This is a genomic window from Methanoregula sp., assembly GCA_041645435.1.
In the GTDB taxonomy this organism is placed as follows: domain Archaea; phylum Halobacteriota; class Methanomicrobia; order Methanomicrobiales; family Methanospirillaceae; genus Methanoregula.
Genome location: JBAZQB010000005.1, coordinates 57,095 through 170,121, shown reverse-complemented (window position 1 = coordinate 170,121; position 113,027 = coordinate 57,095). Strand labels below are relative to the sequence as shown.

Sequence of the window (113,027 nt, the reverse complement as noted above, 5' to 3'; positions counted from 1 at the left end):
GCGAGGTTCTTGCCGGCAATATCCGGGGCGCTGCCATGCACCGGCTCGAAAAGGGCATAATGCTCGCCGATATTTGCGCTCGGCACCAGTCCCAGCCCCCCGACAAGGTACGAGGCGACATCCGACAGGATATCCCCGAAGATGTTGGTCGTGACCACGACATCGTAGGATGCCGGGTGCTGGAGCACATCGAGCGAGAGGGCATCGATAAACTTGTCATTGTAAGAAATCCCGGCTTCCTTTGCCTCGGCAATGCAGATGTCGCGGAAGAGTACATCGGACTTGAGCACGTTGGCCTTGTGACCGATCGTCAGCAGTTTCCGCCGCTGCCGGGCAAGTGTAATTGCCATACGGACAATCCGTTCCGTCCCTGTCCGGGTAACAACACGCAGGGTAGTCGCACGGTCCACGCTGCTCTCTTCGATACCGGAATAGAGCCCCTCGGTATTCTCTCGCACGATCATGATATCAAAACCGCCGTCTTTTACGGGACGAAGGTTTGCATACAGATCGAGTGCCTTTCTTATCCGCAACACCACGCTCTGGTAATCCTTCATCGGAGGGGTAGTGATCGCCCCGAACAGGATCGCATCTGCTCCTTTGAGTTCCCGGATCTCCTTGTCAGCACACGGGCAGCCTGTCCGCTCCCACATGCCATATCCTACGTCCACCGTGAAATAATCGAACTCCGGATGGAGCAGTTCGAGCGCTTTTTGGGCAACCGGAATCACCTCGTGGCCGATCCCGTCCCCTTCCACAATGGCAATCCGCTTCATCTTGTCCTCCACTGGTTAGCTAGTTCTTCCACCGCATGGGCGATGCGGGACGGGCTTGCACCCCAGTGCACAACAGCCCCGAATTTCCCTTTCCACATGCCAATCCCTTCGCGCTCGGAGCGGCAGCAGCGGGCGATGAATGGTTCTTCCCGCGCGGACTCCAGGGGGCAGATATTCTCCAGCCTGAAGTCCTTGCCATAACACTCGGTGTAGAACTGTGAACCGGTCAGGCAGCCGGCCACCGTCTCGCCACCCTGCATCGAATCGGCATCGAGTGTTTTAGTGTACCCCGCTGCACGGCAGGGGTAGACATCTGCTTTCACTTGCGAGATGTCCCGGGTATGATGGCAAAACATAACATCAAGTTCCCCGAAGAGTCCCGCAGCCTGGAGCTCCCGGAGACAGGCTGAAAGACTTGGGCGGGGTGGTGTCACATCGTAAACATGGATCTTAAGAAATCCCGATAGATCGGGATCGAGCACAAAGGTCATATGCTCGTCAAGCCCGGTGAAGATGGTGCACCGGTATCCCGTATCCAGCGCCACCTCGACCAGCCGTGCCCGGTCATTGATCTGCACCTTCTCCGGGTAGCGGTAGGTTTCTTTTACAGTTGCAATCACCTTTGAGGATACGAATTTACGCATCATGCCGCTTCCGGAGGGATCGGGAATGATTTCGAGCAGTTCGTAGCCCGCACCGGTATCCCGCACTAGCCAGCGGCTCAGGAAATACACGAGATCCCCGCAGGGTTTCGTTGTTGCGTACCCCACCTGCTTGCACTGCTCGGGAAATATCACCGCTGGTTCCTCCAGTACTCCACCAGTCCCCCCGCAGAGAGAATCGCCTGCATGCGGGATGAAAGCGGGTGGATGGAATGTTTCTTTCCCTCCGCTTCAACCCATCCCTCGGATAGATCAAACGTCACAAGACATCCTTCCATGCAGGTGAAGTTACATTCGATGAGCGGGAGCCCGACGTTGATAGCGTTCCGGAAGAAGATCCGTGCAAAGGATGGCGCCACCACCGCAGCAACTCCCGCTTCCCGGATCGCAATCGCCGCCTGCTCCCGCGATGAGCCGCAGCCGAAATTCTTTCCTGCCACAATCACCGATTCGTTAAGCAGGGGGGCGAGCGAGGGATCAAGGTCCTCAAACACGTGCTCAACCCAGATACGGTGATCCTTTGTCCGCAGGTAACGCCCGGCGATCACCAGGTCTGTATCGAGATCCGGCCCCACGCAGACTGCACGCCCTTTACCCTGCATCAGCACACCTCCGGTTCGGTAATTTCGCCTTCAAGTGCACTGGCTGCTGCCGTGGCAACCGAGCCGAGGTAGATCAGGCCTCCGACACCCATCCGGTTCCTGAAATTCCGGTTTGCCGTTGAAAGACAGACTTCCCCTTCTCCCAGCACACCCATATGCGAACCGAGGCAGGGGCCGCAACCGGGGGTTCCGATCGTGCAACCGGCATCCACGAGATCGGCAAGCACGCCAGTCCTGATCGCTTCTGCCAGCACCGCTTTGGAGGCCGGGACGACAATCGTCCGCACGGCCACACTCTTTCCTTTGACCGTCCGGGCGAACCGTGCAAGATCGGAATACCGTCCGTTCGTGCAGGTGCCGACAAAGACCTGATCGATCGGGAGACCGGCGATCTCCTGCACGGGTCTGACGGTATCAACCCGGTGCGGAACTGCTACGAGCGGGACAATCTCCGACAGGTCAATGGAGAGTTCCTGGACATAAGTGCAGGTCTCCGGCACCTGCTGTTTTACGGTCTGACCGGCCCGGGCAAGATACTGCACCGTCACATCATCAGCATAGAACATACCGGTCTTTGCCCCGGTCTCTACCGAAAGGTTACTCAGCACGAGCCGTTCATCCATGGAGAGCCCGGCAACTCCGTTTCCGATAAATTCCAGTGCCTTATAGGTAGCACCGTCCATACCCAGCCGGCTCACACAGGTCAGGGCAAGATCTTTAGCTTCCGCAGCACCGGAAAACGTTCCTGACAGGTGTATTCCGATCGTCTCCGGCACGCGGAACCAGGTCTCCCCGGTCAGCCAGATTGCCGCCATATCCGTTGCACCGACACCGGTTGAAAATGCCCCGAATGCGCCCAGTGTGCAGCTGTGCGAATCCGCACCGACAACAACCTCCCCAGGAAGCACAACACCCTCGCTCATGATCTGGTGGCAGATCCCGCATCCCACATCGGAGAAGTGCATGAATGAACCGCGGGCGAATTCACGCAGCTCATGCTGGAGCGTTGCCGTTGTGCTGTTGTTAGCCGGTACGATGTGATCAAAGAGCATGGAGAGCCGGGTTGTATCCGTCAGCTGGTCACTGCCGATACGTTTCCATGCCTCGAGCGTGAGGACCCCCGTGCCATCGTGAACATAGGCACGGTCCACCTTCCGGTCCACATATTCTCCTGCCTGTCCCCCCAGGATCCTCTCAGACAACGTTGCCATTATCCATTCTCCTGCTGTGCTTTTTTGATCAGTTTCCTCAGGATGTCCGGAGTAATATTGCATTTGTGTTCGGAATGATCCTTGACCAGGTCAAGGACGCGGCAGACCTGCTTGTCCGTGCATGCGCAGCCGAGCGAGGCCATGACGTGTTCGAGTGCTTTTTTGCCCGTGTGCTTGCCGAGAATAAAATGCCGCTCGCCGCCTACCATATCGGGCGTGAAGTATTCGTAGCTGGCAGGGTCCTGGAGTATTGCAGCAATGTGGATGCCGCTCTCGTGGGAGAATGCAAGTTCACCCGTCACGGGTTTGTTCCGGGGGAGTGTGATTCCTGAAAATTTTTCAACCGTATGCGAAAGTTCGGTCAACCGGGACAGGTCGTACCGTTCAATACCTTTCTTCATCCGCAGGGCGACGAGCAGTTCCTCAAGGGAAGCATTTCCTGCCCGCTCCCCGATCCCGTTCACGGTAGTATGGAGCTGGAAGGCTCCCGCTTCGGCAGCGGTGATGGTATTTGCCACCGCACAGCCCATGTCGTTGTGGCAGTGGGCGCAGAACGGCCGATCAACCGACGCAACGAGCTCGGCCATGATCCGGTGCATCTCGGAGGGAATGAGACAGCCGACCGTATCGGCAAAACTGAGGAGGACTGCACCGTGTTCTGCCGCACTCCGGTAGACTTCTTTTAAGAAGGGAAGATCAGTCCGGGACGCATCCTCGGCAGCGAACCTGACCTGCACGCCATGATCGCGGGCAAAATCGATCATCTTTAACGAGTCTTCAAGTACCTCGTTGCGGGTTTTTTTGAACTTGAGCCGGACGTGGAGTTCGGACGTGGGGATGAAGATGCTCACCATGTCGACATCACAGTCGATCGCGGTCCGGATATCCTCCTCGCGGGCCCGGGAGAAACCGCAGATCCGTGCATCGAGTCCCAGGTTTGCAATTGTCTTCACGCACTGTTTCTCATTCGGGGAAACAGCCGGGAACCCTGCCTCGATCACCTCTATGCCTATCTCGTCCAGCAGGGTCGCAATCTTTACTTTCTCTTCGCAGGAGAACGATACCCCGGGGGTCTGCTCCCCGTCCCGCAATGTCACATCACAGATCTCAATATTTAACGGTTTCATGGCTGCTTCCCTCCGGACAGGTACCTTCTATAACGAGTGTCCGGGGCGTGTCCGTCACCACGAGCTCGTTCTTAAGCATCTCATCGTCATCGGCCTGGCAGATCACCGGATCGGCCCACATAAGGTAGGGGACCGGATCATAGGACGGCTGTTTGCCCGTCATAGCCGTGCAGTTGTTGTTCATCACGATACAGAGCAGCGGGAGCCGCTTCTCGTACACATCGATCAGGGCATTCAGGCCTGAATGAAGCATCGCATAGTCACCGATCAGGGCAACTTTTGTGCTCCGTGCGGCTACCGCGATACTCGATCCCATGCCGTAACTTGCCACACCCAGTTCGTACGGGGGAGTCATTCCCAGAATTGAACAGCCCGCATCGCAGATCATTTTCATGTTCCGCACTTTGAGGATGTTCATCATGGACTTGAACGGGCAGTCTTTACAGAACGTCCGGTAATATCCCCGGTTCTGCATTACCTCCGGGAGTTCCTGGTGGACCGGCGGTTGCAGTCCCCGGTGATCCCGTACAAAACTCCGCCCGATCTCGTGCACTTCCTTTACCTGCACGGCCTGTCCCGGCAGGGGGTGTACGGTGACAATCCGGGTATTTCCCGGGGCTGCACCAACACCGGCAGGTTCTCCCTTCCACTGATTTAATGCCGAACCGTTCGACCAGTCAAACATGGTCCGGTACAGTTCTTCGGCCGCAGTTACTCTCCCGTTCATGGTCCAGGATCGGTCGGAGAGCCGCCCTTTTCCGGGGTTCCGGGGAACCGGCGCGTATTTCACTTCCGCATCAAATATGCCGGGCGTCAGCCGGAGCATAGCGACCCGGGAGAACTGCTCGGATGCCTGAAGCGCTGCCTCGACACCGCTATAGCAGGTGGCAGCATCGGGTTCGATCACGGGAAGTTCTGCCAGCTCGCCATAATACCGGGAGTCCTGTGCGGTCTGGGAACCCAGTGCTTCCGGGTCGTCCCCGGCCACGAGCAGCACGCCCCCGATGAGACCCTGTGCGGCTGCCTGCAACAGGGGATCGGCACAGGCATTTACACCGACATTCTTGATGATTACCGCAGCCCGTCGCCCTTCGAGCGAATCGCCCAGCGCATATTCGAGTGCCGTTTTCTCATTGATCACCATCTCGGCACGGGTTTTGGCACCCAGATCCGTAACGGGAAATCCCGGTACCGTATACTGCCGGTCGGTACACGCAAGCAGGGCTTCTGCGATCACCTCAATGCCTTTCATCTAGTCCCTCCCCGGTACAAGGTCGCAGCCTGCGCAGTTCGAACACATCGTAAGCGCCTCTTTCGGGTCAAGTCCCGCTTTGGAAAGTTCCCGGTTATGGATAGCGAAAATCTTCTTTAACCGTTCCGCAGTCGGGCGGGGAGTACCGGCGAGTTCAGCTACCGGGTTGAGCGGGCGCAGCACGGGAATTATCCCATGTGAAGTCAGCCGTTTGATGCAGGCTTCCATCTCGCCGTCTGTCTCACCAAGACCAATAATCACATTGGAAAAGACCCTGCCTTTCCCGAAGAGTGCCACGGAGCGGTCGAGCACCCGCCAGAGCCTTTCATAATCAAGTCCCGGGCACTGTTTTGCAAAAATGGTCGGGGTTGCCGCCTCGATATTGAACTTCACTTCGGTTACGCCAAGTGCCTTGAGCCGGTCGGGTGTCTTGTCGGTGGGATAAATCGAAACCCCGATGGGGAGAGCATAGATCCTGAGGTGCTTTATCACTTCAAGCACATAGGACTCTTCTTCTTCGATTGTGTCAAGCACGCCGCTCGTAACGGAGATTGCAGAAATCCGGTGCCGGACGGATTCGACCATCCCCGTGATCTCGTCAATCGTTTTTCGTTTGCCGCCCAGCGTTGGTACAGGACAGTAGCGGCAATGGAATATGCAGCTGCCGGTCACCGTGATGAATGCCTGGTCGGGACAGTGGCATCCCGGCTCAAGGAGCCGGCCGGGTATAAGTGCTCCCTCAAAGTAGAGATCTGCAACACCATTGCCCCGGTGGGCGATCTCGATGGCACTGAGTGGGTTTAAGGCCAGTTTGACCCGGTGGCTGCCCATGGCAAAGAAGACTGCGCCATTCCCGCCGGCACCCGGGCCTGCGGCTGAACGGGCGATATACTGTTCCGCAGGTTCACCGGAAATACGCGCTGAACCAGCGGATAGGAGACGGGCTTTTAGGTCGGTCCACTCCATAGTTCCAGCGCCTCTTTGTATTGGGTGAAGAACGGGATAGCCGCAACTGCCCCGGTGATGCCCCTCCCGTTCATAATGATCTTTAAGTTCTTGTCCGTCAGCCGTTCAAGAAGCCACGGTTCAACCTCGCCACGTTTCACGCTCCGGCCGTATGCGAGCAATTCCTCTGAGGGAGAAAAGCCGGAATACACAGCCATACCGGTCTTTTGGGAGAGGGTATACTTCCTCAAAAGCGTATGAAACCGTTCGGTAAGCCCGTCAGGATCCGTTGTGGCAAACTCGGCAACAAGCCCCACACAGTTTTTGGTCCGGTACGGCACCGGGAAGAGCTGGACGATCGTGTGTGAAAGATAAACAGAATGCTCATCTTCCACAGCTTTTGCAATATTGTGGACAAGGGTCCACGTGGCTCCTTCTTCCGGGGTATCAGTGTCATCCACACCGATGAGCACCCGCTGCATCCGGGGCATCCAGATCGTGGCACCGGCGACTTTTCCCCCGCCAGCGGGATCGCTCCGGCTCCGCAGGACTCCGCGTGCATCCGAGCGGCAGGCTGCAGCACCCACACCACCTCCGCCCATGCCGATATACGTGACGGCAATCTCCGACTTCTCTACGGTACATGCAGAAATACCCGCCGGGAACCGGGAGCCTTCCAGCGCAAGATTCACTGTTTGCGGTTTTAAGAGATACCGCATGGTTGACCCCACACAGCGGACATCCTCAACCACCGGGCTCTGGGCATAGTGGTGTTTCGACCACATCGCGCCACCAACGCAGTCAAAAAACTCGATCAGTTCCACCCGGCCGCCGGTCTCATCAGCCACCGCTACGATCTGCGGGTAGTGGATTACATAGGGTTCTGCAATATTTTTCATCAGGACCTTCCTCAACGCTGCCGGTAGATGCAGGAACTTTGCATCGTACATGAATTGCATTTTTTGTAAAGATTGTCAGGCTTCACAGGTTTTCTGAACAAAGAGTACTGAGAGAGTACTCATATCCCGTCAGGATTCAGAGTATCTGGTTGTAGCCGAAATTTTCGTTAACAAGAGAATCGGCAATAACAGTATTTATAGCGTTCGATACGTGATGTAAAAATCACAGTAATGTCCTGAATGGTAAAAAAAATTAGAGAATTTTGTGGAGCTCGATCTTATAGGGTCCGAGCGTGCCGCCAAAGTTTCCGGCCGTGATGAACTTCACACCAGGTACCAGGGCTGCGGCTTTGACACCAGCTGCCATGGCTGCTGCAACGGACTTCTCATCAATACCGTCAATGACAATCTCATAAACACCCTTGATCCCGGCAGGGACCTTTGAGTCGGGGACTTTTTCCCGGAGTGTCGGGCAGTACTTCTCATTGGTCGAGGCGGGCATGAACTTGTATTTCAGGCTGCCAACCTTTGAGCCGCTGGCAACGACGCCCCCCGGGAAACTCGTGATGGTGCCCGGAACCTTGGCGATTGCATCCACCGCTGCCTGTGCACCCATGAGGGCTGCCATCTGGTTCTCCGCCATTACAAAGAAGTTGCCTCCCGCAACACCCTTGACAATGCCGAACTCTTCTTCGCCGATATATTCTCCTTCCATGATCGGAATGACCCAGCATTTCCTGCCGCCAACCTCTTTCTGGTACTCATAACCGTCACCGAAGAAGTGGAGTTTTACCTGGATCTTCTCTTCAGAGTTGGTAATTCCGTTGAAGACTGCGGTCGTTGGTGCAGTAAGTACGCACTCAGCGAGGCGCTCAACAACCTGCTCCTTGATCTTCTTCTTACCTGCACAGATCAGGATTGAGACACCCGGGCGGCCGTCAGGGGTCTGTGAACCGTCAAGTTCCTGCTCGATCCCTGCTTCGCACGGGCACCCGATCGCGGATGTCGCAAATCCGGTTGCCTCGGTTGCTGCTTTCCTTGCCCATTCCGTGGTGACTGCTGTAATGATCACCCGGCAGACCCATGTCGGGAATGCCTCTGCAAATTCGTTGTCAATGGTAACTCCGTTGATTTCCATATGATAACCTCCGGTACCACAATGGTAGTATGATGGGTGTTGAATAAATTTTCTAAATTAATTCCTGCAAAAAGAGCGCACATAATATAGACAATTAAGTACACAACATTCTGTTAATCTTAATAAAGAGTTCAGAGATTAGAATTTAAAATCCTGAATAAATTCCTCTTTTTTTCGGGTAAATTTCAGAACATTTATCTACATTCTTCGACCACTTTTGGATAGTCGATTTTTAAAATCGATCATAGCTGGTGCGTAAAAAAAAATGGCATTTGCAGTGCATATTAACAGGGTAAATTGTACTGGCTATAACAATTGTGTTGTCGCGTGCCCCGTCGACGCATTGGAGCTTCATTCCGTGGATCCATCAATATATGATACGATCTTCAAAGTCAGGGACGGGAAGTCCATTGTTCCTGACTTCAGGGATGAACTCTGCACCGGTGACGGTGTTTGTGTCAAGGCATGCCCGCACGATGTTATTAAGGTGACAGGATCCTGGGAATCCAAAAGCACGGGCAAACGTACTATAATGGTATTGCATGAGGGTTAATTCATGAACAATCTGTTTCCCAAATTTTCCAAGAAAAGGGATGGGGTCAACGTTGTAATGGAGCAGAAACTCCTTCAGAACGTGAACAACCTTATTCTCAATGCAGAGACCTGCACGGGATGCGGTATATGTGTGGAGGCTTGTCCTGAGGAAGCTATTGTCCTCGGGCTTGTCGGTGCATCAAGACGTGGCGCGATCAATTACGCTGCTCCCATTGATGTCGACGAGACCAAGTGTTCCTACTGCGGCGTCTGCGTAATAATGTGCCCGTTCAACGCATTGACCTTAAAAGTGGATGGACAGGAGAGACTCCCGATCCTTGAGAAGGAAGGGTTCCCGCAATATGATATGAAGGCGGAGATTGATGACGAGAAATGCGTCAAGTGCACGATCTGCGAAGAGGTCTGCCCGCGTGACGCCATTGACCGCAACGTCCCTGCTTTTGAAGGAACCTACAAAGGACCGGCTGCTGGCGCAAAAGACCGCCAGACTGCAATCAAGACCAAGACGACATTTACCGTTGATAAAGAGAAATGCTCGCTCTGTGGCCTGTGCGGGGCATTATGCCCGGCAATCGTGGTGAAACACAAGGAGTTCACCGCAGAGACCGGAAAAGTCGAAGGCGATGTGATCTGGGACGAAACAAAATGTGATGCATGTAAAGTGTGTGTTGAAGCATGCCCTGAGGAGTGCATTACTGTTGAGCGCGAAATTGTTTCTGACAAGGTTGTCGGCAAAGTTGATATTATCAAGGACAACTGCTGCACCTGTACGTGGTGCTCAAAGAACTGCCCGACAGAGGCTATCACCGTTGAGAAGATTTTTGAAGGTGATATCGAATTCCACGCAGAGAAATGCCCTGGTGGCTGCTCAACGTGCGCAGATATCTGCCCGGCAAATGCGATATATCTCCCTTCGACAATTCCCGCTGCAGAGATGAAACTCAACAGCATTGAAAAGACCATTGCAGTCAACAAGGATTATTGTATCCTGTGCGGTGCATGCGTTAATGCCTGCCCCGGTGAGGATATCATTGTCCTGCAGAGGACCGGTGTCCGCGTGAAAGGCACGGAGACTGACCTGTTCAAGAAGATCAAAGAGAAACTCTTCACCAAGAGAACCTCGAAGGTGAAAGAGGACATAACAGGACAGGTTAACCTCAAACAGATGGAGAAGGCGTGAGTTCCATGGAACGAACAAAAGGTTACCCAGCAGCGCTGGATAAGAAACTTCAGGACACGAGACTTTATCTTGAGGACTCAAACCCTGAATTCACCAAGAACGTGAAAGCCATCTCACGCACGAATGCCCATATGTGCTACCAGTGCGGAACCTGTACCGGCTCCTGCCCTTCGGCTCCCCGGAGTTCTTACCGCATCCGCAAGTTTATGAGGAGAGCGGTGCTCGGGCTTGAGAATGAATCATTAGTCGATCCGGATCTCTGGCTCTGCACTACCTGTTACAGCTGTTCAGACCGGTGTCCAAGGGATATCATCCCCACCGATGTCATCATGGCCATGAGGAACCTCGCATTTAAGAGGGATATCGTCCCGGTCAACTTCTTAAAGACCGTTACGGCAATCTATGCATCAGGTCACGGTGTGCCAAACAACGATGTCAACCGTGCAGCCCGCGAGAAGATCGGCCTGTCCCGCGATCCGCCGACCACCCACTCGTATCCGGAGTATTTACCCGCGATCAGGAAGATCCTTGACCACTACAAGCTCAAGGCCAATGCCGACCGTATCATCAAGGAGAGGGAGGGATAAGACATGTCAGAATCAGGCGCAAAACACAAGTTTGCATTCTATCTTGGATGCATTGCCCCCAACCGGTATCCCGGTGTCGAATCCGCCTCTATCAAGGCAATGAAAAAACTCGGCGTTGAACTTGTTCCTCTCAAGGGCGCAAGCTGCTGTCCTGCACCGGGCGCATTCGGATCCATTGATCTCAATGTGTTCTATGCAATGGCGGCACGGAACCTCGTCCTTGCCGAGCAGATGAAGATGGACATTGCACTCGTCTGCAACGGATGCTACAAGTCGATCTGGGAAGTCAACCACAAGCTCAAGCACAACAAGGACCTCCGCGATGCCGTCAATGAGGTGCTCAAGGAAGTAGATATGGAGTACAAAGGTACTATCAACGTCTACCACACCGCCGAACTCCTCTACAACGATAAGTTCATCGGTGTTGACAAGGTCCGCGACAGTGTCACAAACCCGCTGACCGGTGCCCGCATCGCTGTCCACTACGGCTGCCACCTCGTCAAACCCCACAAGGACCGGGAGTTTGAAAAAGAAGTCATGTTAAACACCGAGCATCCCGTATGGATGGAAGAACTGGTTGCTGCACTCGGTGCAACTCCGGTTGAATACCGCAACAAGATGCAGTGCTGCGGGGCCGGTGGCGGTGTCCGTGGTTACGATATCGTCCATGCACTCGATATCACCAACGAGAAGCTGATCAATTTACAAGAGGAGAAGGTAGATGCCCTCACGGATATCTGCCCGTTCTGTCAGCTCCAGTTCGACCGTGGTCAGATTGAGATTCAGGAAAAGTTCGGTGTCAGCTACAACCTGCCCGTTCTTCACTTCGCTGAACTCCTCGGCCTGGCACAGGGAATGAGTCCACAGGACCTCGGGCTCGATCTCCATGGAATCAGCTGCGAATCATTCCTTCAGAAGGTGCTGTGAGGTGGTAAGAAATGGTAGAAAAGAAGAAAACAACCACCAAAAAGACCGAGACCAAAAAGCAGGATACAAAGAAGGCGGCCCCCGTGAAACAGGAAGTTAAGAAACAGGCCCCGGCTGCAAAGCCGGCAGCAACCGGCAGCACCACCCAGCAGAAGCCCAGGGTCGGTGTGTTCATCTGCCACTGTGGTACAAACATCGCTGGATCGATGGATATCAATGCCGTGCAGGAATATGTAAAAACCGTCCCGAATGTAGCCTATGTTGACAACTACAAGTACATGTGCTCGATGCCCGGGCAGGCTGTGATTAACAAGGCAATCCATGACAACAAGCTTACCGGTGTCGTAGTCGCTGCATGCTCTCCCCGTCTCCACGAGCCAACCTTCAGGACAGCAACCAAGGAAGGCGGCTTAAACCCGTTCCGGTTCGAGATGGCGAACATCCGTGAGCAGAACTCATGGGTGCATATGCATGACCAGGTAGGATCCACGGACAAGGCAAAGGACGCAATCCGTATTGCCGTTGCAAAAGCATCACTCCTCCAGGATCTGTTCCCAAAGACTGTCCCGGTCGAAAAGGCGGCAATGGTCGTCGGCGCCGGTGTGGCAGGTATGCAGGCAGCACTCGATCTCTCTGCCGCAGGCATCAAGACATACCTGATTGAGTCCGATACCAGTATCGGCGGGCGCATGTCCCAGCTGGACAAGACGTTCCCGACGCTCGATTGTTCCCAGTGTATCTTAACCCCCAAGATGGTGGATGTCGGTAGGGAGTCCTTAATCGATCTGTACACCTACTCGGAAGTTCATGAAGTCGAAGGGTACATCGGCAACTTTGATGTAACCATCCGCAAGAAAGCCCGTGGTGTGCTCACCCCCCAGGAAGCAGAAGCCCGCGGTATTGTCGGTGGCGGCTGTAACGGTTGCGGTGACTGTGAAACAATCTGCCCGGTTGTCAAGCCCAACGAGTTCGAAATGGGTATGAAGCCGAGAAAGGCGATCTATATCAACCACCCGCAGGTCGTTCCCCTGCTCTACACCATTGACTTCAATTCCTGTGTCAAGTGCGGGCTCTGCGTGACTGCGTGCGGTCCCGAGAAGAAGGCAATCGATCTCGAAGCCAAGGACGAGTTTGTCAAGGTCAAGGTAGGTACTGCCATCCTTGCTACCGGGTACGAACTCTTCCCGATTGAGAAGAAAGAGGAATGGGGATACAAGCGGTTCGAGAACGTTATCACCGGTCTCGAATTCGAGCGGCTCATCTGTGCATCCGGTCCAACCGGCGGGCACCTGGTCCGCCCGAGCGATGGCGAAACCCCCAAGAAAGTCGCATTCGTGCTCTGTGCAGGTTCCCGTGACAACACCGGTGTCGGCAAGCCCTACTGTTCACGGTTCTGCTGCATGTATTCGCTGAAACATGCCCACCAGATCATCGAGAAGATTCCGGGATGCACGCCCTATCTCTTCTACATGGATATCCGGTCATTCGGTAAGGCCTACGAAGAGTTCTATTACCGTATCCAGGATGAAGGAGCAAAGTTCATCCGGGGCCGTGTCGCAAACATCCTTGAAGATGCCAAGACAAAGAAACTCCACGTCATGACCGACGACACACTGCTCGACCGCCCGGTCGATATCGAAGTCGACATGGTCGTGCTCGCATCTGCAGTACAGCCCTCGGCTGACACGAACCGAACCCGCAAGCTCTTCGGTGTATCCTGTTCGATGGACGGCTGGCTGTTGGAAGCCCACCCGAAATTAAACCCGTGCGGTACAACAACTGCCGGTGTCTTCCTTGCCGGTGTCTGCCAGGGACCAAAAGATATCCCCGACACGGTAGCATCTGCTGAAGGTGCAGCATCTGCAGCAAGTATCCCGATCCACAAGGGAGAAGTCGAACTCGAACCATACTTTGCCAGCTGCATTGATGAGAAATGCGCAGGCTGCGGTATGTGTGTGAACCTTTGCCCGTACAGCGCGCTTGCGCTTGTTGAGAAAGATGGTCGCACGGTAATGGAAGTAACCGAAGCCAAGTGTAAAGGCTGCGGAACCTGTGGTGGCTTCTGCCCCGGTGGTGCAATCTGGATGAACCACTTTGCAACCCCCCAGATCGTGGCGCAGATAGATGCATTCCTCCTCGGAGGTGAGCAGTAAATGTCAGCTCCTGGAAATTTCAAGATCCCCGAACGCGGACCCGGTATCTGGCAACCCAAGATCATCGGTCTTCTCTGTAACTGGTGCTCGTATGCCGGTGCAGACCTTGCCGGTGGCGGCCGTATCCAGTACCCACCCGACGTCAGGGTCGTCCGTGTCATGTGTACCGGACGCCTCGACGCACTGTTTGTCCTGAAGGCTTTTGCCGATGGCGCAGACGGTGTACTCGTATCAGGTTGTCACTTCGGAGACTGCCACTACCTTGAGGGCAACTACAAGGCAGCAAAGCGGATGTTCATGGTCAAGCGCCTGATGAAAAGCATCGGCCTCGATGACCGCCGCTTCAGGATGACGTTCGTCTCTGCATCAGAAGGTGCGAAGTGGGCATCGGTCATTACTGATGTGGTCAACACGGTTACGGAACTGGGACCCAGTCCCTTGACCGAGTTCAAAAAATAATACAGGACTAAACCGTGGAACTCATATCCTCACATCCATTTTTATGTCAGACGCACCAGTGTTGATTTCACGATAAAGCAGAAAGAAATGGATGCAGGATATCCATTTTCCCGGTTTTTTTACGTATTAAAAAAACCATAAATCTGATTGCGGGATACCCAATCCAGAATAATCCTGAAATTGGTTTATGGAAACAATCGACAGAAAAAACATCAGGCTCATTTCCTCAACCCCACCTTTTTTATACAGAGCGCACAGGAAAATTTGATTATTGATTAAGAGACATAGTGATTCGTAATACTTTTTTAAAATTTTATAATACTGCGTAAAACAATGAAATGCGAAGTATATGTAATATTTGAACATTGCTCCCTTTTAGAATATTATTTTATAATTAATATATTTAGACGTGCCGGGAAAAAATCGCAATACTTATATGGCGAAATTGGGAATTATTCAATGTCCCATCTTAGGGGACGTGCAATAGCGACTTTCACTCATTACCAGTATACCTTATAGGGTATACTTTCGCTCACTGACAGTATTGTATCGCGGTTAAATGAAAATTTGGAGGAATTCAAATGGCTAAATACAAAGACACAATCGACCTCTACGACGATGATGGCAAGCTTTTAAAGAGCAATGTAACTCTTGACAAGATCAGCCCCGTTGTCAACAAGGGCGCACTGAATGTCATCGACCTCACCAAGAGGACAGTGGCAGTTAACTTTGCAGGAATCGAAGAGGCATTAAAGACCGGAAAGGTCGGCGGCAAGTCGAACCAGATTCTCGGACGCAGCATGAACTGCAGCTGTGTCAAGGACGCAGATGCACTCGCAGCCAAGATCAAGGACATGGTCCAGGTCACCGATGGTGACAACACAAAGATCACCAAGGTCGGCGGCGGAAAGATGATCCTCGTCGAGGTCCCGACTGCCCGTATGGATGCAGCAGCAACCTACGATGTCGCATCAACCGTAGTGGCAGCAGCCACCACCTATGCACTGGTTGACCAGTACAAGGTCGACATGTTCGACGGTTCCTACATCAAGGCAGCAGTCTGGGGTACCTACCCGCAGACAATGGACATGCAGGGCGGCAATGTCGTCTCGATTCTGTCCATCCCCCAGTTCAACGAAGGTCTCGGCTATGCACTCCGTAACGTTCCGGCCAACCACGCGGTCATGATGACCCACCGGAATGCATTCCAGGGTGCAGCACTCTCAGCAACCTTCGAGCAGGCAGGTATGTTCGAGATGGGTAACGCAGTCGGCCCATTCGAGCGTGCACAACTCATGCTCTACGCATACCAGGGACTCAATGCAAACAACATTGTCTACGATCTCGTCAAGAAGAACGGCAAGACCGGTACCATCGGTACTGTCGTGCAGAGCCTTGTTGAGAAGGCCATTGAGGACAAGGTCATCAAGGCAGGCAAGAAGGGCAAGAGCGGCTTCGTCTTCTACGAGACCAAGGACCCGATGCTCTGGAACGCCTACGCATCTGCAGGAACCCTTGCAGCAACTATGGTTAACTGCGGTGCCGGACGTTTCGCCCAGGCAGTCTCAGCAACCCTGCTGTACTTCAACGACCTGCTCGAGCACGAGACCGGCCTCCCCGGTGCAGACTTCGGTCGTACCATGGGTGTCGCAGTCGGTTTCTCGTTCTTCAGCCACTCAATCTATGGTGGCGGCGGTCCCGGTGTCTTCAACGGTAACCACGTCGTGACCCGGCATGCAGCCGGTGTCGGTATGCCCTGTATCGTCGCAGCCTGTGCACTCGATGCCGGAACCCAGATGTTCGGCCCCGAACACACCTCGAAGATCTACCAGGACACCTTCGGCCAGCTTGATGCATTCAAGAAGCCGATCCAGGCAGTTGCAAAGGGTATCTAAACCCAATCAAAGGATACGAATGACAGAAGCCACGTTCCCCCAGTGCAGGATTTCCGCAGAGCGGTTGCTTAATCCCGAGACTACAGAACGCCTGCTGAACAAGCTCATCGAAGTCCCCGGTATCCGGCGCATGCTCTTAAACGGACAGCGCCTGCCGGCGATAATTCCCTATGGCCCCGCCAAAGGTCTTGCTAATCCTCATCCCATGAGGAAGACGATCAAGGTCGGTGACCAGGATATCGAATTGCAGGTTCATGTAGGTAATGTTCTTCTTGAGCTTGAAGACCGTGAGAGTATCCCCGCACTGAAAGCCGCATGCGAATCGATCTTTACCGACTTTACTTTCCGTATCCAGGAAGGCAGATACATGAAGACCGAGCCGTCACTTGTCGATTACTGCAAGTACGGCCCGAATGCGGACAAAGAAATGCTCGGCCTTGCTGATCCTAGCAGCAAGTCCAAGCCCGTAATCCTACAGGGAATAAAATAATCATGCCGATTGGACGAGTAACCCAGGTTGTTGACTGCCGCGAGGCGATGGGCATGGGTAAAGGAGGCGGTATTGCCCAGCGGGGCACCATCTCCGAATGCCGGTACCCGGATGTCATAGTGGTCGGGATGTCTCCCGGACGCCGCCACGTGACAAAGCCGGTGTGCGATATTACCTCAGGCTTACGACAACAGGGCGTCGAATACAGCATCAGTACGCTGGTGCTGAATGCCGGAAGTGGCGTACCGCCGGACGCACCAAAGATTAGTGGTGGTGTTCTCGGCGCTTCTTTTGGGTTATCCGACAAAGAGGTCATGCAGATCGAGAAACACAAAATAGCCATTCTCCACCACGGGAACGTACGTTCCCACGTGGTGCACAAGGTGCGGTTTATTCTTGCAGCCTGTGATGTGAAGGCAGTTGTTGTTTCCCAGTCACCTGTAGATTATGAGGATTTCGCGAAAGAGGGAGTGAAGACCTCCGTGGTAATGCCACCCGCAGATAAGATCCGTACCAAAGGTACGGTGATGTCCATTGTGAGCGGTGTTACCCGAGGTCAGACCCCCACCCGCGAAAAAATGGCGGAAGTCATATCGTCAGTGATGAAACTTATGAAAAAGAAGGATTCATTGGAGTGATAAAAAAATGGCATACAAACCACAATATTGTGCTGGCCAGACTATTGTCGCCGACAACAGGCGCAAGCAGATGGACCCGGCCCACAAGCTGGAAAAGCTCCGTGATGTCTCTGATAAGGACCTCGTTCTTATTATGGGACACCGTGTACCAGGCTCAGCCTACAAGAGTGCACACCCGCCGCTCGCAGAGCAGCAGGAGCCCAACTGCCCAGTCCGCAAGCTGGTAACCCCGACCGACGGCGCAAAGGCCGGCGACCGCGTCCGTTACATCCAGTTCAGCGACTCGATGTACAATGCACCCTGCCAGCCCTACCTCAGGTCCTACCTCGAAGCATACCGCTTCCGCGGCATTGACCTAGGTACCCTTTCAGGCCGTCAGATTGTCGAGTGCCGCGAACGCGACCTCGAAAAATACGCAAAAGACCTCGTCAACACCGAGCTCTTTGACCCAGCCCTCATCGGCGTACGTGGATGCACGGTTCACGGACACTCCCTCCGTCTCGATGAGAACGGAATGATGTTCGACATGCTCCAGCGCTGTGTTCTCGACAAGAAATCAGGAATCATCAAGATTGTCAAGGACCAGGTCGGCGTTCCCCTTGACGGCGAAGTCAAGATCGGCAAGGCAATGGACGCAAAGTGGATCAAGTCCCACAGCACCATCTACCACTCACTCGTAGGAACTGCCTACCGTGACGACGCAGAACTGGTTGAATACATCCAGCGCATCCACACGCTCCGTGTAAAATACGGCTTCATGCCTAAGGAGGCATAATCATGGCAAAAGCAAAAATCGAGAGAACGCAGAAGCTCTTCTTAAAGGCAATGAAGGAGAAGTTTGCAGAAGACCCCCAGGCAACCGCAACCGTGTTCGCCCGCGAAGGTCTTGAGCAGTCCCCGCGCAAGATGGAGTTCATGAAGGCCGGTAAGAAGGCCGAGATGGACCGCGGTATCTCCATGTACGACCCCAAGCGCTGCCACTGTGGTGGTATCCCGCTCGGTCAGCGCCAGCTGATGACCTACGAAGTCAGCGGCACCAACGTCTTTGTAGAAGGCGACGACCTCCACTTTGTCAACAATGCAGCAATGCAGCAGATGTGGGATGATATCCGCAGGACCATCATCGTTGGCCTCGACCTCGCCCACAACACGCTCCAGAAGCGTCTCGGCAAGGAAGTCACCCCTGAGACCATCAACGAGTACCTCCACGTGCTGAACCACGCCATGCCCGGCGCAGCAGTCGTTCAGGAACACATGGTCGAGACCCACCCGTCACTTGTCGACGACTGTTACGTGAAGATCTTCACTGGCGACGACGAGATGGCAGATGACATCGAGCCCCAGTTCCTCTTAAACCTCGACAAGCTCTTCCCGGCAAAGAGTGCAGCAGCACTCAAGGCAGCCGTTGGAAAGTCAATGTTCCAGGCAGTGCACATCCCCACAACCGTCAGCAGGACCTGCGATGGTGGAACCACCTCCCGCTGGTCTGCAATGCAGATCGGTATGTCCTTTATCGGCGCATACAAGATGTGTGCCGGTGAGGCAGCAGTCGCCGACCTCGCATTCGCCGCAAAGCACGCCGGTGTTATCCAGATGGCAGACATTCTGCCCGCCCGCCGTGCCCGTGGCCCCAACGAGCCAGGTGGCATCAAGTTCGGTCACTTCGCAGACATGATCCAGGGAGACCGCAAGTACCCCAACGACCCCGTCAAGGCAACCCTTGAAGTCGTCGGTGCAGGTGCAATGCTCTTCGACCAGATCTGGCTCGGCAGCTACATGTCCGGTGGTGTCGGTTTCACCCAGTATGCAACAGCAGCATACACCGACAACATCCTCGATGACTACTGCTACTATGGTCTTGACTACATCAAGGCCAAACACGGCGGTCTCGGCAAGGCAAAGAAGACCCAGGAAGTCCTCAACGACATCGCAACCGAAGTCACCCTCTACGGTATGGAACAGTACGAACAGTACCCCACCACCCTCGAGAGCCACTTCGGCGGATCCCAGCGTGCATCCGTACTTGCAGCAGCAGCAGGTATCTCCTGTTCACTGGCAACGGCAAACTCCAACGCCGGTCTGAACGGATGGTACATGTCCATGCTCGCCCACAAGGAAGGATGGTCACGTCTCGGCTTCTTCGGCTACGACCTTCAGGACCAGTGCGGTTCAACCAACTCAATGTCGATCAGACCCGACGAAGGCTGTATCGGCGAGCTCCGTGGACCAAACTACCCCAACTACGCAATGAACGTCGGACACCAGGGAGAATATGCAGCAATTGCAGCTGCAGCCCACTATGGACGCCAGGATGCCTGGACCCTGTCCCCGTTGATCAAGATCACATTCGCCGACCCGTCGCTCAAGTTCGACTTCTCCGAACCACGCCGCGAGTTCGCAAAGGGTGCAATCCGCGAGTTTATGCCCGCCGGCGAGCGCTCACTGATCATCCCAGCAAGGTAGATCAGTTCAATCACTTTTTTTTTCAGGGTTTTTTTATAAGTCTGTTTTTCATGCGTCGGAATTCTCATTTGGATCAGGGTCGTAGAGATACGCAAAAATACCCCCGCATTGAGCCCCGTTTCTGTTTTTGGGATCTGAAAAACCCCTTATCGGGCTCCGATTGGACTCGGGTGGAAAAATCGTAATATTTAGCCCCCGTTAGCAAAAATACGCGTGGAAACAGTGTCAGATAATCGATGCCAATGGCCCGGAAATCGCAATGAATTTTACCACAGAGTTCAGGTCATCTGATGGGTAAACAGCCACTACAACGCGATTGTGGGCGACTTTTTTCCGGGGGGGGTTTAACCAACTGATACGGGAATCCAGGCACGGCGCAAAGCAGACCGTGACGAACCCGGGAGGTCTGAATCATGAGGTCAAATAAGCCCAAATAAGGCTTCTTTTCCTAAAACCTGTTCCGGAAAAGGCCGTAAAACTGCCGGTTTCCATTCCTGCGGAAAATACACCTGAATCTTGCCCTGATTGTAAAAATACGGTAGGAAACCCCCTCTCCTGATGGCTGCCAATGGCCATTACATCGAGGCTTTTTTAGCCACAGTGTTCACTCCATCCGGGACCCGAAAAGGTTACCGTAATGCGAATATGAGGGTTATTTTTCCGGGGGTTAAAAAAATAGAAGAAGTCCGGGAATATCCTTTTTAAAAAATCACTTGTTTATCGTAACCTCGACCGGATCAATATTCGCATCGATCAGGCAATCAAAGGATACCGTACCCAGCCATCCGGCTTTCTCAAACATATGCATGAAACAGACCCCGATCACCGCAGCACCGGGATGTTTCGCAATAACCGCTTTCACCTGCTCTGCTTTCACCGGCACATTGGGCATCGAGAGCCCCCCCATGATGACGATGGCTTTCGGGTTGAACTTCACGGGTGCCATGTGCATCTGCATGCCTACATGATCGACATGGCTGACCCTCTTCACCCTGCTCTCATCAACGAACGGGACAAATACCTGCTCCAGTTCGAGTGACCTGACCGCGAACGCGAGGAGCTCAACAAACGGCGTGCAGGTGCCTGGGACTCCATAATAGACGATCTGGTCGCCTTTTTTCAGTCCGTTTTTCTCAATAAACTCCTTGAACGGGCGCAGGATACCCGGAACGCCGTGGAAGATTTCCTTTGTGGCCATGATAGATCAACAGTCTTGCCGGAAGATGATAATAATGCGGGTCTTTCCCCAACATTATTATTGCCCGCTTCCCAAATTCAGACTTGAGGAGCATCATATGAAACGCGTCGCGATCAATGCACTCATCGATATCGGCTGCCTGATCACGGTCATCCCGGGCTTCTCACGAAGTACCGGCGAACCTGTACGCTCCTTCCGGCACGGTGATTTCGAAGCGGGCGCCTTTCCCGGCTTCACCGGTCTCCTTGATGGTCATGCCGGTAATACCGAGAATTTCCCGTGCAAGGAAAAGGCCCAGACCTTTCTTCTCCTCATATCTCCGCTCAAAAATTTTTTCTTTCATGTCTTCCGGGATCGTTGAACCGTTATCCTCAAAGACAAGAGTGAGCCCTCCTGGACTTTTTTGATAAAAAAACCGGATCCCGGTAGCGGTCTTACCATGCACGAGAACATTTTCCGCGAGCGTGAAAAAGACATGCTCAAGGAGCGGATCGGCATAGATCTCCAGTCCCTCAACATCGAGTTTCCGGGATAATCCCGAGATCTCGAGATGAGAGATCCCAAAGAGGAATGCCTGTGTAACACTCTGCCAGGTGGGAGGTTTCAGTCCCAGGTTCTGGTACTGGCTGGCAAACTTAAGGGAATCTGTGATGCTCCGTACAATCCCCGTCTGCTTGTCATGATACTGCTGAATTTTTTCATTCCGGGAGACCTGTTTTTCCAGGTCAAGATACCCGGACAGGGAGAATATTGCATTCTGGATATCGGTGAACGTGACGGAATTCAGCAGGTTCAGTTTATTGCGGGCCAGCTGCAATGCAGTTTCCGTCCGCCTGCGTTCGGTAATATCGCGGATTGTACCCTGGAATCCTGTTACGTTGCCGTCAGTATCGTGCCGGGTTACGGATGTGATGAGCGTGTGCATCACCATCCCGTCCTTCTTTCGCAGGTCGACAGGGAATTCTTTGGTGAACCCTTTTTCCGCAATGATACGGATGTGCCGGGACCTGTCTTCCGGGTTTGCATAAAGGTCCGGAATCTTCACCTGCATCAGCTCATCCCGGCCTGAATACCCGAATAATTCCACCGCGGCATCGTTCAGGTCTACCCAGTGCCCGTCATTTGTGGTGATAAACACACAGTCCTGCGATGTCTGGAAGAATCGCTGGTAGATATCGAGGCTCTCCCGCACGCTCTGCTCTTTTCTGCTCAGTTCGTCGTAATTATGGCGCAGTTCTTCTTCTGCCGCAGCCAGCTGTTCATTCGCTGCACGGAGTTCCTCGTTCCTGCGGACCAGTTCTATTTCGGCCTGTTTCCTGCGGGTGATATCCCGCACATTGCACTGGACCTGGGTTGCACGATCAACCAGATACACTTCTGTATCCAGATGGTTCCCTTCACGGGACTCCACCGGAACATCGGCAAAAAAAACAAACCCGGTTTCGTTGAGCATCTCCCGGAAGTCCAAAAAACCCTCGCGGTCTTTTAAAATGCCGATCTCATTCAGGGACTTCCCCACGAGGTCCACCGCAGGATACCCCAACATTTCTGCAATCGCCGGGTTGACCCGTGATATTTTTCCGGTCTCCTTATCCAGCAGGAGAAGACCATCCTTTGCTGTATCAAAGGTCCTTCGGAACCGTTGTTCGGATTCCGCAAGCGCCTTTTCTGCCAGCTGGCGTTTTGTGATGTCGATCCCAATCGCCACGTACCGGTTCAACACCCCCGTTTCATCAGTGATGGCACGGGTATTCCACGATATCGTCTTGATCTCACCGTTCTTTGCCTGTATGGTTGTGTCAAAATTTTCAAAATACCGGTGCTCACGGATAATTGTCATGATCGTCCGGGAGATTTTTTTCCGGTAGTCGGGATTAGGATAGATCAATTTCCAGATAATATTTTTCCCGATTACCTCATCAGCGGAATAACCGCTGATCTCTTCTGCCGCCTTATTCCAGACAATGATAGTTCCCTCCGCATCAAGAACGGCCAGCCAGACATTTGCATTCGAGATGATTCCCTCATTGAACTCGCTGATGCTGCGATATGCCAGTTGCTTCTGTTCAAGGGTGGCTGACAGGAACGCGATGACAATCGCAACTGCAACAAAGGACACAAACCGTAAGAATGCACCGATGATCTCGGGAAAATTTGTATACTGGAAGTACAACGCCATGACGAGGTATGCCAGACCCAGAACAGCAGAATATAAAACCCCTTTCTTATGATAGCGATAAGCAAGGAGAATCACCGGGAAATAGTATAAATTCGGAAAAACGGTGGTGATCCCGGCAAGGAAGGAATAGAGGGAAAAAAGCAGGATAAGACAACTCGTGGTAAGAATAATGATTCGCCACTGGGTTTCTGACACAGTTTCAAATTTCCGGGAAAGAGAGGACATGGTATCCCATCGCGGGTATCGGAGTTGTGGGTTTAATTATCCGTAATTTCTTTCTGTTATCCCACATCATGTAATCGCTGTTGGTATGGCTTTGATTCGTTAGCGGTTGATTCGATCCTTCATTATGAAGGGCAAGATCATTCAATAACCGTCAACGCATCAGAACCCGACAATTATACACATCAGTTCCCTTGGATTTTTCCCAACGCCTCGGCTGCTTTCCCCCGCGTTATTTCATCCTCATCATTCAGTGCCTGCCTGAGTGCATCGATTGCCTTTTCTGATCTTATCTCACCGAGCGCCCATGCAGCCCCGTGCCGGACATAGACATGGGGATCTTTCAGAGCCAGAATAAGCGGTTCAACAGCCTTTTCCGATTTACGGTGTCCAAGTGCTCCGGCTGCGGAAGAACGGACAATTTCATCAGGATCTTTGAGTTGCTGAATCAGTTGTTCAACGGATTTTTCTGAGGGAATATCTGATGGTGCGGTATCCACACGGGCAGGTTTGACTGTATCGTGGACCGGTATCTTTGACTTCTTTTTACTTTTTGAGACCATGAGATGTCAACTCTTGCTGGAACTTCCCAGATATGACGGATATCGGGATAGAGTTCGGAAGTTCTCCCACAATTTGTGCGGATTTGAACTGTCATATCCGGGCAGAGCATGTGGATATGTATCAAAGGGATATTTAGAGATTTGCAGCTCGCGGATTAATTCAACAATGTTATAGGAGTACCCGGCTGCCCCGTGAGCATCGCCGGTACCCTTCATGGATCCCGGGTATCGGGGCTTTGAGCTGTATCAGTCTCATCGCATTTCTCAGCCCGGATTCGTGGATTATCGGGTGTATCGGTCTCCTTATTGGGGGAACGTGGTTTTTTTTCCGCAGGAAAGCGGTTGCATGACCCGATCCCACGATCCCCATCGTGTTTATTAATCCGGACACCTTCAGAGAATTATGGGGATTCTCATGAAACGCGTCACTATCAATGCACTTGTCGATATCGGTTGTCTGATCACGTTCATCCCATCGCTTATTACCGGACTGGTGCTATACCTTGTGCTTCCATCGGGAGGGGGGAGAGGAAACAGCTGGTCGATGTATCTTGGCATCACCCGCAGCCAGTGGGTCACGATGCATGACTATACGAGCTTTGCCTTTACCGCACTGCTCATCATCCACCTGCTCCTGCACTGGAAGTTTTTCCGGCATGTCGGCAGGAATCTCAAAATGGATGCCAGGGAACCGGACGATTGCTCATCGTGATTGGTTAACCAACAGGTCCCAAAAAAAATTCCGTATCCCTACCATGCAAACGTCATCCCGACACCAACTTCCTGCATCGGGCAATAGTCTGCAAGAGTAAGTTTTGCCGGAAGGGAGGTACAGTGGCAGGCATGCAGGGCATTGAGATGAAGGCGGTTCAGGTATTTTCCGGTTTTTGCAAGCTGTTTCGGACCTGGTGAAAGCAGGTGGAGCCCGCCGATGATATCGGCAACCCTCCGTTCCCCGCAGACATCTCTTGCGTACTCCGTGATGTTACAGATCCCCGCATGCGAGCACCCGGTGATGATAACGAGACCTTCTGCTGAGCGGAACGCGAGAGCCGTGTCGTCGGGCAGGCAATCCGGTTCGATGTTCCCATCGGGAGTGTGAATCATCCGCTTCGCCGGATCTCCCTGCTCGAAGGCGAACCTCCGGGGGATCTCCCCGAGGAAAACAAGGTCATCGGTAATCCAGACCGGTTTTTCCGACAGACTGACCGGGAACTGTCGCCGGGCCTCCTCTTCACTCACCTCCGAGCCGTTTTGCCGGCCTTCTTTTTCTTTTTGCCAGAAGCAGCGGGGATGGGCAATGAGGTGAGGGACCCGGGGCTGCCTCTCATCCGGTGTTGCACCAGCAAGGTGCCGGGCGAGCGTGGCAAGCCCTCCGGTGTGATCGATGTGCCCGTGCGACAGGACAAGGAAGTCCAGGTCCCGGAGGCTGATTCCCATCTTCTCTGCATTGGCAAGGAACAGTCCCGACAAGCCGGTATCAAAGAGGATCTTCTTTTGAGCAGTTTCGATGAAAAACGAGAGCCCGGCCTCAGCACAGAGATCGTGATCCGTCATGGGGGTATTATCGACAAGGACGGTGAGGGTAAGCCGGGAGGACATACTTAAATATCGATCTGTGAAGGGGATGAGCCTTTTCTCTTCTGCAGTGAGTCGGGGGACCTTGGAAGAGCCCCATCAATCTACACGCTGTCAGGTTACAATGGTTTAAATGATTTATGCGCATATGTGTAATTATAGTACGGGAATCCGTACCCATGGTGACACCATGCCTGAACCAACAACACAAAAAACCAACAAGAACCAGCCTGAGGTAACCACAGGAGCAAGCACCACCGGACACACCTGCGCATGCGGTGAGATCCACGAGCACCATGAAGAGGGCATAAGCCACCGGGATGAATGCACGTCCACCTTAAAATTCGGTAATTCCTGCTGCTGCGGATCCGGAGAAGCGGCAAAAGAAGCGCGCCACCGCTGCGGCCACGGCCCAAGGTGCCAGTAAGGAAATTCCACAACCGTTTTTTAAGAGTGTCCCCTTAAAGAGCGTGCCATGACCAGACACACGGATATTCCCGGACTGCTGGACCAGTACATGGAGGACTCAGGGAGGTCAGATCAGTGGATCACCGTCCAGGAGTTCCGTACGTATTTTCATCTGGCCGAATCAAATGGACCGGCAATTTCAGGGTTTTTAAGTAAGATACATTATGGGCCATTCTTTTCATGCCGGTATAAGGTGGCACGTGTGGAAAAATTCCAGGAAACGACACCTCCCTACCGGATCATCAAGAGATATCTTGTCCAGGAACGCCCGGTCCAAAGAAATCATCAGGCCCCCGATACCAATGAATTCTTCCGGTAACCCCGGATAACATGTTATAGTATTCCGGATACACTGTATAATCAGGAGCAGACTATGGCAGCGGATGAAAATATTGAGGTGACTGAGTGCCCCCGCCGGGGAAGACCCCGGCTCCGGCGCACCATAACCGGCACCGGGGAATCCCGCTGTTACAAACCCTGCTGCTGTCCTGAGGCCGGGGGTCAGGGGATCTCTTTGCAGCCGGACGAGATCGAGCTGATACGGCTCATCGATCTGGAAGGGCTCGAACAGGAAGAGGCGGCAGAAAAACTCGGGGTCTCGCGCAAGACTGCATGGCGCGATCTCCATGAGGCACGGCGCAAGATCGCAGACGCACTCGTCAACGGGAAAGGAATTGAGATGGCCGGCTGTACAAAAGCAGCGGAAGGCCGGTGCCCGAAATGCCCCAAAGATAAAAGTACCGTGAAGTAGCAAAGCCCTTTTTTTATTATCACGGTTGGGATGCCCTGTATACCGGCACCGGTTCCCCACAGCCATTTTTAGTATCCAATCCCTAAATCTTTATGCTCATATGCGTAATAATCCAATGAGAGCGATCATGAGGTTTTTCCATGCCGAACTTTGACGGGACCGGGCCGCTGAAACGGGGCCGGGTAATAGGACGGGGACTTGGGCCCTGCACGACATGTGACGGGGGATGCGAGCGCCGGGTGATACCCAAAGAACCAGCCGCAGACGAAAAACAAGCTGATTAGGAAGGGAGATACCATCATGCCAAAACCATTTATCAGCGTACACGACCTCAGCATGGATTTCGATGACACACGGGTCCTGAATAATGTGTCCTTCGAGATCCCGGAAGGTGAAATCATGGGCGTTATCGGGAGGAGTGGTGCCGGGAAAAGTGTGCTCATGCACCTCCTCCGTGGGGTCGAACAGCCCCCGACAAAAGGCTCCATCGTCTACCACATGGCAGCCTGTGACCGCTGTATGTTCATGGATATGCAGAGCCGGGCCGGTAAGAAATGTCCTGAGTGCGGTGGCGAACTCGTGGCTGCCGATATTGATCTCTGGGGCGAGAAGACGGACGGGATGAAGGGGCGGGTCATGAACCGGACCGCGATCATGTTCCAGCGGACGTTCGCCCTCTATGGCGATGACCGGGTGATCGAGAACGTGCTCCATGCACTCGATGACATCCGCTACCCGCAGGAGCACGCGATCAACCGGGCCGCAGATCTCATCGACCAGGTGCGACTCTCCCACCGGATGCTGCATATCGCCCGCGATCTTTCGGGGGGGGAGAAGCAGCGGGTGGTGCTGGCCCGGCAGCTGGCGAAGAACCCATCGATGCTCTTTGCCGATGAGCCTACAGGAACCCTTGACCCGCAGACTGCCCGGCTGGTCCACGCGATGCTCATCGAGGCGGCAAAGAAGAATACGATGGGGATGGTTGTCACCTCGCACTTCTCGCAGGTGATTGAGGATATGGCAAACCGTGCGATGCTCCTCGTGGATGGGGAGATCGCTACCATCGGGTCACCAAAGATGGTGATCCGCTCGTTTGCCAGAGACTACCACGAGATCGAGGAGTCGGTCCCGGTAGAACTGGGAGGGAAGATCCTCTCGGCCCGGGACGTGACCAAAAGATACATTTCAGTAGATCGCGGCGTGGTAAAAGCGGTGAACATGGTCACATTCGATGTGGCAAAGAAAGAGATCTTCGGCATCATCGGGAAGAGCGGGGCGGGAAAAACCACCCTCTCCGGGATCATCTCCGGCATCATCGAGCCCACAAGCGGAGAGATGAATATCCTGATCGGTGAGGATTGGGTAGACATGACCAGACCCGGCATCGACCAGCGGGGGAGGGCCAAAGAATACATCGGGCTCCTGCACCAGGAATACGACCTCTTCCCCCACCGCACGGTGATCGACAATCTCACCGACTCGATCGGGCTGGATTTCCCCAAGGAGCTGGCAATCCGGAAAGCGGTAGTCACGCTCCGGATGGCCGGGTTCACTGAAGAGAAATCAAAGGAGATCCTGAACCGGTTCCCGGGCGAACTCTCGGACGGGGAGCGGCACCGTGTTGCCCTTGCACAGGTGCTCATCAGGGAACCGCGCCTCATAATCCTTGACGAGCCGACCGGCACCATGGACCCGATCACCAAGCAGGATGTGAAGCACTCTATCCTGAATGCACGGGACGAAATGGACGAGACGTTCATCGTGGTTTCGCATGACATGGATTTCGTCCGGGATGTCTGTGACCGCGTGGCGCTGATGCGGGGCGGGAAGATCATCGATATCGGCCCTACAGCAGAGATCCTTGCACAGGTCACCGAGGAAGAGAAGCGCGACTGACTATCAGACACCCCGCTGATGCAGCGGATTATTACACACTGACAAGGATGAATCAGACCATGACACAACAGACAACTGCCAACGATACGAACTGCGATGAGAACTGTTCCAGCTGCTCTTCCGGATCAACACCACAACCCCAGATGGGGCTGCCACCAGGATGAAAAAATATTCCGGTATCCCTGAACTGCTTGAACAGTATATGGTGGAGAATGGCGCCGATGAGCGGTGGGTAACCGTTCACGAACTCCGGCAATGGTTTGGCCTGACCCGCTACCAGTACAATACGATCTCGGGATTCCTGCGCAGGCTGGAGTTCGGCACGTTCGGCCAGTGTCCCTATATCGTGCTCAGGATCGAAAAGGTTGAAAGGACCTCTCCTTCTGATCCCCCGAAATGCCGGTATCTTGTGAAACGAAAGAATATGGCCCCTGCCCATGTCCCGGGGATGATACACCATACCGATCAACTGGCACTGCGCAAAGCAGACAGTGGCGAATTTGGGTAGGGTCAGGACCCTGAGGTCAAATAAGCCCAAATAAGGCTTCTTTTCCCCAACATCGATCCGGAAAACCCCGTAAACACTCTCTTTTTAGCCCCTGTGGGAAATGCGCCATAATTTCGCCCTGTTTACCAAAATACGGGAGGAAAGACCCTCTCCCAAAGCCCACAAAGAGCCTTTTTACCGAGGCTTTTTTCGCCACTTAGTTTAGCCCATCCGGGCCCCGGAAACCCTGCCGGAATGCGAATATGAGGCTCTTTTTTTTCAAAGCGCCGGTTTTTCCTGGAAAATAAGGCAAGAGAAGACCGTAGTTTTTCGACGTATCGAATCCCGAAAAGAGCATTTTACCCGGGGAAGTGTTCTTCTATAGTCACCGGATAATTCACGCGTACTTTGCCGGATCAGTGTCACACGTCTTCTTGCAGCCTTGTTCACAGAAGTAGTATTTCTTTCCCTTATACTCACGGGTAAACTTCGCAGTCTTCTCATCCACGGTCATTTTGCAGATCGGATCGATTGCCATTCAGTACCTCAGCCAATCTCCTACCCTGATCAAAATTATAGAACATTTCGGCAGGATATATGGAAGAAGGTCTGCAATACGCTTCCGCCATAGCCAGACTCCCGCAGGCACCCGCACGCTTGAGGCAAGTGATATATACACCCTTGATGGATTACCAGATATCCAAATGATATGGTGTGATGGACGATGCCAGAAGAACCAAAACCCCAGCTGATCCGGGAGAAACTCGATGTCTGCGAGCTCGACAGGGCGAGAATGTCGCTCCTGAACCCGGCTTTGATCGAGCAGAAAAAAGAAGAGCGAACGATCGATGAGAACGCCAAACCGATCCTTGAGATCACGATGCGGGAGGGCATCGAGACGGTCTTTGACCGGTACGAGATGCAGCAGCCTCCCTGCAAATACTGTGAAGCCGGCACATCCTGCTCGCGGTGCACCATGGGGCCCTGCCGGATCATCCCACCCCACCGCGTCCGTGGCGTCTGTGGTGCCGATGCCGACCTGATCGTTTCCCGCAACCTGCTGGATATGATCGCTACGGGAGCAGCGGCACATTCGGACCATGGCCGCGATATTGTCGAGACGCTGTATCTTCTCGGCACCGGAAAGACCAAAGACTATGCAATCACCGACAAAGAAAAACTCCAGAAGATCTGCAAGGAATACGGTATCAGCACTGAAGGAAAGAAACCGGAGCAGCTTGCCGCTGAACTGGGCGGCGCCATGTTAGACGAGTATGGCATGAGGAAGAACACGCTCCAGTTCCTGAACCGTGCCCCGAAAGCAACCCGGGAGATCTGGGACAAACTCGGTATTACCCCACGGGGCATTGACCGTGAAGTAGTTGACTCCATGCACCGCGTCCAGATGGGAGTCGGGGCGGATTATGTCAACATCCTGCTCCAGGGACTGCGCACCTCGCTCTCGGATGGCTGGGGCGGATCAATGATCGGCACCGAGGTTTCGGATATCCTGTTCGGCACTCCCACGATCACCAGCTCAAAGATGAACCTGGCCGTGCTGAAAGCGGATCACGTGAACATCTCGGTGCACGGCCACAACCCAATGCTCTCCGAAGTGATGGTGAAAGCGGTTGCTGATCCGGAGATGAAGGCACTCGCCCTGAAGTACGGTGCGAAAGGCATCAACCTTGTCGGGATGTGCTGTACCGGCAATGAACTGCTCATGAGAAAGGGCATCCCGATGACGGGAAACCATCTCAACCAGGAATTAATTATCGCAACCGGCGCCCTTGAAGCAATGGTCGTGGACTACCAGTGTATCTTCCCCTCGCTCCCCCGGACTGCCAGCTGCTACCATACACAAATCATCTCCACGAGTTCGAAAGCCACGATCCCGGGCTCGTACTTCTTTGATTTCCATGCGGAGGATGCGTATCTCACGGCAAAGGCAATTGTACGGATGGCTGTGGAGAACTACAAAAACCGGAACCCCCAGCGTGTCCTGATCCCGGGAGAGCCGGTCCCGGTCATGGCGGGATTTTCCAATGAGGCGATCAAGAACGCACTCGGGGGCTCGTTTAAACCGCTCATCGACCTGATCGCTGCCGGCAAGATCCGGGGTGCGGTCGGGATTGTCGGGTGCAACAACCCGCACGTGAAGCAGGACTCCGGCCACGTGACACTGGCAAAGGAACTGATCAGGAGAAATATTCTCTGTGTCGAGACGGGCTGCGCTGCGATCGCATCAGGAAAAGCCGGTCTCCTCCGGCCCGAGGCCGCATCGCTGGCAGGTGCTGACCTCAGGGCAGTCTGCGAGTCGTTGAAGATCCCGCCGGTGCTCCACATGGGCTCCTGCGTTGATAACTCCCGTATTCTGGTGCTCGCAGCGGAACTCGGCAATGCCCTCAATGTGCCGATCCACAAACTGCCCATTGCCGGTGCGGCACCCGAATGGTACTCGCAGAAAGCAGTCTCCATCGGGGCATACTTCGTTGCCTCCGGGGTTTACACGGTTCTCGGCGTGATGCCGCACATTGCGGGAAGCCCTGCAACCGTGTCGCTCCTGACCGAGGGGCTGAAAGGCGCGGTGAACGCGAGTTTCGCCGTAGAACCAGACCCGGCAAAAGCTGCGGTGCTCATCTCGGACCACATCGAACGCAAGCGGACCGAGCTCGGGATATGAGCCGGTCCAGGGAACCACGAGGCGCACCCCTCGCAGGAAACAGTCATATTCCTCACGTTGCGGGCAAGGACGGGATCCGTATCCTCATTACCGGCAAAGGCGGGGTCGGTAAGACCACCATTACCGCCCTCCTCGCCCACCTGTTTGCACAGGAAGGATTCCGGGTGCTTGCCATTGACGGCGACCCCCAGCAGAATCTCGCGGTGACCCTGGGAGTACCTCCAGAGAAAGCGGAGCAGATAATCCCGGTATCAAAGAGCACTGAGTATCTCCGGGAAAAGATTGGGGCCGGCCCGGACATTTCTCCGGGCGGTCTCCTCACGCTTAACCCGGATGTGAGCGATGTGGTGGACCGGTTCTCTATTCCTGTCGCGGATAACCTGCGGCTCCTTGTCATGGGCGGGGTCAGGCAGGCCGGCTCCGGCTGCCTCTGTGCCGAGTACACGCTTCTTACCGCAATCCTCCGGCACATGCGGCTCCTCAACGATGAGGTTATCCTTTTGGACACGCCGGCCGGTCTTGAGCATTTCGGCAGGGCGGTCGCTGATGGATTTACCTGTGCGGTTGTTGTAGCGGATCCCTCCTACAATGCTCTTTCCGTGGCACGGGAATCTGCTGCTCTCGCACGACAACTGGGAATCGAACATATTATTCTGGTCGTGAACCGTGTCAGCAAACCGGAGGACCGTAACAAAGCACGTGAGCGGGCTGGACATCTCGATGAATTTTCCCAGGTGATGCTGCTTTCCTTTGCAGCAGAGGTGATTGCTGCGGAACCTGAAGTCTGCCCGCTCCTTGCAACTGAATCGGATTTTATGCGTGCGATCAAAGCCCTCGTGGTGACCATTACCCATAAGTGCGAAGTCCATTCGCCAGAATTCCTTTGAGGGGGTCGGCGCGACGACTCGTCGGGTTGCACCTTGGCATGGCGGTTTTCATATAAACAGACTTAGTTATTCATCTTTAACCACCTACTTCAACAAAGAAACATTGTTCGTCGACAATTGGAAAAATTTCGTTAGATAATTTAATTTCCTAAAATTTGGAGAAGAGCCAAAATAGTCGGTGATGTTCCCGGCCATTTGTTCTGTCTCGACCATCAGCTCGGGAAACGGGAATAGATCCCCATTTCACTTTTTTGACAGTTATCATGTATGGGCTGCCTCCTGCCGGTATCGTTGAATACGACTTATGCCCGAAACCCTATCTTATTAAATATGACCGGGGCAATTCTTCCATTGATCCACCGTGGCAAGGAAAACCCTCACGACAGAGCAGGGTATTCCGGTTGTTGACAACCAGAACTCCGTAACCATATCCGCTGCTGAAGTAACCGTTAGCTGGGCGGGCAAAAGGAACACTAAAAGGCATCACCGTGGATAAAACCATACAACGATAGGAGATGATGTTATGACTGACGATAGCAAGCTCCCGGCAATGAGCGGGGAAAACAAACAGTCAACCGGGCAGGTCAGGTCCAACCGTGACTGGTGGCCGAACCAGTTGAACCTGAAGGTTCTTCACCAGCACTCTTCCCTCTCCAACCCGATGGGCGGGGAGTTCAACTACGCTGAGGAATTCAGGAAACTCGACCTGGCGGCCGTGAAGAAGGATCTCCGTGAACTGATGACCGGCTCGCAGGAGTGGTGGCCGGCGGACTTCGGCCACTACGGGCCCCTGTTCATCCGCATGGCATGGCACAGCGCCGGCACGTACCGTATGGGTGATGGTCGCGGCGGTGCCGGTGCCGGCCAGCAGCGGTTCCCGCCCCTCAACAGCTGGCCCGACAACGCGAACCTTGACAAGGCACGCCGGCTGCTCTGGCCGATCAAGCAGAAGTACGGCAGGAAAATCTCCTGGGCCGATCTCATGATCCTTGCGGGCAACGTCGCCCTGGAGTCGATGGGGTTCAAAACCTTCGGCTTTGCCGGCGGCCGTGCTGATGTCTGGGAGCCGGAAGAAGCCGTATACTGGGGTTCTGAGAACAAGTGGCTGGATGACAAGCGCTACTCCGGCAACCGGAACCTCGAAAAGCCGCTCGCTGCCGTGCAGATGGGGCTTATCTACGTCAATCCGGAAGGCCCGAACGGTGTCCCGGACCCGGTCGCAGCGGCAAAGGATATCCGCGAGACCTTCGCCCGCATGGCCATGAACGACGAGGAGACCGTTGCACTCATCGCCGGGGGTCACTCCTTTGGCAAAACCCACGGCGCCGGCCCGGCGACCCATGTGGGACCTGAGCCCGAAGCAGCGGGCATCGAGGAGCAGGGCCTGGGCTGGAAGAGCAGCTTCGGTACCGGCAAGGGCGGGGACACGATTACCAGCGGCCTGGAAGTCACCTGGACCAGTACGCCGACGAAATGGAGCAAAAACTTCTTCCGGATCCTGTTCGAGAACGAGTGGGAACTGATAAAGAGCCCGGCCGGTGCGTACCAGTGGCAGCCGAAGGGGGGCATATCCGCCGATACGGTTCCGGATGCCCACGACAAATCGAAGCGTCGCCCGCCCGGTATGCTGACTACGGATCTTTCCCTGCGGTTCGACCCCGCCTACGAAAAGATTTCACGTCGTTTCTACGAGCACCCGGACCAGCTCGCGGACGCATTTGCCCGGGCATGGTTCAAGCTGACGCACCGCGACATGGGTCCCCGTGCATGCTATCTCGGCCCGGAAGTTCCTGCCGAAGAACTCATCTGGCAGGACCTCATCCCCGCCGTCAATCACAAACTGATCGATGCAAAGGACATTGCCTCCCTCAAAAAGAAGATCCTGGCGTCCGGCCTGTCGGTTTCCGAACAGGTCTCAACCGCGTGGGCCTCGGCCTCCACCTTCCGCGGCTCCGACAAGCGCGGTGGTGCCAACGGTGCCCGTATCCGCCTGGCGCCGCAGAAGGATTGGGAAGTCAACCAGCCGGCCCGGCTGGCGAATGTGCTCACGGCGCTGGAGGGTATCCAGAGCGAGTTCAACAAGGCGCAAAAAGGAGGCAAAAAGGTATCGCTCGCCGACCTGATTGTCCTGGCCGGCTGCGCCGGTGTCGAGCAGGCAGCGAAGAATGCCGGCCATGCGGTAAAGGTCCCCTTTACGCCGGGACGCATGGATGCCTCGCAGGAAAAGACCGATGTGGCATCCTTTGCCGTGCTCGAACCAAAGGCAGACGGCTTCCGCAACTACCTTGGGGGCAAATTTGCCGCATCGGCGGAGGAGTTGCTGGTTGACAAGGCGCAACTGCTGACCCTGACCGCGCCCGAGATGACGGTGCTCGTCGGCGGGTTGCGCGTGCTGAACACCAACTCCGGACAGACCCGGCACGGCGTTTTTACCAAAAAGCCAGAAGCTCTCACCAACGACTTTTTCGTGAACCTGCTCGACATGGGTACGGAGTGGAAGGCGGTCTCGAAAGACGCTGATGTGTTTGAAGGACACGATCGCAAGACTGGCGAAGTCCGGTGGACCGGCACGCGTGTCGATCTCATCTTCGGTTCGAACTCCCAGCTCCGGGCCCTGGCAGAAGTCTATGGAAGTGCGGACTCCCCGGAGAAGTTCCTGCACGACTTCGTGGCAGCCTGGACCAAAGTGATGAACCTTGATCGCTTCGATCTGGTAAAGGGACTGAAACATTGAACGGTACGGTGAATGCACCGCGTATCATCTCGTGGAATATCACCCTCAGGTGCCCCCTGAAGTGTTCCCACTGTTACGTGGATGCAGGCGAACAGGAAGCAGACGGAGTGCTCTCGACGCAGGAGGCATTTGCGGTCATCGACCAGATCCGGGCGACCGGCAGGCCGGTTGTCGTGCTGAGCGGGGGCGAGCCCCTGCTCCGTGAGGATGTGTATGATATTGCCCGGTACGGCATGGTGCAGGGCCTCCGGATGGTCATGGGTACCAGCGGGTACCTCATCAACCACGATACCGCGGTAAAACTCCGTAAGTCGGGTATCCGGGCGGTGGCCATCAGCCTGGATTCGAAACACCCGGAAGTTCACGACTCGTTCCGGGGTCTTGACGGCGTATGGGAGAGAGCCGTGCAGGCCATCGGGCATTGCCGCGATGCAGGAATCGGGGTCCAGATCAATATGTCGTTGATGCGATCTGCCATACGTGATGTCGAAGATGTGATAGAACTCGGGACTTCCCTTGGGGTCCGGACCTACCAGCTCTTCTTCCCCGTCCCTACCGGGCGGGCCCGGAAGATCGAGTCCCGCAGCCCGGAGGAGTACGAAGAACTGATCCGGCAGATCTTGATCCGGTACAGGGACAGCGACCTTAACATCCGTCCGACCTGCGCCCCGCAGTTCCTTCGTATCGCTGATGAGCAGGGCATACAAAACCCGGTATGGGGACGCGGCTGCCTTGCCGGCATCACCTATTGCCGGATATTTGCCAACGGAGATGTAACGCCCTGCCCCTACCTGCCGGTCAGCGCCGGTAATGTGCGGACCACTCCATTTTCGGAGATCTGGAACAACTCCCCGCTCTTCACGGCACTCCGCAATCCGGATCTCCTCACGGGAAAGTGCGGCCGGTGCGATTTCAAAACAAGGTGCGGCGGGTGCCGGGCCCGGGCGTACCGGCGGGAAGATGCAACCACCCCGCTCTGGTGCGACGGGCTTGCAACCCCGGAGGCAATCAGCGGGGAGTGCTGCGGCGAGGACCCGTGGTGCCCGTACCAACCTGCCGGGGTGAAACCGTGAGCAGTCCCACCCGATTTGAACCGGACCAGACCGATCTGGCCATACTTAATGTTCTTCAGGACGATCTCCCGCTGGTATCCCGGCCATGGAACTCAATCGCTAAACGGCTGGGCATTACCGAGACCGGGATTCTCGGCCGGATGCAACGGCTGGAAGAAGCAGGAATTATCCGGGGCATATCCCCGGTACTGGAATCCCGCCATCTCGGTCTGCACGCCGCAACCCTGGTTGCCCTCCGTGTGCCAGAAGAGAGAGTGAACGAAATTGCAGCCATCATCAGCAGTTATCCGGAAGTATCGCACAATTTCAGACGGGATCATTCCTACTCCCTCTGGTTCACGATTGCAGCACAGGACGGGGAAGGAGTCCAACGGGTTCTGCATGAAATTCTGGACAGGACCGGAATTTCAGCCTCCGATGTGCTTGATCTGCCAACGGTAAAAAAGATAAAAATAGATGTGCGCTTCTCCTTTTTGCCCGCACAATCCGGGGAGGTTCCTCATGGATCCGATTGATGTCGAATTACTCCGGGAACTGGAACGGGGCCTCCCGTTTGTTCCGGCTCCTTTCGAAGAGATCGGAAACCGACTGGACCTCACCGGCTGCGAAGTAATGGAAAGGATCGGGCACCTGAAGGAAGCAGGGATCATAAGGAAATTCCGGGCACGTATTGATCAGAGAAAGGTCGGGATCATCGCAAATGCTCTTGTGGCATGGAAACCGGCAGGATCTGGAGAAAATGATCCCGGAAAACGTCTCTCAGTATTTCCCGCTGTTACCCATTGTTATGAACGCAGGCCGGTACCGGGTCGCTGGGAGTACACTCATTACACGGTCCACCACGGCTATAGCAAAGACCAGGTGCTGGACGAAGTGAAGGCGGTTGCAGAGAAGACTGGCTGCCCGGATTATACCGTCCTCTTCAGTACCCGGGAGTTCAAGCGCGTGCCGAATGTACGGATGCGGGAGAACGGCGGTGGTGTCTGATGAACCGGATAACACAATGCATGCACGGGCGGGGAACGGTCAGCGGAATGATGAAGCACCGGCACAAACCGCAGGGTGATGTGCCGAGCAGCCTCCTTGCGTTTACCGGGATGTACCGGCCGGTGGTCTTCTGGAACCTCACGGATCGCTGCAACCTGAGCTGCACGCACTGCTACAGCAGGTCAGGACCGGGACGCACAACAGAAGGAGAGCTTTCAACTACCGAGGCATTCGGAGTAATCGACGATCTGGCAGCTATGGGTGTCCCGCTCATCCTGTTCACCGGTGGGGAACCCCTGATGCGTGCGGATATCTGGGAACTGGCGATGCATGCCAGGAGCCGCGGCCTCAAGATGGCACTCAGCACAAACGGTACGCTGATAACGCCGGATATTGCCCGCAGGATCAAAGAAAGCGGGATCGAATATGCCGGAATATCGCTGGATGGTGCGAACGCTGAGACGCATGACCGGTTCCGGAATTTCCCTGGTGCGTTTGAGCAGACGGTAAAGGCATTTGCTGCCTGTACGGAGGCGGGGCTCCGGTGCGGGGTCCGGGTCACGCTCACGAAAGAGAATTGCCATGAATTAGAAGCGCTTGTCGACCTCTCGCTTTCCCTCGGTGCCTCCCGGTTCTGCCTGTACTGGCTCGTGCCAACCGGACGAGGGAACGAATCCTATGCCCGGTTGCAACTGGACCGGGACGAGGTTATCGGTGCCCTCAGTCTTCTCTACCGAAAAGCAAAGGAGACGGATCCCGCCGCTATGGAGTACCTGACCGTAGATGCCCCGCAGGATTGCATCCATCTGCTCGCATCAATGGAGAGGGATGGATTGGAAGATCTCGCTGATGCCCGCGAGCTGCTCGAATCTTTGCAAGGCGGATGCAGTGCCGGCACCCGGGTGGCAAATATTGACACCCGGGGGAACGTGTATCCCTGCCAGTTCGCCCGCTCGCCGGAATTTCTTGTCGGGAATATCAGAAAACAGCCTTTCAGCAAGATCTGGTCGGACGGGGAGAACCCTGTATTTGCCCGGTTCCGGGAAAAGGATGTCCGGTTCGGGGGACGGTGTGGGATCTGCACCTATCGTGATCTCTGTGGGGGCGGGTGCCGGGTCCGGGCGCATGCGGTTGACGGGGACTATCTGGCAGAAGATCCCTTTTGTTTTATCGAGAAAGAGGGGATTAAGGTCAATAAGTAAAATAAGCCCAATTAAGGCTTCTTTTCCCCGACATCGATCCGGAAAACCCCGTAAATCCTCTCTTTTTAGCCCCTGTGGAAAATACACCATAATTTCGCCCTGATTGCCAAAATACGGCAGGAAACCCCCTCACCGGATGGCTCCCAAAGGCCCTTACATTCAGGCTTTTTTCGCTACGTAATTTAGCCTATCCGGACCCCATAAACCCTGCCGGAATGCGAATATGAAGCTCTTTTTTCCGGGAAGGGGATCAAAAAAAGCGGTAATTTGCCGCTCTTTTCTTACTGCCCGCAGCCACCGGAGCGTTTCGGTGTACACCCGCCACTAGCGCAAAGGGATTCCTTTTCAGGATTGCCGCAACAGGCTGCAGGTGTCACGTGGTCTTTTACCACCTGTTCGGCAACTTTGTACGCGTACACCGTGAACATCTCGTCCGGTACCTCATCGATTCCAAACGGCAGGTCGAGATTGTAGATCAGGTCCGCCCGCACGATTGCCGGCCGGAGTTCCGGAATGACCCCTTCCATCATCCGCGACGAGCAGTTGATAAAACATCCTTCAATCGCGATCACCTTTTCAGCTCTCCGGACCAGGTTCCGCTGGCCGGTATCTTTGGTGAATGCTCCCCCAAGGCAGATCCGCACCGTCCGGTCGCGGGCGAGCCGGTGGGCGACAAGGTTTGCAGCCCTCCGGGCCACCTCGCCCCGGGCACATGCCCCCTCGCAGGCCATCACGGCAATCTTTGGCGGGGTTGTGGAATTCTTTTCAGCATAATCCTCGCAGGCCGGGCATTTGCCGGTCACTTTTGCAATTTTTACGGTTTCGTAATCCATATCTTTCATCACTGCATGAACCGTGGATCGGGGAGTGCTATATACCCCGGAACCGGATTTCAAGAAAAATTGAAGAGCCGCGATCCTCTCAAATACCCGGGAGGTGATTCCAGCGAGCACCTTTTGTATTCTTCGTGCCTATCTCGTACCATGGCAACTGCCCGCTGCTGCCCTGCCGACTGCGCCCTGCGAAGCGACTGGGAAGACGAACTCCGTGCCGAGAAGGAGATGCTCGAGCGGGAGACGGTAACGGAATTACACACCCTCATGAAACTGCTCGCCCACCCGCTCCGCTTAAAGATCGTCCTGATGCTCCTGAAACGGGACCACTGCGTCTGCGAGTTCTTCTATGTCTTTGAAGAGCCGCAGAACCTTATCTCGTATAACCTGAAAAAACTCAAAGATGGCGGTCTTATCGATTCCTACTATCGCTCGAATCATAAAATATACAAAATGAACGAGGCGATGGTGCCGGTGATCCGGAAGATCACCGGGGCAGTAACCAGGTGATCCATGCGATCGCGTAAGATGCCCTCTCGCGAACCGGGTAATTCCGCTCAGCATCACAGGAATTTTTCAGGCTTGGGACAGGGTAACCTGGAAGGCAGGAAGTGACGGATACATTTCCAAGTCTTTTTCTTTCCGGTTGCAGGTATATTAACCATGGATCCCCTCATCGCGTTTGCGATCACCCTTATCCTCATCACCATTGTCAGCCTGTGGTACAGGATATCCCCGTTCTTCACCCTGATTGGCGGGGCAATCCTGTTCGGGCTCCTTGCGGGTATGACACCCGACGCTACTCTGGTTGGGATCGTCGCAGGTGTCGGCAAGGTATTTTCGGCATTTGGCATCATCATCCTCTGCGGGGCAGTCATTGCAAAACTCCTGCAGGAGCAGCACCAGATCGAAGAGATCGTTGCCGATATCCGGAGGTACGTGAAAAATCCCCCGGTGATTGCCGGGGTATCGGGGTATCTTCTGGCAGTGCCGATTACCTGCTGTGTCACCGCGTATATCATGTTAAACCCGATCCTCGACAGCCTTGAGAAAGACAGGACGAAGCGCAACGTGCTCCTGTATCTTGCTGCGGTCGGGAGCATCATCTCCTATGCTCTCATCTACCCCACACCGGTGGTCATCCCGCTCTACGAAGCATTCTCCGGGGGAATGAGCCCGCTCGTCTTTGACGCTGTATCTATCCCGCTCTCGCTTCTGCTATTGGGTGGAATCCTCCTGTACTTCCGGTTCGTCCATCCGGCTTCTTTCACCACAGAGAAAGATAAACCGGAAGCTCTGCCTCCTCAAAGTTATGGGGCCGAAAATCCGGTCCTGAACCAAGGGATTCACTGGCGGGCATGGGCTCCGTTTATTGCAATCCTGATTGCCATTCCGGTCTCCTTTCTGCTCCTGAACCTGTCGCATGTCAGTATTATCAATTTCATCATGCTTGTTGGCGCAGTGACCGCTATTGCCCTCGCTCCTTCAACAGTGCGGACACAGGGGTTGTCCGGGGGAGCCAAACACGCAGGCATGATCATCTTTGATATCTGCGGGGCGGGGGCACTCGGGTTTGTGATCGTCAAGAGCGGATTTGCCCAAATCGCCTTAGGCCAGCTGACGTTGCTGATCCCCATCATTCTCGTCCCATTCATCCTCGCCGCACTGATCGAGACTGCGCAGGGTTCACGGGTGGTTACCGCGGTGATCACGGCAGAAGTACTCGCAGGATCGGCCGTAGTCGGTGCCATCCACCCGCTCCCGCTCATCCTTCTCATCGGTGCCGGGTCGTGTGTTGTGTCCTACGTGACCGATCCCTACTTCTGGCTGGTCCAGCGGACCACCGGGGACGATATCAAGGCCGTGGTGAAAAATTACACGCTGCCCATCGCACTTGCCGGAGTCGGGATCTTTATTGTGGCCCTGGTACTGGAATACGGAGTTTACCGGTGAAGTAACGTGAAAAGAAAGGTTCAGGATATCATTTTATAATGCCGTGTCCTTTCCTGATCGTAGCCATCCAAATCACACAAAACATGAGGACAAGACATGCAGGCTGAGCACGGAGCGTCGATCCATCTGAGTATTCCCTTTTACCGGCAGCACTACGACATCACGTGCGGCCCGGCTTCACTGATGATGGCCATGAAATACCTAGATCATGACCTGCGCCTCGGAAAGGATCTGGAGATCGACATCTGGAGGGAGGGAAACCTCGTAGCAGTCTGTGGAACCAGCAGGTATGGTCTGGCTTATTCAGCGGCTGCCCGTGGATTTTCCGTAAGAGTTACCAGTAATACAGGGGGAATTGATTTTGTTGATACGTTCGTTCCGCCACTTGACAGTCCGGCCATGCTGTTGCTTAAGGAGCAGTTTTACGAAAGAAGAGCCCGGTGCAGAAAACTGGGTGTCCGCGAAAGACAGGTAACAATCACTGGCAAAATCCTCCGTGAGTCTCTTTTTTCGAATCATGTTCCGTTGATCGTGACAAACACCTTGTTTTACAGCAAAGAAGACCTGCCCCACTGGGTTGCAGTGACCGGCATCGATGACAAATTTTTGTACTTCAACGATCCCTCTGATGCAAGGCATAAAAAGAGAAAAATCGGGCTGCCCGCACTTTCAGAGTTTGTCGGGTATCACGGCGATCAATCCATGGTCGAGGTCTGGAAACAATAATTTCCGGCTGTTTTACCCTCACATCCTTTTCGGCATGGTCCTCTTGTGCAGGTACATCGTGCCGACCGTAAACACAACAGTGAATACCACTAGTGCTGCGATGTCGATCCAGACGGGGAAATAGTGTACATCGGTAAACGAGAAACGAACAAGATCCGTGAAGTAGGTGAGCGGCGAGAACACTGAAAGCACCAGACCCCAGAACGGCATCTGTTCCAGCGGGACGAAGATGCCGGAGATGAAGACGAGCGGGAACTTGATCAGCGACGAGAGCATCATGATGTTCGATGGTACGTTTGTCGGAGGTACCGCGAGCAGCATCCCGATTGCGGAGAAGCAGCAGGCTGCAATGAGGATGGCTGCAAGCAGCGTGATGCCGTGGAGGAGCGGAAGCCCGAGCACCAGCCCGATGAGGACTGTAATAATCGTAATCCCAATACCGAAAAGGGTGGAGGCGATCATGTCGCCAAAGACAATCGCCTCGACCGTAACCGGGCACGAAGCGAGCCGCTCAAGGGTCTTGGCCTGCCCTTCCCACGGGAATATAGCGGGGGATACCGCAGTGGCCGTAAAAAAGAGTGTCATCCCTACCAGACCTGAAATGAGGAATGAAAGGGGAAGTTGCCTGCCCCCCATCAGGAAGGCAAGGAACATGAAGAGCGGCATGAAGACGCCGAAGATAAGAACCGGGCCTTTGATGTAATAGATACGGATGTCTTTCTTGGCAATCGCCCAGGACCTCCGGACCTGCTCGGAGAATCCAGCCGGGTTCATGGTTGTGCCTCCTGTGTCAGCCGGAGGAACGCTTCATCGAGAGAGGGGGCCAGCGTGTTCAGCGTGACAATTGCCGCACCGTTCTGCCGGCTGAAAGTTGCAAGGGAATGGATGGCCGCATCTTTGTTCTGGGTAGTGATCTGCCATTTGTCACCGGCCCGGTTCGCCGTCATGACACCATCAAGTCCTGCAAGGGCGTTGTCGGGCACGTCACGGTCAAAACTCACTTCGATCCTGTGCACCCGGTCTATAGCCGTCTTGAGTTTTTCCGGTGCATCGATGGCCACCATCTTCCCTGCCCGGATGATGCCGACACGGTGGCAGAGCCGGTTGGCCTCCTCCATGTTGTGCGTGGTGAGGAAGATGGTGGTTCCCTGCGTGTTCAGGTCACGGAGCAGGGAGAGGATCATATGCGTGCTCTGCACATCGAGACCGCTCGTAGGTTCATCGAGGAAGAGGAGTTCTGGTTCGTGGATAAGCGCCATAGCGAGGATGAGCCGCTGCTTCATGCCTTTGGAATACGCCTGCACTTTCTGGTCTTTGCGCTCAAGGAGCCCTACCATGCCAAGCAGTTCGGATGCACGCTGCTCTGCCCGGGCACGGGAAAGTCCGTACAATTCGCCCATAAGCATCAGGTTCTGCCATGCGGTAAGATCGGTGTAGGCATTCGATGTCTCCGGTACGACACCGAATCCCTGTTTTGCCATGACCGGCTCGGACCGGATATCATGGCCGAGGATCGTGGCAGTTCCGGCATCGGGGGGGATGACACCGGTCAGCATCCGGGTGGTGGTGGTCTTTCCGGCACCGTTGGGGCCGAGGAAACCAAAGATCTCACCCCGCTGGACATCGAACGATATATGGTCTACGGCAGTGCTGCTGCCAAAAATTTTCGTCAGATTCGAAGCCTGGATTATCGCGGCCATAGGGTTCTCATCTCCTCATACATCTTCGCGGATGCCAAGGAGGACCATCTTCTGATCACAGCGGATCCCCCGGTTCTCATCCTTTTTCACCGATACGAGATGCCAGGGTTTCACAGGATGCTCAACGGCTCCCGATGTGATAACCCCTTTACCTTGCAGAACAACAAACACGACGGCATACGGTTCCGGGTGCGGCGGAATCACCTGCCCTGTTTCAAGGCCGACGATCACTATGTTCGAACCTGCGGTTTTCATCAGGTCTTTTTTGACCGGGCCGGATGCGGAGAATTCCGCTGCGCTCAGAAGATCCATAGTACCCTCCCCGTATTTAGAAGGGTTCCGATTCTCCGGTTTATTCCACCAAGATGAATTTTCTTTATGATCTTCATCATTGGATGGTGGAGCTTGAAGTAAATAAAAGATATTCGGGATTTTTTGAAATGCCCGAACCGTTCCTGTTCTATGAGAATCACCGAATTCAGATTATCCCATTCCCGTTAATTTTGACAATATAGTACACTCCGACGATGAGAGAACGCACCGGGTTCATGATGCCAGCGCCTTGCGCCCGCGTTCGGTGATGCTGTAGATGATCCAGTTGCCGTGATATTCGCCTTCGATCAGCCCACTCTCTTTCAAAATATTCAGGTGATAGGAGAGTTTCGACCCGGCAAGGCGCATGAACCGGTTGATGACGCAGACACAGAGCGGTTGATCGCGGAGCAGGTAGAGGATAGTCAGCCTCAGCGGGTCGGCAAGCGCGTGATAGATCCGGCTCTCCCTCTCAAGATCCCCGGATGCAGGGATCCGCTCCGCAAGGGCTTCGAATCCCCCGAGGTCATCGAGGTCCTTCTGAATTTGCTCGGGAAGATCCATTTCCGTTTCCCCGGAGTCCTTCTTACTTTTTGTCCCGCAACAGGACAGGTTCACGCGTTTCACTTCAAATTAATCTGAAATGGCAAGATATATAATCTTGCCCTGTTTACATTGATTCAACAAAATTTGAAATGAAGTGAGCCTTTTGGAACCAAACCAATTATCAGACCGGCACGCCACGGTAGTCGTGCCCGGACAGACAGTCACGCTGGAATCCCTGCCGTGGAATCCGCACCCGAAGTTTGCCGGGGTCTTTCTCCGGCACCTGGTGACAGGAAAAGATACCGGGGGGCGTATGAGCCTGCATCACGTACGAATTGATCCCGGCTGTGCCATTGGTGATCACACGCATGCCGGTCAGGTTGAGATCCATGATGTGCTGAGAGGTGCCGGGGCCTGCACGCTTGCCGGAACAAAGATTCCCTACATCCCCGGTGTTGTCGGGATCATGCCCTCTGATCAGGTGCACCGCGTCGAGGCCGGAGACAAAGGGTTGCTCCTGCTGGCGACATTCTCGCCCCCGCTCGTGTGAGGTGCTCTATGGAATACGACAACAAACCCTGCTGTGCTGCCGATGCACTCCGGCGGATCCGGCAAATCCCGATCAACGGGATTCCGACCGGGATCTGTATGCTCGATGAATGCATTGCAGAAGTAACAACGCAGAACCTGAAAAACGAACCGGAGATCCGGGCTGCACTCCTCAAACGAATAAAGGTGTACAATTACATTCCCCGGAATGTCGAGGAGGAATATGCCCGTGCGCTCCTCGAAGAATACAGGAAAGCGCCGGTGAAAACATGAAGCAAAACATGTCCATCCTGGTGTGACCTCATGACAAAAATTGAAATTCTCGGAACCGGCTGTGCAAAGTGCAGGCGTCTCTTTGCCAATGCCGAACAGGCAGTAAAGGAGCTGAAGATCACGGCAGAGATCGTCAAAGTGGACGACCTTGTCGAAATTGTCGGGCGTGGTGTCATGCTCCCGCCGGCACTCTCCATTAACGGTGAAGTGCGGGCGGAAGGCCGGGTGCCTGATGTGAATGAGATCAAGAAAATATTAACGGAGTGAAAATAATGACAGAAAAATCCACATGTTCATGCGGAGCAAACGAACCAAAAAGGATCATCTTTCCCTGTGCCGGGCAGGCAAATGTCGGACAACTGACCAACCTCGCGGCTCTCCAGCTGACGGAGGAAGGGTACGGGAGCATCGCCTGCGCTTCACTGCTCGCGATCGGTGCGGAAAGCCTTGTCGCCAACGCGATGAATGCCGATGAAGTCGTCATCCTCGATGGCTGCCCGATGCTGTGCGCAAAGAAGATTGCCGGTGCACAGGGAGTTGCAGCAGGACAGCACCTTGTCGTGACCGAACTCGGCATCACCAAAGGACCATCGAAATCCTACACGAACGACGATATCGAGAAGATCGCTGCTGCGTGCTGGAAGGGTGAAGGCCGGACGAAAAAGACTGCAACCCCGGACAAGAAGGCCGGCGGGAAAGACAGTGGGTGCGGTTGCGGGTGCGGCGGGACCTGCTGAGGTAGTAAGGGGCGAGAACTACGGCTGACGAAGCAGAGATCCGTGCGTGGGCTGAAGAGTACGCAAAAGAGAATGGCTGGGTGCTGAACCCGGACAAAAAAGTACTCGATACGATAATCCGGGGGCTCGCACGCAACGAGCGGAAGTTCGGCGAGCGGTACTGCCCGTGCCGGCTCCGGTCCAGGGATGTGGAGAAGGACCGGGCGATCATCTGCCCGTGCATCTACCACCGGGATGAGATCGCGAAAGACGGGCACTGCCACTGCCTGCTCTACTTCCGTAAAGATGCCGCAGAGTTGATGACGGGGGGAAAATAAGTGACCTACGCACTCGTAACCTGTTCCGGCATATCGAATACCGGGAGACTTACAACACAGGCAGCCCACCTCCTGCTTCAGCGAAAGCCGGGGCAGTACGTGTGGATGCATGCCAAGCAGTCTGCTGCGACGCTGGAAGCGGAGATCGGGGACGCGGAACAGGTAATCGTGATCGACGGCTGCACGGATTGCTGTGCGACGAAGAAACTTTCAGCCTCCCACCTCGCGCCCCATCATCACATCATCGCGACCGAACTCGGCATCGAGAAGAAGGGGATGGGCGAGGTGCAGTACGATGAGATCGAGAGAGTTGTTGCGGCTGTTGATCAGAAAATAACCGGAGGATAACACCATGCAGGATTATTTACAACTATTCGCCGATTGGGTGACATACACGATCCTCGGACTTGTGCAAGGCTCTCCCCTCGCATCATCGGTGAACTTCTTTGTCTACGATTCGATCAAGGTAACGCTCCTTCTTGCTGTGATCGTCTTTGCGGTCGGCATTGTCCGCACGTATATCACCCCGCAAAAAGTGAAGAAATGGGTAGCGGGACGCACCGAAGGGGTGGGTAACGTGATTGCCGCCCTTCTCGGCATCCCCACGCCGTTCTGCTCCTGCTCGGCGGTGCCGCTCTTCATCGGCTTTGTGGAGTCCGGCGTACCGCTCGGCATCACGTTCTCGTTCCTCATTGCCTCCCCGCTGATCAACGAGGTCGCTGCTGCCATGCTCCTTGCCATGTTCGGCTGGCAGATTGCGCTTATCTATATCGTCTCCGGTCTCATCATCGCGATCGTAGCCGGCATCATCATCGGGCGCCTCCACCTTGAAGGCGAGGTCGAGGAATTTGTCTACAAGTGCAAATTGCACGAGCAGGCAGAAAAGGAGATGACCGGGAGGGAACGGCTCATCTTTGCCAGAAACGAATCCCGGGATATCACGTTAAAGGTGCTGCCTTACATCCTCATCGGGATTGCCATCGGGGCGGTCATCCACGGGTACGCCCCGGCAGATTTCCTCGTCAATATCGCAGGACCGGATAATCCGCTCGCGGTTCCCATAGCAGTGCTGATCGGCATTCCGCTTTACTCGAATGCAGCAGGAATGATCCCGATCATGGAGGTGCTCACCGCAAAAGGCATGGCTATGGGTACCGCCCTTGCGTTCATGATGGCTGTTATCGGGCTCTCGCTTCCCGAGATGATCATCCTGCGGAAAGTGATAAAGATCAAACTGCTCCTGGTTTTTGCCGGCATCCTGTTCGTCTCGTTCACGCTGACGGGGTATTTGTTTAATGCAATACTGGGATAACCTAATAATAACCGGAGATATGTCGTGACAAAATCCAATGATGCGCTGACCAGTTTTAAGAGCGGGTTCACGTGCTCCTCAGCAGTGTTCTCCGCTTTCTCTGACGAACTGGGGCTGGACGGGGATACTGCAAAAAAGATTGCCTGCGGTTTTGGTGCCGGAATCTCAAGGACCGGCAATATCTGTGGTGCCGTATCCGGGGCGATCATGGTCATTGGCCTTAAATATGGCAAGACTCTGGAGGGCGATGATGCCGCAACCGAGAAGACGCGGGCACTGGTCCGGCAATTTATCCATGAGTTTATCGAAAAGAACGGCTCGATCAACTGCACGGAACTGCTCGGCTATGATCTGAGTGATCCGAAAGCGTTCTCTGCGGCCAGGGACAGTGGCCTGTTCTGGACGAAATGCCCGGCACTTGTACGGGATTCTACCGGAATCCTTGAAAAAATACTATGATGAAAACGATGACGATGATGGAACAACCTCAGATAACTTCCTGAAATTTAAAAAAAAAGGGATGGATTGAAATGACAGATGGTTCTGCTGGACTGGGCTGGGTTGAGAAACTGCTGGCCCTGTGGATATTTCTCTGCATTGTGATCGGGCTGGCTCTCGGGAAGTACTTACCGGAATTCAGCCAGAATCTTGCGATTGGTATCCCGATTGGGTTATTTTTAATGATCTATCCGGCGATGACGAAGATCGAACTGGGAGAACTCAAAGATGCCCTCAAGAGCAAGAAACAGGTTGGCATCATCATTTTTTTCAATTATCTGGTGAATCCCTTCCTGCTCTACATCATAGGATACATCTTCTTTGAGAAGATCCTGCTCGGTCTGGGTTGGATCACTCCTGAAGCCGCCAGTTACCTGTGGACAGGGCTCATCCTCCTGGGTGTTGCGCCGTGCATCGCGATGGTGCTTGTGTGGACCGACCTTGCCAAAGGGAACGGCCCGCTGGGGATCGTGCTCATGGCATGGAACTCAATTATCCAAGTGCTCACGACTCCACTCTACATTGCCCTTCTCGTCGGCACCTATATCGCGATCGATATCGGCATGATCGTACAGAGTGTCCTTCTCTATCTCGGTCTGCCCCTGCTGTTCGGTGTTCTCACCCGCAGGGAAGTGATCAGACGGAAGGGTGTGGAATGGTTAAACACCCAACTGATTCCGCGCTTCAACGCCCTGCAACTCCTTGCGCTGCTGTTCACAATGATTGTCATGTTCTCGCTGAAAGGCGGGGTCATCATCGACAACCCGAACCTCATCTGGCAGATGGCGATCCCGGTGGTCCTGTTCTTCTTCCTGTTGTTCCATGTCGTCTATTATACAACCAGGCGCATGGGATACAACTACGAAGATTCCGCTACCATGGGATTCCATTGTACCGGCAGGAACTTTGAGCTGGCAATTGCAATTGCACTGACAGCATTTGCAACGATGCCAATGGTTGCAGTCTCCACGGTTGTCGGACCCCTCATCGAGATCCCCGTCATGCTGGCAATCGTGTGGCTGTCCCTGAGAAGGAGAGAGCGGATAAAGCAACAGGAAAAGGGAATATGTCCTGATTTATGAGAGAACCATAAAAAATCGTTTGATAAATAAACCAACCATATCGGATGTCCCATCGCCCCGGTGTCGATTACCAGAAGTCCGCCTCAATCTGGCTTAAGGAGAAATGATACGGGGGAGACGCAGATTCGTGCTCCCGGGGATGCACGAAACCCTGATGGTTGCTGATACGCAGCATCGCCCGATCCAAACCAAGGGGGAGGAGGATACCTCCACCCCTGCAGGCTTTTTTGTTGAGATGTTGAGTGTTCGTGGTTGCCCGAAACGATACCGGAAACGCTCAGCAGGTCACGTGCAGCACGGCGGTATACTTCCGGTCTTCCTGTTCGATCAGCGGGAGGAGATCGGGAGTCGGTTTCACAATGGGCGCGTACGCTTCGAGCAGGGCAAGGGCGTCCGGGGTCAGCGGCAGGTCGCCGTACTGGCCGGTGCCGATATAGACGACCGTGGGGCGTTCGTCTTTCAGGAATGCAAGTTCTTCGGCCGATAGCGGCGTGTGCCCGTATTCCCCCTTATGGGGTTTCGAGAGTTTCTTCCTGCGCTTTGAGACCGTGCCATCGGTATGGATCACGATGTCGTGCTCGTACCGGGTGCCCCCGGTCTCGATCCAGCCAAATCCTGTTTTCATGCGATCACCACGAGAGGTAATTCCGCAGGGGAGAATATGAGCGTTTTCCCTGCCGGGGTGATATGCCTGCTGCGTTCTGACAGGTGCACAGCCTTCACAAAACTCAGGTCACCATTGAACCCGGAAATAGTGGAATTCTTCGGTGGCGGGACTGTTCGTGACCGCGATATCCTCGACATGTATCACCGGGTCGCCCCGGGCATGGGCCAGGCGGACAAAATCGGCAAGGGAGGCAGGAGAACTCTCGGCCACCATCTCCACGGTGCCGTCAGGAAGGTTCCTGACGTACCCGTGCACACCGGTCGCCTGCGCACAATTCGAAACAAAATGCCGGTACCCCACTCCCTGGACCCGTCCCTTTGCCACGGCGGTGATCCGTTCCATAGTATATTTCCGGGCACGGGATGTTTTAAAGCTTGGGAAATTGATTCCGGTACCTCCACAGGTACCTATGGTGAACCCTTGTGCCCGGACACCTGCATCAGGTTACCGGAAGACCGGGTTTTTAATCTTCCATGCGGAAATGATCCAACAATGGATTATCTCTACACCTTCCTGAAGTTCATAGTCGGGGGCAGTGTCCTTGTCGGGGTGACCTATCTTGCCGACCAGGTGGATCCCCGGTATGGCGGTATCCTTGCAGCAGCGCCGATCATCACGACGATTACCTTCCTGTTCGCGTATTCCGAGAGCGGCCGCGAGACGACCCGCCAGCTGATCATCTCGATGTTCTGGTTCATGATCCCCACCTTCCTGTTCGTGCTGGCGCTCTGGTTCCTGATGAACCGGTTCGGCCTCATCCCCAGTATCGGCGGGGCATACGGGATCTGGCTCGGGGCACTGCTGGTTGTGAACCGGGTTGTTGTGGGGGCTTAAAACCGTGAATTTCCGGAAAGTACTTACTGACCGGGGGTCTATCTCCCTCCTGAAAAAAGTACAGGTTTCCGCGGGACCGGCGCGGGTCCTGGTTTTGCCCGGATATCGCCCTACTTCATCCCCGGCTTCCAGAGACCGATGCCGTTTCCTTCGGTATCCTGGATGATGGCGACCTCTCCGACACCTTTTATGTCCTCCTTCGGCATCACGATTTTGCCACCGAGCTTCCCCACCTTCGCGAGTACCTTGTCGATATCTTCGACCACCACGTAATTTTTGATGGTCTCGGTCATCTGTCGCTTGTACATCCCGCCCATGTTCATGGTGCCTTCCTGTGCTGCCCCGGTAGTGATGTCCTGGTACTGCGTTGCTGCTGCCTTCGCTGGATCCAGGGGGGCTTTTGTTGGTTCGATCTTCCATCCGAGCAGGGTGTGGTAGAAGTGCTTTGCGCGGTCGACGTTGTCAGCCGGAATTTCAAAATACGCAATGTTTGCCATGGACTGTGATGTAAGCTAAATGATATTTATGATTTGAGATAGTACTCAAAAACCGCTGATTCACCAGGACTGCTGGTCGCCGGGATGGTCGCCCCGGTCGGATGGGTGGACCGGTCCCTGTTCGCTGATGTATGACGGGGTTTACGGGTCATCGGGAATGAGGGTTTTTGCGGTTACGGTAATCCCGTGCCGGGCAATGTCAGTATCTCCCGGGGGGATGCACCTGACAGATGCAGATAAAAGAAATAAATCAATCTCGGCAGGATTGATCTTCATAGTTTAGAATTGAAGAGCCTTCGCTAGTTCCTGGGCACGCTTTGCAGCTGCCCTGCTCCGGTCATTTTCGTGGTTCCACGGATTGTGATCGTACTCACGGAAACGAACGGCATCCTCTTTTTTTAGTATGATGGTTGTATTGAATGGTTCTGCCATGTGCATCCCCCTGATGTATGACAAGTGTGTTGCATGTCACACGATTGGCATGTACAAGATAGCAATATGCTATTATAATAGTATTCCATGGGGATGTCATCGAGCAGTTGCTCGTATGTCATGTCCCTTGTGTAGGACCGGATCGTAGAAGTGCGGGAAATTCTGTACAATGATCTGAACGATCAGGATCGTTTCTTAACCCTCGTTAAGTTACAGCAATCCCAGCCATACTTATTCCAATTCGGACAATCCGTACCCCGGCAGGGGACGAATCCGACATTCGGGTCCTTTGCTCTTGCGGGATTGACCTCATCCGGGTGCCAGCACAACAGAATATCCATAGGGGAAATTTTCCCTTTATACTGGATAGGCACACGGTATGCGGGATGCAAAAGTGCGGTAGGAGAAGAGATGAGGTTGTGTTACCCCCCCATTCGTACGACCGGAGGGGCGGTACCCCCTCTCCATTTTCCGAGTGGGGGAGGGGGAGGTACCCTGTCTTAACCAAGAGGGGGGGTAGGGTAGGCTGTATACCCCCGCTCATTTTTTGGAGAGGGGGAGGGGGTACCCCCCACTCGTACGGAAGAGAGGGGGTATCCCACCCTCATGACCCCCCCTCACGAAAACCCCCTCTCCGGCGTGACTCCACACGAAGCCATGGCCCGGTACCTGCACCCGGAGGGGGGGAGGTACCCTGTCTTGCGCGAGACAGGGGGGGAGGGGATCCCCCCCTCACTTTTTGGAGAGGGGGTGGGTATACCCCCACTCATATTTTGGACAGGGGGGTAGGTATCCCCTACTCGGACTTTTGAGTGGGGGTACCCCCCTTGCGGGATCGGGCTGAGGGGAAGGGGTCTGCGTCGTGACTCCACCGGAAACAGTGGCGGGGCACGTGTAACAAAGGGGGGTGGTACCCTGTATTTGGCAAGAGGGGGGGTAGGGTGGGCTGCATACCCCCTCTCGGGTTTTGGACAGGGTACCTCCCCCCCTTTCTTGGATTTTTAACAAGCGGGGCTGGTTGAGGTTGTGTAGAAAAAATAGGCACGGAAAAAAATTCTCATTAATTAATTCGTTTCGCGGCAGGGAATAATGCGAATTAGTTTATGGATTGCATCTTCAGAAAGTATCCGTTCTCTGTCAGCGATGTAGTCACATAACCGGTGAGGTGAGATCACATCGATATATTTGTCAATTCTCTGATCGGGCAGAGAACCATGCATAGAGACGACCACACTACGGACTTTTGGCATTTTTCTCCAATAGTCATCTTTCATGAAATACCAGAGTGCGTAGCCGGCCCTTCTTACCTGGTGTTTCAGATCATCAAATTTGGTACCGATATCCGAAATTTTCCAGTTCTTGGTTTCCAGTAAGAAGATTCCCGTCGGCCCTACGACAAGATGATCAATCTGGCAGGTTTTAATGTGCTCCTTTCTTTCCCGCCAGTAAATGTATTTGTTGAAAACAAGGTTGATATCGTTCAGTACATGGTATTCATCGGGCAACCCGGTTAAGACATTCACCACCTGCTCTTCGCCCCTTGCACCGATAAGGAATGTCTCATTTTCTTTCAGGAATTTGTGGTTATGTATAACGTTCATGCGCTCGTTCTGGATTATCTGCTCTCTATTGGCGATTGAATATTTCCGGTGATACCGGATTTGTTCCAGTTTACTCAAATCCTCATAAAAGGGACGATTAATTCTGTACGAACTCAAATAACTGGCCCCCCAGAATTGCGCGATGTGAATAGTTCTCAGGAAAAAGTTCTGGCTTGCATCGATTTTCTTGTTAATCTCAAGAATGCGTTGGTTGACTTCGATTGTCTTTTGAGCAATTCCGTCCTTTATCTGCTGATCAAGCTGTAACTCCTTGGCATGGAGATCGGCTACCAGTTTGTCCTGCCTCTTCCCGGCATGCTCATTAATTCCGGCAAGGACCGTATCGTAATTAGTATAGAAGTGATTGATCTCTTCAAAAGTCGCCAGTTGTTTCCCATTTATGGGTTTAATTCCCTTCAGCACGTAACGGGTGCTGCCGGAAATCCCGTGGATCTTGGCCATTACATTTCCTATAGTCTATGTCATCTTAAAGAAACTTGCAAACACCAATCGCAATCTCCTCTTCCGTCAGTCTTTACAACTCGAACACCAGCGCATTGATCGCCGCGTCCATTGCCTCTGCTTGCCGGCAAGCAACTTCTTCTTGTAGTGCAGCTTAATGAAATTTATCGATACTATAAAAATTAAAGTATTTCATCATTGAAGTGAAATAATTGGAGTGCCATAGTATGGATAAGAATGTTCGAAAAAAATTAGACGGTTGGAAAGATAAAGCACAAAAACAGTTGCGAATCGCGGATGAATGTTTAAAGCGATATGAATATTCTGAATCCGTCCAGGCATCTCAAGAGTCAATCGAATTATCGGTTAAAACCATTCTATCCTTATTAGCGATCGAATTCTCTACCAGCCACGAATGGAGACCGGATAGTAAACAATTCGAGACTATTGCAATCCAGATCAAAGATAAAAAAATAATTGAAAGAATTGAAGAGTCCCACCTATACAATCTTCGTTTGCCAAGATTGTTGTTTATTTTAAATTTCTGGGGTCAGTTCAATACCGTCGCAAAATACGGATATGAAAAAGGCGATCTTGCTGCAGCTCGGGATTTGTTTATCTTTGACGATGAAGCGAAGCTCGCACTCAAACATGCGAATGAATGTGAATCAGCACTAATTACCCTATTTTGCCTTCCCCAAGACCGGCTCGATATGATAGTGGGTGATGTACTAAAAAAATAATTAGTGAGTAAAAATTCATGACCAATGAAAAAATTCCATTTATTCCGGAACTTCCTCTAGAGATCAAAGAAGCCATAAATAATCAAAATTTTGTAATTTTTCTCGGAGCGGGAGCATCGTCAATAATTGGTTGTAAGGATTGGGAGCACCTTGCCGAAAATCTTGTTGAAAAGTGCTTTAAAACACCAAAATTAGGAAATATTGATTCAAAATGTATAAATTTTAAAGAACGGGAATCATTGCTCCAGATAAAAGATCCCAAGAAAATTATTACGATATGTAAACATATTTTGGAAAAAAATGAAGCTCTAAAAGAATTTTATTACGAAATCGAAAAATCTCTAGAACCTGAGTCGGAACTTTTAGAATACAATATCTATAATGAATTATACGGTCTTCGGGGATTGTTTATCACAACGAACATCGATAAACACTTTGACAAAAAATTTAACAAATCACAAATTGTTTGTCGACAGGGTAGTTTTAATTCCAATGAAATTGACCGAACAAAGTTATATCATATTCATGGTAGGATTTCTGAACCGACTACGCTGATCCTCACAGTAAAAGAGTATCTCGATCGTTATTCTAATGATAAAGATTTTCGAACATTTTTGAAAAAAATTTTCTCAGATAATGTGATTTTATTCATCGGTTACGGTTTTAATGAATATGAGGTATTGGATTTTTTAGTTACAAAGGTCGAAATATCAGTTCCGGAAAAGCCGAAGAACTTCATCCTTCGTCCATATTACAGTTGGGAAGAAACACTTCTCGAATTTGAGAAATACTACTTTGAACAATTGGGAGTTCAAGTTCTCGCGTTTAATAAAGATGAATTGGGATATCTCCAATTATTTCCTATAATTCAAAAATGGACAACTGAGATAACTCAAACGTCTTCAGATTTGTATAATACATTTGACGAATTAAGGAACGCCGCGATCAATTATGATCCAAAGGAAGAAAGCCGGATTCTTCAACTGATAACCGAAGACTCATTTAAACTCGAATTTTTAAGACAATTGTCACAATCTGGCAATCCTATACCGTGGTTAAGAACTCTCAAGGATAACGAGTATTTTATTCCAAAAATTTATCCAATGAACTCTCGTAATTTTAGCGAATATTTGACGCAGATGAGCGTTCTCGAAAACATAGCAAAAATAAATTCGCAGAATCCTACAGAAAATGTGACAGATGACCTCATCACCATCATCAATAAAATAATTGATTACAAAGATGAAAATAATCAAAGAATTGAAAATGATTGGATCGATCATTATATTGTAAAAATTATCTTTTTGCTTCCTCTCGATTTGATTGGAGACAATTATTTTGATTATATCAGAAAGTGTTTAGAGTCAAAGTACGATCCAATATTAATTTCTGGGGAAATCAAAGAGATATTAATTCCCAAACTGATAGAAAATAATGCAGAACATCATATTTTAAAAATCCTTGATATTATTTTCGAATTTAAGAAACATGAATCTCCGGGAATTGAGGATTACTCCTCATTGATCGATCATTTCTACCTTGAAGAAATAGTGAAAACAGATACGGAAGATATTATCCGAATTTGCGGTCTAAAAGCAGTTGATATTGCCCTTCAAAAAATTGAGAAGGTTATATCTGTCGATTCATCCGAGTTTCATGAGATATGGATTCCTTCCATTTATGAGAATAACCGGGAGGATCGTGATGATTCCCAATTAATTCATTTCGTTTGGTTAGGTTTTTCGTTTTTAAATCCTATTCAAATCCGTGAGACAATCAAAGAATTATTAACAAAAAAACATCCGATTTTCAGAAGGATCGGAATATGTGCGATAGATCACAATTATGCGGTTCTTAAGGATTTATTCTGGGATTTAACGGATAATCCCTTAGATGAATATCATGCTAGATTTGAATTATATGAACTTTTGAAAAATCACTGCAAAGAATTCTCCAAAGATGAGATTAATAAAACAATACAGTGGATTGAAACAAAAATCTATCATGAAGATAAACTTTCCATAGATCCAAAAGAAAAAGAAATGTACCTTGCCCATCTCAAGAAAGAATGGTTTTCAGCAATTTTAGAATCTGATGATCCTAATGTAAAAAAAATTTATATGAAATATCATAAAATATACCCAAGAGAGATTGAGCATCCTGAAAAAAGGACTAATGTACGTTATTTGTCCAAAACAGTGAGTCCAATTACAAAAGAAAATTTCGTGCAAAAAACAAATGCTGATATTATTCAATTTCTCAATAATTTTAAAGTGGAAGGTCCTGATTGGGGCAGAGTATCATCACGAGCATTATGTGACGTTTTTAAAGAGTCTATCGTTGAAAATCCACAACGTTTTACTGAGGATTTAGATATTTTTGTAAATTTGAAAAGACCATATCAATATGGATTATTAATTGGGATCACGGATGCATGGCGTGCTGATAAAGATTTCAAATGGGATAATATCTTTGGATTTATCAACACAATCATCGAGTCCGATTTGTTTTGGAATGAAGTTTTCCACGAGGGAGAGTCAAATTACAGGAATTGGATTATTTCTCAAATCGCAGATCTAATTGATGAAGGAACGAGACGGGATAACCATCTATTTGATTTAACGCTTTTACCTCAGGCAGAAAAAATTTTATTAATTCTTGTTCAACGTTCAAACGAAAATCTTTTCGAAATGGGAGATCTTATGACTTCTGTTTTGAATTCCTCCAAAGGAAAGATCTATTCTGCGATGGTTAACTATTCCCTCTGTTATGCACGTCACTATCTCAAAGATTCGGACGCAAGACTGAGTGAACCAATAAAAGAAGAATTCACTAAACGATTAGACCCGAAAATCGAACAATCAGTAGAATTTTCAGTGACACTCGGAAAATTTTTAGCAAATCTCTGTTATCTTGATAAACGATGGGTAAAAGAGAATTTTAACAAAATTTTTCCAAAAGAGGATGAGACCCATTGGAAAGCTGCATTCACGGGATACTTATCCTATTCTGGAACGGTATATGTAAAAATATACAATCTGCTTAAATCAAATGGGCATTACTCAAAAGCATTGAATACCGAATTTAAAGATCCTCATATCACCGAACATCTTGTACAGCAGATTTGTATCGGATACATGGAAGGTCTCGAAAATTTAGATGATAAAGCCAGTCTCATCAATCAAATGATAAATATTTGGAATTCGGATCACATCACGGAACTTATCCGGTTTTTGAAGTGGTTCAACAAAGATTCTACATCAGAGAAAAAACGAAAAGTGATTGATCTCTGGCGAGTCATTATCTTAAAAACTTCTTTAGATTTTGAAAATACTGAAAATAACAAAATTTTATCTGAATTAAATGGATGGATTTCAATTATCGATGAGCTTGACGAAGAATCGTGTGGATGGTTGATACGTTCTGCAAAGTTTGTAAAGATTCATAATTTCGATTTTATCGAACAATTAATACGACACACAGAGAAAAGTCCGAAATATACAGGTAACATTTTTCTCTCGATGTTAAGCGGGGGTCGATTTTTCGAATACCGAAAGGAAGACGTTATCCGTTTTGTGACACTTCTTTCCGATAAAGGTGAGAAGGATAATGTTGTCAGAATTTCCAATCTTTATTTAGTGAGGGGGTTTGATTTCCTCAACCCCATTTTAAAACATAATTTAGATAAATAATTGAACGATTGATGTTAAATTTTCCGGATTTTACGCCGTCCAATTTCCAGATCTCGTACAACATCAGATCCCGAACTCGGCCCTGACCGCTTTTAAAGTCCTGACCCGTCCGGCCCTGATATCATCCAGGCTCGCCTTCATGTCCTCAATCTCCTCATAAGAGAGAGGGTCATCATCACGGGTCATGGTTGGCATATACTCAGGTGAATATGCGTACACATTAAAAATGTCCATCATCTTTTCCAAATAGATGTGAAAAGACCCCCTCTTAGTATAGTGCAAAACCTACCAGCTCCTAGTCCCTATACTATACACATAGATAGCGAATCCAAAAATCCCCAATCGCAATCCCAATCTCCACAAATTTGCCGCACCTCCCCGCACCTCTCCCAAATCCAGCCCCATATCACCGTTCTTTCTCAAACCGGTAGCCGCGCCCGGATCCAAAATCCCCCCACCCCCCAAACGCGCCACAATTCAGCCCCCGATTCCCCCATACAAGCCAGAATAACTGCGAAAAAACCCGTAGCAACCAAATACCTTTTCAACCCGAATTTGCTAACATCTGGATCAATACAATGACCAGCAAATACGTCGGACATCTGGGAACCCTGGCGAAACAGATCTATGCAGCACTCAAACAAAAGTGCGTAGCAGCGATCGAATGGTTTACGTCCGTCCCCTCAGCAGCATCCGATGCAAAGCCGGTCCCTGTAGCAGCAAACGGAAACGTACTGGACATGGGGAAGCGGTACAGGTTAACGAGCGGCCACGCCCCACTCTTCTCGCTCTTCACCTTCTTTAAAGATAGTCAGTAAACGTCTGTCCGGTGTTCCGGGTTCTCCATCGTGGTTTTCATCCTGTAGGTTACCTGCCGATTCGCAGAAAGGCAACCTATGGGAGAACCAGAGCCCCGGCTCTTCCCGGACCGGCGTTTTTGGAATTGAATCTAAAGAGCCCCGGCGCTCAAACGAATTGCCTGTCGGATTCCTGTGATGCAGGGTAATCATCAGAAAAAAAACAGGATTGAACCAGCATGACCGAGATCGAATCGGAAAAAGGAGATGTGGCGGAACCGGGTCTAAACCCATCCGGTTTCTTGTACAGCAACCGGATTATTCCCCGTGCAGCCGAGCCGGTAACCGGCCAGGTTGTAGCGGGTGAGACAACCATCATCTTCCATGAAGCCGCAGGGGGTGAACCGGCCTTCGGGCCACCGGAATATACCCGGTGTAACGCGCTCATCTTCGAAGCTGCGAGGATGCTTGAGACATGGCATTACCTGCCGGCGCAGATCCGCAAGTCACCGATACCCATCGATCTCATCGGACTGGGAAAAACCGATACGCTGATCATCGAGATTATCCGTTCGCGGAAACCCGTACCGGACGCCCCGGTGCTCTGCGAATCATTCCGGAAGGAAGTCGATCATCTCCGCTCGCTGGAAACACCGTCCCGGCACCGGAAGATGATCTGGGTCTACTCGCCCCAGTGCCGGTGGAGATTCTATGATGTCTTCCCGGGCGGGGTCTGGCTCGCAAAAGACCTGATGGAGTCAGACCGGGAATAACCTGCCAAAGCAAAATCCAAATTCCCCAATGTTTTCCCTATGGTAATGAGCGGGACCCCCTCTCTCCCCCAGAGGGGGAAGCAGCCCAAGGGGAGCATCCCCTTGACCCCCCCCCATTTCGAAGTTTTTCCCTTAACCTTGTTCAGAGCTATCGCACCAGGGGGGGATGCCCACGCGGCGGGGGTGAAGGCGGGGCGCCGGAACCCCCAAGAGCGTCAAATCTTTTGGCACAGTCTGCCCGGATAAAATCATCAATCTTTTTCGTAAACCGTCGTGAGGGAGTCAAGATCAACCTCGCGTGTGCCCCGCTTTGCACACATATAATAGTCATAGACCTGCGCGATCTCAGCCATCAAACCTGTTCCGGTCGTGAAAATTCCCATACGGCACCCTTCTCCACTACCAAAACATGAATTCTGCCAGCCGGATTCGGCATAAAATATCCCCCGTACACTGTTTTTGCACGCCGGATTGCCCGGATACCGTAACCGGCCATGTCACAGCCCCGGACCGATACACCCCAAATTACCCGATATACCCCACATGCTGATGTTGTTATGTCAAACGGGCGCCCCGCAAGACACCAGAGTACAGAAGTCCGAACACACACGGGACACGATGAGACCCACCGTGGGTCCCGCCAAATCCAGGCAGAGACCAGTATGGCACGGACCGCTCAGAGCCCTCGTCTGCTCGCACCAGAGGATCCGGAGGATCCTGATTGCGAAACGCGGAGGTCGGCTCGCCACAACGGCCCGGCCAGGGAGGAACCAGGACAAGGAAAAAACAACAAGGAGTGATAGATTATGGGAGATTTCGCACAGAAAACAAACATCAAGAGCGCAACCCGCAGGCTTGCGGAGCCGATCGCTGACATAACGGCGTTCAACACGATCGTCCAGGCGGTGATCACCACCAACCCGTTCGGGTGCATCTCGTACATGCTGGCCGGTCAGAACCACCAGCCAATCGAGAAGAGCCGGGAAGCGTACACGGCAAAATTCGTGTACCAGGACGGGGCAGCAAACCGGATCGGCAGCGGCTCGGAGAGCTACAACACGATGGCCGGCTTCACCGCCGGGGCAACGGCTGTGCTTGCCAATACCGCAAACAGCACGGCTCACGGAGGCAGTGTCTACCATGACACGGACAAGGACACCTTCTCGGTGACCCTGAAGTGCCACGACCCCAGCGGAGAGACGTACTTTGTTACGCTCTCCCGCCAGCAGGTGACCCTCTCATCCTACGAAGATGATGGGATCCGCACCGTTGTCGAGACCTGGGCAGACGGCGTAACGGCGCTGAACTAAACGGGGTGAGGGGCGATGGACAATGAACTCATCCTCACCGGGGCCTTCCTCGGGGCGGGACTGCTCGCCTACGTGGTCATCCCCGGACTCCTCGTGATCTGGGACCGGGTCCTCGACCACATGGAGAGCACAGGACAGAAAAAGCAGTAAACGGCAGGGGAGCTGGTCCCCTGCTAACCTCCCTTCCCATCCGGTCGACGCTTTGACGCGAAGATCCGGATCATTCCTGTTTTTCGATTGCATCCGTCCGGCAAACCTTACCGGAACACCAGCATAAGGACGAGCATCAGCCCGATGACAAGCGTCAGGCAGATGACAACCGGTGCAACCTTCCTTATGACCTCGCCTTCTATACCGAGCTTGTCGATAACGGCAGCGGCATTGATGATCTTGGCCACCGCGATACCGGAAGCAACGCCGCCGGCAACGGCATGGGCTGCATAGACCTGCAGGAAATCAAGGGAGAGGACATCGGTCGACGTTTTCAGGATCCCGTAAAACATCACGTTCGACGACGCTTCGCTGCCGGAGATGAATGCCCCCAGCAACCCCAGCGTCGGGCTGATCACCGGGAACGTCACGCCGAAGAAGAGAGCAAGCGAGATGCCGATAACCGCGTTCATGTTGTAAGCGCCGGCCCCTTCAACAAACATCAGCGTGTTGTTTACCACCGACTGGCCAGACCAGTCCATGACATAGGCAATGGCAAAGAAGACCATCGCCGCGAGCGTCGGGCTCCAGGCACGGGTCAGCCAGACCCGGAGGATGGTTCGCGCCTCGCCCCGCGTCCTTATGAGCAGGGGGGCAGACAGGATGGTGCTGATCAGCACCCAGAAATAGGCCTGGTTGAGGAGTTTTAAATCCACGAACTTGTTTGCCACCACGGGGACCTTCTGTGCGCTCCCGAGGATATTATACAGCCCGCCCTGGATGAGAGGGATGCTGATGACAATCGCAAAGAAGACGAGCAGGAGCCAGGGAAACGCGGCTTTCCAGAGCGGCATACCGGAGCCGGGTGTTGCCGGGACAGCCTCCACGGGCAAGGCCGGACTGGTTGAGGGTACCTTTCTCCGGCAGGCCCGAAGAAGAAAGAGCACGGCAATCGTGACAAGACCGGAGAAGACCCCCACGAGACCGATAGCCGATACGGGCAGGACATTAACAAATACAATTGCGGATATCCCCAGCGTGAGCCCTGCGGCAACTGCCGTAGGAAACCCTTTTTTCACCCCGTCAATCCCGTCAGCAACCCAGAGCATGCCGAGGGCGATGCCGGTCGACATGACCGGGAGGAAAAGCGCGATGTTGATACCAAGGGCCTTGGCATCGAGATTGAACACCGCTGCCGGCAGCGTGATCGGGACGGCAAGGAGCGAGAACGAAGTGAGGGGATCATAGCCAAGGCAGGGAAGGGCCACTGCCGCTACGGGAGAGAAACCAAGAGCCAGCATGATGGGCGGGAGCATGGTGACCGGTGTTGCACCAATGGAGACGAGGAACGAACCGAAGCCCACGTTCAGGATCATGATCTGCTCGTAGCGCTCGGCAGCAATCGACCGGATATACGCAGTGATGCGGGTGATAGCCCCCGTTACGTCCATCATCGTCACCTGCAGGATGGTCAACAGCACCATCAGCGATATGCCAAACGAGGAGAGCACGCCATTCCAGGATGCATAGAGTGCGACAGCGGGAGATGTCTGGAAGAAAAGAATCGCAATAACAACCGTCAGCAGCCACCCGGCAATCCCCATCAGCGTCCCGGACTGACGCAGGAAGACAAGTCCGGAAAATATGACGAGGATTGGCAGGACTGCGAGGAAAAACAGGAACACGAGATCCATGCGACATACCATCCGCTATACAGAGCATGAACGTCTGTTATGGGATTCCATAACCATATCGGTTTGATACCGGGAATTCCGGACAGGGCTGCCCGGAGTATTGTGAGGGGCAACAGGATCCGTTTACATCCATGAACCAAATGGAATACCCAAAGGATTTTTTAAAAAGATTGTCGACCGGAAGCCATGCAGATCCATCCAATGAGGATTCCGGTAACCGGGGTATCCCGATCCCACACCTCAGTTTAGCAGCGGTTTTTGAAAATCTATCGAACCGCTACGAAACCGGCAGCCATGAACCACACCACCGGTCCCTCAAACCCGGTTTACCACAACACAACTAAATTTTCTTTAACACAAATCCACATGATTAAATAATCCCGCATACGCCTCCGATTTTAAAAAGGGCTTAATATACTCCTTTATCGCCGAAACAAATTCGAAACCTTTTAATGAAGCGCTCACCAAATTTACACTAACCACAAAGAGTTTAACTCGATGTGCGTGGCATTGCATTTTGAATACTCTCGTGCATTCGCACGCAGGGAGGAGGCTAAATGGAACATATTGTATTTGGCATTGGAATTACTGCATTGACAGGAGCTCTTGCCACTGTAGCCGGTTCTGCGGAAGATACTGAATCCAACATCGGATCACAAGGTGACCCGAACTCACAGGTTCAGCTCGCACCGCAGATGGGATTCCTGCACCGCATCTTCAACAAGGCGGTCGCTGGTGAACCCCCGGCATACGGTCTCTGGTGTGCACTCGGTGCAGGCCTGGCATGGGCATTCATGGCTATGCAGATCAACGCGATCCTTGCGATCGTCCTCGGCTGTGTTCTCGCAGTCTTCGTACAGGGCGTCTACGCAACGACTGCGTACCTTGGCAGGACGGCAAGTCTCGCCAAGTTCGGTCAGCCCGTTTACGTGGACATCATCAAGTCCATGACAACGGTCACTATGGCACATGCGTTCATCGCAATTTTCTGTACCGTTGCAATCTGTCAGTTGATCAATGGTGCGCTGGGACATCCGTTCCCGCTGCCGCTGCTCGCACTGATCTGGGGTATTGCACTCGGAGCAGCAGGATCTGCGACGGGCAACCCGTACTATGGTAAGGAACGTCAGTACCAGAACCAGAAATTCGGCGCCGGTGTGCCGATCTCTGCATCAGGTAACATTGTCCGCTACGCCGAAGCAGGCGAGCGCAACTCGATTGACAACGGATTCTTCACCCACAAGATTGGGGGTTCCGCATCCGGTATCTGTTTTGGTCTGATTGTTTTCCTCGAACTCTGGCGTACCATTCTCTTCGAGAGAATCTACGCAGGCTGGGGTGCAATCGCAGTCGGTGTCCTCATGATCCTCATCTTCACGGTCGTCGACCGGTATATCGAGGTCTGGGCACGCAAGAACTACGGACCCTACACCGTACCTAAGGAGGCAGACGCATGAGCGCAGTTGCAGCAAAACCAACAGCTGGCGGCGCAATGAACCCGACCGCAATGGCAGTCGGTGTCGTCCTCCTGATCATCATCCTCGGAGCCTGCTGGTATGTATCACCAACTCTCGGTCTTACGGCCCTGATCGGTATCATCATCGGCGGTGTCCTGATCGGATTCGGCACCCACTTCGTGCCAGTCGGCGGTGCTCCCGCAGCAATGGGACAGGCACCGGGTATCGCGACGGGTGTCGCCATGCTTGCCGCTGGTGCAGGTCTCGCCGGACTCTTCGGCGGGGCATGGGCAGCAGAACAGGGTATGGTCGTTGCAGTCGTCACCGGCGGTATTGGTGGCGGCCTGATGATGGCAATCACCTGTATGATGGTGAACTTTGTCTACGTCTATGGCATGGGTATCCCGGCCGCGTCAGGTAAAGTCCTCCATGACCCCATCACCGGCGATTCACAGGCAGAATACAAATCCCAGGGTACTGAAGGTCACGGCCTTCCGTTCGTCTCCTTCGTTGGCGGCGTAATCGGTGGTATCCTTGGCGGTGCCGGCGGTACACTCATCTACCTGGAACTTCTCGGCCTCTACGAGGCAACGTTCCCGAAGATGATGGGTGCAACCGCAGCACAGGTTATGCCCGTTGCAGTCGCCATTGCCGGTATGTTCGCAGTCGCTCTGTTCCTCGTGAATGCAGTGCTGACCGCATACAACATCACCGGAACTATTGAAGGACCCCACGACCCGAAGTTCAAGCGCTGGCCACGGGCAATCGTTGCATCCGCTGTTGCATCAGCACTCTGCGGATTCGTAGCGATCCTGATCGTGGCAATGTGAGGTGTGAAGATGTCAGTAAAAGTTGAAGTAATTGAAGGCGGCGTCCCGCACAATAAGATCATGATCGCGGGACTCGTCAGCACACTCGTGTGCATTTACCTGACGTACCTCAATGCGTTCACCAACACCGAGATGTTCTCGTTCTTCGGCGGACTTGCAGTAGTCTCTGCACTGATCTGGGGCAGCCACACCATCAAGGTGCTGTGCAGCTACGGTATCGGTACCGGGGTTCCCTCTGCAGGTATGATCGCATTCGGATCGGGTACAATCGCGATGCTGCTCGCTACCAAGTATGGTATGATGGCACCGATCGTTGCACTCGTTCTTGCAGCTATCATTGGTTACATCCTCGGGTATGTCTCAAACAATATCCTGAACATGAAGATCCCGGCCATGGTCCAGGCACTCACTGAAATGGCAGTTGTTGGTGCACTTACCGTTATGGGATTTGCAGCAATGATCTCCGGTGGGTTCACCTTTACCGGCCTGACAACGTCAACGGCCTCGTTCCTTGGACTCCCCATCACCAGCTACGCAAATTCATTCCTTGGTGGCGGACTTATCGCCGTCGCATTCCTGCTTGGCGCAATTGCAATCCAGCACCCGTTCAACGCGTGCCTGGGACCCGGCTGGAAACAGGACAGGATGCTCATGCTCACCGCAGAGTGCGGATTTTTGAGCATGATTGTCGCAGCCGTGATGTCCTTTGCCCTGATAAGCGCTGGATCAGCACTCATTTCGCTGATTATCGCAATCATCGGCTGGGCATACACATACTCCCAGTACTTTGAACTCTCGAAGCGCGACGCTGCAGCATGGCTTGATTCAAAGCCGATACCTGATACGGAGGGACACTAAATGGCAAACATTATAGTGCTTCCGGAATTCGGGCTCGTTGCTGACCCGTTCATTGGCATCATCACCTCACAGGGCGAATCACTTTCCCCGGTTCTGGAGAAAGTTACCGTTCTCGAGGCAACTGCCGATGATCTCGTCAACATGCTCGCCGGAGAAGGTAACATGCTTGCATCCTTCCCCAACAGGGAGAAGGGACTTGCGATTGGTGGCAGCATCACGTCGTTCTGGTACGGACTTGCGGTTGGATTATTCATTGCTGGGATCATTGCATTCCAGTTGATCAAGGTGGGCTGATATGGCAGACAAGAAATCACCAGCAAGTGGATGGCCGCTCGTCAAGGGTGACTTTATCTCAGGAGACGCAAACAGCCCGGTGGCTGTTGTCACCATGGGATCTCACCTCGACGAAAAGGGCATCTGTGACGCAGGCGCCGCACTCTGCGGTTCCTGTAAGACTGAAAACCTCGGTCTCGAAAAAGTCATCGCCAACGTTATCTCCAACCCCAATATCAGGTTCATGCTGTTCTGCGGTACTGAAGTCAAGGGCCACTTATCGGGCCAGACGTTCGCTGCACTCCATAAGAGCGGTGTCAAGGACGGCAGAGTCGTAGGCGCTGAGGGTGCTATTCCCTTCATCGAGAACCTCAACGACGCAGCTATCAAGCGCTTCCAGGAACAGACGGAAATCGTCAACATCATGGAAAGCGAAGACCTGGGCGCGATCAAGGCGAAGATCAACGAACTCAAGGCCCGTGACCCGGGTGCGTTCGCTGCTGATCCTATCGTCGTCGAAGTCAAGGAAGCCGGCGGCGCTGAAGAGACAGGTGGCGAAGTACGCCCGCTGTCCGGTGAAATGGCACTCATTACCGCCCGTATGAAAGTCATCGAAAAGATGGTGACGGACATCGGATACCGGGACAAGTTTGCCGCCGGGGTCTATGCAGGTAAGATCGAAGGCCTGATGATCGGTCTGATCGTCTCATTCGCCCTGGTTGGATTCCTGATGATGAGGTGAACAAGATGTCAGAAGAAGCTAAATCAACAGGACCCGTCAGGATGGTGGCGATCGAGAACATGGTGGAAAACATCCGCTATAAATCTCAGATCCTCGCCAGGACCAACAAGATTGACTCGGCAGTCACCGCGACTGGTCTGGTCGGATTTGTTGCAGGACTACTCCTTGCATTGATCCTGATCATAGTGCCGGCATTACTGGTGGGATGAGGTGAACAAGATGGCAGACAAGAAATCACCAGCAAGTGGATGGCCGCTCGTCAAGGGTGACTTTATCTCAGGAGACGCAAACAGCCCGGTGGCTGTTGTCACCATGGGATCTCACCTCGACGAAAAGGGCATCTGTGACGCAGGCGCCGCACTCTGCGGTTCCTGTAAGACTGAAAACCTCGGTCTCGAAAAAGTCATCGCCAACGTTATCTCCAACCCCAATATCAGGTTCATGCTGTTCTGCGGTACTGAAGTCAAGGGCCACTTATCGGGCCAGACGTTCGCTGCACTCCATAAGAGCGGTGTCAAGGACGGCAGAGTCGTAGGCGCTGAGGGTGCTATTCCCTTCATCGAGAACCTCAACGACGCAGCTATCAAGCGCTTCCAGGAACAGACGGAAATCGTCAACATCATGGAAAGCGAAGACCTGGGCGCGATCAAGGCGAAGATCAACGAACTCAAGGCCCGTGACCCGGGTGCGTTCGCTGCTGATCCTATCGTCGTCGAAGTCAAGGAAGCTGCAGGTGGCGCTGAAGTTGGCTCTGCGGCTGCAAATCCCCAGTTCCTCGAAATCGAGAAGAGACTCGACAAGATCGAGAAGAAGATCGAGTTCGTGGATGCAGAGGTTGCGCAGCGTGTTGGAAGAAAGATCGGACGGGATATCGGTATACTGTACGGCCTGATGGCAGGCGTTATCGTATTCATTATGCTGCTGTTCCTGTACCAGAAATTAATGACAATGGTATAACGGAGGTGTAAACGAATATGTTCAGATTTGAAAAAGAACAGAGTGTCTGGGACTTCAACGGCACCAAGATCGGTGGACAGCCCGGCGAGTACCCTACTGTATTGGGTGCATCAATCTTCTACAACAAGCACGAGTGCGTGCTTGATGACCACAAGGGAACGATCGACAAGGCAAAAGCAGAAGCCCTCTGGAACCGCTGTCAGGTTCTCTCGGACCTGACCGGTATCCCGCACTTCATCCAGATCATCGCCGAATACGGCGAAGCGTTCGAGAGCTACTTCAACTGGTTCGACAGCATCGACAACAAGACCGCGTTCTTAATGGACTCATCGGTTCCAACGGCACTTGCCCACGCGTGCAAGTACGTAACCGAAGTAGGCCTTGCAAACCGTGCGATCTACAACTCGATCAACGGCTCGATCCTGCCAGAGAGCATCGAAGCACTCAAGAACAGTGATGTGGATGCAGCCATTGTCCTCGCATTCAACCCTGCAGACCCGTCAGTTGCGGGCAGGGAAAAGGTGCTCGTAGAGGGTGGCGTTGCAGGACAGACCAAGGGTATGCTGGAGATCGCAGAATACTGCGGTATCAAGCGCCCGATTCTCGACACTGCAGCAACCCCGCTCGGCCTTGGCAGCGGCGGCTCATACCGTGAGATCCTTGCATGCAAGGCAATCCACGGCTACCCGACCGGTGGTGCATACCACAACATGACCGTTTCCTGGACCTGGCTCAAGCGCTGGAAGGGAACGAGCAAGACCCCCTCAGTACTCGCAGCAGGATACGAGGGTAAGGATGTCCTCTTAAAGCAGATGTCCCACCACTACCTCGGCGGTATGGAAGGCATAAAGCAGGCAGCATGGTCAGCCCCCGATATCGGCTGCAACATGATTGCAAGCACCCTCGGTGCAGATCTGATTATGTACGGACCTATCGAGAACGTCGAAGCAATGATCACAGCACAGGCCTACACGGACATCACGGTCCTTGAAGCAACCCGTCAGCTCGGGATCGAGTGCAAATCAGAAAGCCACCCCATCTTTAAACTCATTTAATTTTTTTTTTAGCATTCTGTAAATGGGATGCCAAGGATTTTTTATTCCGGCAATTCAACGAAATAAAATACCTAATTCGATAAGAATCGTTGAGACTGGTGTGAGCCCGTTATTTCCAATAATTCGTGAGTACTCTTCTCCTGAAAATTGTTAGTATTCAGAATATAATGATGGGGGCTGATGCCCCCATACCCTCGAATACGATGAACGTCGCCGCACCAAAAAGGGACGCCCCCGCGGCGATTTAGTGACTGAAAATACTAAAACCTCCTGGCCCTGCCGTGCCTCGGTGAGACCTTGAGGCAGGGGAAAATCTCAAAAACGATTTTCGTGGTGGGGGTGTGAACTTAATGGTTTATGTCCATTTCAACTGAACCAAAACGTTAGATCTCTTTATTAAAACAGATAATCTTCTCATCGCTTTTTTGCGATTACCGGACAAAAAAGTTATATTTTTTTGGCACCGCGGGGGGAGTTCACGATTTTGATACACTCATCCGCTTCTTTTATCCTGCCGAGATTGCGAAGCGCGATTGCTTTGTTGTAATACACAAATGAGTTAATAGAGTTTAAATTGAGGGCCTTATCAAAAAACACAAGTGCTTCTTCGTTTTTACCCAGCTCCCGCAGCGCAATACCCTTTGCCGTCGCCGCCCGGATATTATTCGGGCTCGATTCGAGAATCGTATCAAAGCACCGGATCGCTTCTTTATACCGTCCCAGTTCATTCAGGGCATACCCTTTGTTGCTCAGCGCAATGGTGTATTCCGGATCAAGGGCCAAAGCCTGATCGAAACACACGATAGCATCTTCGTAGCGGTGAATCTTTCTCAGGGCGTATCCTTTTTCATACCAGACGGTGATCAGTTTGGGATTTATCTCAATAGCGGCATTATAGCACGCGATTGCATCATTGTGCCGTCCAAGATAATAATAGACATTTCCCTTTTCCTCAAGAGCAGTGGTATTTCTGCGATCCTGTTCAAGAACACGATCATAATGCACAATGGCATCATCATACCGGCCGATCTTCTTGAGATGATAGGCCTTTTCAAGCAATGCGGTGACGTCCATACCACTCAGTATACCATTCACACGATAATACCTTGCGGTAAAAAAAGAGGGGGGGTATTTACTTCTTTTTCAGGATAGCAACCGCACCCAGCACCACTGCAAGGAATACTATTACTGGAGGAGGGGATGCTTTTGTTGTGGGCAGGGGGGTGGGCGTTACTGTGGTTGGTGCCGTTGTCGGCGGCGGGGTGGGTGTCGGTGAAGTGATGGCGAGTGTCGGGGCATACACGATGGAGGTATGTTTCTCGGGATTGAGCGTGTAGGAAGTCCCGGTGCTGATCGAGACCCGTGACGTTTTGGATTCTTTTAAGTAGACTTCAAGGGTCTTGTAGGAATTAGATCCTCCCAGGTGGGCCTTGTCCACCGGCTCATTCGTCACATAGACCAGGTACGTCCCGGCATTGATCTCGTTCTCGATCCGGGCCGTGTTCCAGCGGTAGGACCACTCCTGGTTACTGTCCAGACCAATCTGGGTGAACTGCCCCTGGTCAGCCCGCTGGGACACGTCGGTCAGGGTAACCCCGTTCTCTGGTAAGCCCGGACCGGTCATGAAGAGATAGACACTATCGCCGGTGTAGGAGACACCATGGAGGTTTAAGGTGTCTCCCAGGTCAGCCTCGATATTTACATCCGCAGCAGAAACGGGAAGAATCATCACGGCAGCCAGGATGCAGACGAGGAGGAGGGATGTATACCGGCAGGTACCGGAGCTCTGGATAAAGCGGATCAATTCAATCACTGAATAGGAGATAAACTGCCGGGATGTTTATAGGTATGGAGTGAGGATCCAAAAAAGCCATCCTGTGGTACGATCACGGGGATCGCATCTGATTGCATCCGGATGAGAAGGAGCACAGGTGACATTACCTGATAGATAAAAATCAACAATAAATCGACGTAAAACCGTTCTGACGACAAAAAATGAACTGTGGGATATATCAGAGATTGATCGGTTCAAAACCCTGTTTGAACACCTTACCGAACTGCACGCGGATCTTGGGGTCCTGCGCACAGACCGGACAGACATAGTCATCAGGAAGATCTTCAAATTTTGTTCCGGCTTTAATGCCCCGGTGAGGTTCCCCGCGTTTTTCATCATACACGTATGAACACATGGAGCAGAGATACCGCGTCGGGCGCCACTCCTCAAACCCCCATTTGCCGATCTTGCCTTTTCCCTGGTACCCGCAGACCGGGCAGACGTACGTGTCAGGGAGATCATCAAAGGCCGTCCCCGCGGGAATGCCGTTATGGGGTTCCCCGCGGAGTGGCGAGTAGACGTACCCGCAGAGTCTGCATTTGTACCGTCTGGGTATTGCAGCGGATTTTTTTGTTCCTGCTTTCACTGCGCTTTTCTTTACCGTTTTCTCTGGCAGGACTTTTGCCGCCGTTTTCACCGGGGTTTTCTTTTTGGCCACAACAGTTCCTTGTTTTCCTGCGGGTTTGTTCGCTACAGCAGGTTTTTTCTTTGCCACAGGTGATGCTTTAGCTTTTGCTGCGACCGGTTTTTTTATGCTCTTTGCACTACTTTTTTTGGTTGCTGTCACTGCTTTTGCCATGAGAATTCACCATTGCGGCCTGTTCATCCCGGCGACTGTGTTACGGGGTCAGGTCCGCCCTATGGGTAGATGGAGATTTGTGATTATTATATATTGTGGATGATGCAATCCAGAGACAGGATTATGGAGAAAATTCCGTGTGACACGATCCATTTCGTGCTGTATTGCTCCACGATGCTTTAATAGTGGATACTCCTACACTGACAGAAAGGAGAGCGGGTTGGTGGTATCGGTCGCGGAAGCAGGGGTCCCCATTATTGTCCTGACACGGGACCTGGTGGGATGCAGAGTGATGGCAAAAACGGGATCGTATGACTGGCCCTGGCACCTATAAACGTTCACTGGGACTGTTTGAACTGGTCAGTCTCGGCGTTGGCGGGACAATTGGTTCTGGTATTTTTGTTGTGCCCGGTGTCGCAGCAAAGATGGCCGGGCCTGCATCATTACTGGCATGGGTCATTGTTGCCATCTCCGCATCCTGCGTTCTGCTCTCGCTCGCTTATGTCTCGTACCGTTTCACCCAATCCCATAGTTTTTTTTCACTTTTCTCTTCGATATTTGGAAAACGGGTAGCCCTGGTGCTCATCACGTTGTACCTGATCTCGTCGGTCTTCGGCATCGCAACCATTGCAGCAGGCATCGGGCAGTACCTCATGTACTTTGGCCAGTCCTCAGTCCTTATCATCGAGATCGTTATCATCGCACTGTTCTGCTGGCTTAACATTACCGGTATATCCATTTCCGGCATGACAGAAAACATCCTTACCACCATGAAAATTATCCCGCTTGTGCTCATCGCGCTCCTTTTAATCCCGTTTATCAAATTCGATAATTTCATTCCGGAGGTGCCGGTCACTTCTGCAGGGCTGCTTGGCGCCGTAATCATCGTATACTGGCCATTCACCGGCTTTGAGATCAGTGCAATTCCTGTGGAAGAGACTAAGGATCCAAAACTGATACGGCGAGCCCTGGTTCTTGTACTGGCAATCGTGGTTTCCTTGTATCTGCTGTTGAACGTGGCGCTCATCGGCAGTGTGGGATCAGCAGCGCTTGCCGCTTCCCCTGCTCCGATTGCAACTGCATCGGGAATGATTTTTGCCCATTCCGGCACCATAGTGGCAATAATCGGCATTGTGGCGATGCTCTCCGCGTTGAATGCCTATATTATCGCAACCTCGCGGGTACTCCAGTCCACAGCAGTCCAGGTATCCCTTCCAAAGATACAGGGTCTCACCCGCCAGGGAACACCTGCATACGCACTGGTCCTCGGTTGCGGGATGAGTGCCGGCCTGTTACTTTTTTCAAATCATTTCGAAGAACTCGCAACAATATCTGTGATCACCACCCTGATCCCGTACGTCTTTTTCTGTTTAGCCGCGTGGATACTGGTCACCGATGTAAAATCCCGCATTATTTCTGCGGTGGGCGCCGTCTCAACTGCGCTTATCCTGATCATCTATTTTGTTGTGTAGGGATCAAGACAGAAACATCGTATGGTGAGAATCACGCCGGTTTATCCCTGATCAGAACACATTATTTTTAAGACTATGCAGGACCTTATTCCGGGAATTATCTATTCCTTTGCCGCTCTGTTCATCATCCTCGATCCTCTTCTGTCAGTACCCATCTTTGCTGCCATGACCAAGGGGCAGACACCAGCAGAGATTCACAAACAGGCATTTATCGCGGTCGCCGTCGCTGGCGGTCTCATGTACCTGTTCCTGGTGTTCAATAAGATGATCTTTGATATCCTGGGCCTCAATCTGCCCAGTTTCCAGATTGCCGGGGGTATTCTCCTGTTCCTTCTCGGTATCCAGTATGCACTCGGTATTGAGATCGGGCATTGCAAAGAGCGTACAAAGACCGCAGTGGGCGTTGTTATCGGAACACCGCTCCTGTGCGGACCGGGTACCATCACCACCGTCATGCTGCTTTCGAGAGATTACGGTCTCCTTATTCCCTTTATTGCAATAACCCTCTCACTGCTCGCCACGTGGCTGGTTCTCTATTATTCTGAGTTCATCCAGCGCATATTGGGTGAAGTAGTAACCGACATTATGGGAAAGGTGCTCGGTATGCTCCTTGCAGCTATTGCCGTGAAGATCATTGCATCGGGTGTGATGGCACTGGCAGTTGTCATCTGAACCGGGATCGAAAGAAAAAATCCTGTTGTTCCATTTTTACAATCAAATAATAATCCTTATCTCGATTAGAAAGAGAAAACAAAAATTATGCGATGCACTCTGGCATTAGGACTTTTACTTCTCGTCGTTCTGATTCCTTCGGTCAGCGCCTTTGATCTGCACCAGGTCTACATCCAGATCGATCCGCAGGGGGATGCAGCGATCACGCTTACCTATCAGGATAATCCTGTTGAATATCTCGGAATTAAAACATTTATTGCCACATCATCGCCAACAAGGGAAAACTATCAGAGATCGCTTATACAGACTAACGGAAAGGGCGCAGAGGTTAAGATTCTCTGTGCAAGTCCCGGTGCAGCAAAACTCAGGTTCACCCGGTTCGCAACGGTCAATGGAAAGGAATACCGTACCAATGCATTTGATCTCACCTCTTCAAGCGCGGATTTTCAGCAGGTAATGGCGAACTATAACTATCCGGTTGATATGAGGGCGGATGCCGTCATCGTCTTTCCGGACGGCTACTCGGTTGAACAGAAAGGAGTCACCCGTATCGAGGCCGTCTCTCACACGGTCTCTGATCAGCAGATGAGTCCTCCTGCTCTCCCGGAGGACAGTTGTAAAGAGGATAAGCAGCTTCCGCTATCCGGTATCATTCCTGCTGAAGCAGAACCCGTAGTTGCTGTCGGGGCGGGTATTGCCATGACCGGGCTCGGGCTGACCGCATTTGGTTCTGCGTTCTCTGCTTGGCTGGCAAAACTCGTTGTCTTTTTCCAGAATGCATTCGGACAGGTAATCCAGGGCCGGCTTTCTGAAGATGAGAATAAGAAACGGGCGCTTCAGAGAGAGGAGTCAAAGGAGATTGCATTCGGGTTCACTCAGCGGGAACTTGGCGTGATTGCCATCGGGGCTGTGATCATCGGCCTGCTCTTCTTCTTTGCCACACGGACGCCGTTTGATCTGACTACGGTTGCGATCTATATTATTATGGGAGGACTGGCGCTCTGTGCGCACGAAATCGCCCATTGGTATCTGAACCGGAAATACCAGTGCAGTACCGAAGTCCAGTTCTGGGGGCTCGGCTCGATCATCATGTTTCTGACGGCATGGTTGTTTGGGAATGTATTTGCCCAGCCAACCCTGACCGTTGTCCGCAGCCAGGTACCCCTTCAAAAACGGAGTCTCGGGCTGATTATGCTTTCAGGCCCGGTATTTTCAATCCTGATCGCGATTGCCTGCCTGTTTCTCATACCCTTCGGGGGCATATTCCGCACCGCGGGTATGTTGGGATTCTCAATCAACCTGCTTGCCGGGGTGTTTGAGCTTCTCCCGATAACACCATGTGACGGAAAAGAAGTATTCTCCTGGAACAAGTTCGTCTGGGCACTGGTCTTTGTGCCTCTTCTCCTGGTTTACTTCCTTGTCAATATCTGAACGAAAGGGAAAAGGGCTCTGGAGAAATCCTATTTTCCCCAATAATTCGGTAATATTCTCTATCGGTTATGAGGGTGACCCCCTCTCTCCCCCAGAGGGGCAGCCCAAGGGGAACACCCCTTGACCCCTTTTTTCCAGAGGTTTTTCACTAACCTTATGTGATCCTACTCAATATTGGGAAGCCCACTTAAAACAGAAAACAGCCTTAAAAATTCAGGAGTCGCGTTTTAGGGAGTAGACTTCAACCATATGATCCGGGTGGTACCGCATCTTTGCTTCCCGAAGACCGGCAACGCCGAGATCGCTTTCCCGGTTGATATAGGTAAAATCTTTTTTAAGAATCGTTGCAGTTTCCGCGTTAATTTCCTTGTAGATGCCTTCACAGTCGGGCATACCTTTCTCGAAATGGACCAGCGCTGTGTCGTTATTGAGGCGTTCGAACAGGGACATTCCCCCGATCGTGTTGTGGACCCGGATAATCAGCCCGGATAATCCCAACTCACCGAAATGGTCGACGGCAAAAAACGTTGCATCCTTTTCATGGGCAAGAACCGGATCTCCTTCGCAGCCTTTCCATTCACACCACTGGATCAGGAACCGCTTCACTTCCTCGCGGTTTTCGGGCGTGATCGGCTCAACTGAATAGAGGCAGTTTTTCCGGAATTTATTGAGATGATGGCGGATGGTGAGATACTGTTTTCCCGGGAGATCGGCAAGATCGGAAGCGCGGTACACATACTCGAAATGGTTCCGGTCAGGTACCAGGTTGAGCCCGGTACAGGTATGCCGCATCCACCGGGCAGTATCAGGATCGATCAGCACGATCGGTTCTGCGTCACTGACCTCCGATGCAAGCCGGATAAGGGAGCGCAGAAGTGCAGGTTCGCGGGGGCCAATCGGGGGGCGGAACCGGGTGATACCATCAATAGTGCTGGCCAGGATGATATTTTTCCCGACAAAGGCATACTGGTAATGCGCGTAATGGTTCCAGCAGACCATATTGGTAAAGGTATTATCGCTGTGTGTCTGGGGATAATGTGCATAGTGCTGCTGAAAAAATGCCCGGTCTGTTAAGGTGACGGGTTGGAAATCATCCTGCGTGAGTTTCATCATTCACTCCGAAAGAGCAGGGGCACGTGCCCTTGCATAGGTACAAAACCAAGAGGCAGATAAAAATTTTCTGTATCCGGTTCAGCAATGAGGGCGATCCATGTAATACCGGACTGGATGCACCGCTCGACAAGAGCAGAGACTATCTCTTTGCCAATACCGCTCTTTCGAAAATCCCGAAGGACCACAAGATCCTGGATATATCCATCCGAGACACCATCGGAGATTACCCGTCCCATACCTATAGCCTTCCCGGTTTTCGTATCAACAGCAACAGCAAATGAAAAACTTCCCCGGATTAGAGAGCCGAGAGCCGCGGGATCATATTCTTCCTTCCACCATCCCCCGGCACGGTACAGGTCAGCGATCTGATCGTTATCCCACGAACGGACCAGCTGAACTATGATCTCATTTTCCACAGCTATCATACCCATTGCAACACGTAAAAGATTTCGCCGTCATCTCCCTGTTTTATGGATAAAATAAGACGGATCGAAAAGTGCGTTTCAGGATAAAACTTAAAAAAACAATCTGATTATTCGCGCTTGATCTGGGCAATCGCCGTATCAACAATAGCACCCAGCGCTTCAACACCCCAGTGAGAGGAGTTCAGGGTCAGATGATAAATGGAGAGATCGTTAATATCAATGGAATAGTACGACCGGTATCGTAATGCTTCGCACTGTTCGCGCTCAAGGGTGAGATCCCCGGCCGTTTTCTCATCGGCCACATGATCACGGAAGACGATCCGTTTTACCCGGCAACCAATGGGTGCGTGCACCCATATCTTGAGATCAGCATTCTCAACCATCCAGCCAGAGAGCCTGCCTTCAACAATAATATTGTCCTGCCGCTCAGCAATCTCTTTCTGCCGGGCATCAATCATCTTATCAAAGGATGAATCCGCTTCGGCAAGACGACCGAACTCGGCAAGCTCCATATGGTGTTCCTTTGCAAGCTGCCGGAATACTTCACCTGCTGAGATCAATGAAAAACCGTGGCGTTCTGAAAGGTACCGTGAGAGGGAGGTGGTCCCGCTGCCGGGCAACCCGCTCACGGTGATCCGCATCAGAGCCCCCCGATGTTTAAGGATTTCCGGATCACCTGACTCAGGGTGATAGAACAGATCATATACCAGAGAATCCAGGCGGGGATGATCCAGACCGCGGCATCATTCAGCCCGATAGTGCCGATATAGGGCATCGTCATGGTGCTCTTAACCTCACCCAGTCTGAAGAGCAGCCAGAAAAAGATCGGTACGGTCAGCACGAGGATGTATGCCATTGGCTTGAACTGCTGCTGGGACATCTCAAGCTGCTCGCGCATGACCCGGTCTTTTTTCGCATCCATCTTCTTGATCTTCTTCTCATCCTGGGAGAGCTGCGCTTCGCGATACTCAGTCTGGAATTCTTTCATCCGTTCCTGGGCATCAGTCATCCTCTCGTAATCGATGGTATACTTCTGGATGATCGAAGAGTACAACCCGGTAAATGCGGAGAGTATGACGATAAGGATGTAGAACGGAATCCCGAACCCATCCACTACGGGAGAGAATGCACCATCGATACCCTGCCCGACACCCACCCGTAACCACTCGATGCTGTACGAAAGCATCATCAGCATCATGAAAGCGAGTGCGATGTAGATACCGTATTTATCCCAGATTTTTGAAAAATCCATCTGTTCACCTGAGAACGTCTGCCAGTTCTGATGAGGACCTGTCGATTAAAAAGTCCGCGTTGATTACGATTCGTATTGTGCAACCCGTTATCATCGCATAGGCTGCAGCGATTGAACGGTTGAACTGCTGATGCTCTGCAATTGACCGGGACCCTTCTTTGTCCCGTGCGCGGGTTTCATCCGTCAATCGCCGCATGAGGATCTGGTCATCATCCGTTTCAACGAGAACAATAATGTCAGGCATAATCTCGCGGAGCACCCATTCGGGAAGCCCCGCAAGATAGCCTTTTGGCGTCTTGACCGATGCGTGCGTGTCGATCAGCACGTTGCCGGTTACCGTTGCAATGGCCTGCGCGGCACGCTGCTGCAACTGTTTCTGGACTGCGCGATCGAGCGTACGCATCTGGTCCCTGTCCTGGACAATATTGTCCTTTTTAGCCACTTCAAACATGAAGGAGCCAAAATTTATGGACTGATATTCGACACCCTCACTCTTGAGCTTCTTTAATGCCTCGTTGACAACCGTCGTCTTGCCGACGCCGGGTACACCGGTTATGATGACTTTTTTTCCCTGCATTCGTGTCCCTTTCCTGACTCACTCTTTGCCAAAGAATGTCCGCATGAACGGGTACATCTCCATGATCTGCTGGCTTGCTATCTCTTCATAGAGCCGGTAGGTGATACTTACGGTTAAGAGCAGACCTGTCCCGCTCACGGCACCGATGACACCAAAGAGGTTAGCTACAACACTGAGCACCCCGATAAAGACACCACCGATTACCGTGACACGGGGGATATACCGGTCAAGATACTTTTCCAGTACCTGCGGATTCCTGCGGTAGCCGGGAATGGACATGCCTGAGCGCTGGATCTGCCGGGCGACATCCTTTGAGTCAAGCCCTGCGGTTTTGATCCAGAACAGTGCGAAGATCGCACCGCCGACCACCATAATAGTTGTATCTACCCCAAGACGTAATAGAACCTGCCATGGCGCATGACCGAGATCGGTTATCCACCACATCCAATCAGAGGGGCCATTGATCGGGGCAAGGTAATACATAATTCCATCCAGGGGGGTAGATCCATTGAATTTGCCAAAGATGGTGATACCAACATTGGAGAGGAACATTCCCAGCATCTGGATGTTTGCCTGCAGTACCCGGACAAGGATCATCGGCAGAACACTGGCGTAAATGAGTTTCACCGGGAAACGTGCACGTGCCCCGCGTACCTGCGCGTGGGCGAGTGGTATCTCGATGCGCGTAGATTCGACGTATACAATGATGAGGAAGATGGTGATGGTAGTAACAAATGCGAGAAGATCCTTCCCAAAGAATGTGAGATAGTTTCCACCATCAATACCTATAGCAACCAGACGAGGGAAGAACCCGACAGGATACTGGTCGCTGACTGGTACCCAGTTGATAAAACCGTTGACAATAGCCTGGGATATACCGGCAATAATGAAGAGACCGACACCAGAGCCGATACCCCATTTTGTCACGACTTCATCCATGAGGAAAACCAGAACGCCCCCGATACAGATCTGGATGAATATCAGGAGGGAGACCGCAAACAGGTTACCGCCAAAGAACTGCTGGGCAATAACCGGGTTGGGTTGCAGGAAACCACCCACAAGGTTGGGTGCTGCTTCGATAATGATCATGACGATGATAAGGATCTTCTGGAGACCCATGTACATGACCTGTCCGCGCGTTTCGCTTGTATCGATGTGAAGGATATCTGCCCCTTTGAGCAGCTGGAGCACGATGGATGCAGTGACGATGGGTCCGATACCCAGATGGACAATCGAACCGCTTGCCCCGGCAAGGAGCGCACGCCATGCTGCAAAAAGATCCTGAGACTCGGGTGCGATTCCAAAAAGCGGGATATTCGTCAGGGCAAAATACAGAATCAGTATTCCGAGCGTCCAGATCAGTTTATTCTTGAAATGAACGTGTCCCTCAGGGCTCTTGACTGCGGGCATCGCAGCGAGCAGGGGTTCCATTCGATCCAGCAGGTTTCCCATGGTTTCACCAAAAAATATTGGGAGGCTCAGACGACCTGCGCCTTTCCACCCATCTTCTCAATCTTTGCCTTTGCTGATTCAGAGAATGCCTCGGCGGAGATGTTGATCTTCCTGGTTACCCTGCCACTGCCGAGCACTTTTTCAATGCCCATGTCAGCAACATTGATCGTAACTGCATCTCCTTCCTGCTTTGCAATACCCTGCGCAATAAGCGACGGTATGATCTGGTCGATTATCCCGACATCCATTGTCGTAACAAGGACCGCCGGGTTGTGGAAGAAACCATCCTTACCAAAGACGGGGCCTCCCATTTCCTTATACCACTTCACAAAGTGGTGGGCATTGATGCCGGCGCGTCCCCGGCCTCCACGGTTACCTGCACCACGACGGTTTTTATGGGTGCCGCCGCCGCATGTCCGCGATCCGCGGTATTTTGAACGTTTATTTGTTGGCATCTTTGCTTCACCTCATCTTGTAGAGGAGAGTATTGATCTCCTGACCATAATAGCCAAGCGCTCCGCCCTGCGGGAATGTTCGCTTGGTGGTCTTGTGTCCCTTGCGTGGCGGGTGAAGGCGGAGAACCGGTTTGAGTCCCGGAACATCTCTAAGCTTCGTTTCACCGCTGGCAAGTGCCTGTGCAAACTCACTGATGCTGGCATACGTGGAGTTGGATTTTAAGTACTCCTCAGTCAGGGGCGCATCACCGAGAACTCTGCCGCGGGTCTGCAGCAGGGTTTCAACGGTTGGTGCATCCACTTCGCCGTATGCAACGTAATCCTTCACTTTGCGTATCATGCCGAGATTCTCCGGAGTGTCCGGAACGAGCACGCAGTGATTGATGTGGTGGAGACGCAGCATCTTTAGGGTGTCCTTAATATCGCGACGGGTTTTGACTGTCCCGCGAACCTGAACGACCGCGTACATTTACTGGGACCCCCCGGTTCTGATCATGTTGGTTGCCTTGAGCGCGTTGAATGTCGCTTTTGCAAAGTTGATAGTAGTGCGGGTCTGTCCACGGGCAAATGTCCAGGTATCCTTGATACCGGCGAGTTCCAGCACCTTCTTGCTGATATCCCCCGTAACCAGTCCAATCCCCTGTGGGGCGGGCTTTAAGGTAACCTTGACACTGCCTGCAGTTCCCTCTACCTGCATGGGGAGAGAGTGGGTTGCATTGCAACCGCATTCCCAGCTGCCACATCCACGGCGCACTTTTACAAGGTTCATTTTTGCCTTGACAATCGCCTTCTTGATCGCATTGCCGACCTGAACATCCTTGCCCTGGCCAAATCCAATGTAACCGTTGCGGTTGCCGACAATGACAACTGCACGGAACTGGACACGGCGGCCTGAGTCGGTCATACGCTGCGTCATGGCAATATCAAGAACCTCATCCTCCAGATCGGGGAGGAACATATCGACAATTTCGGGTTCCTTGATAGGCCTGCCACTTTCGAGAACCTGATCAATACTCTTGATCTCTCCCGAGGCGACGAGCTTGCCAAGGCCGGTGACCGGGTGCCACTCCTGTTTTTCATATGCCATTTACACCAGCTCCTTTTTGATGGCAACTGCAGCCAGTTCAACCATCTTTACGATATCTCCGGCATTTTTGTTGTAAGCCGCGATATGCGCACCCTTGACCCGCTCATCGGAGGGGAGGATCTCTTCGCCATGAGGGATATCAAGACCTGCTTCGACAGCGCCTTTCAGTGCTGCAAAGACCCGGGCTCCTTTTGTTGCCCGGCTGAGCCCGATGTCCAGGATTGCCTGTTCATGGTTTGCCTTCTTCGCTTTAACGGCAAAGAGCATGCCAGTCAGGTATGCTGCCGGCGTGCTGGAAGTCGATCCCTTGTATCCGTACTGTTCCAGCTCGGCAGAATTTGCTGCAACGAGTGTGCGATCTCCGTCCATCTCCGCAGTGATGAGCTGGATGATAACGTGCCGGTTTGTCCTGCGCACGACCATCCTTGGCGCATCTGCTACGACGAGTGCGGTCCGCTTGTAATAATCGGTTCTGCCTTCCCTTCGCCTCCGGAAGGGGACAAAATACCGTGCTCCTGTTGCCATGTTACTTCATCCTCCCTGCGAGGATCTCCATCTGCGCCTTCATGTGCGCGACACTCCTGAACTGACCGCCTGCTGCTTTTCTGTAAACAAGGCGGTACATGTGCCGGTCTATGGTTCCGGCATCACGGAGTGCAACGAGCACCTTTCTGATTGCACGGATCTTCTGGATCCATGCAGTCTTGCTCGGGTTGCGGGCTCCTGCAGCCCCCTTTCTTTTTCCAGGACCTTTGCAGTGCCCGTACGACCGCTTTGCGATTCGTGCCCGGGCCCTTCCACGGCTCACGCCTTTCTTCTGGCGTGCCTTGATCGCACCATCGGCGACGAGTCCGCGCAGATCTTCGCGTGAGATTGCATTCTCGATATCCGAGATGCGGGCCGGATCAAACCAGACGCGGTTGACACCGCACTTTAATACAGCGGCAACGATGCGTTTCTGGCTGAAGACATCACTCATTCTTCTTCACCTCGGAATCGGTTTTCTTTTTTCCCTTTGGCTTTGAAGCTGCATCCTGTTTTGCTGCAGGCTCCGTAGTTTTTTCAGCCTTGGGTTTTGCAGCCTTCTTGGTTGCCGTTTCCGGTGCTTTTACCGCCTTTTCAGTCTTGGGCGCTGCAGCCTTCTTCGTCTCCTTTGCGGGAGCTTTTTTCACTTCAGGTGCTGCAGCCGCTGCCTTCTTTGCACCTTTCTTTGCCGGTGCTTCGGTCTTGGGCTTTGCAGCCTTCTTTGTCTCCTTTTTCGGAGTTGCTGCACCCTTTGCTGCAGGTGTTGCCTCTTCCTTCTTTACAGCAGTCTTTACGGTCTTTACATTGAGGACCTTGAGACCTGCCGCGATTGCCTTTGCCTGGAGATCAACACGCTTCCGGTCGCCGACAGTGCCGGATATACGGACTGCCTGCGTCTTTGGATCGAGGCCTTCAAGTTCCTTGACAGAGGATACCAGCACTTCGAAAAATCCGCTGGGGTGCATACCGCGCACCGCAATCGGGCTTCCGTAGCCGGGCTTGGGAAGAGCTCCCTTGGCCTTCTTCTGCTCCCTCTGTTTGTTGTGCTGTCCACGAGGTTTTCTCCATGAATCGGAGAGCTGTCGTTTCTTACCGTATCCATCGCGCTTGAAGGCGGCACCCTTTGCTACACGCACACGGATCAGTCGCTTTACTTCTGTAGTCATAGGCTCCTCAACCCCTCTGCACAATATAGATGCCATCCTGGAAGACACGGGGATCACGGTCGCGAATGTGGGTAGCATGCTCGATGTTCGCTGCTGAGTTACCGACCAGTTCACGGTCAATACCAGTAAGCACAACTTCGTCGTTTGCTATCTTGGCCACAACACCCGCTTCAATTCGTGCGGACCGTGCCTTCTTCTCTCCAAGGAAATTGGCGATCTCAAGCCGGTTTCCCTGAAGCTTTAACTGGATCGGGAAGTGGCTGTAGACTACCTTCATGTGGTACTCAAAACCTTCACTGACGCCGCGGCACATATTTTTGGTGTGTGCTTCGAGCGTTCCGACCATAGCGTTGATCTCTTTGCGTTTGGATTCCGTCGAAATGGTGAGCTCGTTTCCCTCACAGGTTACAACAACCTGGGGGAACCGCATGTTCCTTACGAGCTGGCCTTTTTTACCGGTCACACGAAGCAGCGAGCCGTCAAGCTGGGCTTTAACGCCCTCGGGGATCTTTACTTTTCTGATTGCCGACATCTTTTAGCACCTTCTAGTAAACATACCCGAGCAGTTCGCCACCGATGCTCTCTTTCCTCGCCTGTTCGTGCGACATCACGCCGCGCGAGGTGGAAAGCATAATGAGCCCGAAGTTCTTTCCGGGCAGGTACTGCTTCTCCCAGTATTCCATTTCATCCAGCTGTACTGAAAACCGCGGCGTGATTGCCCCGCAGCGGTTAATTTTGCCCGTGAGGTGGACCTTAAGCTGCCCGCCTCTGCCGTCATCGATAAACTCGAAACTGCCAATATATCCGGCGTCCTGCATAATGCGGAGCATCGCGCCAAGGAGTTTACTCGCGGGTTCGATGATGCACACGGACTTGCCGGTATCACCGGCATTTTTCAGGGCACACATTCCGTCTGCTAATGTATTTGATCGTGTCATTGTGCATTCACCTTCAGCTCATCTTCTTAAAGCCAATCTTCGAGGCCCATTCGCGGAAGCACTGCCTGCAGAACATGATATGGTATCTGCGTACGAGACCTTGTTTGCGCCCGCACATCTTGCATTCGTTCGCACCGCGACCGTAGATCTTCTTCCTTTCACCAGCCATTAGCGCACCTCGACCTGGTAATCCTGTTTGAGGAATGCAATTGCATCCTGTTTATTCACACGCTGTTTTGCGGGGAGTTTCTTCCGTGCCACGCGCCTGCGGGTGATACGGATGCCCTTGCGTTCGAGAACGACGTTGACGTCCATACCGAAGATACCGATCTGCGGATCATAAGACATGCCGGGGAAATCCGTGTGTTCTTCAACACCGAACGAGATGTTCCCGCTCTTGTCGAACTGGCTCTCGAAAACGGTTTTGTTCAGGATACCGACAGCGGTCTTGAAGAATTCCCGGGCGGGTTTTCCGCGGAGGGTTACTTTGCAGCCAATTGGTGCACCTTTCCGTATAGAGAACGCCGGCTGGGTCATCTTTGCAATGGTTCGAATCGACGTCTGACCGGTGATCGTCTTCATGATGTTTTCAGCTTTGACGAGCTTTTCGCCGCTCTCGCCTACTCCCATGTGAACTACCACCTTGTCGATGTAGATATCGCGCATCGAGGTCACTGTTCAATCCCCCATTGGGCAACTGCGGGTGTCTTTTTACCAACAATGTAGATGTAGGGCGAGATGGTGTCGAATTTTGTGCCAGTGGTTTCATCCTCAAGGATGATCTTGTTGGGCACACTGCCGGGCATCTTGATGATCTCGGTGATCCGTGCTACCTTACCGGAATGTTTACCGCCAATGATCATCGCCATGTTGCCAACTGCAAACGGGAAATGATCAATGATCTTAAACCGTGTTTCAGGTTCAAGGGAGAGTACAATCGAGTCACCTGACTTGTAGGTGTTGTCAGCGAGAAGGTTTGAACCGTCTCTCATATTCAGCTGGACCTTGCCACCGGTAACCGTTGATTTATTCTTCACTTTGCACAGGCGGGTTTTTGCGGCCTCTGCATCAATAGCAATCGAAACATGACGACCGTTCTTGTCGCGCAGGATACGGTAGTATTTGCTGATCTTCGGAAGTGCGATGATATCGAAGATGCCTATCCCCATGCGGGGGTCACGGCAGGGTCTTCCGTTGATGATAACGTCGTGCTGCTGGAGAATCTGCTTGACCTCTTTCATGTTCCGCGCTAAGCCCATGTGGTCACGAAGCCAGACGGTAATCGGCATGGCATTTGCGTTGTGCGGCCCGGGCGCAGTCTTTGTAATGAACTTTGTTGTTTTCTTTGCGATGTGCCACGAGTCCGGGGCGTTCAACCGCTTCAGATGGTCTCCCATTATTCAGCCTCCGCTAATTTTGCCTCACGGCGCTTGTCCGCAAGATTCAGTTTGGTGATCTGGACATTTGACGCATCAACGGGCCGTGGTACTTCAGTCCCATCGGCCTTGGTTGACGTAACACCATGGACGACGATCTTTGACTTCCTGGTATCAACCGCATCAACAACTCCTTCATCACCGACAAAATCCCCTCGGGTGACTTTTACCGTGTCGCCTTTAACGACACGCAGCGTCTTTATCTTGTATTTGTCTTTCAGTGCAGCCGAGAGCGGGGCGTTTAAGTATTTTGACTTAACGTGTGAAGGTGCCTGATAGCGTGCCTTTCTCTGCTTTCTTGGCTGTTCGCTTTCGATTCTTACCATACTTCACACCTCATACGATGATCGTGGCCATGGATCCGAGTTTCGGGAACCGTTCTGCAACTTCACGGGCAACCGGTCCTTTGATCTCTGTTCCTTTTGGCTCGTTCTTCTCATCCACAACAACGATTGCGTTGTCATCGAAGGACACCCGCATGCCATTTGGCCTGCGTATCTCCTTCTTCTGCCGGATAACAACCGCACGCACCAGCTTGCGGCGCATGTCGGGTGTACCTTTCTGGACACTCACCGTGGCGAGATCGCCGAGACCCAGTTTGGGCTGACGGCGCCTTACACCATGAAAGCCAAAGACTGAAATGATCTGCACTGTTCTGGCACCGGTATTATCGGCGCATGCAAGCCTCGTCCCTGTGGCGAGTGCTCTTGGAATCTTTGACTGCTTTGCCTTCATGGCTGCTGCACCTCTACTACGACAAAGGTGGTGCTCTTTGACAACGGTCTGCACTCAGCTATCTTCACCATATCGCCAACCTTTGCCTGGATACAGGGGGAGTTGTGCGCATGGAGTTTTGAACTGCGTTTTTCGTACCGCTTGTATTTCCGGATGTAGTGCATGAAATTCCGCTCAACTACAACCGTTCCCATCATTCGATCGCTCACGACTTTGCCGGTGATCACCTGGCCGCGCACCGGTAAAGTGCCGTGAAACGGACAATTAACGTCCTTGCACTCCTTCTGGGGGGCCTGGACGTTCAATCCAATGTTTAGTGCCATTATGGTATCCTCTTCCTTTCGTGCAGGTTGATCCTCTTTTCAGGAGCCAGAGCCGTCACGGATCCATCAATCTCGACAATTCTGCTGCCGATGTGCAGCTGAAATCTGCTGTGCATCTTAGGAATGCGTTTTACACCCTTTGATGTCATGATTACCACCAGATTTTTTGTTTCATCGATGATGCGTCCGCAAATTCCCTTGTGAAGGGGGTTTGAGGCTCCCGATACCAGAACGTCAAGGCCAATCAATTCGTGCCGGAGGACGTTCTGGGGAGAGATCATGCAGTTCTCCTGCGGTTCTGCTCGGTCAACATCCGGGCGATTGTGCGCCGGAGTTCTCTGATGTGTCCCGAGTTCTCGGTTGCGCCACCGGCACTGACTTTTCCGTAGTGCTGGACAAGCTCCATCCGGAGTTTTCCCATCTGCTCAAGAATTTCCACATCCGAGAGCTGCTTGACATCATTTGCCCTGAAGATCGCCATTACTGGTCCTCCCCTAATTTCTCATCGGGAAGTGCAGGCTCATCAGACTCAACATCACCAATGCTAGTAACGGTAGCTGCCGGTGCCGGCGCCTTCTTTTTCTGCTCGATGATGGTGAAATGATCGGGCATCTTTGCGCCACCGGGGACCAGCTTGACCTGAACACCGATTACACCGAGTTTCTTGATGGCGACTGCGTAGCCTTTCTCAACGATTGTGTTGCTCGGTTCACCGCAGTGCTTGATGTAGCCCTCGGTGAACTTCTGGGTGCGCGCACGTGCACCGGTAAGCTTACCGGCAATCACGACTTCACAACCCAGTGCACCGGATTCCATTACACGGCGCAGGATGCTGGTGCCTGCCTTACGGAAGTACCAGCCCCTCTCCAGAGCATTGGCGAGCCGTTCTGCCATGATCTGTGCGTTGAAGCTGGGGTTGGTGACCTGCTGTACCTCGATCTGCGGTGATTCAACACCGTAGTTCTGGGCGAGGTCAAGCGTGAGCTGGTGGACGAGTTTCCCGCCCTTGCCAATCACGATACCGGGCTTCTCGGCAAAGATGGTGACCTGCGTGCCCAGAGGGGTCCTTGCAATGTCCATGCCACCGTATCCCGCGCGTTTGAGTTCCTTTGAAAGGTACTTCTCAACGCGGGCTTTCCGTACACCCTCTGAGATAAATTTTCTCTCGACTGCCATTTACGCCACCTCTCGGACGATCACTTCAAGGCTGACCGATTCGCGAACCTTGGGGGTCGCTCGCCCCATTGCTCTCGGGAAGAATGCTTTCTGCGCACGGCCGCGCTGTGCCGTGGCGTGGATGATCTCCAGGTTTTCCGGGTCGAGACCAATGTATTCGGCGTTCTTCTTTACCGATTCAAGAAGGCGGATGTAGGCCTTTGATGCCTTGACCGGGTACCTGCCTGCATCCCAGTTACCGGGAAGACCACGCTTGTGCGCAACGTTCCGGTTAAATCTCCGGAACGGAATCGCCTTTTTCAGGGTGACTACCTGGTTTAAGTATGCAATTGCATCGTTCACGTGCTGATGCCTGATGAACGTGGCAATTTCGATCGAATGCTTGGGCGACATATTCAGTTCGTTAGCCTTTCCTCTGGCTATGTTGTCACCCGCGATTTTCAGTGAATAATCAATTCGTGCCATTTCCATCACTTCAGCGGAACGTACTTGCTGCCTCTTGTCGCACCGATACCGGCGCTTCCGTGAGAAACCCTCTTTCTTGTCAGTGCAAACTCACCAAGGTAGTGGAAGACAGACTCAGGCTGGAATTCAACTTTTGTAAACTCCTTGCCGTTGTAGATCTCAATGGTCTTGCCGATCATTTCCGGCATGACAAGCATCTCACGGAGATGTGTCCTGACTTTCTCATCGCCACTGCGAATCTTTGTGAGTAATGTCTCTTCCCCTCGGGAGAAACCGCGTACAATCTTGCGGCGTGGGCGAGCAGGCATAAGCGGGAGGAGTTCGCTGATTCCCTTTGCCTTGAGCTCGTCGATAGTAAAGCCGCGATAGGTGAACTCCTCACGCCGTCTTGGCATTCTCTTCTGTGTCTTTTTAGGTGCTGCCATACCCTTCACTTCCTGCTCTTACCTGTCCTGCGTGCAGCCACATGTCCGACAGTCCTGCCTGGAGAGGTGCCTCTCGCAACGGTCTTCGGGCGACCAGTGTGCTGGTGTCCACCGCCACCGAACGGGTGGTCGATTACGTTCATTGCGACACCACGGACGCGGGGCCAGTTGGATGCGGTGTTCTGCATCTTATGGTGCTTGTTGCCTGCTTTCACAAACGGCTTGTCAACGCGGCCGCCACCGGCTACGATACCGACGGTTGCACGGCAGCGGTGGTTGAACCATTTGGTCTTGCCGCTGGGCATCCGGATGCCGACCCGGTCTTCAATCTTATCGACGACAACTGCCTGGACTCCTGACGCCCTGACAAACTTGCCGCCATCATTGGGGCGGGATTCGATATTGCAGATGTAGGTACCGGTCGGGATGTGCTGGAGAGTGAGTGTGTTTCCGTTCTTCACTTCACCACTGGATCCCCAGGTAATAACTTCCCCGATTCCAAGCCCTTCGGTCACAAGCATATAGACCTTGGATCCACTCTCGAGTTTAACGAGTGCAATGGGTGCATTGCGGGCCGGGTCGTGTTCGATGTCGATGACACTTCCGGTGATATTCTGTGTATCATCACCGATGTGTTTCAAGTCTGCTTTGTAACGGTGGGATGGCGCCCGGTATGTCGGGCCTCCTTTTCCACGGCTTTGTGTAGTAATGCGATGTCCCATCTTCCCCACCTACATTATGCCAAGCCGGCTCAGAATTTCCTCGGCTGCTTTATCGTTCTCGAAGCTGACGATGGCTTTCTTTTCGCCATGCATGTTCATGAGGGTCCGAACGCTCTTTACGTTCTGCCCGAACGTCTTTTCAATCTCGCGCTTGATCGAGATCTTTGTTGCCTGACGGTTAACGAGGAACTGGAGTTTGCTCTGGTTCTCTAAAAGGACCATCGCCTTCTCAGTTACAAACGGATATTTCAGAACCATTTATCTCCCCTCCAGGCGAACGAGTGCACTTTCGGTCCACACGGTAAGCCGTCCTGCCAGCATACCGGGTGCAAGGTGCTCTACATTCAGCTGATCTACAGTCACTACATCGACACCGGACAGGTTGCGTGCTGCACGCAGCGGTGTTCCGGAAGTGACGATGAGCAGGCTCTTTCGCTGCTTGTACCGGCGACCACGCATCTTGCCTCTTCCGGCACGTACCTTCTTGCTGTCCTTTGCCCGCTCGATATCTCCATAGAGACCTGCGGTCGTGAGTGCGGTTATGACATCCGCTGTCTTATCAAGAGACTCAAACTTATCCTCAAGGACAAACGGGGCTGCTCCATCGAAGACGTGACCCCTTCCCCTGATGAGCTCCTCACAGATGCTTGCGGCTACTGCAGAGCGGAATGCCTTCTGTTTTTCCTTCTGGTTGATCTCTTTAACCAGTATTTTGGCTACTTTCGGGGGATGTGCTTCACGCCCGCCCTTTGCCTGCGGAACCTTGGCTGCCCGTGAACCGTTCTTGATACGGGGCACGTGCGATGAACCGCGACCGCTTCCCCAGCCTACTGCTGACGAGCAGATGCCGGCAAACGGGTTGGTTCCGTGCGGCTGCCTGCGGGTGCTCTGGAGGGCCATGACTGCCTTTTTGATCAGATCGGGGCGGTATGCCTCTGAGAAGAGTTCCGGCAGTTCAATGTTTTTTACAACGCCACCATCAAGTGTTTTAACCTGTGCTTTCATCTCTGATCACCCCTGCTTGCTCTGGACGCTCACAAACTGGATTGCTGGCATCTTTACAACTTGTTCACCAAGACGAACGGCCGGGCGGATACGTACAAGACGCTTGACCGGGCCGGGTATCGATCCCTTGACCAGAACATACGGGCTCTTTAAAACACCATAGTGAAGGAATCCACCTGCGGGGGTAATTTCACTGGCATTCTCGCTGACTTTTAAGATCCGCTTGTTGAATTCCGTGCGCTGCTGGAATCCCAGCTGGCCGATCTGGGGGACCTGCCACCGTACATGGTGGGGATTCCACGGTCCAAGAGTACCGATATGTCGCTCTTTCTTGCCGCGGGAGTGCTTGCGTTTGCGCAGTGCGATACCCCAGCGCTTTACAGCACCCTGGGTACCTTTTCCGGTTGTGATTGCTGTAATATCAGCAAACGCGCCGGTCTGGATGACGTTATTCAACGCGATCTCTTTTCCTAAAAGACCCTGCGCAAATTCAAACAGTTTCTTAATATCGCCACCGCCGACCTTGATTTCCATCAGGTCGGGGACTTTCTTGGGAACGCCCGTAAGGGCTGCGGGCTGTGTGTAGGTAACCGCATGGATCTCTTCAACAAGGCCGGCTGCAATTGCATCTTCAAATTTCTTCTGCGCGGCTTCTTTGTTGTAATCCTTGGGCATGGTAATCCTGCGTCCAAGAACTGCATCGAGCGGATCTGCCCAGATCTCAGTGAGGGCGTGTTTACCGTATGTATCACGGGAATATGCGCGGATTGCAGCGACTTTCATCGAGGGGATTTCAATAACGGTGACGGGCACCATGATCTCCTTACCCTCGGTGGGGCTGGTCTTGCGGTCATCCACCATGATAACATGCGTCATACCTACTTTGTATCCTGCAAATCCCTGCAGCATCGGTGCCCCTTCGGTAACGGGCCACGACTGGTATTTCGGGATTGGGCTCTTTGCACGCTTTCTCGGGCTGAATGCAAGAGAACCACGGCGGGGTCTGTTAATTTTTGGCATGTGTTAATCAATCCTTTTTTTGCGTGTAGGTTATTCTGATTGCGACACGAATTTGAGATTAATCCGAGCTTTTGAAACAAAATATTGTTTCAGAAGCCAACACGCGACACGGACAATAACACCGACACCTGCCATCAGCGAAGTCAATCCAAAGTTATGGATGACCGGCTCTGATGACTGATGCTGGTTTTTCGTCCGTAATTAAGGGGATGCAACGAAGTTGCATCGCTGTGCCAGTGTGCACCGGCATTCCTGTCTCGCGAAAGAAGATCCTGATATTGGCGCATCCACCTGCTGCCTTGATGCAACATAGGGAACGGGCTCGTTGCACGAACGTCGACCCATGCGCCCTAATCAGACCCACTCTGTCAGCCTGTTGTGACGAATCACAACTCCTTCTCGGTATACCTCACCTTGCGGAGAGGGCACCAATTGAGGAACACCCACGGCACAACCGTTGTTCTTTGTGTCTGGAGATACGGTTCCGCCGTTTCAAGAGATCAAATGCTGCTTTTCATACGATTCGCAGACTGATTCTTGATAGGATAACCTCATATCGGCTTCCATAATTATTGTAGAGAAGGAGATATAAATATATGCCAAAAGAGTGGCAGGATTTTCGCCGAGCGATGGCAACAACCATGAGCGGCGGAGGATAGTGTTATCCGAAATAGAGCTCTCCCTGATCTGTGATATATACAACAATATCTTCACATATGCACCGGGCTTTGCAGCACTGGGGGCGCGCTTCACGGATACGGTTGATCAGGGAGATTGTATCGTATTTTACCTTGATATTAATTTTCTCCGCTTCACCAAATACGATAGCGGGAACATCAAACAGATCGGTTCCTGAAGGAATGGTGCAGAGATGGGTTGCATCGAGAGTATAGAGGAACTCAAGCGTCTCTTTTGCGCGGCGGATATTTTCCATAGCGCTCTTTTCGATCGTGCAGACATTGGCCTTGGAAGTGGAGATGATATCAGCGATCTGCTGCTGGGTAAGTCCCTGTTTCCGGTACCTGAGAACCTCCATCTGACGATCAGTAAGCAGCCCATCTTTCATGGAAAATAGTTTTCCGGTAGAACTTAAACACTTTTCGTTAACTTCAGAACAATATGTGATAATGACGGAAGCGATCTGCAGTACGGCATGCCCCGGGTAAGAAAAACACACTTTCAAAATCTTTCGACGTGAAATGACATTTCAAAATGTTTATATGAATACTAGGTCATAATATCGTGTTATAACAAATCGAGGTGAAAATAGATGGTTGTTAAAGTAGGAGTTGCCAAGCTCGGCAACATCGCAAGTGGTGTAATGGCAGAACTGCTTCTCGATGAGAGGGCAGACCGTGAAGACATGCAGACATTCATGGCGACCAGCGGCACAAAACTTGAGCCGGCTGATGTTGACCGTGTTGTTTCCAACCTGAAGGCATACAAACCGGACTTCGCTATCGTAGTCTCCCCCAACGGGGTTCTCCCCGGCCCGACCGGTGCCCGCGAACAGCTCGCTGCAGCAGGTATACCAGTCATCATCATCACCGATGATGTGACCACCAAGAAGGAATGGGAAGGAGTCAAGGCAAGCAGTTTCGGCTACATCATCATGAAGGCAGACTCCATGATCGGTGCACGCAGAGAATTCCTTGACCCCACCGAAATGGCCGACTTCAACGGCAACCTTGTGAAAGTGCTGGCACTCACCGGTGCATTCCGCAAGATGCAGCTTGCTATTGATCTGGTCATCGACCAGGTGAAGGCAGGAAAGAAGGGCGCAGAACTTGTGCTCCCCAAGATCGTCATGACCACCGACAAGGCAGTCGACGGCGAATTCACCAACAACTATGCACTCGCCAAGGCACGCGCTGCCCACGAGATCGCCATGGCTGTTGCAGGACAGAACGTCAAGGGCTGCTTCATGACCAAGGAATGGGAGAAATACATCCCCATAGTTGCCAGCGCTCACGAAATGATGAGGTGCGCCGCAGCACTCTGTGACGAGGCCCGCGAGATTGAGAAGGCCGGCGACAGCATTATGCGCAAGCCCCACAAGAAGGACGGCACGCTCGTCTCCAAGAACAAACTTGTAGCAAAGTTTGAGTAAATTTATTTTTTTTATTTTTTGTAGAATTTTCCCAGGTCTTCTGGGAGCGTCATGATTACCGGTTCCAGGTGGAGCCGTTCCATGAATGCAGAGTCGCTCGTTGAGGAAGGGTTCGGATTGATCCGGGAGATCATCGAGCAGAACGCCCGGAATCCATGATCATTGCCACACTTGTCAAAAAACAGGGACATGTTGAACGCATGGGTTCCCAGTTCCCGGTATAATGCGATAATCTCAATGATACCCCGCGCCACAAGATCAACGTAGGGTTCCAGTTCGTCAAGCGTAGAGATGGGCAATATCCCCCTCACCTCGCGCTCACCAACCGGTACCGCATGGGCAGACCAGAGAATTTCATCGCCGAACAGATACCGGTCGGAGGATCTTTCCTGCTGCCTTACTGCCTCCCAATAGTTCCTCCCCTCGGTTTTACGATACTGGTTGCTTCCTGCAAGATAGAGATCCACAATGTGGGAGGGGCAGGAGTCAGACAGCCCCTGCATATGGGGGTGAACAAGGCTCGCTCCTGCAGATGGTAAGAAGTTCCAGTTGATACTGGGATAGCCATCTACCGGTTGGAGTGCCTCGATCTGCGAAAGAAGGGCATCCACTACCTGCTGACGGCTGAAGGTGACGACGGCATGCTCGCGGGTCATGACGGTCACCACATGACCTTCCCCAAATGGATAGAGGTTGGGGAACGTAACGCTTTCGCCGCGGATGATCCGGTTACCATTGGGAAAGGTGGGAGTAACGGTCATCACTGCGTCGCGGCAGAACGGGCAACCCTCTGCATTTGAAGGCAGGTAGAGGGACTGATCGATCTGTCTCTTTAACCGGTCGGGGCTGATCCGGCACCTGAGGCCGGTGAGATACTCCTCGCGATATTGCAACGTGCCCCTGCTCGTGATAACTTCCCTGACCGAATACATGCCTGTTCAGGATTATATTTCCCGGCAGGATCTGATAGTCGTTTGCACTGTCTCTCCAATCCCAGTCCTTTGGTTCCGTGACTGGAAATGCACTGAACCGAGTTCCCGGACAAATCGCAAATCTGTGCAGAATCCGTTGTCACTTTTTCGGTCCATATTTTCAATGCACAATGTCCCCTTTCAAGGAACATTTTCATGGCAGACCCTGCTTAAAAATTTTCAATCGCGATCATGAGGTGTTAGTTAGTGAGGCTACAATCGGATAATTATCCTACAAAATGCATGTACATGCTACAAAATTTTTGATTCTCCGGTGTGAGGGGCCGGAAAATAAAATCAAGGTCTGATTAAAAAATTTCAAACAGGGGGTGAGGGGTCGATTGAAAATTTTTTGCCGGAGATCGATCGCAGCGCAAATTTTTCTGCGGAAAAAGCTCGCGGTTTACTCTCATGCTCTTGCGATTCCAGTATGTCTAACCATTTAAGGAAGAATGCAAAAGGACCGCACTTAACATCAGATGCCAGGAAAATGGAGAAAAATGATTGATAATATCTGCCAGGATTTTCTGCTCCTTTTCAAAGAGCACCCTGACAGGTATTGGTCCGCACTTATACGACGTATTTGCCGAGGAGGCGGATCGAGTTGGTCATGTCGGGACCAAGGGGTGAGCCGAAGATGATCTGGGTGACACCGGCCTTGGTGAGGTCTTCGCATTTCTGCTTGACCATTGAGGGGGTTCCAGCAATGGTGAATGCATCGATCTCTTTGTCTCCAACGAGCTCTCCAACCGTCTTGAAGTCGAACTTTCCGAGTGCTGCCTTGATCTTGGCAACATTGGCAAGGTCGAGTCCGTGGCGGGTGAGCAGAGGTTCAGGTGAGCCGGCTGCAATGAATGCTGCAACGATCTTTGCTGCATTGCGGGCCTTCTTCTCGCTCTGGTCGATTGACATTGCGGTGTATGCACCGATGTCAAAATTCTTCTTGCCAACCTTGTCGCAGGCTGCCTTGATGATCGGGATTGCAACGGCGAAGTCCTTGGGGTTGGATGCGTTGATCAATGCACCGTCACCGATTCTTCCTGCAAGTTCAAGGACCTTGGGGCCCTGTGCACCGATGTACATCGGGATACCCTTCTTACCGGGCAGGGTGACACCGGTCAGCTTTGCACCGTCGTAGTCGAAGAACTGCATGCCTGACTTGTTCACCTGTTCACCGGAACAGAGCTTGCGAATCTGGACTACAGCTTCCTCGAGGCGTCCGACTGGCTTCTCAGGGTTGATTGCCAGCTTCGGGAGGGTTGAGAGGTCACCGGGACCAATACCGAGGACTGCACGTCCATCGGAGATCTCGTTCAGCGTGCAGGCAAAGGATGCCATTGCAGCGGGGGTGTCGGTAAATGCGTTCATGATACCCGGTCCCATCTTAAGGGACGTGGTCGCCTGCGCAATGGCGGCGAGGGTGGGGTAGCAGTGACGGTTGTTGTAGTGGTTTGTGATCCATGCGAAATCGATGTCTTTGGATTCTGCAAGTTTACAATAGTTGACAACTTGCTTTACGTTGACATTACCTGGTACAAATTCAATTCCATATGTCAAGGTTAGTTCACCTCATGGAGTATTACCCTACACGCGTTTAAATAAATTATGATTTTATGTTGGATTATTTGGAAGGGGCACGAGAAAAAAGCCCATTTTGACGTTTTTTTAAATAAAAACGCTGAATCATGAGTCGGAGCGGAGGTGAACGCAGGAAGATCCGGCCATTCAATCGACAACGGTGTGTTTTTCATAAAATTTTTTGGTTTATCAGAACCAAGTTATACGAACAGTAACAGATTCCGGTTTTTTTCCAATGAAAGAGCATAACAAATTCAGAAGGCGTGCGAAATATGCCAGGGAAAAACTTATGTGTACCCTATATTTAACCGACAAACCTTTTTTTTATCTGACGAGATTATCCTATAAGATATTGAACTTCCAACAATCAATTGTACATATAGTTCAAAATAACCTAATCACTGGAATTGGCAAGGGACGTGCATGAGAATACTGGCAATTGGACTTGGAGGTGCAGGCTGCAGGATTGTAAACAGCCTGTATGCAGTCGACCGTCGCAGCAGCAATGTTGCATGTGTCAAAGCTTTTGCCGTAGATGTCGATGAGGCCACCTTAGCACAACTGAAAGGTCTTCCGGAGGATGCAAAGATATACTTCCCTGCGCTGGATCCCGGGCCTGCAGATGCAATGGGAGAAAACACCCAGACAGCCACTATAGATATTGGAGAGATTGTCTCAAGAGTCCAGAATACCGAACATGGAGAGACAGATGCAATCTTCATCTGCTGCGGGCTTGGCGGAAGCATGGTGGATGTGGCACCCCATATCATTACAGCTCTCCGTAACTCGGTCACAGAGCCAATATTCGGTCTTATCACTCTTCCCTGCCTGGCTGAAGGTGAGCGAAAATCTGCAAAAGCCGCAGATGATATCGACATGCTTTCATCCCTTCTGGATGGTATTATCCTATTCGACAACGAGACGTGGTATAAAAAAATCCGATCGAAGAAATCCACCTTGGTAAAAAAAGAGAAGAGTTTTGCAGAAAAGATGGGTTTTGTAAAAGAGCAGCCGGCATTATCTCCAGCGCTTGCAACTTATCTCCTGTTAAACGATGCCATTGTCAAAAGGATCAGTCTTATCCTGCGGGCAGGAGAATTCAAGGCTGACGGGGGACTTGAACTCGCGGAAGTGGTTCTGGATTCCGGTGAGGTCCTCAATACCATGAAAGGGATGGGTTTCATCACTATCGGTTATGCAGTTGAACACCTCCCCCACGATCCACTGGGTTTTCTCTCATGGTTGCGACCGGGAGGCCTTTTAACCGATGACCATAAGAAAAGGGCCTCGCGTATCGTTGAACTCGCAAAGCAGGCAATATATCACGAGATATCAACACCCTGCGATATGACCAGCGCCCACAAGGCGCTCATCCTTGTTGCCGGGCCATCTCATGAACTCTCCATGAAAGGATTCATGACCGTCCGCAAATGGATCGATCGCAGCATCGCCGGGCTCGAAACCCGATCCGGGGATTACCCCGTTGTCAATACACAAAATGTTGCGATCATCATCATGCTTTCCGGCCTTGAGAATATTCCCCGTATCGATGAGATCCGGGAGATCCGTGCACAGGGAAGAACGGGTTATCAGAAATACCCTGCACATGAAATTGAATCCATCTCCCTTGAATCCATCACACAGTCAAAGAGTTCGGCAGACACAACGGACACAGGCACCATCTCTCTAAAACAGAGAGAAAGACCATCCCGGGACGAGATGATTGTTCTTCCCGTAAAAGAACACCCGGGCGGCAGGGATTTCGGTGCGCGTTCTCCGGAAGCTCGTTCGCGTATACCAGAGAGTCAACAGGCGAATTATCCTCCGTCAGCAGATACATCCTCAACGATTACCGGCATGCAGGAAAAAACCGCACAGCCACCTGAATTGAGGGGGTACGCGCCACAACGCAGGGTCGTTGCTTCACAAGAACACGCGGCGCATCCCAGCCACGTATCACCGGTGAACCCTCCCCAGCCACACAAAGCATCACACCACGAGGCACCATCATCAGGAACCAGGATGCAGGAGCCGGTAAGAGAGACCGAGGTCCATATCAATGATAGCCAGATACGAGCGAAAGACACTGAACGCCAGAGGATAGAAAAAGACTTACAAAGGCAGCGGATGATTGCGATATCCGGCCGGACACTCAAGACAAATACTGATACTCTGAAAAACCCGATTACATCACCCAGCCGTACGGTCATCCACCAAGAATCATCAAAGGAATTACCCCACATTCGTGTGCAGGAACGTGACAGACCAGTCCCCCCCATAGAAAAAACCCCGGAACAAAAAACAGTCATCATTGGAAAACGGAAACCCGCACCCATAAAGGACCAAAACATCGACACGGAAGACCAGAGCGTAAAAGAACCCGCAGGACGTGAGGATCCAGATATGTCATCGGGCCCTGATGGATATGTACCCGAAGGGGACTCTGCTGCGATGAAAGTCAGCGTGAAAGATCACAGTTACCGGGCAAAGGATGATATTTTTGGGGGGAAAAGCGTCGTGCGCACAGCAGTTCCTTCAGCCCGGGATTCCGGACTCGTCCATACCCGGCTAACCCAAAAAAAGAGTCTGGCGGGAAATGATACTGAGGGGAAAATACAGGAGGACACCGCTACCGAACAGTCGCAGCCTTCAGAGAAAAAACGGAAAATTACTACAAAAAAAGATGATTTTTCATGGATCTGATCGAAGGGATCAGTTGGTCTCCATCACTTTTGAAAACGGAATATTGCCGGCCCCGATCTCTGTTTTGATCTCAATGCCATGCTCAACAGTATTTCCAATATAATTCAGCCCACTGAAAGCAACAATTGAGAGCCTGTACGGATTGTTGGGTAAATTGAAGACCTGCGTTCCTAAAGTCACGGGAAAGACAAAGCCGCAGTTGTTCATCAGTTGAATGGTCTCTTCTACCTGCTTTTTCGCAGCGCAGGGAACTTCGCGGACGTTTGCGAGCGCAATACCGGTTTTTGTCCGGGCGAAACTGGAAATGGAGGTGAGACCTGAAGAGATAAAGAGTTCCAGCGGATCGATGGTTGTTCCCCGGTATCCGATCAGATCCCTGAAGCGTTTGGGTTCGCCCTGTTCGATTTCCAGTCTTCCCCCGAACGCCATCTTAACCGGAATTCCCTTTCTCTGGAATACCCCGTCCATGGAGATACTGCAGAGGGTAATAAAACCTATTGAGCCATGAGGTATCCGGGGATCGCGATCAATAATCCGGTAAGAGTTAAAGAATCCACAGCCGGATTTTACCACTTCATCAAATGCAACGGTGACCTTTTCCATCGACTCTGCAGGCACAATCGAGAGATTATATGCCACATCTCCGGTGACGGTCTCCGGATCAAACGTGCTCCGGTATGCAAGTCGCTCGAGTTTAGATATGATGAATCCGATCCTGTCGTCAACAAGGGCATTGTCGGTTTCATCCCGGCCAAGAGGGGTTAATACTCTTCCCAGGTTCCCGATCTTCTCGGTAAATCCCATTGTATCAAGATAACTGAGATAATACTGGACCGCACGGTCACTCAGAACAAAACCCCGCTCTGCCATAAGTTCCGAAAGTCGTTTTGCCCCAACAGGCTCACTATGCTCTTTTAAGATCCTTAAAATCTCGATATATTTCCTCTCGGTACGAATCACGATCACTTCGCCTCCACGACACCCTTGCTATCCTGGTAACGCCCCGCATACAACTGCGTTCCTTCCCGCACCTCATGAAGAACCATCTGGACAATCCGATCATTCTTATGTACAGGTAATGTATCTGCACCCATATTGGTCAGGCAGAGCGTCAGCTGCCCTCGAAAACCCGGATCCACAAAACCTGCACCCAGCAATACACCACGTCTTCCCATCGATGACCTGCACCGCAGTGTTCCGGCAATATCCATGGGGAGTTCAACCCATTCCAGTGTCGAGACGAGAGTACATACGCCCCGTTCGAGTACAATATTACCAGAAGCGCGTAGATCATAAGATGCGGGTTGCTGGCATTCTGCCCCATACGGGATGATTATAAGTTTTCCTGCTGCGCTGTCGAGGTCGAGACGGCGCTCAATTTCTGGTGCAGACAGAATCATTCAGTAGTGTATCGGTAGAAAATGCTTAATATCTTTTGATGTAAAGAAGATGAGAAGGATCCATGGGGTAGAGGACATCCTCTTGGGCTTCGAACCCAAGGACGCGGGTTCGATTCCCGCTGGGTCCGTTTTTTCTAAAAATTTTCCAAAATTTCCGTCCTGATATTTTTTTTAAGCCCCCAACGGTTCTGGTCCTATGATGATAGTATTGGTATCAGGATTCGTAGCGATTACTCTGATAGGGCAGAGCACTTCCTAAGATTGCACTTTTTAATAATACTTTTAAAAACAGCTAAAAAATAGATTATATGTCGTTTCTTCTTATGATATGACGCCGGTTCCGGTGACCAAGCATCCTGATTACCGCAAACAGCACAAGAACGCCCACTACTCCTGCTGCAATTATCGTGATCAGTCCCCAGTCAAGATTCTTTTCCAGAGTGAGAGTCGCGGATGCAGTTGCATTCCCCTGAATGACTTCTTTCTGGATCGATGCCGGTTGGTAACCATCCTTTGAGGCTGAAATATTGTAGACGGTATTAAATTTCAGTTTGGTGCTGTACTGCCCGCGATCATCAGTGACTCCAAGAGCATTGCCATTGAGGGAGATGCTGGCATTCGGAACAATTTTCTGCTCATTATCCTTGACAAAGAGGGTGAGATCGGCGTTTTCAAATGTCATCTCAAACGAATAATCCTCATTGGGGTTTGTCACCTGGATCGGGCGGCTTACGCTCACATACCCCGCCTTTCTGATCTCAACGGGATACGTTCCCGACACCAGCTTGGGAAAAGTACTGCGTCCATACTGGTTGGTAGTCCCCGACAAATTGCCATTGATATAAACATCCGCACCATTGATCGCGACCCGGTTTTCATCAAAAACGTAAATAAACGCACCAATGGAGGCTTTGGTTATTTCAACAGAATAGATGGCATCGGCATCACTGATTACCCGGGATTCGGTTAATGGCTGGTAACCGGTTTTCGTGATCTCAATTAAATTGGTTTTTCCACGGGTAACCGGGATAATCAGTCTTCCTTTGGCATCAGTTTTTCCAATAAGCACTGAATTAATTCTCACTTCTGCATCCGAAACCGGTGCTTTTCCATCCTTATCTTTAATCTCAATAGCAAAACGGTTTCCCGAAAGTAACCAGTATTGAATCTCCCGGTTCTCGGTATCCATATCCACAGTTCCGCTGCGTGGCTGATAGCTGGCAGCAGTAATATCAACTGAATACAGGGTTGTAGCTTTCACACCAAAGGTTGCAGAACCGGTGGCATCTGTATTCTTTGCCTGTGTCGAATTCTCTGCAGAGATATTCACAAGGGCTCCTGAAACCGGCAGATAGGTGTCAGAATCGTAAAGTATCACTTTGAGGGAGAGGCTTTTTCTGGTCAGGTTAACAAGGAGCGATGTTTCGTTTCTGCTTACCAACCGGTTCCAGTCATCATAACCATTCATTGAAACCAGAATATTCAGATCATTCAATCCGGAATGAGTGAGATACACCTGGCCGAGATTATTTGCCCGGGCAAAGTTGGCGCCATTGACAAATACCGTTGCATGAGGGATCGAGGTGTTATCAATACTGTCCTGCACAGTTATCTGCAGGTTCGTTGCCTGTACAGAGCTGCAGAGAAGGATCAGACACAGCAGAGCAAAAAGGAAACGATGCCTATGACTATACATGATAAATTATCGCTACCTGCTCATATATCAGCCAATCGGTCTAAATCTCTGAAATTGAGGGCACACGATCAAGAAGCATGCCTTCGACAAGCACCGGCATCAGACGCCTTCCTTCCTCAATTGCATTCTGGAGACGCCAGTTCCGTTCAGCATACAGGGTAAAGAGCGGTTCTCCGGCTTTGACAAGCTTGCCCTTTTTTGCGTGCAGGAGAATACCGGCACCCCGATCCTGGGGGGCTCCTGCCGTCCTGGCAAGAGTGACAAGAGAACGGTTGTTCATCTCAATTACATACCCTGAAGCCGGGGCTTTTACCACATACTGGTGTTCACCAGGAACAATATCCTCGGACTTTACCGTAGGATCTCCTCCCTGTATCTCAATAATCTGGCGGAATTTTTCAAGCGCTTTTCCTTTTGTGAGGATCTCCTGTGCCATTGCTGCTCCGGTTCCCCGAGCAGCTTTTCCTGACATTTCAAACGCGATCCCTGCAAGCGAGATACTCTTCTGGATAAATGAGTTCGGCTCCGTCGCCCCCTCAAGTACCCGGAGGGCTTCTTTTACCTCAAGTTTTGGCCCGATACTGTGCCCTACGGGAATATCCCCATACGTAAGAGCACATTCAACTTTCATATTGAGCCGTTCGCCCAGTTCAATAAACTCCCGGGCGAGTTTTCTCCCTTCCGCCATGGTCGCAACTTTGGTATGCAGACCCACGGGAATATCAATCACCACAAGATTTGCACCCACGGCAAATTTTTTTGCCATGACACTGGCAAGCATCTGACCTCTGGCATCAATCTTGAAGGGATATTCCTGGATGATAATGCGATCATCGGCAGGTGCAATATTCGTGGCACCGCCCCAGACAATTGCACCGCCTACTTTTTCGGTCATCTGTTGGACTTCACCGGCAGAGAACTCAACAAAGGCAAGGACTTCCATGAGATCGGCAGTACCTCCGGCACCGGTGATTGCCCGGGAGCTTGTCTTTGGTATTTTCAGGCCGCTTGCAGCGATGATGGGCACTACAAGGAGCGAGATCTTGTTGCCCGGTACACCCCCAATCGAATGTTTATCAACAATCGGGCGTGATGCAAACTTGATCTGTTCCCCCGTCTCAACCATTGCTCGGGTGAGATGTTCCACCTCATCCATATCGAGCGGGTTGATATAGGATGCTGTGATAAATGCGGTCAATTCGGCCGGAGATAAATCGTCGCTGACTACATCCTTGATGATAGTTAGTGTCTCTTCTTTGGTGAGCCTGATGCCATCCATCTTCTTTTTGATAAAGTCAAGAGATGCGGGTCTCCGTGCTTCACGGATCTCTATCTCTTCACCGCCTTCGAGATGCAGGCGTTCATTGGTTATCCGGTATATTCCAACAGTACCCTGCTGCGCAATCGTTGACGTTGTGTTCACTAATGCTGCTGCTGATATGCTGTTTTTTGAGTTTATTACCTGGACGCGATCACCATCAAGTACTCCGATGCTGCGGGCATCAGCCCGGTTGAGAAGTACACCTCGCGTTGCTATATCCAGAATTTTTGCACTGAATTTCACTGCCAGTCCCTCCAAAGGTAATGATGCCCTTTACTGGATGCATCATGATTACATCTACGTTAGCCGCTCTGGCAATAAAAGGTGCCACGGCGGACCGGTTACAGAGGCAAAAAACGGAGAAAATCCTGATAGTAAGTAAAACAAACGAACGATAGGATAGGATCTGGCATGAAAATCCATCAGGACATTTTCATCAGATATACAGGAAAGCCCTGCGGATAATGCCTGATTTTTGAAATCTGCAAATAAAAAAAAGATTTTTAGATGTTAGTTCAGTGCCTGCGCACAACGATGAACGCAACTGCGCCGAGACCAATCAATGCGATCAACGCACCGTAGCCGGGTGCCGGCTTGGGGGTTGTCGTGACTGGGACTGCGGTGGTTACAACGGGTGCTGCAGTGGTTACAACGGGTGCTACGGTTGTTACAACCGGTGCTTTGGTTGTGACAACAGGTGCTGCGCCTTCAAGAACATTGAACAGTGCAGTGGCAGTTGCTACCTGGAGAATTGCGTCTTCAGTAACAATGTACTCGTCTGGTTTGAATGTTGATGAGTCAACATCGAACGAGAGTTTGTTCATGCCGCTGTCACCCTTGGTGACCTTGACGGTGCCGGTTGCTCCGCTGAACTCGCCGCTCTGGCTCTTCTGAGTCGGCTTGAATGATGATGAGTAGACCTCGATAAGGACTTCGTCATCTACCGCGAGGTTGGTCGATGCAGTGATAGTGAACTTGTCACCAACGTGCTTGTCGCCAATCGGGTCGATACGGATGACGGGTACCTCAACGAGGAACTGGAGCTTGGTGTAGGTATCATCGACGTTGGGGTCGTTGATTCCCTGGACAAGTGCTTCAGCTGCGTCGGATCCCTGCAGGCTTCCTGCTCCGAGTAAGGCGAAGATCTTTGATCCAGCTGCTACACCGGTTACTTGGCTCTGGTAGTTCCAGACATCGTTTCCATTCAACCGGATATCGAACACATTGTTCTGCATCGGGTGCTGAACGACAACGAAGTACTGACCGGGGTAGAGATTCTTGGTGGTTGCCTGCGTAACCTCGTATTTGAACGAGGCGTCTGCATTCACAGATTCATCCTTGACACCATTGGCGTCAGTCGGGTAGTTCTTACCGAGGATCCAGATCTTGACACCTGTCGGGTTACCTTGTGCGGTACCGGTGATGAAGATCTTGTCACCCTGTGCGACAGTAGACTGGGATGCGGTTGCTGATACGAACGGCTTCTTGATGATGATTGAGACCGTTCCGAATGCAGTGTTTGCAAGGTTGTTGCTTGCTGCAGTGCGAGGCTGGCTTACTGCGTAGATGGTGTACGTGCCTGCATCGAGTGCAATGGCTGAGGTTCCCCACTTCCAGGACCAGGTGTTGTCACCATTGACATCAACTGACTTGAAGGAGGCTGCATTTCCATCTTCCACTCCTGCGGTTCCAGATGCAACGTTGGTCGCATCAGATCTCGGGTTAGTACCCTGAATCTGGGCACCCTGAGTTGGCAGGTTCGGACCTGAGATGAACAGGTATGTCTTGTAGGACTCGGTGTTGGTACCGGAGAACTTGATCTCTTCGCCGAGGTAGTAGCTCTGGTCGCCGGCTGCCACGATGGTGACTGCGCCCTTCTCGACCTTCACATCGACCTCATCGCTCTTGTAGACACCGGTGGACGGGTTGTTCTCTACACGGATCGTGTACTTCTGTGCCTTGGTCCAGTTGTTAGTTGTGAACTCAACAGTCCTGGTACCTGAGCTTGAAGTCTTGATTTTTGCGTAGTAGCGAGTGCTGTTGTAGGTTGCTACATCGTTTCCGCTAGTACCTTGCGTCGTTGTTGCAACATCTTGGCGCATATATGGAGTTGCAGAGGGTGCATTTTCAAACGAGTAGCCACCGATTGGATAATCTGCGGGGATACCAAGGCCAGTAGCGTTATTGGCAACATCCATATAAACCAGCTCTTGGTTTATATTGACCATGGGGGGCTGGTTATCGTATGCGCTGTTCATTGCGCTGGTGCCCTTGACCCACACATAGTAGAAGGTGGCTGGCTTACCAGTGACAGTAACGGAGAACGTCTTGCTGCGGACGACTGAGTCCTTGTTCGCCTCGATCTTCACCGTGTCAGAGACAAGGGTGATCGTGCCGGTCGCGGAAACGGTCTTTCCAGTGTAGTCTGCACCTGCATTCTTGTAATTGTACTTCATCCTGTTAAGGGTGGACTCTGCCCATGCTGAGTAGGTACCAACCGGGTACAAGTACTGGTTGTTGAAGTCAGTTGCATCAGTTACCCAGTAACCCGGGAACGTTACCCTGTCGCTGCTGTTGGTAGTTAACGTACCTAATGTCCAGGGAGATGTGTTGACATACTTCTTAGCGAGAGATGTCGCGTTGTTATAGGACAGGTTTCCAATCTGCAGTGAGGCGTATTGCGCACCATTTGCGTCCTTCACATAGATAGTGATGTAACCGTCAGCAAGAGTCGGGAACAATCCTTGGTAATTCCCGGCCGAAAGTGCCGAATTATTCTGCGCATTGAATCGCTTGGCACCGTCAAGTGCAGAGTACATGTTGGTGTTAATCTTGAACCCAAGTGCTTCTCCCTGCGGAACCGATTTGCCCGTTACATCCAGTCCTTGGTTGAAGTCCCAGACCGCAATAGTAAGGCTCGGGTCCTGAACAGAGATATACCCGTTGCCCGCATCAGCGGCTGTTGTACCATTGAGCACGTACCAGTTGCCAGTGTAGGCACCAAAGGATACGGGATCAATCGTCATGGACTTGTAGTTAGTGGACAGATCAATGGTCTTGGTCGGGGCAGATGCGGTAATTGATGCTGCTGATGCCCACCAGCCGATTGTTTTGTTCACGGGTGTTAGAGTATCTAAGTAAGTGTCATCTACTGAAGTAAAGGTAGCATTTCTAGCCTGATTTAAGAAATGGGTTAAGTTCAAACCTTCTTCACCAATGAAGACAGTTGCTCCCTGGTTGATAATCGATCCGTTCGTTACTGCTGCTGATACCGGCATAACCGCCATCAGGACGAACAGAGCGACTGCAACCAGTGCAATAGTTAATCGCTTAGTCATATGTTTAGTTCCTCCAAAGTTTACATCATACATTTCAAGCCGCGAACCGTTTCGACAGATGCCGAATAACAGTTCTACGAGCCCCATACTCCGATTAGACGGAATATGGAACAGTATTTGTAAAAGAGTTAATATATCCTTTGTGGTCGATTTTTTGGGGAATTTGGGGCCTTAAATGGACCCTGTTTTCGATTTGAGGCATAAAAACTGAGTTTTCGTTATCCGATTCTTCCCCGGCCTTATTCACGGTTTTCAGCACCCGTCTTGGTGAATGAGTTATATGTCGCGCACTGGAATTATTTGTTTTAATTGACATATACTGTACATACATGTACAGTATTGGACATTCATTTTTGCTTTGGAAATTAATCCTGTGAGCACCTCATGCAGCATACCGGATTTCCTGAAATTTTGATATACAATAGCTCATATGAAAAAATATATGTCCCTCTTACACAGGAAGTTAAAACTACAATAATATTAAGATCCCTTGCCCTGCCCTAATAATCCGATATTACATATAACACACTTGACCACCCCTTACACCAAGACAGAACAAGCATGCCCCCCACCGACTCCTCTATCAGTAAGAGGTGGCAGCCTTTGAGATATGTAAGAAGCGAACCCTCTATAAATCCAGTATAGGAAAACTCCGCCATATTCCAGATAACACCGTATAACGGGATTCCATACATCTCCTGCGTTCCTTACACACTAAGATATTCAATTCCCTGGTATTCAGCGCACATTTCAACAAATATACAATATACCAAAACATACATTTCCCCCATGAGAGTCATCCGGGCGCCAAGCATCGGGCGGGCACACGAACAGGTCATCAAAATGATCCTAGAGAAAGGCTGGACCCTCCGGACGGAAGATGCCGAAGCAACGGTCGAGTTCGAAGAGATCGCCATGCAGGTAGACACCCCGCTTTCCGAACCCATGACAAGCCCGAACTCCCGGTTCCAGCAGCGGTTCGTTGAACAGTACGCCCATGATCTGATTCATGGATCACATGCCAACTTCGAGTATGATTACCATGGACGGCTCTTCGACTGGGGCGAAAGACTCGTCACTGACGGGCAACCGGTACATGTGGACCAGATCGCCTATATTGTAGACAAACTCCGGTCCCAACCCGAGACACGCCGGGCTGTAGCGATTACCTGGAACCCGGTCATTGATGAAAAACTCGATGACTGTCCCTGCCTCCAGCTCGTCCAGTGCATCGTGAGGGCCAATAAACTCCACATGCGGGTAATCTTCCGGTCCAACGACATGCTTACCGCAGCAGGTGCCAATATGTACGCTCTCGTTCAGCTCCAGAAACATATTGCCGATCAGCTCGGCATCACCTGCGGAACATACACCCACATCTCGCTCGTCCCGCACATCTATTATATCCGGGACATGCACGACATTGAACCATTCTGCGGCAAAGGTGAGTTCATCCACCCGGTCAAGGAAGTCTGCCGCGCCTGCAAGGGATGCGGACGGGCACAGAGCGTATAACCGGCACAAGCAGTCCGTCACTTTAATTAAGCAACAGCGGCAAAAAGTATGAGGCATATAGCCCGGTAGTGTAGCGGTCAATCATGGTGGCCTCTGGAGCCGCCGACAGCAGTTCGAATCTGCTCCGGGCTACTTCTTTTCGTGTATTCGTTATAAAAAATTGACACTGGTCAATTCTGCCCGATTCTGCATAGTTGCCTGCGCAGGTTAAGAGAAATTATGCGATGATCGCGGGCAGGATGCAGCAGATAAAAATTGCACTGAACGTACCAGCCCCGCCAATGCTCATTTCAGGAACTTCAAGATTCCGGATAGTATTGAGCCGGGCAATGTTTCCTCCAAGCAGGGTGCCGGTAGTCCCGCTCACAAATGCCACAACCGTTGCGGAAATTCCGGCATTGCCAAACAGGAGCATGCCCATGAGAAGTGCTGTGAGTGCCGGTATGAGCAGGGGCACACGCAAGCCCACACCCGGTACCGGACGCGTTGCGAAAAAAGTGACGAGTGCAACAAGTAAAATCCCCGCTCCGACCGGTACCAGCAGTGAGGTCCCGGTGATTTGCACGGCCTGATACAGCAGGTACAGTGAGATACAGACCGGCAGGAGTGCTCCTCCTAAATTGATGGAGACAATTGTCTCCCAAACCGGATCAACAGGCCACGGTGAACCTGAACCGAACACAGCAGCAGTATCGGGAGAGATCCGGACCATGTCACGCTTGATCCGATATAACGGGATATTAACATAACTCCCAAAGAGCATCAGCAGAACAACAGCAATGGCCGAGATCCAGGAAAACCCCAGCTTGGTGAATGCAGCCCCGATCACCCCGAGGACGAGCAGAGGGATGAGAACAATAATCAATCCTACAAACAGGAGAATGGCAAGCACAGATAGTGCTCCGGCAGAAACAAAACGGATTCCATCAGCCATGATACTCCCTCACGCCCCCGGTTTAGTGCAGACAATCGCTGCATGATCCTGGTGGTAGGGTGCAAGCCAGAGACACTCCTGCACGACAAACCCTGCTGAAGCGAGCGCATCCACCGTTTCCTGGAAGACAACATCGGGCTCTTTCCTGACATCAACACTCCGGGTCTTGAGCATCAGGATCAGCTGGCCCCCGGCACGCAGAAATGCAGAGTTCCGTATAGCAATCGTTGCCTGATCCGGCTGGGCTACATCCTGGTAGAGGAGATCCACGGTTTCAACGAGGGGTACGTACTGCTCAGGGCGGGTCGCATCTGCCATAATCGGCACAATATTCTTGCGGCGACGGGCCACTTCCAGGAGATCCTGCATCGGGCGGGGGGCGAACTCCACGGCATACACCACATCCGCATAATCCGCCACATGCGAAACCGTTGTCCCGTTCGCAGCGCCGAGATAGAGTACCCGGGTTTCCGCAGTGATCTCCACACCGGTTCCCTTGTGGTAGAGTGCCGCCAGCTTGCTACGGAACGGATCCCACACTCGTGCGGTGCCCAGCATGCGTTCACTGTATACCCCCCCCTCACCCTGCGAAACCAGCACGTCTCCGATCCAGATCATGGTTCATTCTCCTTACCGGTCAGTTTCCCGGTAACCTTTCCGGTCATATCGATGCGTGCCTGGGCTGATTCGAGGAAGGCCAGATCCGCAATTCCACGGTAATGGTCGATCCGGGCTGCTATTGCCAGCTTTCCTGCAAGCACGCGGGCAACCCTGCCACGGCAATCCCGGGGCGCATTGTGCACACGCCGGTGCTGGAAGATGATCCCGTGCTTGGGAGAGGGTGACTTGGTCCGGAGATGGGCGAACAGGGCGGTCCGCGCGCCGAGCACCTGTATGGCACTGGCTGGCATGCGGGAAAGGTCAGAAAGTCCCCCGGCGTGCGCCATGAGCCGGGCGGCAACCAGTCCCCCGATAAGTGCGCTGGTATTCGGCATCACGTCATTTGCCCTCCCTGAAACTGCTTTTGCAAGTTCTGTCCGTGTCAGCGAAAGACGCTCGATCTCCCCGGCCACAAAAGATAGCGCTCCACGGGATTTCTCACGGATGTTCTTCACCACAATGTGCGCAGGGGTCTTACGATATTTTCGGGTAAAGGTAGGGTGGCGGAGCTGGTACCATTCAACCGCCCGTTCGGTAAGCAGGTTGATTACGGTGTCCATCTCATCGAGGGTCCTCACCATCTGGAGCAGTTCGGCATCCTTACCGGAATACTGCTGGCGTATATCGCGCTCTGCAGCGGCAAAACAAACCTCGCGGAGTTTTGTTATATAGTCCGCACGGTCACGACACGCGCCGCACGTGACCGCGGTTTCCCAGGTCAGAGGAACAAATGATTCCATACTGGTGCGAATCAAGCGGACACGTTCAGCTTTGGCCTGCACATCACCGCCGAATAGTGTACACTTTCCATCATCTACATCCCCGAACCAGTAGGATCGCATATTAGAAAGATAAGGGGTGCGAGCCCGTATAAAACCATAGATCATCCCCCGCATTTCATGGAGCGCGGGGGGGTTCCGGCTGCGGGATCATACACCTGCGATGCCAAACGAGTAGAGCATCACCGGGATCATGATCGCGCCCATGCAGTACATTCTCGGCACATTCACCAGATGTGGCACGAGGCCAAGGGCTGTCGCAAGGATCAGGACCATAATGCCGAATGGCCCGGTTAGGAGGATGCAGAGGATGATAATAAATGTAATAACGGCCCGGTTCAACAACCACACATCAATCCCATTGAGATGATGCGCATATTTTGCAAGCCATACCGTAATCAGGTACGCAGCAACGGCAGCGAGCACCCCAATCATCGTGAGTTCGCTCATCGAAGGGAGCGGTAGTTCCGAGAGCGCGACCATCACACCGTTGCGCATCCTTGACAGGGCAAAAAGCGCGGCAAGGCCGATAAAGGCATTAGAGGTGTTCGCTGCATTCGTTGCAAGGATATATGCGCGGCGATCCTTGTCGTACCCAATCACCGATGCGAGAACCCCGTTTGCAGATGCCGTGGAAAGACCGGGTAGCCACCCGACAGCAACACCGGCAGCCGTGCCAAGCACCGAGCATTTCACCATGGTCCGGTCTTCCATGCGTATCCCTTTGAACTGCTGATCAGGCATCTTCCCCTGCGAGGATGTGAGAAGCACCGAGATACCAAACAACCCGGTAAGAAGGGGCATGAGGATCGCACTACCCCCCGCAAGAGTGTGCCAGCCGAGAAATGCATAGTGTAGCGAGAATGTTCCCAGCAGGCCGGATACAACAAATATGCCAAATGCCCAGCCCGGTGCCTCACTCGTCACGATCATGTACCCTACCGAAGCAACCAGCAGGATACCTATCCACCAGTCAAAGTACGGCTGGAGTGCCGGGAGTACCAGGAAACAGAGAATCGATAGCGGCACCGCAATTATCATCGCACAGGCACTGCCCAGTGCAGCGATCCGCACCGCTTCCTCGCCATTGCCTTCAAGGCAGAGAGCGTGGGCGGGCAGCACGGCAAGCGACGTATCGGCATCGGGAATACCAAGGAAAGTGCTGGGGATCGCATCAACAAATGTGTGGGTGATGAGAGCTGCAAACATAGCACCGGCAAGCGCGACCGGCCCGAGAAGGGATAATAACACCACCTGCAAACTCAATAACACGCCGGCAAGGGTATTGGCATGCACCCCGGGGATGATCCCGCTGAGGGTGCCGAGAATTACGCCAATCACGACACCCAGCAGGATCTCTATCATTCACTAGACATACGGGAGAGCGAACATAAATTCACCGAAATGCATATCCTATTATCATACAGGGGCCATGAATCCGTAATGAAGATCGCAGTCACCCGTCTTTCAGGTAAAGAGAAGAGCGATGCTGCACGCTGTGCAAAGGCCGGGCATACCTGCTACAGCGTCCACCCGCTCCGCTCGGAACTGCGCGAAGCGGCGATCTCGGCGTTCGTCAAAGGAGTGGACAACAATGAGTTCGACTGTATCTTCTTCACAAGCGCCCTCCCGGCAAAGATTATTGCCCCGCTTCTCAAAAAGGTCCCCCGGGTGATCGCAATCGGCCCCCAGACCGCAAAAGAACTGGAGCAGGCCGGTATCGGGTGCGAGACACTCCCGGGTTTCTACTCGCGGGACTTTGTTCCCTATCTTGGCGACTGGATCCGGGGAAAACATATCGGCATTCCCCGCGCCGATGTCCCGAATCCCGCGCTCATCGATGCAATCACCGCAGCGGGGGGGATTGTCCACGAGTTCCGGTGCTACGGGCTTGAACCTACCGGAGAGACACTGGCACTGGATACGGCTGACGCGATTCTCTTTACCAGTGCCATGTCCTATACCAAAGCGATCTGGACACCGCGCAA

131 protein-coding genes and 2 tRNA genes (2 of these 133 running past the window's edge) are annotated in these 113,027 nt (G+C 52.3%); 62 read left to right on the top strand and 71 right to left on the bottom strand.

Going from position 1 to position 113,027, the window contains the following annotated elements; all coding sequences use genetic code 11:
- The 9 genes from WC593_11830 to fhcD all read right to left on the bottom strand — a co-directional run.
- A protein-coding gene (locus tag WC593_11830) for an isocitrate/isopropylmalate dehydrogenase family protein (GenBank protein MFA4825830.1) crosses the window boundary here: on the bottom strand, positions 1-776 show its 5' portion. Its footprint begins 202 nt before the window's first position; 776 of the gene's 978 nt are visible here — the first part of the coding sequence; its start codon is at positions 774-776; its stop codon lies off the left edge, out of view.
- Complete coding sequence (locus tag WC593_11825) at positions 773-1,573, bottom strand: hypothetical protein (protein ID MFA4825829.1); 801 nt, start codon at positions 1,571-1,573, stop codon at positions 773-775. The genes WC593_11830 and WC593_11825 overlap by 4 nt, the downstream gene beginning before the upstream one ends.
- Positions 1,570-2,040 (bottom strand): 3-isopropylmalate dehydratase, encoded by a 471-nt coding sequence (locus WC593_11820; protein ID MFA4825828.1) that lies wholly within the window; start codon positions 2,038-2,040, stop codon positions 1,570-1,572. The genes WC593_11825 and WC593_11820 overlap by 4 nt, the downstream gene beginning before the upstream one ends.
- Complete coding sequence (locus WC593_11815) at positions 2,040-3,251, bottom strand: aconitase/3-isopropylmalate dehydratase large subunit family protein (protein ID MFA4825827.1); 1,212 nt, start codon at positions 3,249-3,251, stop codon at positions 2,040-2,042. The genes WC593_11820 and WC593_11815 overlap by 1 nt, the downstream gene beginning before the upstream one ends.
- On the bottom strand, positions 3,251-4,378 hold the full coding sequence (locus WC593_11810) for a homocitrate synthase family protein (protein MFA4825826.1): 1,128 nt from the start codon (positions 4,376-4,378) through the stop codon (positions 3,251-3,253). Before WC593_11810 ends, WC593_11815 begins: the two co-directional genes overlap by 1 nt.
- On the bottom strand, positions 4,359-5,630 hold the full coding sequence (locus WC593_11805; protein ID MFA4825825.1) for a thiamine pyrophosphate-dependent enzyme: 1,272 nt from the start codon (positions 5,628-5,630) through the stop codon (positions 4,359-4,361). The genes WC593_11810 and WC593_11805 overlap by 20 nt, the downstream gene beginning before the upstream one ends.
- Complete coding sequence (locus WC593_11800) at positions 5,631-6,596, bottom strand: radical SAM protein (protein ID MFA4825824.1); 966 nt, start codon at positions 6,594-6,596, stop codon at positions 5,631-5,633.
- Positions 6,578-7,474 (bottom strand): methanogenesis marker protein 11, encoded by an 897-nt coding sequence (gene mmp11, locus WC593_11795; GenBank protein MFA4825823.1) that lies wholly within the window; start codon positions 7,472-7,474, stop codon positions 6,578-6,580. The genes WC593_11800 and mmp11 overlap by 19 nt, the downstream gene beginning before the upstream one ends.
- A gap of 253 nt (positions 7,475-7,727) precedes the next feature.
- Positions 7,728-8,612 (bottom strand): formylmethanofuran--tetrahydromethanopterin N-formyltransferase, encoded by an 885-nt coding sequence (gene fhcD / locus WC593_11790; protein MFA4825822.1) that lies wholly within the window; start codon positions 8,610-8,612, stop codon positions 7,728-7,730.
- Positions 8,613-8,877: 265 nt separating this feature from the next.
- On the opposite strand from fhcD, the gene WC593_11785 reads away from it, so the two are divergent.
- The 11 genes from WC593_11785 to mcrA all read left to right on the top strand — a co-directional run bounded on the left by WC593_11785 (position 8,878) and on the right by mcrA (position 19,959).
- On the top strand, positions 8,878-9,165 hold the full coding sequence (locus WC593_11785; protein MFA4825821.1) for a 4Fe-4S dicluster domain-containing protein: 288 nt from the start codon (positions 8,878-8,880) through the stop codon (positions 9,163-9,165).
- 3 nt (positions 9,166-9,168) lie between these two features.
- Positions 9,169-10,347: a 4Fe-4S binding protein gene (locus WC593_11780; GenBank protein ID MFA4825820.1), complete on the top strand. Its 1,179-nt coding sequence runs from the start codon at positions 9,169-9,171 to the stop codon at positions 10,345-10,347.
- Between the two features lie 5 nt (positions 10,348-10,352).
- Positions 10,353-10,934, top strand: coding sequence for a CoB--CoM heterodisulfide reductase subunit C (hdrC, locus tag WC593_11775; GenBank protein MFA4825819.1), 582 nt, complete (start codon positions 10,353-10,355; stop codon positions 10,932-10,934).
- 3 nt (positions 10,935-10,937) lie between these two features.
- On the top strand, positions 10,938-11,861 hold the full coding sequence (gene hdrB / locus WC593_11770) for a CoB--CoM heterodisulfide reductase subunit B (GenBank protein ID MFA4825818.1): 924 nt from the start codon (positions 10,938-10,940) through the stop codon (positions 11,859-11,861).
- An 11-nt stretch (positions 11,862-11,872) separates the two neighbouring features.
- Positions 11,873-14,014, top strand: coding sequence for a CoB--CoM heterodisulfide reductase iron-sulfur subunit A family protein (locus WC593_11765; protein ID MFA4825817.1), 2,142 nt, complete (start codon positions 11,873-11,875; stop codon positions 14,012-14,014).
- A complete protein-coding gene (locus tag WC593_11760; protein MFA4825816.1) occupies positions 14,015-14,473 on the top strand; it encodes a hydrogenase iron-sulfur subunit in 459 nt (152 codons plus the stop codon).
- Between the two features lie 581 nt (positions 14,474-15,054).
- The gene (gene mcrB, locus WC593_11755) at positions 15,055-16,368 is read left to right on the top strand and encodes a coenzyme-B sulfoethylthiotransferase subunit beta (GenBank protein ID MFA4825815.1); all 1,314 of its coding nucleotides are present in this window, start codon (positions 15,055-15,057) and stop codon (positions 16,366-16,368) included.
- A gap of 19 nt (positions 16,369-16,387) precedes the next feature.
- On the top strand, positions 16,388-16,858 hold the full coding sequence (gene mcrD / locus WC593_11750; GenBank protein ID MFA4825814.1) for a methyl-coenzyme M reductase operon protein D: 471 nt from the start codon (positions 16,388-16,390) through the stop codon (positions 16,856-16,858).
- A 2-nt stretch (positions 16,859-16,860) separates the two neighbouring features.
- Positions 16,861-17,496 carry a methyl-coenzyme M reductase I operon protein C gene (gene mcrC / locus WC593_11745; protein ID MFA4825813.1) on the top strand — a complete coding sequence of 212 codons (636 nt, stop codon included), beginning with the start codon at positions 16,861-16,863 and terminating at the stop codon, positions 17,494-17,496.
- A 7-nt stretch (positions 17,497-17,503) separates the two neighbouring features.
- Positions 17,504-18,271: a coenzyme-B sulfoethylthiotransferase subunit gamma gene (gene mcrG, locus WC593_11740; protein ID MFA4825812.1), complete on the top strand. Its 768-nt coding sequence runs from the start codon at positions 17,504-17,506 to the stop codon at positions 18,269-18,271.
- Between the two features lie 2 nt (positions 18,272-18,273).
- Positions 18,274-19,959 (top strand): coenzyme-B sulfoethylthiotransferase subunit alpha, encoded by a 1,686-nt coding sequence (gene mcrA, locus WC593_11735; protein ID MFA4825811.1) that lies wholly within the window; start codon positions 18,274-18,276, stop codon positions 19,957-19,959.
- A gap of 709 nt (positions 19,960-20,668) precedes the next feature.
- Here mcrA and WC593_11730 read toward each other — a convergent pair.
- From WC593_11730 to WC593_11720, 3 genes are all read right to left on the bottom strand, one after another.
- The gene (locus tag WC593_11730) at positions 20,669-21,157 is read right to left on the bottom strand and encodes a DUF2124 domain-containing protein (GenBank protein MFA4825810.1); all 489 of its coding nucleotides are present in this window, start codon (positions 21,155-21,157) and stop codon (positions 20,669-20,671) included.
- Between the two features lie 163 nt (positions 21,158-21,320).
- Complete coding sequence (locus tag WC593_11725; GenBank protein MFA4825809.1) at positions 21,321-23,531, bottom strand: PAS domain S-box protein; 2,211 nt, start codon at positions 23,529-23,531, stop codon at positions 21,321-21,323.
- A 212-nt stretch (positions 23,532-23,743) separates the two neighbouring features.
- Positions 23,744-24,121, bottom strand: coding sequence for a HEAT repeat domain-containing protein (locus WC593_11720; GenBank protein MFA4825808.1), 378 nt, complete (start codon positions 24,119-24,121; stop codon positions 23,744-23,746).
- A gap of 415 nt (positions 24,122-24,536) precedes the next feature.
- Here WC593_11720 and WC593_11715 point away from each other — a divergent pair, with 415 nt between their 5' ends.
- Positions 24,537-24,833, top strand: a complete 297-nt coding sequence (locus WC593_11715; GenBank protein ID MFA4825807.1) for a DUF4405 domain-containing protein — start codon at positions 24,537-24,539, stop codon at positions 24,831-24,833.
- 38 nt (positions 24,834-24,871) lie between these two features.
- Here WC593_11715 and WC593_11710 read toward each other — a convergent pair whose 3' ends face one another.
- Positions 24,872-25,723, bottom strand: a complete 852-nt coding sequence (locus tag WC593_11710) for an MBL fold metallo-hydrolase (protein ID MFA4825806.1) — start codon at positions 25,721-25,723, stop codon at positions 24,872-24,874.
- Positions 25,724-25,889: 166 nt separating this feature from the next.
- Between WC593_11710 and WC593_11705 the strand changes: the two genes are divergently transcribed.
- The 6 genes from WC593_11705 (at position 25,890) to WC593_11680 (ending at position 29,322) form a co-directional block, all read left to right on the top strand.
- Complete coding sequence (locus WC593_11705) at positions 25,890-26,126, top strand: hypothetical protein (protein MFA4825805.1); 237 nt, start codon at positions 25,890-25,892, stop codon at positions 26,124-26,126.
- A gap of 48 nt (positions 26,127-26,174) precedes the next feature.
- Positions 26,175-26,486, top strand: a complete 312-nt coding sequence (locus tag WC593_11700) for a hypothetical protein (GenBank protein MFA4825804.1) — start codon at positions 26,175-26,177, stop codon at positions 26,484-26,486.
- Positions 26,487-26,540: 54 nt separating this feature from the next.
- A complete protein-coding gene (locus WC593_11695) occupies positions 26,541-26,918 on the top strand; it encodes a DUF134 domain-containing protein (protein MFA4825803.1) in 378 nt (125 codons plus the stop codon).
- A gap of 140 nt (positions 26,919-27,058) precedes the next feature.
- Positions 27,059-27,202, top strand: a complete 144-nt coding sequence (locus tag WC593_11690) for a DUF5320 domain-containing protein (protein MFA4825802.1) — start codon at positions 27,059-27,061, stop codon at positions 27,200-27,202.
- 16 nt (positions 27,203-27,218) lie between these two features.
- Positions 27,219-28,814 carry a methyl coenzyme M reductase system, component A2 gene (gene atwA / locus WC593_11685; protein MFA4825801.1) on the top strand — a complete coding sequence of 532 codons (1,596 nt, stop codon included), beginning with the start codon at positions 27,219-27,221 and terminating at the stop codon, positions 28,812-28,814.
- A gap of 160 nt (positions 28,815-28,974) precedes the next feature.
- Entirely contained in the window at positions 28,975-29,322 is a 348-nt protein-coding gene (locus WC593_11680) for a hypothetical protein (protein ID MFA4825800.1), read from the top strand.
- A 376-nt stretch (positions 29,323-29,698) separates the two neighbouring features.
- On the opposite strand, the gene WC593_11675 is transcribed toward WC593_11680, so the two are convergent.
- Positions 29,699-29,839 (bottom strand): YHS domain-containing protein, encoded by a 141-nt coding sequence (locus WC593_11675; GenBank protein ID MFA4825799.1) that lies wholly within the window; start codon positions 29,837-29,839, stop codon positions 29,699-29,701.
- Positions 29,840-30,025: 186 nt separating this feature from the next.
- Between WC593_11675 and cooS the strand changes: the two genes are divergently transcribed.
- The 8 genes from cooS (at position 30,026) to WC593_11635 (ending at position 38,867) form a co-directional block, all read left to right on the top strand.
- On the top strand, positions 30,026-31,984 hold the full coding sequence (gene cooS, locus WC593_11670) for an anaerobic carbon-monoxide dehydrogenase catalytic subunit (protein ID MFA4825798.1): 1,959 nt from the start codon (positions 30,026-30,028) through the stop codon (positions 31,982-31,984).
- Positions 31,981-32,871, top strand: a complete 891-nt coding sequence (locus WC593_11665; protein MFA4825797.1) for an AAA family ATPase — start codon at positions 31,981-31,983, stop codon at positions 32,869-32,871. The genes cooS and WC593_11665 overlap by 4 nt, the downstream gene beginning before the upstream one ends.
- Before the next feature lie 361 nt (positions 32,872-33,232).
- Positions 33,233-33,367, top strand: coding sequence for a hypothetical protein (locus tag WC593_11660; GenBank protein ID MFA4825796.1), 135 nt, complete (start codon positions 33,233-33,235; stop codon positions 33,365-33,367).
- Between the two features lie 27 nt (positions 33,368-33,394).
- The gene (gene katG / locus WC593_11655) at positions 33,395-35,605 is read left to right on the top strand and encodes a catalase/peroxidase HPI (protein ID MFA4825795.1); all 2,211 of its coding nucleotides are present in this window, start codon (positions 33,395-33,397) and stop codon (positions 35,603-35,605) included.
- The gene (locus WC593_11650; GenBank protein MFA4825794.1) at positions 35,602-36,678 is read left to right on the top strand and encodes a radical SAM protein; all 1,077 of its coding nucleotides are present in this window, start codon (positions 35,602-35,604) and stop codon (positions 36,676-36,678) included. Before katG ends, WC593_11650 begins: the two co-directional genes overlap by 4 nt.
- Positions 36,675-37,193 carry a siroheme decarboxylase subunit alpha gene (gene ahbA, locus WC593_11645; protein MFA4825793.1) on the top strand — a complete coding sequence of 173 codons (519 nt, stop codon included), beginning with the start codon at positions 36,675-36,677 and terminating at the stop codon, positions 37,191-37,193. The genes WC593_11650 and ahbA overlap by 4 nt, the downstream gene beginning before the upstream one ends.
- Positions 37,180-37,665, top strand: coding sequence for a siroheme decarboxylase subunit beta (ahbB, locus tag WC593_11640; protein ID MFA4825792.1), 486 nt, complete (start codon positions 37,180-37,182; stop codon positions 37,663-37,665). The genes ahbA and ahbB overlap by 14 nt, the downstream gene beginning before the upstream one ends.
- Positions 37,665-38,867, top strand: a complete 1,203-nt coding sequence (locus WC593_11635; protein MFA4825791.1) for a radical SAM protein — start codon at positions 37,665-37,667, stop codon at positions 38,865-38,867. Before ahbB ends, WC593_11635 begins: the two co-directional genes overlap by 1 nt.
- A gap of 281 nt (positions 38,868-39,148) precedes the next feature.
- On the opposite strand, the gene WC593_11630 is transcribed toward WC593_11635, so the two are convergent.
- Complete coding sequence (locus WC593_11630; GenBank protein ID MFA4825790.1) at positions 39,149-39,709, bottom strand: putative zinc-binding protein; 561 nt, start codon at positions 39,707-39,709, stop codon at positions 39,149-39,151.
- A 141-nt stretch (positions 39,710-39,850) separates the two neighbouring features.
- Between WC593_11630 and WC593_11625 the strand changes: the two genes are divergently transcribed.
- From WC593_11625 to WC593_11615, 3 genes are all read left to right on the top strand, one after another.
- Positions 39,851-40,210 carry an ArsR family transcriptional regulator gene (locus WC593_11625; protein MFA4825789.1) on the top strand — a complete coding sequence of 120 codons (360 nt, stop codon included), beginning with the start codon at positions 39,851-39,853 and terminating at the stop codon, positions 40,208-40,210.
- Positions 40,211-40,363: 153 nt separating this feature from the next.
- Entirely contained in the window at positions 40,364-41,653 is a 1,290-nt protein-coding gene (locus WC593_11620) for a GntP family permease (GenBank protein ID MFA4825788.1), read from the top strand.
- A 96-nt stretch (positions 41,654-41,749) separates the two neighbouring features.
- A complete protein-coding gene (locus tag WC593_11615) occupies positions 41,750-42,379 on the top strand; it encodes a peptidase C39 family protein (GenBank protein MFA4825787.1) in 630 nt (209 codons plus the stop codon).
- 18 nt (positions 42,380-42,397) lie between these two features.
- Here WC593_11615 and WC593_11610 read toward each other — a convergent pair whose 3' ends face one another.
- The 4 genes from WC593_11610 to WC593_11595 form a co-directional block, all read right to left on the bottom strand.
- On the bottom strand, positions 42,398-43,153 hold the full coding sequence (locus WC593_11610) for an ABC transporter permease (protein MFA4825786.1): 756 nt from the start codon (positions 43,151-43,153) through the stop codon (positions 42,398-42,400).
- Entirely contained in the window at positions 43,150-44,079 is a 930-nt protein-coding gene (locus WC593_11605) for an ATP-binding cassette domain-containing protein (protein MFA4825785.1), read from the bottom strand. The genes WC593_11610 and WC593_11605 overlap by 4 nt, the downstream gene beginning before the upstream one ends.
- 15 nt (positions 44,080-44,094) lie before the next feature.
- Complete coding sequence (locus WC593_11600) at positions 44,095-44,391, bottom strand: hypothetical protein (GenBank protein ID MFA4825784.1); 297 nt, start codon at positions 44,389-44,391, stop codon at positions 44,095-44,097.
- A 234-nt stretch (positions 44,392-44,625) separates the two neighbouring features.
- The gene (locus WC593_11595) at positions 44,626-45,018 is read right to left on the bottom strand and encodes a metalloregulator ArsR/SmtB family transcription factor (GenBank protein MFA4825783.1); all 393 of its coding nucleotides are present in this window, start codon (positions 45,016-45,018) and stop codon (positions 44,626-44,628) included.
- A gap of 82 nt (positions 45,019-45,100) precedes the next feature.
- Between WC593_11595 and WC593_11590 the strand changes: the two genes are divergently transcribed.
- The 9 genes from WC593_11590 to WC593_11550 all read left to right on the top strand — a co-directional run bounded on the left by WC593_11590 (position 45,101) and on the right by WC593_11550 (position 49,705).
- The gene (locus WC593_11590; protein ID MFA4825782.1) at positions 45,101-45,487 is read left to right on the top strand and encodes a cupin domain-containing protein; all 387 of its coding nucleotides are present in this window, start codon (positions 45,101-45,103) and stop codon (positions 45,485-45,487) included.
- Between the two features lie 8 nt (positions 45,488-45,495).
- Positions 45,496-45,759, top strand: coding sequence for a hypothetical protein (locus WC593_11585; protein MFA4825781.1), 264 nt, complete (start codon positions 45,496-45,498; stop codon positions 45,757-45,759).
- A gap of 30 nt (positions 45,760-45,789) precedes the next feature.
- Positions 45,790-46,026 carry a thioredoxin family protein gene (locus WC593_11580; GenBank protein ID MFA4825780.1) on the top strand — a complete coding sequence of 79 codons (237 nt, stop codon included), beginning with the start codon at positions 45,790-45,792 and terminating at the stop codon, positions 46,024-46,026.
- Positions 46,027-46,031: 5 nt separating this feature from the next.
- Positions 46,032-46,496, top strand: coding sequence for a putative zinc-binding protein (locus tag WC593_11575; protein ID MFA4825779.1), 465 nt, complete (start codon positions 46,032-46,034; stop codon positions 46,494-46,496).
- 38 nt (positions 46,497-46,534) lie between these two features.
- Complete coding sequence (locus tag WC593_11570; protein ID MFA4825778.1) at positions 46,535-46,813, top strand: ferredoxin-thioredoxin reductase catalytic domain-containing protein; 279 nt, start codon at positions 46,535-46,537, stop codon at positions 46,811-46,813.
- Positions 46,814-47,161: a putative zinc-binding protein gene (locus WC593_11565; GenBank protein ID MFA4825777.1), complete on the top strand. Its 348-nt coding sequence runs from the start codon at positions 46,814-46,816 to the stop codon at positions 47,159-47,161.
- A 4-nt stretch (positions 47,162-47,165) separates the two neighbouring features.
- Entirely contained in the window at positions 47,166-48,125 is a 960-nt protein-coding gene (locus WC593_11560; protein ID MFA4825776.1) for a permease, read from the top strand.
- Positions 48,126-48,149: 24 nt separating this feature from the next.
- Positions 48,150-48,584 (top strand): C-GCAxxG-C-C family protein, encoded by a 435-nt coding sequence (locus WC593_11555; protein MFA4825775.1) that lies wholly within the window; start codon positions 48,150-48,152, stop codon positions 48,582-48,584.
- Between the two features lie 71 nt (positions 48,585-48,655).
- Positions 48,656-49,705 (top strand): arsenic resistance protein, encoded by a 1,050-nt coding sequence (locus tag WC593_11550; protein MFA4825774.1) that lies wholly within the window; start codon positions 48,656-48,658, stop codon positions 49,703-49,705.
- Positions 49,706-49,982: 277 nt separating this feature from the next.
- Here WC593_11550 and WC593_11545 read toward each other — a convergent pair whose 3' ends face one another.
- Both WC593_11545 and WC593_11540 read right to left on the bottom strand, forming a co-directional pair.
- A complete protein-coding gene (locus WC593_11545) occupies positions 49,983-50,330 on the bottom strand; it encodes a hypothetical protein (GenBank protein ID MFA4825773.1) in 348 nt (115 codons plus the stop codon).
- Between the two features lie 108 nt (positions 50,331-50,438).
- Positions 50,439-50,714, bottom strand: coding sequence for an acylphosphatase (locus WC593_11540; GenBank protein ID MFA4825772.1), 276 nt, complete (start codon positions 50,712-50,714; stop codon positions 50,439-50,441).
- A gap of 150 nt (positions 50,715-50,864) precedes the next feature.
- Between WC593_11540 and WC593_11535 the strand changes: the two genes are divergently transcribed.
- Positions 50,865-51,206 (top strand): GlpM family protein, encoded by a 342-nt coding sequence (locus WC593_11535; GenBank protein MFA4825771.1) that lies wholly within the window; start codon positions 50,865-50,867, stop codon positions 51,204-51,206.
- Between the two features lie 110 nt (positions 51,207-51,316).
- Here the strand turns inward: WC593_11535 and WC593_11530 are convergent, their stop codons facing one another.
- The 4 genes from WC593_11530 to WC593_11515 form a co-directional block, all read right to left on the bottom strand.
- The gene (locus WC593_11530; protein ID MFA4825770.1) at positions 51,317-51,703 is read right to left on the bottom strand and encodes a VOC family protein; all 387 of its coding nucleotides are present in this window, start codon (positions 51,701-51,703) and stop codon (positions 51,317-51,319) included.
- A gap of 141 nt (positions 51,704-51,844) precedes the next feature.
- Positions 51,845-51,979, bottom strand: coding sequence for a hypothetical protein (locus tag WC593_11525; GenBank protein ID MFA4825769.1), 135 nt, complete (start codon positions 51,977-51,979; stop codon positions 51,845-51,847).
- A gap of 3 nt (positions 51,980-51,982) precedes the next feature.
- Positions 51,983-52,135 (bottom strand): hypothetical protein, encoded by a 153-nt coding sequence (locus tag WC593_11520; protein MFA4825768.1) that lies wholly within the window; start codon positions 52,133-52,135, stop codon positions 51,983-51,985.
- A gap of 1,064 nt (positions 52,136-53,199) precedes the next feature.
- Positions 53,200-54,198 (bottom strand): nuclease-related domain-containing protein, encoded by a 999-nt coding sequence (locus WC593_11515; GenBank protein ID MFA4825767.1) that lies wholly within the window; start codon positions 54,196-54,198, stop codon positions 53,200-53,202.
- Positions 54,199-54,425: 227 nt separating this feature from the next.
- On the opposite strand from WC593_11515, the gene WC593_11510 reads away from it, so the two are divergent.
- Positions 54,426-54,941: a HEPN domain-containing protein gene (locus tag WC593_11510; GenBank protein MFA4825766.1), complete on the top strand. Its 516-nt coding sequence runs from the start codon at positions 54,426-54,428 to the stop codon at positions 54,939-54,941.
- Positions 54,942-54,958: 17 nt separating this feature from the next.
- Positions 54,959-58,633, top strand: coding sequence for an SIR2 family protein (locus WC593_11505; GenBank protein ID MFA4825765.1), 3,675 nt, complete (start codon positions 54,959-54,961; stop codon positions 58,631-58,633).
- A 63-nt stretch (positions 58,634-58,696) separates the two neighbouring features.
- Here WC593_11505 and WC593_11500 read toward each other — a convergent pair whose 3' ends face one another.
- Entirely contained in the window at positions 58,697-58,828 is a 132-nt protein-coding gene (locus tag WC593_11500) for a hypothetical protein (GenBank protein MFA4825764.1), read from the bottom strand.
- A 383-nt stretch (positions 58,829-59,211) separates the two neighbouring features.
- On the opposite strand from WC593_11500, the gene WC593_11495 reads away from it, so the two are divergent.
- The 4 genes from WC593_11495 to WC593_11480 all read left to right on the top strand — a co-directional run bounded on the left by WC593_11495 (position 59,212) and on the right by WC593_11480 (position 61,663).
- On the top strand, positions 59,212-59,451 hold the full coding sequence (locus WC593_11495) for a hypothetical protein (GenBank protein MFA4825763.1): 240 nt from the start codon (positions 59,212-59,214) through the stop codon (positions 59,449-59,451).
- Between the two features lie 218 nt (positions 59,452-59,669).
- Complete coding sequence (locus WC593_11490) at positions 59,670-60,203, top strand: hypothetical protein (protein MFA4825762.1); 534 nt, start codon at positions 59,670-59,672, stop codon at positions 60,201-60,203.
- Between the two features lie 806 nt (positions 60,204-61,009).
- Positions 61,010-61,513, top strand: coding sequence for a hypothetical protein (locus tag WC593_11485; GenBank protein MFA4825761.1), 504 nt, complete (start codon positions 61,010-61,012; stop codon positions 61,511-61,513).
- 15 nt (positions 61,514-61,528) lie between these two features.
- A complete protein-coding gene (locus tag WC593_11480) occupies positions 61,529-61,663 on the top strand; it encodes a hypothetical protein (protein ID MFA4825760.1) in 135 nt (44 codons plus the stop codon).
- 107 nt (positions 61,664-61,770) lie between these two features.
- Here the strand turns inward: WC593_11480 and WC593_11475 are convergent, their stop codons facing one another.
- Positions 61,771-63,369, bottom strand: a complete 1,599-nt coding sequence (locus tag WC593_11475) for an L-lactate permease (protein MFA4825759.1) — start codon at positions 63,367-63,369, stop codon at positions 61,771-61,773.
- 545 nt (positions 63,370-63,914) lie between these two features.
- On the opposite strand from WC593_11475, the gene mtrE reads away from it, so the two are divergent.
- Genes mtrE through mtrH form a run of 8 tightly spaced genes read left to right on the top strand, consistent with a single transcriptional unit; the run spans position 63,915 to position 69,529 of the window.
- Positions 63,915-64,814 (top strand): tetrahydromethanopterin S-methyltransferase subunit E, encoded by a 900-nt coding sequence (gene mtrE / locus WC593_11470; protein MFA4825758.1) that lies wholly within the window; start codon positions 63,915-63,917, stop codon positions 64,812-64,814.
- Positions 64,811-65,644 carry a tetrahydromethanopterin S-methyltransferase subunit D gene (mtrD, locus tag WC593_11465; GenBank protein MFA4825757.1) on the top strand — a complete coding sequence of 278 codons (834 nt, stop codon included), beginning with the start codon at positions 64,811-64,813 and terminating at the stop codon, positions 65,642-65,644. Before mtrE ends, mtrD begins: the two co-directional genes overlap by 4 nt.
- 9 nt (positions 65,645-65,653) lie before the next feature.
- Positions 65,654-66,502: a tetrahydromethanopterin S-methyltransferase subunit C gene (gene mtrC, locus WC593_11460; protein MFA4825756.1), complete on the top strand. Its 849-nt coding sequence runs from the start codon at positions 65,654-65,656 to the stop codon at positions 66,500-66,502.
- Positions 66,503-66,796: a tetrahydromethanopterin S-methyltransferase subunit B gene (gene mtrB, locus WC593_11455; GenBank protein ID MFA4825755.1), complete on the top strand. Its 294-nt coding sequence runs from the start codon at positions 66,503-66,505 to the stop codon at positions 66,794-66,796.
- A 1-nt stretch (position 66,797) separates the two neighbouring features.
- Positions 66,798-67,517, top strand: coding sequence for a tetrahydromethanopterin S-methyltransferase subunit A (gene mtrA, locus WC593_11450; GenBank protein MFA4825754.1), 720 nt, complete (start codon positions 66,798-66,800; stop codon positions 67,515-67,517).
- Between the two features lie 5 nt (positions 67,518-67,522).
- On the top strand, positions 67,523-67,726 hold the full coding sequence (locus tag WC593_11445; GenBank protein MFA4825753.1) for a tetrahydromethanopterin S-methyltransferase subunit F: 204 nt from the start codon (positions 67,523-67,525) through the stop codon (positions 67,724-67,726).
- A 10-nt stretch (positions 67,727-67,736) separates the two neighbouring features.
- Complete coding sequence (gene mtrA / locus WC593_11440) at positions 67,737-68,474, top strand: tetrahydromethanopterin S-methyltransferase subunit A (protein ID MFA4825752.1); 738 nt, start codon at positions 67,737-67,739, stop codon at positions 68,472-68,474.
- 17 nt (positions 68,475-68,491) lie between these two features.
- On the top strand, positions 68,492-69,529 hold the full coding sequence (gene mtrH / locus WC593_11435) for a tetrahydromethanopterin S-methyltransferase subunit H (protein MFA4825751.1): 1,038 nt from the start codon (positions 68,492-68,494) through the stop codon (positions 69,527-69,529).
- Positions 69,530-69,976: 447 nt separating this feature from the next.
- Here mtrH and WC593_11430 read toward each other — a convergent pair whose 3' ends face one another.
- From WC593_11430 to WC593_11420, 3 genes are all read right to left on the bottom strand, one after another.
- Positions 69,977-70,624 carry a tetratricopeptide repeat protein gene (locus WC593_11430; protein ID MFA4825750.1) on the bottom strand — a complete coding sequence of 216 codons (648 nt, stop codon included), beginning with the start codon at positions 70,622-70,624 and terminating at the stop codon, positions 69,977-69,979.
- A gap of 37 nt (positions 70,625-70,661) precedes the next feature.
- Positions 70,662-71,342 carry a hypothetical protein gene (locus WC593_11425; GenBank protein MFA4825749.1) on the bottom strand — a complete coding sequence of 227 codons (681 nt, stop codon included), beginning with the start codon at positions 71,340-71,342 and terminating at the stop codon, positions 70,662-70,664.
- Positions 71,343-71,541: 199 nt separating this feature from the next.
- Positions 71,542-72,162 (bottom strand): rubredoxin, encoded by a 621-nt coding sequence (locus tag WC593_11420; GenBank protein ID MFA4825748.1) that lies wholly within the window; start codon positions 72,160-72,162, stop codon positions 71,542-71,544.
- Positions 72,163-72,473: 311 nt separating this feature from the next.
- On the opposite strand from WC593_11420, the gene WC593_11415 reads away from it, so the two are divergent.
- The 3 genes from WC593_11415 to WC593_11405 all read left to right on the top strand — a co-directional run bounded on the left by WC593_11415 (position 72,474) and on the right by WC593_11405 (position 75,737).
- On the top strand, positions 72,474-73,634 hold the full coding sequence (locus tag WC593_11415) for an APC family permease (GenBank protein ID MFA4825747.1): 1,161 nt from the start codon (positions 72,474-72,476) through the stop codon (positions 73,632-73,634).
- A 75-nt stretch (positions 73,635-73,709) separates the two neighbouring features.
- Positions 73,710-74,306 carry a MarC family protein gene (locus tag WC593_11410; GenBank protein ID MFA4825746.1) on the top strand — a complete coding sequence of 199 codons (597 nt, stop codon included), beginning with the start codon at positions 73,710-73,712 and terminating at the stop codon, positions 74,304-74,306.
- Between the two features lie 87 nt (positions 74,307-74,393).
- Positions 74,394-75,737, top strand: a complete 1,344-nt coding sequence (locus WC593_11405) for a hypothetical protein (GenBank protein ID MFA4825745.1) — start codon at positions 74,394-74,396, stop codon at positions 75,735-75,737.
- Between the two features lie 213 nt (positions 75,738-75,950).
- On the opposite strand, the gene WC593_11400 is transcribed toward WC593_11405, so the two are convergent.
- From WC593_11400 to WC593_11255, 30 genes are all read right to left on the bottom strand, one after another.
- Positions 75,951-76,847 carry a phosphatidylglycerol lysyltransferase domain-containing protein gene (locus WC593_11400; protein MFA4825744.1) on the bottom strand — a complete coding sequence of 299 codons (897 nt, stop codon included), beginning with the start codon at positions 76,845-76,847 and terminating at the stop codon, positions 75,951-75,953.
- Positions 76,847-77,275 carry a GNAT family N-acetyltransferase gene (locus tag WC593_11395; protein MFA4825743.1) on the bottom strand — a complete coding sequence of 143 codons (429 nt, stop codon included), beginning with the start codon at positions 77,273-77,275 and terminating at the stop codon, positions 76,847-76,849. The genes WC593_11400 and WC593_11395 overlap by 1 nt, the downstream gene beginning before the upstream one ends.
- Before the next feature lie 107 nt (positions 77,276-77,382).
- Positions 77,383-77,916: an AAA family ATPase gene (locus WC593_11390; GenBank protein ID MFA4825742.1), complete on the bottom strand. Its 534-nt coding sequence runs from the start codon at positions 77,914-77,916 to the stop codon at positions 77,383-77,385.
- Positions 77,916-78,527, bottom strand: coding sequence for an EMC3/TMCO1 family protein (locus WC593_11385; GenBank protein MFA4825741.1), 612 nt, complete (start codon positions 78,525-78,527; stop codon positions 77,916-77,918). The genes WC593_11390 and WC593_11385 overlap by 1 nt, the downstream gene beginning before the upstream one ends.
- A gap of 4 nt (positions 78,528-78,531) precedes the next feature.
- Entirely contained in the window at positions 78,532-79,104 is a 573-nt protein-coding gene (locus tag WC593_11380) for an adenylate kinase (protein MFA4825740.1), read from the bottom strand.
- Between the two features lie 18 nt (positions 79,105-79,122).
- Positions 79,123-80,556 (bottom strand): preprotein translocase subunit SecY, encoded by a 1,434-nt coding sequence (gene secY, locus WC593_11375; GenBank protein MFA4825739.1) that lies wholly within the window; start codon positions 80,554-80,556, stop codon positions 79,123-79,125.
- A gap of 26 nt (positions 80,557-80,582) precedes the next feature.
- A complete protein-coding gene (locus WC593_11370; GenBank protein MFA4825738.1) occupies positions 80,583-81,011 on the bottom strand; it encodes an uL15 family ribosomal protein in 429 nt (142 codons plus the stop codon).
- A gap of 7 nt (positions 81,012-81,018) precedes the next feature.
- Complete coding sequence (locus WC593_11365) at positions 81,019-81,480, bottom strand: 50S ribosomal protein L30 (protein ID MFA4825737.1); 462 nt, start codon at positions 81,478-81,480, stop codon at positions 81,019-81,021.
- On the bottom strand, positions 81,481-82,098 hold the full coding sequence (locus tag WC593_11360) for a 30S ribosomal protein S5 (protein MFA4825736.1): 618 nt from the start codon (positions 82,096-82,098) through the stop codon (positions 81,481-81,483).
- Positions 82,099-82,623, bottom strand: a complete 525-nt coding sequence (locus WC593_11355; GenBank protein ID MFA4825735.1) for a 50S ribosomal protein L18 — start codon at positions 82,621-82,623, stop codon at positions 82,099-82,101.
- 1 nt (position 82,624) lies between these two features.
- Positions 82,625-83,077, bottom strand: a complete 453-nt coding sequence (locus WC593_11350) for a 50S ribosomal protein L19e (protein ID MFA4825734.1) — start codon at positions 83,075-83,077, stop codon at positions 82,625-82,627.
- Positions 83,070-83,789, bottom strand: a complete 720-nt coding sequence (locus WC593_11345; protein MFA4825733.1) for a 50S ribosomal protein L32e — start codon at positions 83,787-83,789, stop codon at positions 83,070-83,072. The genes WC593_11350 and WC593_11345 overlap by 8 nt, the downstream gene beginning before the upstream one ends.
- A gap of 7 nt (positions 83,790-83,796) precedes the next feature.
- On the bottom strand, positions 83,797-84,321 hold the full coding sequence (locus WC593_11340) for a 50S ribosomal protein L6 (protein MFA4825732.1): 525 nt from the start codon (positions 84,319-84,321) through the stop codon (positions 83,797-83,799).
- Positions 84,322-84,334: 13 nt separating this feature from the next.
- Entirely contained in the window at positions 84,335-84,727 is a 393-nt protein-coding gene (locus WC593_11335) for a 30S ribosomal protein S8 (GenBank protein MFA4825731.1), read from the bottom strand.
- Positions 84,728-84,740: 13 nt separating this feature from the next.
- Positions 84,741-84,896: a 30S ribosomal protein S14 gene (locus WC593_11330; GenBank protein ID MFA4825730.1), complete on the bottom strand. Its 156-nt coding sequence runs from the start codon at positions 84,894-84,896 to the stop codon at positions 84,741-84,743.
- Complete coding sequence (locus WC593_11325) at positions 84,896-85,393, bottom strand: 50S ribosomal protein L5 (protein MFA4825729.1); 498 nt, start codon at positions 85,391-85,393, stop codon at positions 84,896-84,898. The genes WC593_11330 and WC593_11325 overlap by 1 nt, the downstream gene beginning before the upstream one ends.
- Before the next feature lie 5 nt (positions 85,394-85,398).
- On the bottom strand, positions 85,399-86,124 hold the full coding sequence (locus tag WC593_11320; GenBank protein ID MFA4825728.1) for a 30S ribosomal protein S4e: 726 nt from the start codon (positions 86,122-86,124) through the stop codon (positions 85,399-85,401).
- On the bottom strand, positions 86,124-86,489 hold the full coding sequence (gene rplX / locus WC593_11315; GenBank protein ID MFA4825727.1) for a 50S ribosomal protein L24: 366 nt from the start codon (positions 86,487-86,489) through the stop codon (positions 86,124-86,126). Before rplX ends, WC593_11320 begins: the two co-directional genes overlap by 1 nt.
- A gap of 10 nt (positions 86,490-86,499) precedes the next feature.
- Complete coding sequence (locus WC593_11310; GenBank protein MFA4825726.1) at positions 86,500-86,898, bottom strand: 50S ribosomal protein L14; 399 nt, start codon at positions 86,896-86,898, stop codon at positions 86,500-86,502.
- Positions 86,895-87,221: a 30S ribosomal protein S17 gene (locus tag WC593_11305; GenBank protein MFA4825725.1), complete on the bottom strand. Its 327-nt coding sequence runs from the start codon at positions 87,219-87,221 to the stop codon at positions 86,895-86,897. The genes WC593_11310 and WC593_11305 overlap by 4 nt, the downstream gene beginning before the upstream one ends.
- A complete protein-coding gene (locus WC593_11300; protein MFA4825724.1) occupies positions 87,221-87,502 on the bottom strand; it encodes a ribonuclease P protein subunit in 282 nt (93 codons plus the stop codon). Before WC593_11300 ends, WC593_11305 begins: the two co-directional genes overlap by 1 nt.
- The gene (gene rpmC / locus WC593_11295) at positions 87,499-87,702 is read right to left on the bottom strand and encodes a 50S ribosomal protein L29 (GenBank protein MFA4825723.1); all 204 of its coding nucleotides are present in this window, start codon (positions 87,700-87,702) and stop codon (positions 87,499-87,501) included. Before rpmC ends, WC593_11300 begins: the two co-directional genes overlap by 4 nt.
- Complete coding sequence (locus WC593_11290) at positions 87,702-88,397, bottom strand: 30S ribosomal protein S3 (GenBank protein ID MFA4825722.1); 696 nt, start codon at positions 88,395-88,397, stop codon at positions 87,702-87,704. The genes rpmC and WC593_11290 overlap by 1 nt, the downstream gene beginning before the upstream one ends.
- On the bottom strand, positions 88,398-88,862 hold the full coding sequence (locus WC593_11285; GenBank protein MFA4825721.1) for a 50S ribosomal protein L22: 465 nt from the start codon (positions 88,860-88,862) through the stop codon (positions 88,398-88,400).
- A 5-nt stretch (positions 88,863-88,867) separates the two neighbouring features.
- Complete coding sequence (locus WC593_11280; GenBank protein ID MFA4825720.1) at positions 88,868-89,287, bottom strand: 30S ribosomal protein S19; 420 nt, start codon at positions 89,285-89,287, stop codon at positions 88,868-88,870.
- 5 nt (positions 89,288-89,292) lie between these two features.
- Positions 89,293-90,009, bottom strand: coding sequence for a 50S ribosomal protein L2 (locus tag WC593_11275; GenBank protein MFA4825719.1), 717 nt, complete (start codon positions 90,007-90,009; stop codon positions 89,293-89,295).
- Positions 90,010-90,018: 9 nt separating this feature from the next.
- A complete protein-coding gene (locus WC593_11270) occupies positions 90,019-90,267 on the bottom strand; it encodes a 50S ribosomal protein L23 (protein MFA4825718.1) in 249 nt (82 codons plus the stop codon).
- On the bottom strand, positions 90,268-91,014 hold the full coding sequence (gene rpl4p, locus WC593_11265) for a 50S ribosomal protein L4 (protein ID MFA4825717.1): 747 nt from the start codon (positions 91,012-91,014) through the stop codon (positions 90,268-90,270).
- A 6-nt stretch (positions 91,015-91,020) separates the two neighbouring features.
- Positions 91,021-92,034 carry a 50S ribosomal protein L3 gene (locus WC593_11260; GenBank protein ID MFA4825716.1) on the bottom strand — a complete coding sequence of 338 codons (1,014 nt, stop codon included), beginning with the start codon at positions 92,032-92,034 and terminating at the stop codon, positions 91,021-91,023.
- A 661-nt stretch (positions 92,035-92,695) separates the two neighbouring features.
- Positions 92,696-93,100 carry a Tfx family DNA-binding protein gene (locus tag WC593_11255; GenBank protein ID MFA4825715.1) on the bottom strand — a complete coding sequence of 135 codons (405 nt, stop codon included), beginning with the start codon at positions 93,098-93,100 and terminating at the stop codon, positions 92,696-92,698.
- Positions 93,101-93,304: 204 nt separating this feature from the next.
- Here WC593_11255 and WC593_11250 point away from each other — a divergent pair, with 204 nt between their 5' ends.
- On the top strand, positions 93,305-94,144 hold the full coding sequence (locus WC593_11250) for a F420-dependent methylenetetrahydromethanopterin dehydrogenase (GenBank protein ID MFA4825714.1): 840 nt from the start codon (positions 93,305-93,307) through the stop codon (positions 94,142-94,144).
- A gap of 11 nt (positions 94,145-94,155) precedes the next feature.
- Here the strand turns inward: WC593_11250 and WC593_11245 are convergent, their stop codons facing one another.
- Together WC593_11245 and WC593_11240 are read right to left on the bottom strand one after the other, a co-directional pair.
- Entirely contained in the window at positions 94,156-95,076 is a 921-nt protein-coding gene (locus WC593_11245) for a galactose-1-phosphate uridylyltransferase (GenBank protein MFA4825713.1), read from the bottom strand.
- A gap of 609 nt (positions 95,077-95,685) precedes the next feature.
- On the bottom strand, positions 95,686-96,672 hold the full coding sequence (locus WC593_11240; GenBank protein MFA4825712.1) for a 5,10-methylenetetrahydromethanopterin reductase: 987 nt from the start codon (positions 96,670-96,672) through the stop codon (positions 95,686-95,688).
- A gap of 444 nt (positions 96,673-97,116) precedes the next feature.
- Between WC593_11240 and WC593_11235 the strand changes: the two genes are divergently transcribed.
- Positions 97,117-99,396 (top strand): tubulin/FtsZ family protein, encoded by a 2,280-nt coding sequence (locus tag WC593_11235; GenBank protein ID MFA4825711.1) that lies wholly within the window; start codon positions 97,117-97,119, stop codon positions 99,394-99,396.
- 9 nt (positions 99,397-99,405) lie between these two features.
- Here the strand turns inward: WC593_11235 and WC593_11230 are convergent, their stop codons facing one another.
- Positions 99,406-100,356, bottom strand: coding sequence for an NrpR regulatory domain-containing protein (locus WC593_11230; protein ID MFA4825710.1), 951 nt, complete (start codon positions 100,354-100,356; stop codon positions 99,406-99,408).
- Positions 100,357-100,358: 2 nt separating this feature from the next.
- Positions 100,359-100,796: a dCTP deaminase gene (locus WC593_11225; protein MFA4825709.1), complete on the bottom strand. Its 438-nt coding sequence runs from the start codon at positions 100,794-100,796 to the stop codon at positions 100,359-100,361.
- A 56-nt stretch (positions 100,797-100,852) separates the two neighbouring features.
- Between WC593_11225 and WC593_11220 the strand changes: the two genes are divergently transcribed.
- Positions 100,853-100,924, top strand: a tRNA-Arg gene (locus WC593_11220).
- 176 nt (positions 100,925-101,100) lie between these two features.
- Here WC593_11220 and WC593_11215 read toward each other — a convergent pair.
- The 3 genes from WC593_11215 to WC593_11205 form a co-directional block, all read right to left on the bottom strand.
- Positions 101,101-102,492 (bottom strand): PEGA domain-containing protein, encoded by a 1,392-nt coding sequence (locus WC593_11215; protein ID MFA4825708.1) that lies wholly within the window; start codon positions 102,490-102,492, stop codon positions 101,101-101,103.
- Between the two features lie 40 nt (positions 102,493-102,532).
- The gene (locus WC593_11210; GenBank protein ID MFA4825707.1) at positions 102,533-104,056 is read right to left on the bottom strand and encodes an AMP phosphorylase; all 1,524 of its coding nucleotides are present in this window, start codon (positions 104,054-104,056) and stop codon (positions 102,533-102,535) included.
- 272 nt (positions 104,057-104,328) lie between these two features.
- Entirely contained in the window at positions 104,329-107,151 is a 2,823-nt protein-coding gene (locus WC593_11205) for an MEMAR_RS02690 family S-layer glycoprotein (protein MFA4825706.1), read from the bottom strand.
- 789 nt (positions 107,152-107,940) lie between these two features.
- On the opposite strand from WC593_11205, the gene WC593_11200 reads away from it, so the two are divergent.
- Positions 107,941-108,666 (top strand): thymidylate synthase, encoded by a 726-nt coding sequence (locus WC593_11200; GenBank protein ID MFA4825705.1) that lies wholly within the window; start codon positions 107,941-107,943, stop codon positions 108,664-108,666.
- 59 nt (positions 108,667-108,725) lie between these two features.
- Positions 108,726-108,798 (top strand) — tRNA-Gln (locus WC593_11195).
- 85 nt (positions 108,799-108,883) lie between these two features.
- Here the strand turns inward: WC593_11195 and WC593_11190 are convergent.
- The 4 genes from WC593_11190 to WC593_11175 all read right to left on the bottom strand — a co-directional run bounded on the left by WC593_11190 (position 108,884) and on the right by WC593_11175 (position 112,404).
- Positions 108,884-109,600, bottom strand: a complete 717-nt coding sequence (locus WC593_11190) for a DUF1614 domain-containing protein (protein ID MFA4825704.1) — start codon at positions 109,598-109,600, stop codon at positions 108,884-108,886.
- Positions 109,601-109,609: 9 nt separating this feature from the next.
- Positions 109,610-110,218 carry a fibrillarin-like rRNA/tRNA 2'-O-methyltransferase gene (locus WC593_11185; protein ID MFA4825703.1) on the bottom strand — a complete coding sequence of 203 codons (609 nt, stop codon included), beginning with the start codon at positions 110,216-110,218 and terminating at the stop codon, positions 109,610-109,612.
- Complete coding sequence (locus tag WC593_11180; GenBank protein MFA4825702.1) at positions 110,215-111,102, bottom strand: NOP5/NOP56 family protein; 888 nt, start codon at positions 111,100-111,102, stop codon at positions 110,215-110,217. The genes WC593_11185 and WC593_11180 overlap by 4 nt, the downstream gene beginning before the upstream one ends.
- An 87-nt stretch (positions 111,103-111,189) precedes the next feature.
- Positions 111,190-112,404, bottom strand: coding sequence for a tripartite tricarboxylate transporter permease (locus tag WC593_11175; GenBank protein ID MFA4825701.1), 1,215 nt, complete (start codon positions 112,402-112,404; stop codon positions 111,190-111,192).
- Positions 112,405-112,482: 78 nt separating this feature from the next.
- Here WC593_11175 and WC593_11170 point away from each other — a divergent pair, with 78 nt between their 5' ends.
- Positions 112,483-113,027: the 5' portion of a uroporphyrinogen-III synthase gene (locus tag WC593_11170; GenBank protein MFA4825700.1), read on the top strand. It continues 142 nt past the right edge of the window; the window shows 545 of its 687 coding nt (coding positions 1-545); the start codon lies at positions 112,483-112,485; the stop codon falls past the right edge of the window.

Bases quoted from the DNA above. Each gene is read 5' to 3' on its own strand.
- WC593_11820 (MFA4825828.1), bottom strand. From the start codon at position 2,040: ATGCAGGGTAAAGGGCGTGCAGTCTGCGTGGGGCCGGATCTCGATACA.
- WC593_11815 (MFA4825827.1), bottom strand. From the start codon at position 3,251: ATGGCAACGTTGTCTGAGAGGATCCTGGGGGGACAGGCAGGAGAATAT.
- WC593_11810 (MFA4825826.1), bottom strand. From the start codon at position 4,378: ATGAAACCGTTAAATATTGAGATCTGTGATGTGACATTGCGGGACGGG.
- WC593_11805 (MFA4825825.1), bottom strand. From the start codon at position 5,630: ATGAAAGGCATTGAGGTGATCGCAGAAGCCCTGCTTGCGTGTACCGAC.
- WC593_11800 (MFA4825824.1), bottom strand. From the start codon at position 6,596: ATGGAGTGGACCGACCTAAAAGCCCGTCTCCTATCCGCTGGTTCAGCG.
- mmp11 (MFA4825823.1), bottom strand. From the start codon at position 7,474: ATGAAAAATATTGCAGAACCCTATGTAATCCACTACCCGCAGATCGTA.
- fhcD (MFA4825822.1), bottom strand. From the start codon at position 8,612: ATGGAAATCAACGGAGTTACCATTGACAACGAATTTGCAGAGGCATTC.
- WC593_11785 (MFA4825821.1), top strand. From the start codon at position 8,878: ATGGCATTTGCAGTGCATATTAACAGGGTAAATTGTACTGGCTATAAC.
- WC593_11780 (MFA4825820.1), top strand. From the start codon at position 9,169: ATGAACAATCTGTTTCCCAAATTTTCCAAGAAAAGGGATGGGGTCAAC.
- hdrC (MFA4825819.1), top strand. From the start codon at position 10,353: ATGGAACGAACAAAAGGTTACCCAGCAGCGCTGGATAAGAAACTTCAG.
- hdrB (MFA4825818.1), top strand. From the start codon at position 10,938: ATGTCAGAATCAGGCGCAAAACACAAGTTTGCATTCTATCTTGGATGC.
- WC593_11765 (MFA4825817.1), top strand. From the start codon at position 11,873: ATGGTAGAAAAGAAGAAAACAACCACCAAAAAGACCGAGACCAAAAAG.
- WC593_11760 (MFA4825816.1), top strand. From the start codon at position 14,015: ATGTCAGCTCCTGGAAATTTCAAGATCCCCGAACGCGGACCCGGTATC.
- mcrB (MFA4825815.1), top strand. From the start codon at position 15,055: ATGGCTAAATACAAAGACACAATCGACCTCTACGACGATGATGGCAAG.
- mcrD (MFA4825814.1), top strand. From the start codon at position 16,388: ATGACAGAAGCCACGTTCCCCCAGTGCAGGATTTCCGCAGAGCGGTTG.
- mcrC (MFA4825813.1), top strand. From the start codon at position 16,861: ATGCCGATTGGACGAGTAACCCAGGTTGTTGACTGCCGCGAGGCGATG.
- mcrG (MFA4825812.1), top strand. From the start codon at position 17,504: ATGGCATACAAACCACAATATTGTGCTGGCCAGACTATTGTCGCCGAC.
- mcrA (MFA4825811.1), top strand. From the start codon at position 18,274: ATGGCAAAAGCAAAAATCGAGAGAACGCAGAAGCTCTTCTTAAAGGCA.
- WC593_11730 (MFA4825810.1), bottom strand. From the start codon at position 21,157: ATGGCCACAAAGGAAATCTTCCACGGCGTTCCGGGTATCCTGCGCCCG.
- WC593_11720 (MFA4825808.1), bottom strand. From the start codon at position 24,121: ATGGTCTCAAAAAGTAAAAAGAAGTCAAAGATACCGGTCCACGATACA.
- WC593_11715 (MFA4825807.1), top strand. From the start codon at position 24,537: ATGAAACGCGTCACTATCAATGCACTTGTCGATATCGGTTGTCTGATC.
- WC593_11710 (MFA4825806.1), bottom strand. From the start codon at position 25,723: ATGTCCTCCCGGCTTACCCTCACCGTCCTTGTCGATAATACCCCCATG.
- WC593_11705 (MFA4825805.1), top strand. From the start codon at position 25,890: ATGCCTGAACCAACAACACAAAAAACCAACAAGAACCAGCCTGAGGTA.
- WC593_11700 (MFA4825804.1), top strand. From the start codon at position 26,175: ATGACCAGACACACGGATATTCCCGGACTGCTGGACCAGTACATGGAG.
- WC593_11695 (MFA4825803.1), top strand. From the start codon at position 26,541: ATGGCAGCGGATGAAAATATTGAGGTGACTGAGTGCCCCCGCCGGGGA.
- WC593_11690 (MFA4825802.1), top strand. From the start codon at position 27,059: ATGCCGAACTTTGACGGGACCGGGCCGCTGAAACGGGGCCGGGTAATA.
- atwA (MFA4825801.1), top strand. From the start codon at position 27,219: ATGCCAAAACCATTTATCAGCGTACACGACCTCAGCATGGATTTCGAT.
- WC593_11680 (MFA4825800.1), top strand. From the start codon at position 28,975: ATGAAAAAATATTCCGGTATCCCTGAACTGCTTGAACAGTATATGGTG.
- WC593_11675 (MFA4825799.1), bottom strand. From the start codon at position 29,839: ATGGCAATCGATCCGATCTGCAAAATGACCGTGGATGAGAAGACTGCG.
- cooS (MFA4825798.1), top strand. From the start codon at position 30,026: ATGCCAGAAGAACCAAAACCCCAGCTGATCCGGGAGAAACTCGATGTC.
- WC593_11665 (MFA4825797.1), top strand. From the start codon at position 31,981: ATGAGCCGGTCCAGGGAACCACGAGGCGCACCCCTCGCAGGAAACAGT.
- katG (MFA4825795.1), top strand. From the start codon at position 33,395: ATGACTGACGATAGCAAGCTCCCGGCAATGAGCGGGGAAAACAAACAG.
- ahbB (MFA4825792.1), top strand. From the start codon at position 37,180: ATGGATCCGATTGATGTCGAATTACTCCGGGAACTGGAACGGGGCCTC.
- WC593_11635 (MFA4825791.1), top strand. From the start codon at position 37,665: ATGAACCGGATAACACAATGCATGCACGGGCGGGGAACGGTCAGCGGA.
- WC593_11630 (MFA4825790.1), bottom strand. From the start codon at position 39,709: ATGAAAGATATGGATTACGAAACCGTAAAAATTGCAAAAGTGACCGGC.
- WC593_11625 (MFA4825789.1), top strand. From the start codon at position 39,851: ATGGCAACTGCCCGCTGCTGCCCTGCCGACTGCGCCCTGCGAAGCGAC.
- WC593_11620 (MFA4825788.1), top strand. From the start codon at position 40,364: ATGGATCCCCTCATCGCGTTTGCGATCACCCTTATCCTCATCACCATT.
- WC593_11615 (MFA4825787.1), top strand. From the start codon at position 41,750: ATGCAGGCTGAGCACGGAGCGTCGATCCATCTGAGTATTCCCTTTTAC.
- WC593_11610 (MFA4825786.1), bottom strand. From the start codon at position 43,153: ATGAACCCGGCTGGATTCTCCGAGCAGGTCCGGAGGTCCTGGGCGATT.
- WC593_11605 (MFA4825785.1), bottom strand. From the start codon at position 44,079: ATGGCCGCGATAATCCAGGCTTCGAATCTGACGAAAATTTTTGGCAGC.
- WC593_11600 (MFA4825784.1), bottom strand. From the start codon at position 44,391: ATGGATCTTCTGAGCGCAGCGGAATTCTCCGCATCCGGCCCGGTCAAA.
- WC593_11585 (MFA4825781.1), top strand. From the start codon at position 45,496: ATGGAATACGACAACAAACCCTGCTGTGCTGCCGATGCACTCCGGCGG.
- WC593_11580 (MFA4825780.1), top strand. From the start codon at position 45,790: ATGACAAAAATTGAAATTCTCGGAACCGGCTGTGCAAAGTGCAGGCGT.
- WC593_11575 (MFA4825779.1), top strand. From the start codon at position 46,032: ATGACAGAAAAATCCACATGTTCATGCGGAGCAAACGAACCAAAAAGG.
- WC593_11560 (MFA4825776.1), top strand. From the start codon at position 47,166: ATGCAGGATTATTTACAACTATTCGCCGATTGGGTGACATACACGATC.
- WC593_11550 (MFA4825774.1), top strand. From the start codon at position 48,656: ATGACAGATGGTTCTGCTGGACTGGGCTGGGTTGAGAAACTGCTGGCC.
- WC593_11545 (MFA4825773.1), bottom strand. From the start codon at position 50,330: ATGAAAACAGGATTTGGCTGGATCGAGACCGGGGGCACCCGGTACGAG.
- WC593_11540 (MFA4825772.1), bottom strand. From the start codon at position 50,714: ATGGAACGGATCACCGCCGTGGCAAAGGGACGGGTCCAGGGAGTGGGG.
- WC593_11535 (MFA4825771.1), top strand. From the start codon at position 50,865: ATGGATTATCTCTACACCTTCCTGAAGTTCATAGTCGGGGGCAGTGTC.
- WC593_11530 (MFA4825770.1), bottom strand. From the start codon at position 51,703: ATGGCAAACATTGCGTATTTTGAAATTCCGGCTGACAACGTCGACCGC.
- WC593_11525 (MFA4825769.1), bottom strand. From the start codon at position 51,979: ATGAAGATCAATCCTGCCGAGATTGATTTATTTCTTTTATCTGCATCT.
- WC593_11520 (MFA4825768.1), bottom strand. From the start codon at position 52,135: ATGGCAGAACCATTCAATACAACCATCATACTAAAAAAAGAGGATGCC.
- WC593_11515 (MFA4825767.1), bottom strand. From the start codon at position 54,198: ATGGCCAAGATCCACGGGATTTCCGGCAGCACCCGTTACGTGCTGAAG.
- WC593_11510 (MFA4825766.1), top strand. From the start codon at position 54,426: ATGGATAAGAATGTTCGAAAAAAATTAGACGGTTGGAAAGATAAAGCA.
- WC593_11505 (MFA4825765.1), top strand. From the start codon at position 54,959: ATGACCAATGAAAAAATTCCATTTATTCCGGAACTTCCTCTAGAGATC.
- WC593_11500 (MFA4825764.1), bottom strand. From the start codon at position 58,828: ATGCCAACCATGACCCGTGATGATGACCCTCTCTCTTATGAGGAGATT.
- WC593_11495 (MFA4825763.1), top strand. From the start codon at position 59,212: ATGACCAGCAAATACGTCGGACATCTGGGAACCCTGGCGAAACAGATC.
- WC593_11490 (MFA4825762.1), top strand. From the start codon at position 59,670: ATGACCGAGATCGAATCGGAAAAAGGAGATGTGGCGGAACCGGGTCTA.
- WC593_11485 (MFA4825761.1), top strand. From the start codon at position 61,010: ATGGGAGATTTCGCACAGAAAACAAACATCAAGAGCGCAACCCGCAGG.
- WC593_11480 (MFA4825760.1), top strand. From the start codon at position 61,529: ATGGACAATGAACTCATCCTCACCGGGGCCTTCCTCGGGGCGGGACTG.
- WC593_11475 (MFA4825759.1), bottom strand. From the start codon at position 63,369: ATGGTATGTCGCATGGATCTCGTGTTCCTGTTTTTCCTCGCAGTCCTG.
- mtrE (MFA4825758.1), top strand. From the start codon at position 63,915: ATGGAACATATTGTATTTGGCATTGGAATTACTGCATTGACAGGAGCT.
- mtrD (MFA4825757.1), top strand. From the start codon at position 64,811: ATGAGCGCAGTTGCAGCAAAACCAACAGCTGGCGGCGCAATGAACCCG.
- mtrC (MFA4825756.1), top strand. From the start codon at position 65,654: ATGTCAGTAAAAGTTGAAGTAATTGAAGGCGGCGTCCCGCACAATAAG.
- mtrB (MFA4825755.1), top strand. From the start codon at position 66,503: ATGGCAAACATTATAGTGCTTCCGGAATTCGGGCTCGTTGCTGACCCG.
- mtrA (MFA4825754.1), top strand. From the start codon at position 66,798: ATGGCAGACAAGAAATCACCAGCAAGTGGATGGCCGCTCGTCAAGGGT.
- WC593_11445 (MFA4825753.1), top strand. From the start codon at position 67,523: ATGTCAGAAGAAGCTAAATCAACAGGACCCGTCAGGATGGTGGCGATC.
- mtrA (MFA4825752.1), top strand. From the start codon at position 67,737: ATGGCAGACAAGAAATCACCAGCAAGTGGATGGCCGCTCGTCAAGGGT.
- mtrH (MFA4825751.1), top strand. From the start codon at position 68,492: ATGTTCAGATTTGAAAAAGAACAGAGTGTCTGGGACTTCAACGGCACC.
- WC593_11420 (MFA4825748.1), bottom strand. From the start codon at position 72,162: ATGGCAAAAGCAGTGACAGCAACCAAAAAAAGTAGTGCAAAGAGCATA.
- WC593_11415 (MFA4825747.1), top strand. From the start codon at position 72,474: ATGACTGGCCCTGGCACCTATAAACGTTCACTGGGACTGTTTGAACTG.
- WC593_11410 (MFA4825746.1), top strand. From the start codon at position 73,710: ATGCAGGACCTTATTCCGGGAATTATCTATTCCTTTGCCGCTCTGTTC.
- WC593_11405 (MFA4825745.1), top strand. From the start codon at position 74,394: ATGCGATGCACTCTGGCATTAGGACTTTTACTTCTCGTCGTTCTGATT.
- WC593_11400 (MFA4825744.1), bottom strand. From the start codon at position 76,847: ATGAAACTCACGCAGGATGATTTCCAACCCGTCACCTTAACAGACCGG.
- WC593_11395 (MFA4825743.1), bottom strand. From the start codon at position 77,275: ATGATAGCTGTGGAAAATGAGATCATAGTTCAGCTGGTCCGTTCGTGG.
- WC593_11390 (MFA4825742.1), bottom strand. From the start codon at position 77,916: ATGCGGATCACCGTGAGCGGGTTGCCCGGCAGCGGGACCACCTCCCTC.
- WC593_11385 (MFA4825741.1), bottom strand. From the start codon at position 78,527: ATGGATTTTTCAAAAATCTGGGATAAATACGGTATCTACATCGCACTC.
- WC593_11380 (MFA4825740.1), bottom strand. From the start codon at position 79,104: ATGCAGGGAAAAAAAGTCATCATAACCGGTGTACCCGGCGTCGGCAAG.
- secY (MFA4825739.1), bottom strand. From the start codon at position 80,556: ATGGGAAACCTGCTGGATCGAATGGAACCCCTGCTCGCTGCGATGCCC.
- WC593_11370 (MFA4825738.1), bottom strand. From the start codon at position 81,011: ATGCCAACAAATAAACGTTCAAAATACCGCGGATCGCGGACATGCGGC.
- WC593_11365 (MFA4825737.1), bottom strand. From the start codon at position 81,480: ATGTACGCGGTCGTTCAGGTTCGCGGGACAGTCAAAACCCGTCGCGAT.
- WC593_11360 (MFA4825736.1), bottom strand. From the start codon at position 82,098: ATGGCATATGAAAAACAGGAGTGGCACCCGGTCACCGGCCTTGGCAAG.
- WC593_11355 (MFA4825735.1), bottom strand. From the start codon at position 82,623: ATGGCAACAGGAGCACGGTATTTTGTCCCCTTCCGGAGGCGAAGGGAA.
- WC593_11350 (MFA4825734.1), bottom strand. From the start codon at position 83,077: ATGAGTGATGTCTTCAGCCAGAAACGCATCGTTGCCGCTGTATTAAAG.
- WC593_11345 (MFA4825733.1), bottom strand. From the start codon at position 83,789: ATGACTACAGAAGTAAAGCGACTGATCCGTGTGCGTGTAGCAAAGGGT.
- WC593_11340 (MFA4825732.1), bottom strand. From the start codon at position 84,321: ATGTCGGCAATCAGAAAAGTAAAGATCCCCGAGGGCGTTAAAGCCCAG.
- WC593_11335 (MFA4825731.1), bottom strand. From the start codon at position 84,727: ATGACACGATCAAATACATTAGCAGACGGAATGTGTGCCCTGAAAAAT.
- WC593_11330 (MFA4825730.1), bottom strand. From the start codon at position 84,896: ATGGCTGGTGAAAGGAAGAAGATCTACGGTCGCGGTGCGAACGAATGC.
- WC593_11325 (MFA4825729.1), bottom strand. From the start codon at position 85,393: ATGCGCGATATCTACATCGACAAGGTGGTAGTTCACATGGGAGTAGGC.
- WC593_11320 (MFA4825728.1), bottom strand. From the start codon at position 86,124: ATGGGAGACCATCTGAAGCGGTTGAACGCCCCGGACTCGTGGCACATC.
- rplX (MFA4825727.1), bottom strand. From the start codon at position 86,489: ATGGTAAGAATCGAAAGCGAACAGCCAAGAAAGCAGAGAAAGGCACGC.
- WC593_11310 (MFA4825726.1), bottom strand. From the start codon at position 86,898: ATGAAGGCAAAGCAGTCAAAGATTCCAAGAGCACTCGCCACAGGGACG.
- WC593_11305 (MFA4825725.1), bottom strand. From the start codon at position 87,221: ATGGCACTAAACATTGGATTGAACGTCCAGGCCCCCCAGAAGGAGTGC.
- WC593_11300 (MFA4825724.1), bottom strand. From the start codon at position 87,502: ATGATCTCTCCCCAGAACGTCCTCCGGCACGAATTGATTGGCCTTGAC.
- rpmC (MFA4825723.1), bottom strand. From the start codon at position 87,702: ATGGCGATCTTCAGGGCAAATGATGTCAAGCAGCTCTCGGATGTGGAA.
- WC593_11290 (MFA4825722.1), bottom strand. From the start codon at position 88,397: ATGGCAGTCGAGAGAAAATTTATCTCAGAGGGTGTACGGAAAGCCCGC.
- WC593_11285 (MFA4825721.1), bottom strand. From the start codon at position 88,862: ATGGCACGAATTGATTATTCACTGAAAATCGCGGGTGACAACATAGCC.
- WC593_11280 (MFA4825720.1), bottom strand. From the start codon at position 89,287: ATGGCAGCACCTAAAAAGACACAGAAGAGAATGCCAAGACGGCGTGAG.
- WC593_11275 (MFA4825719.1), bottom strand. From the start codon at position 90,009: ATGGGACATCGCATTACTACACAAAGCCGTGGAAAAGGAGGCCCGACA.
- WC593_11270 (MFA4825718.1), bottom strand. From the start codon at position 90,267: ATGGTTCTGAAATATCCGTTTGTAACTGAGAAGGCGATGGTCCTTTTA.
- rpl4p (MFA4825717.1), bottom strand. From the start codon at position 91,014: ATGAAAGCACAGGTTAAAACACTTGATGGTGGCGTTGTAAAAAACATT.
- WC593_11260 (MFA4825716.1), bottom strand. From the start codon at position 92,034: ATGCCAAAAATTAACAGACCCCGCCGTGGTTCTCTTGCATTCAGCCCG.
- WC593_11255 (MFA4825715.1), bottom strand. From the start codon at position 93,100: ATGAAAGATGGGCTGCTTACTGATCGTCAGATGGAGGTTCTCAGGTAC.
- WC593_11250 (MFA4825714.1), top strand. From the start codon at position 93,305: ATGGTTGTTAAAGTAGGAGTTGCCAAGCTCGGCAACATCGCAAGTGGT.
- WC593_11245 (MFA4825713.1), bottom strand. From the start codon at position 95,076: ATGTATTCGGTCAGGGAAGTTATCACGAGCAGGGGCACGTTGCAATAT.
- WC593_11235 (MFA4825711.1), top strand. From the start codon at position 97,117: ATGAGAATACTGGCAATTGGACTTGGAGGTGCAGGCTGCAGGATTGTA.
- WC593_11225 (MFA4825709.1), bottom strand. From the start codon at position 100,796: ATGATTCTGTCTGCACCAGAAATTGAGCGCCGTCTCGACCTCGACAGC.
- WC593_11215 (MFA4825708.1), bottom strand. From the start codon at position 102,492: ATGTATAGTCATAGGCATCGTTTCCTTTTTGCTCTGCTGTGTCTGATC.
- WC593_11205 (MFA4825706.1), bottom strand. From the start codon at position 107,151: ATGACTAAGCGATTAACTATTGCACTGGTTGCAGTCGCTCTGTTCGTC.
- WC593_11200 (MFA4825705.1), top strand. From the start codon at position 107,941: ATGAGAGTCATCCGGGCGCCAAGCATCGGGCGGGCACACGAACAGGTC.
- WC593_11190 (MFA4825704.1), bottom strand. From the start codon at position 109,600: ATGGCTGATGGAATCCGTTTTGTTTCTGCCGGAGCACTATCTGTGCTT.
- WC593_11185 (MFA4825703.1), bottom strand. From the start codon at position 110,218: ATGATCTGGATCGGAGACGTGCTGGTTTCGCAGGGTGAGGGGGGGGTA.
- WC593_11180 (MFA4825702.1), bottom strand. From the start codon at position 111,102: ATGCGATCCTACTGGTTCGGGGATGTAGATGATGGAAAGTGTACACTA.
- WC593_11175 (MFA4825701.1), bottom strand. From the start codon at position 112,404: ATGATAGAGATCCTGCTGGGTGTCGTGATTGGCGTAATTCTCGGCACC.